A 115,343-nucleotide genomic window follows, 5' to 3' on the forward strand; every position below is an offset into this window, starting at 1 on the left:
CTCAATTAAAGTTCCCTGCATTCTTCAGCTGATGCGCTAATCGGTCTACATCATCAAAATATTTATAGTCAAACAACTCCGACTCGTTAAGCATTTTAATGATCTTTTTGGTGTACGGAACTTCAGCATCGGTGATCAATTCCTGCAAGTGCGATTCAAAGGTGCTGTAGAGCAACTGCAATAAGCGTGTCTTGATCATCGCATCTTTATAATACTGCATAAACTTCTTGCAACAGGATAAAAACAACTGTGGGTGAGAGATCAAACTATCTACAACCGTGTTGAAATAATCGAGTACTTCAGGTCCGTGCATTGCTGCCACAAAATGCCGCTCGGTAACGATATCGTTTGCGGGTTTAAACAACCAAAGGTTGCTCTTTATGAATTCGGTATAATCTTGCGTACTGCTATAGTACACATCCAGTCCCAGACCGGTGCTTATGACAAAAACATCATGTCCGATAGCGTTGATCAAGAAACGGTTGAATTGGCGCTCGGCCTGTGGATACAGTACCGGCTTGCGCTTAAAACCAACGTTTCTAAATCGTACCGAATGTAAGTTCTGTACTACTTTAGGGTGTAGCATGCTTTAGAAGGTTTTCTATTTGATCAAGACCTTGCATACGCGCATGGTCTTCGGCTTTCAGATCTCTTGAATCTCTAAGATCAGGATTGGCACCACGCTCCAGCAACAGCTCTACGAGCTCTTTTTGGTTAAAGGTTGCTGCATAGATCAATGCAGTAGCCCCGTTAAAATTCTGCACATTCACATCGGCGCCCTCATCGATCAACAGCTTGGCTACTTCTACATAACCTTTAAAGCACACGCCCATCAAAGCCGTATTGCCCGAAGCATCTTTTGCATTAAGATCTGCCCCGGCAGCAATGATCTTTTTACTGATTCCCAAATGCCCGTAATAGGTCGCCAGCAATAAAGGCGTAGAACCACGCTGGTCTTTTTCATTAAGCAGTTCGGGGTGCTCTGCCAGTAAACTGGCTACGGTTTGCTCGTCTTCAGAGCGAATGGCATTAAATAGAGATTCTGATTTCATCTAGTTAAAATACTATATTTTTTCAAAAAAAAGCGAGGCAGCCTAAATTTTAATCTGCCTCGCATTATCAATTTTCAATTACTTAAACTTCCTCCGGAAGCACGTTAGAGTTGGGATCAACGCCGGTTTTATTAGCTTCAATAGCATCTTCTACACCTTTTCCATACGCAGGATCTGCCTTGTAAAAATGTGCTAATTGACGCTGTACGATCTCTTCTGAAACACCATCGAGTGCCGTAGCGATCGTTACAAACATACGCTCCTTCTCATCCTGTGGCATCAAACGAAACAGATCTCCCGGTTGCTTATAAATACCATAAGTGTCGTTCTCTTCATAGCGTTTTACGTCACCACTGATGCGCATAGGCGGTTCTTCAACTTCTGGAACTTCAACTGCACCGCCTTTGGAGTTCGGTTCATAATAAGCATCAGGATTACCAAAGTCGTTAGTAAAGAAACGCATCGGCCCGTCCTTGTGATAATGATTCACCATCGCATTTTTAGGCGCATTGGCCGGTAAAGCTTCATAGTGCGTTCCCAAACGATAACGGTGTGCATCGGCATAAGAGAAAATGCGCGCTTGCAATACCTTGTCTGGTGAAAAACCAATTCCCGGCACTACATTAGATGGAGAGTAGGCTGCATTCTCAATATACTGAAAGTAATTCTCCGGATTCTCGTTCAGCTCTAGTTCGCCGACTTCGATCAACGGATAATCATCATGCGACCATACTTTGGTCAGGTCAAACGGATTGAACGGCAGATTTTCTGCTTCGGCCTCCGGCATCACCTGAATTTTCAATGTCCATTTAGGGTAGTTTCCTTCGTCAATGGCTTTATACAGCTCTTCCTGATATTTTTCCCGAGTTTGCCCGATAATGTCCGCAGCTTCGTCGTTAGTATAATTCTTAATTCCTTGTTGGGTTTTGAAGTGAAATTTCACCCAAAAACGTTCTCCGTCCTTATTCCAAAGACTGAAGGTATGCGATCCATAACCATTCATGTGCATTGGCGTCATTGGGATCCCGCGGTCAGACATCAAGATGGTAACCTGATGTAAACTTTCCGGAGAAAGCGACCAGTAGTCCCACATCGCTTCCGGAGAACGCAGGTTGGTTTTAGGATGACGCTTTTGTGTATGTATAAAGTCGGGGAATTTATACCCATCACGAATAAAGAACACCGGGGTATTGTTTCCTACCATATCCCAGTTTCCATCTTCAGTATAAAATTTTAAAGAGAATCCGCGCACGTCACGCTCGGTATCTGCAGCGCCGCGCTCCCCGGCCACGGTAGAAAAACGAGACAACACCGGTGTTTGCTTGCCTACCTCAGAGAACAATTTGGCACAGGTATATTTGGTGATATCATGCGTTACCGTAAACGTACCTTTGGCGCCCCAACCGTTGGCATGCACCGTACGCTCAGGAACGCGCTCGCGATTTTGATGCGCCAATTTTTCAAATAATTTATAGTCCTGCATTACTACAGGTCCGCGCTCACCGGCCGTTTGCGACTTTTGATTGTTTGCAACCGGAGCTCCGGCTGTGGTGGTCATTTTCTTTTTCTCTGCCATGATATCACTATTTTTTTGGTAATTTTCCTCTCAAAGGTATCTAATGAGAATCCTGATTTTGTTAGAAAAGGATTAAAAGATCGCATCAAAGCATTATCAAAAGCTATTTAACTTTTGTTTACCATAATTTTTAACAATAATATTAACAACCTTAATGAAAAAGCACTACCCCTTCGTTCTCTTTGTTTCTTGCTTCCTTATTTTAGTACTGCCTAAGCTCACAGCGCAGGAGGTTTATTTTCCCGAATATCAAGCCGAATGGAAAACCACATCCGAAACTTCCGGGAAGTTCACCAAAGCTTCGCTACAGGCTGCTGTTGATTTTGCACTGGAACATGAATACACCGGCTCTCGTGATCTGCGCCAGGCGATCCTTAAAGGATTTGAGCGCGAACCCTTTCACCACATCGCCGGACCTACCAAAAAACGGGGCGGACCTGCAGGAATGATCTTAAAGAATGGCTATCTCGTGACCAGCTGGGGCGATACGCAACGGGTAGATATGACCTTTAGTGTGACCAAAAGTTTTCTTTCTACCACTGCCGGACTCGCAGTAGACGCCGGGATCATCACCGATGTTAATGACCCTGTTGGAAATTACATTTGGGACGGAACCTTTGACGGTGCACACAACAGCCAGGTGACCTGGAAGCACCTGCTGGAACAAAACTCCGATTGGAGCGGCGAACTCTGGGGCGGAAAGGACTGGGCAGACCGTCCACCTCGTGAGGGCGGACTTGACGACTGGAAAAACCGCGAACTGCGTACCCCAGGAACCTTTTTTGAATACAACGATGTGCGCGTAAATGTATTGGCTTATGCCTTGACGCATACATGGCGTAAACCGCTTCCTCAGGTATTGAAAGAACACATTATGGATCCTATAGGCGCTTCTACCTCGTGGCGCTGGTTTGGTTACGACAATGCGTGGAGCACCATAGACGGACTCCAAATGCAAAGCGTGACCGGCGGCGGACATTCCGGTGGTGGGATGTTCATTAGTGCAGAAGATATGGCGCGTTTTGGTCTTTTATTTCTTAATGATGGTGTTTGGGACGGCAAGCGCCTGCTTTCTGAATCCTGGGTGCAAGCCGTGCAACAACCTTCTACACCTAACCCCAATTATGGCTATATGTGGTGGCTGAATCAACAAGGTGCACGTCATTGGGAAAACCTCCCCGAGCATTTATACTATGCTGCCGGCTTTGGCGGAAACTTTATCGTCATCGACCAAGAGAACGACCTGGTCATCGTACTCCGCTGGCTAGAACCCAGTCAGATCGAAGCCTTTTTAGAGTTGGTTTATGGAGTGGAGTAAGACTTGAGACTTGAGATAAGAGACAAGAGACAAGAGACAAGAGAATAAAGACGAGTTTCAAATACGAAAGTAGAAATACGAAATACGTAGCACACTGTCCTTTCGAGCGCATACTAAAAGTCGGCAGTAGCAGTCTTCAGTTTGTGGTTTGCAGTATTAATTACTCATACCCGAAGGGTTTAGTTCCCTTTTGGTCAGTATAGCAAGCGTATCCCGCTAAAAATTTCAGAAGCCTTGGAAGAAATTTAGGGATGCGCTTGCGGTTTTTGCGATAGCAAAAAACACCTATCCAAAAGGCATCGTTTCTTTTGATTTAATGAATACTTATTCTCTTTTAAAAATCCATCGTGCAGAATCTTTAGTTTTAGGTTCAAAAGAGGTGCAGGTTGCACCCTGACAAAATCCTAAAGTCCATCCCGAAGGCAACGGAATAAAATAGCCAAAACCTGGTTCTTTATACATTAATTCTCTGTAAGAATTCTGAACCATTCCTATTGAATCTCCTATGCTATACCCTTCAGGAGTTTCAAATGCTGAATCCCGCGTACCTCTATAGATCGTATCCCCTTGCTGATCTTGAACTATATTAAAAGTTATACCATTCAAGATTACAGCCGTTGAGGGCTTTAAGGACCCGCTACTCGTCATCACGAAACGTGATGCTTTTGCGCCACTTCTAACAAACTCTGATTCCATCAAAGCATCTTGAGAAACATTATCCTTTGGAGCAGACTCTCGATTACAAGAAGTTAGTATTAGTAAAACCAGAGCTAAGCTAGTGTTTTTCATAAGTACAGATCAATATCGAATGGCACTAAAAAAAGTATCAACTAGTACTTTTTTTGAATCTTGATCACAAATCACAAACACTTCATTAGGCTTCTCTTTATACAGAAACTGTATTGCATAGACCACATCGCCTACAGCCATATTTTTACTAAGGCTCACCTGAGCGGTAAGTCGTTGGTTGCGCAACTGCGCTAAGAGGATGCGTTGTTGCGCTTCAAGAGGTAATTCTTCTAATGCTTTTTTTTCGGTGACAAACACCTGAATATAATCCTCCGACAACGGACCTAAGGCATAGGTCTCAAAATTCTTCTGCGCCCTACCCTTTATGTAGTTAGGTGAACCATCAGACGAATATCCTTTTTGCTCAGTAAACTCTTCTTTTTGCATACTGCTGTGATACGTAAGTTCTAAAGTATCAATATTAAAATCTTGATCTACTAATTTTACAACAGCATCCTTGAAGGCTGGAGTATACCACTCCGGTTTAGGGTCTACATTTAAAATAGGGTCATAGGTATACTCGGGCAAAAGCGTCATACGCACTTTTGCTTTTTCGCCATTTGCAGAAGACCTAGAGGACTTCCTCATATTCATACCTAAGCTTTGATTGCTGGTAAAATAGTTACGGTACCTGTTCAAGGCAGCACGATCTTCAATCACTTCTTTAAAGGAATAGCCTTTCAGTTTAAAGTCAGCGGCATTAACTATTGGTGCTGTGTCCCAGTTCTGAAAGAGATTCTTAAAATTGGTTTCAAAATCACGTATGGAATCCCCTTTTTCATAAATAGTACGTTCGGGTGGTGAAATACGCTCCGGTGTACTGGGAGTTGTTGGATAATATTGAGCCTGATCCTTTCTCGAGTGTTCTTCATGCTTACAAGAAGCACAACACAATACTGCACAAACCAAAAGCACAACTGCGTGTATTATAGGGCGCACCCTAAAAGACCACCAACCAAAATTTGACCGGCAACTCGTTAAACTCCCTGATTTGATTAGGTTTAGCATCTTTACAAACTTAATCAAAAAAGAATGAAGTCGCTTTATTAATCTGATAATCATTTCTTTGGCCTCAGATTCTCGATTCAGAATTGCTGAAGGAAGCTTGTGATTAAGTCGGCAGTAGCAGTTTACAGTGAGCAAAGTTTGTTTTGAGACTTGAGACTTGAGACTTGAGACTTGAGATATAAGAGAATAGACAAAAGATCAGAGAGAAAAGACGAGTTTCAAATACGAAATACCTAGCACCCTGTCACCGTTGCTGCGCTGCCTGTCCCAATATATATAGGAAATTGTACTACCGTTGCCGCGCGATTGTATCGCGTGCTCAAGCATAATTTTAAAATTCCCTTTTGTAACTCAATAGTAACGCCCTTAGAAGGAGGGGTTGCGGATGGATGTTTTCAGAAGAAACCTCAACATCCCTCTAAATCTCCCTTCAAAGGGAGATTTAAGATGATAGACAAGAGAACAATGACAAATTCCCCATACCCGAAGGGTTAAACGAATCTAATATTCCCTCGGTTCAGAATAGCTGTAGGAAGCTTTGGAGTAAGTCGGCAGTAGCAGTTTACAGTATTCAGTTTTCTGTTTGCGGTATTGAATATTCATACCCCAAGGGTTTCCGCTTCTTTTTCTTCAGTATAGCGAGAAGGCTCCGTTAAGAATTTCTGAAGCCTTGGAAGAAATTTAGGAGCCTTCTTGCGGTTTGCCTGATAAGGCAAAATACCTAAGAAAAAGGCTCTTTTCTTTTGTTACTTTTCTTTGGAGAGGCAAAGAAAAGTAAGGAACAAGAATTGAAAAAAATAATCTTCTATTCATCTACTAAAGCTTCTAATTCTGCTAATCTATTTTGCCAGTAGGCCTCATTTTCAGCATCGGTGTTTGCAGCATAGGTTTGTGCTTCAGCCAAGGCTTCCTCTAGTTTCCCTTGCATTTGTAAAGCATAGACTTGCACGGTTTGTAAGGCGAATAAGGTATTGGAATCTGAGGTTTGCGCTTCCATATAATCGGCTACTTGCAGTATTTCGGTGGCTAGAGAATCTTGTACCAGCTCCGTCAGCAGTCCCATATAGATCAGGTCAACATCGGTATGAAAAGAACCCTGCGCTGCCTTATCGCGTTCCTCCTCATAAAAACGCAATGCGTCATCCACCTTTTGGGTCTTTATGATTTGCACCAGCGTATCGGTGATGTCTTCCTTTTTTGGAGTTACTTTCTTCACCACATAAGGATCATACACTAAGGTAGAGCCTCCCGGGAGTCCGTTGTGATCTTCTTTTCCGTAAGCGATAGAATCGGGCAACACGGCCACCACCTCATCGCCTTCAACGAGATAGGAGTTCAATTCGGTAAAGCCTTTGATCATCGTTTCTTTCTCCTGAATGAATTTAAAAACCGAATCATGCATCGTGCTGGTCGTCCATAATAACGAGTCGAGCTCTTTGATGTACAAATCGGTATAACTCACTACCATAGAACCCATTTCTATTTTCTGGCCGTTACCTTTTTTAAGATACAGGTACTTCAACCCGCTGGAAGTGGTAATGGTATCTCCCAGAGCGGTAGCATCGTCTGCTGTAGTTGGTTTTTCTTTACAGGAAGCAAGAAGTATAAAAATACTGAGTAGTGTAAATCGAAGCGTGTATTTCATGGTTGTTGGTTTAGGTGTTCTAAAGATACTTCTTTTCAGGCACCAAAAAAATATAATCAACTGTTTTTCAGTATTTTAATATATAAACTTTATTATACCCATAGCTATAACGATTGATCCTAAAGAACCACCCCTGCCCAGCTACGCGGGCTTTCCCCTCCTTCAAAAGGAGGGGAGCTTTTTCAAAGTCAGCGGTCGCACGCTGCAGTATACGGTTTTTAGCACTTCATATTCATACCCGAAGGGTTTCCGTTTCTTTTTCTTCAGTATAGCGAGAAGGCTTCGTTAAGAATTTCTGAAGCCTTGGAAGAAATTTAGGAGCCTCCTTGCGGTTTGCCTGATAAGGCAAAATACCTAAGAAAAAGGCTCTTTTCTTTTGTTACTTTTCTTTGGAGAGGCAAAGAAAAGTAAGGAACATGAATTGAAAAGACAAACTTCAATTTATACTCCTGTTCTTTTGCCTTGATGCCAAAGAACCAAAAAATCAAGGCTTATTTTTAGATCCTTGAAAACTATGCAAACGCCTTTGCCTGCGGATAGCAAACCGCTGCGCTAAGCTATCCTCCACTGCCCAACGCTGCGGCGCCTGCTTGTTTTACTACAGATCTAAAAAGTAGGCCGGTGCTGACGTCAAAATAGACTTCAGATTTTAGAAGTGAGACAAAGGACAAAGAACAAATTACTCATACCCGAAGGGTTTTCACTTCTTTTTCTTCAGTATAGCGAGAAGGCTCCGTTAAGAATTTCAGAAGCCATAAAAAAGTCGGCAGTAGCAGCTTACAGTAAGCAAGGGTTGTTTTTAGACTGGAGACTTGAGACTTGAGATTTGAGATTTGAGACTTGAGATAAAAGAACAGAGAGAAAAGACGTTGAAATACGAAAGTAGAAATACGAAATACGCAGCACCCTGTCACCGTTGTCGCGCTGCCTGTCCCAATATATATAGGAAATTGTACTACCGTTCTCGCGCGATTGTATCGCGTGTTTAAGCATAATTTAAAAGGTTCCTTTTGTAACTCAATAGTAACACCCTTCCTTAGAAGGAAGGGTTGGGGATGGATGTTTTCAGAAGAAACCTTAACATCCCTCTAAATCTCCCTTCAAAGGGAGACTTAAGATAATAGAACAAAGAAAAATTACCCAAACCCGAAGGGTTACCACTTCTTTTTCTTCAGTATAGCGAGAAGGCTCCGTTAAGAATTTCTGAAGCCTTGGAAGAAATTTAGGAGCCTTCTTGCGGTTTGCCTGATAAGGCAAAATACCTAAGAAAAAGGGTCTTTTCTTTTGTTACTTTTCTTTGGACAAGCAAAGAAAAGTAAGGAACATTGTTAATAAATAAAATTTCTCATTCCAAGTATTCAAAGCCGATAAAAACATTTAAACCAGTCTTACTCCCCAAGGTCAATTAAACTCCACTTACTCCCAACGCCGGCACAATTAGACTTATAAATAAATTCATAATTAGTACATCTTAAATCCTATAGTACTGACTGTTTTATTAAAAAAAATCAAAGACTACTTCCCATTCTATTTAAATATGCTCGTGCATCCCGTAAATTCAGTGCATTATCATCTGCTGCACGACTGCTTCGTGTTCTAGGAAATACCGGTTCATCCAAACGGTCAAGAGCAACTAAGAGCTGAAAAAGTACAGTGTCACAGTTTGCAGCCACTTCGCTACGCAACCAACGCCTAAATACCGGTATAAGCTTCCTGTTGTTGCTTTTTGATAATGCCCAATACACACCAACCCGTTCCTCATCATTTGTATACACGCCAGCATCCACACCCTTGATGAGCAGCTGTTCTAATTTGGCAGGCGGGTAGTCCTTAAATTTGGAGAATGCGATGAGGTCGTTTTCATAATCACCGTGCCTAACACCATTATGGCGTTCAAAGATAAATGCAGCTTCTAAAACTTGATTGTTATTCAAAAACATACCCTTCTTGAGTATTCCTTCCTCTTTTAAGACACACTCAAATTAAGCAAACTCCCCAAAACGATCAAACACAGCATAAGCACATAACTTCTAAGAATGGCTAGTCTTCCGGTTAATACGCGGTAGCCCAAATACGTATTGAGCAAACCGAGGCCTATGTTTAAAAAGAGCACCCAATCGGGATACCTAAAAGCAAAAAGAAGATCGGTATAGTGGTACTGGTAATACAACCAACCCATCCTAAAAACCCAAACCTCCGACAACAGCATTTGAACAAAACATAGGATAAGTTGTACTTTTCTTTGGAGTAGCATGGGTATATTATGAAGTTAAGATCTGTTATTTTAAAAAGCTAGCACCAAATGCTGTGATAAATAAGCTAATAAAACAAGCTCTTGCAATCGCAAAGAGCGGCCTGCCCTATGACCCAAATTATGCAACAAAATTGAACTAAATGCTCTTGGATTTTAACTCAATTCCTCATTGTATGCAGTTATTTTATCCAAATTGATAGGTCTAAAGTCTCTCCAGTTTTTCTTCTAAAATTTGCATGAGCAATTGATATTCCAACTCCACTTAATTCAAATTTTTTCAATGAAGAATTGTTCCATAAATCAAATAAACTTTCCATTTTAGGGTCTATTGAAATGATATATTTTCTTATCTCATTATTATTCATTGTAGTTTTATTAAAGAAGGCCTTTAATTTGTTTTTATCCTGCTGATTAATATTTCTATTTGTCATTTGCTCTTCTAATACTGTATCACTTAAAGTATTCATTTGGAATTTACTTCTGTCATGAAGGCAAGGCATTATAAAAGTCTTTGAATTTTCAAAATCTCCAACTTCATTTTCAAAATCTTCTAAAGAGAATCCTTTTGAAAACATAGCTTTATATTGCCTTTTAAAACTTTCTTCAAGTTGACCATAATCACCAACTCTTATATGACCACAACCTAAATATTCTAAATGATTAAAAGTGGTTCTTTCATTTCTTAAATCATCTGCAAATGGGATAATATGTTTCTTTATGTATATTGTAAATGATTCGAGGTTTCTAATTCGTTGGTTAACTGTTTGAGCAAGTAAAAAATTAAGTGTTAAAAGGTCAAAGTGCTCAACTGTAAGTTTTGGTGCTACCAATAGCGATTCATCGAGAACCAATTGAAGCATATTTCTTTCTTGAGTTTTTGCTCTATCTACCAAAATATCAACAAGTAAATTGCCAAGTTCTTCATCACCACTTTTTGCATATTCTTTTTGGGTTTGAAATAAGGCGTCTTGCATTGCAGGATTTTTGAATTCTTCTAATGATTCTGGGCTTTTTTCGTTCAGTTCTTTTACTATCTTTTCTGTTATTTCTTCCGCTCTTTCTGCTGCAATTTGTGCAGCCTCACTTTTTAGCCTTATAAAATTAGAGTTGAATACATCTAAGGCTATCTCTTTGGCATCTTTGTATGTTATACCGTTGTAAACATTAACGTTTTCTGCTTGAATATTGGATGAGCCGTCTCCTCCTTCTTGTTTTTTATCTTTCATCATAATTGGTAATGTTAATGTCTCCCTTCGATTGATAGTTTTTAGAATTTTTACCTCCTTTTTGAATCATTTTAGTATTCGAAAAAATTGGCGAACCATTTCTTTCAAAAAAGTCTAAAATTAAAAGGACAACACATAGAACAATTAGACTAATATTTAAAATTGACGAAGTTGTACCTATACTCGCTTCAATATCATTAATAGAATTTTCGGTAAAAAAATTTGATACAAATTTCAATGACATTGAATTAAGAGTTATCAAAAGAGAAAACACGGACCAAAAAGCTTTCATGTATCGTCTTATCGGATTTAAACTTAATGTGATTAAACCACTAATAACTGCTACAATTAATGAAACTTTCCAATATCCCAATAATAACCAAGATATTATAAAAGCTATTGTTGCTATTCCTAGAGAAATTAATATCCAACTATTCTTTTTACTCATTTTTTTTTAATTGCATACTACTTATAACATCAACATTAAACGTATTTATATCTTCCAAAAACTCACGGTATATCAACATAATAACAGTTCTGTATAAATCTACCCCAAAATCCCCACACTATTTTACGCAATTCCATAATTATCAATAATCAACCTGCAATTAGGGGGTATTTCCCCTCGGGGATGCTTCGGGCTTTATCCATTGTTTGACCATAGTTTATCCGTTGTTTTACCATTAAACCCCAGTGTTTATGGGCAAACTATGGTTAATTAACGGATAATCTATGCATTATCCCCCTGTCAAACCCGTTTAACGCCCCTGCCACAGGTGTCAAAAAGCTGTTAAACCCAAAGGCCTTTTTTTACATACTTGTTACCTTTAAACCAAACATCCTATTATGAGCAACAGCCTTGAAGCCTGGTTAGAAAAAGACAGCCTCACCTCTAATGTAAGCCGCGGTTTGATCTCCGGTGTCCTGGGCGGTATTGCCGGTACGCTGGTAAAGACCGCGATCGAGAAAGTACTTCCGGTACGCAAGCCCAATACCCGTTCGGCACAAGTGAAGATGATAGACGACCTCTCGATGAAGATCACCGGGGAGCGCATCAGCGAGAGCAACCACGAGCTGGCAGAGCAGTTGGTCAATGTACCTTTTGGCGCCAGTCTGGGAGCAACCTACGGCTATGCCAAACGCGATAAGCTGGATACCAATGTGTTTGAAGGCGCGGCCTATGGTGCGACCACCTGGGTGGGGACGCACGAAACCTCGTTGCCGCTTTTAGGGCTTAAAGACAATCCTACCGAGATCCCTGCAAAAATTCAGATCAACGAACTCCTGGCACACGTGGCTTTTGGGGTTACGACCGAGCTGGTACGTGGCTATGTAGCCAAAAAATTACGCGAATAAGCGCTCCAAGACAACACCCGGCTTCTGTTTGAAGCTCTTTTATACCTTAGGGCGATCTGCAGCGCATGCAAGCTCGATCATCGCGTAACCGCCGCGCTTTGGGTAAAAAGCCGCACCTTTACCGTGCGGGAGACCGGCTTCCCGTACCAAATTGTTTACCGTGAACCTCAGGCAGTACCATACCCAAACGACCCGGTTTTTTAACAGTACCGATTTTGCTAAGGCTGTACTCATCACCTTTGGGGTGGTGACGCCTATGCTTGCGGGGTATCTTCTGGGCGCGCTCAACATCGGGCTGGCACTGGGCACCGGCGTATTGTTCGTTTCGCCCAGTACCGTATCGGGTAGTCTTAAAAACAAACGCATCGGGATCTTGCTTTCGGCAGCTCTGGGCGGGGTCATCAGTCTGCTGGGGGCCTACATTCCAGATACGCTTTGGGTGCAATTGCCCTATCTGGGCATCACTGTATTTTTACTGTCCATGCTTTCGGTCTATGGGTTTCGGGCTTCGCTGATCGGCTTTGCGGGCTTGTTTGCCGTAGTGCTCAGCTTTGCCAATCTTTCGGCATCCGGGCTCTTACCTTACGAACGCAGTGGCCTTATCGTTTTGGGCGGCATCTGGTATTTGCTGCTGACTATGCTCTACGACCTGCTGGCGCCGAAGAAGCAGATCGAAGAACTCTTTGAGACCGCGCTCAACCTGAGTGCCGATTATATCGCCGCCCGCCGCGAATTTCTACAACAAACGACCGACCGGGATACGGGGCTGACAAAGCTGTTCAGTATTCAAAGCGAATTCAACGAGCATCTGGAAAAACTGCGCGAGATCTTGTTGCAGGCGCGTCACGCTTCGGGCACCTCAAGTTATTACCGCAAGCGCTTTCTGGTACTTGCCGAACTGGTAGACCTTTCAGAACTTTCGTTAACGAGCCCCGTACCGCCCGGAACCATGCACGAAGTCTTGCAGCGTTATCCCGAGCAGCTGGAGGCGTTTATTCAGCTGAATATGGCGCAAAGCGAAAGCCTGAAACGCATTGTCACCACCAACCTGCAAAAGCATGACCTCGACCTTAATACGCTCGACCGCCGCTTGCAAAGCGCCAAAAGCAAATTGCAACTGCTGAAGCAGGAAACCAGCCCTTCAGACCGTATGGTGCTGCACAACCTGTATGAACTGCAGGAAAAACAGGCGCAGCGTATTTTGAGTATCGCTGCCCTGCTCGACCGCAAGCAAAGCATCAAAGACACCAATACCGATTCGCCTAAGGAGCTGGAAGGTTTTATCACCAAGCAGGATTACAGCAGCCGGCTCCTGCTGGAGCATCTTAACCCGGATTCACCCATCTTCAGGCACGCGTTGCGCCTTGCCGTGACCGCGGTTGCCGGGATCGCACTTGGCAATCTATTTTCGGTACAAAACCCGTACTGGATCTTGCTCACCATCGTGGTGATTATGCGACCGGGCTACGGCCTTACCAAAGAGCGTTCTAAACAGCGTATTCTGGGGACCTTGATAGGTGCCCTAGTAGCGGGTGGGATCGTATACTTTTTTGAGAATGACAAGATGCTTTTTAGGGTGCTGGCGATTTTCAGTTTTATCGGGGCACAAGCCTCCCTGCAAAAGAACTACCGCACCGGTGCCTTATTCATTACCCTGAGTATCATTTTTGCCTATGCCCTGCTGCGTCCCGATGTGCTGGCGGTGATCCAATTCCGCGTCATCGATACCGCCGTAGGTGCAGCCCTGGCCGCCCTCGCCAATGCGGTGCTCTGGCCTACCCGCGAAGCCAAAACCCTCAAACAGAATTTAGCCGACAGCCTGCGGGCACACCGCAATTACCTCGAGGCGATCGAGCGGCATTATGATACCAAAGAGGAGCTGGCGCTCGCCTATAAGCTGGCGCGAAAGAAAGCCTTTATCGCCACCGCCGGACTCAACAGCGGGGTGCAGCGCTTGTTGCAGGAGCCTAAAGGCAACGACAAGCTTACCGGAAAGCTGTACGAACTCGCCGTACTCAATCACGCGTTTTTAGGAGCGCTGGCCTCTATAGGTGCTTATTTGCGCACGCATAACGTGACCCGCCGTAGCGAAGCCTTTCATCAGGTGACCGCGCCTATTTTTAAGAATATTGACAATGCCTTGTTGTTGCTGGAAGCGCAAACCCCACAAACAGTTTTAGAGGAAAGCGAGATCCTTCCTTTTGAAACCCAAACGGCTGAAGAGCCTGACGAAGCCTTGCTGGAAACCCATATTTTAAGCGAGCAACTCACCTCCCTCAAACGCCTGAGCGAACAATTCAACAAGCAGTTGAAAAGTCTGCATACTTAGCCGAAGAAGGCTTAACTTTAGCTAAAACCCCCGTGTATGTCTGATCTAAAACTGAGTTCGAGTTCGTCTAAAGGCGATTTTAAAGTGCTTGAGGGTACGCGCGTGATCTGCGAGGTGGTGTATAAAAACTGGTTTTCGAGCAAAGCCACCACAAACCTGAATCAGGCGGTGCTTGAGATCCAACCGAAGAACATCTGGACGAGTAAAGTAGACTTGTTTAAAAACGACCGCAATGTGGGCGACATCACCTTCAACCTTAAAGGGCAGATGGTGATCCGTTACATCAACCCCGATCGTACCGAAGTGAATTATATTCTGAAAAATACCTCCGGTCTAAAGCTGAAGTTTGAGGTGTTTAATGCGGAAAAAGCACTGCAGTTTAAACTGGTATGCACCAGCAAATGGCATCAGCTGCGTTACCATTACGACGTGGAGCTTGCAGCATTTGACGGGCAAACCGAGCTGCACGAACTCCTCGTCTATTGCGGGTATGCGGCCAACCTCTACCTTTCGATCATCAGCGCAGCGGCGCTTTAAAGGCTATTGAGAATGGCTGCGGCTTGCAGTAGGGTGTCTTCATTTTTGGCAAAGCAAAAACGCAAGAGTTGGTCATCGCGTTTATCCTTATTGAACACCGATACCGGAATGCTCGCCAGGCCTTTTTCTTGGGTGAGGTATTCGGCAAAGGCAACATCGTTCAGGTCACTGATCGCGCTATAGTCCAGCATTTGAAAATAGGTACCTTCTGAAGGCGTAAATTGAAAGCGCGAATCTTTGATCGCGTTTAAGAACACATCCCGCTTCTGCTGATAAAAACCACCCAGATCTAAATAATGTTTGGGTTCCTTTAAATATTCGGCGAGGGCGACTTGGGTAGGATGATGCACACAAAACACGGTATTTTGATGCACTTTGTTAAACTCCGCCATCAGCGCCTTAGGCGCAAGGCAGTAGCCCATTTTCCATCCGGTGGTGTGAAAGGTTTTTCCAAAAGAAGCCGTCACCAGCGCACGTTCTTTCAATCCGGGATAGGATGCGACGCTGCGGTGTTGCTGCGCATCAAAAATAATATGCTCATACACCTCATCGCTCAGGATCAGGATATCGGTATCCTTTACCAATTCCTCCAGACGTTTAAGATCGGCATCCTTCAGCACCATTCCGCTGGGATTATGCGGGTTGTTGAGAATAAGCATCCTCGTTTTGGGCGTGATCGCTGCGGCTACTGCATCCCAGTCTACTGCGGTATAGGGGGCGTCAAGTTGTACCGGTACGGGAATTCCGCCTTGCAATTCGATCGTAGGCTCATAAGTATCATACGCCGGTTTCAAGACGATGACTTCGTCCTCCCGATGTACAAAAGCCGTAATCGCCACAAATAAAGCTTCCGAAGCGCCTACCGTAACACAGATCTCCTGCTCGGGATCGTAAGTAGCACCGCGCAAGTCCTGTACCAATGCTGCAATGTTTTCGCGTAGCGGAAGATGCCCCGCCAGCGGCGCATATTGATTGGCCCCGTTGTGCATGGCTTGCGTTACCAGATCGATCAGCTTAGGATCGGTATTGAAATCAGGGAAGCCCTGCGATAAGTTGATGGCGTTGTACTGTGCCGCCATTTTGCTCATCACAGCAAAAATAGAGAGTTTGTTTTGAGGCAGTTTACTTCGCATCACCCTTTTTATATAGCTCGGCTACATCTTCCAGTTCCTGATACCACTGCTCCCCGAATTTACGAATGAGCGCATCCTTTGTAAACTTGTACACGGGCACTTGCAGTTCTTTCCCGAGGCTGCAGGCATCATCACAAATAGGCCAGCGCTCGTAGTTTACCGCGGTAAACTTGGAGTACTTCTGCAAGCGCACCGGATATAAGTGACACGAGATGGGTTTTCTAAAAGCTACCTCGCCCGCGTTGTACGCATCCTCGATCCCACAAGAAGCCACCCCGTCTTTAGTAAAGGTCACATACGCACACTCGGCACCATTCACCAAAGGCGTTTCCAGTTGGTCCAGATCGGTTTTAATGTGTGTGCCTTGGGCTTCGATCGCAGCGACACCTTCAGGGCGTAAAAAAGGCTTTACTTTAGGATAAATTTCCTTTAAGATCTCAACTTCCTGAGGTTCTACCGGCGCTCCTGCCTCTCCGGCAATACAACATTCTCCTTTACACGCAGACAAATTACATACAAAATCTTTGTTGATAACGTCTTCTGAAACTATGGTTTGGTCTATTTGAAACATAGCGCAAAGATACATGTTCTGCCGCTGAGCACCGAGTATTTCTGCGTTCATGTTTCTTATGGATTCTTTGTGATTTACAATGTTTATGGCTGTGTTTCGACAGGGTTTTCTGCAGATTATCTAATCGTTAAATTTTGGGGTTTTATTGCTTATAAATCAAAGAAATAGACGTAGTTTTGCGCCCTCTTAAAAAAAAGCATAGTTATGGCATTTGATATTAAGGAAATCGTAACGGCAACGATGATCTTATTTGCGATTATAGACATCATCGGCAACATCCCCATCATCATTGGGCTGCGCGAAAAGGTAGGGCATATTCAAAGTGAAAAAGCCTCGATCGTAGCAGCGCTTTTAATGGTGGTATTTCTCTTTATAGGTAAAGAGATCCTGAACCTCATCGGTATCGACGTCAACTCGTTTGCGGTGGCCGGTTCGTTCATTCTCTTTTTCCTCGCTTTGGAAATGATCCTGGGCATCTCCTTGTACAAAGACGACGCACCTGAGACCGCCAGTGTGGTACCGCTTGCCTTCCCGCTCATCGCAGGAGCAGGGACCATGACCTCGTTGCTGTCGCTACGTGCAGAATATGCTGTGGAGAATATCATCGTGGCGATCTTTATCAATATCGTGATCGTCTATGCGGTATTGAAAGCTTCGGGTAAAATCGGAAAAATCCTAGGAAAACAGGGAATTAACATCATACGCAAAATCTTTGGCGTAATTTTGTTGGCCATGGCAGTAAAGCTGTTTACTACAAATATTCAAGGACTCTTTTAAAACCCACTCATGAAAGTTGCATTGTATATCATACTCGCCCTTGCCGGCGCCCTTTTTATCTTTAACCTCACGCAAGTAGATTATAGTGCACCCTTGACCGGTGACAGTACGGTAGCGGTTATTTCGGTAGTGGCATGTTTGTGTGCGATCCTTTTGGTGCTCATCTTAATGATCTCCAGAAAAATTGCTGAAAAGAGTAAAGGGAAGCAAAAGCAAACCAAGCGCCAGCTTTAAGCAGCTTGGGTCAGGTTCACCTGCTATTAGAGTAATTTGATCAGGCTGGGATTGTAAAACTCATAAACGATCCCGGCAATAAAGGTAAAGATCGCCAGTACCAAAAAGATCTTGTGCAGCTTTTGAAAGATCAGGGTGCGTTTTAGTTTTTTGCGCAGCTGACGGTCTTTGATCTGGTCCATCTGCTCTTTGATCTCAGCATCCTTGAGGTAAAACGGACTTACCGATATCCCATTAGAGATCAACAGCCCGGCAGAATTGTCTAGCAGACGAAATACTGCGGCAATGCAAAAAACAAATATGGAAGCTATTATTACCATAACTATTCTTCTCGGCTCAAGGCTTTAATTTTAATGATGGCGGGGTCTTCTTCGTTGACCAACTTTTCAAAGATGGTATTCCCAAAAAGCTGTTGCGCCATGACGGCCTTAAGATAACGCTTTAAATCGGCTTTATAATCGCGTATTCTAATTTTTAGATTACGTGCATTGAGGTAAGCTACAAAGTCGTTCATCTGTGCATCGCTAATGCTTACCTCTTCCTGAAATTGCTCGTACGACAAGCTGTTGAAATACGGCCTGCGCTGCTCGATGATCTCAAAGATAAACCGGCTCATATAACCTGCACGCAAGGCATAGGTAATGGCTTCTTTCTCATAATTGGTATCCTTAGGGATAAACACATCAGGAATGATCCCACCACCGCCGTAAACTACGTTTCCGCCCGGCGTTACATAACGCAGACTGTCGGCTACCGCGATACTGTCGGCACTTTGCATTTCTCCATTCTTATAGCGTGACAGGTAATCTTCATAATAAGCTTTGTTACCTGCATCATAAGGGCGTTGTATGCTTCTACCCGTAGGCGTATAATAGCGCGCAATGGTCAAGCGCACCGCGCTCCCGTCACCCAGTTGCATCTCCCGTTGAACCAGACCTTTCCCAAACGAACGGCGTCCTACGATGACCCCACGGTCGTTATCCTGAATGGCCCCGGCTACGATCTCACTGGCAGAAGCCGAATTCTCATTGATCAACACATACAGCTTTCCGCTTTCAAAGTTGCCTTCATCGGTAGCATAGGCGTTCTCGATCTTTCCGGTTTTGTTTTTGGTGAAGAGGATGAGTTGGTCTTCTTTCAAAAACTGATCGGCGATCTGCTCTGCCGCCGAAATATAACCGCCGGGATTGCCGCGCAGGTCGAGTACCAACTGACGCGCGCCCTTCCGCTTTAAAGACAATAAAGCCTTTTCAAATTCTTCAGGCGTACTTTCGGCAAAACGGTTGATCTTGATATAGCCCAGCGTATCGGTTGCCATATACGACGCATCTACACTTTTAAGCGGCACCACCGAGCGGGTGACTTTAAAGTCGAGCAAGCCGTCTACCCCGGGACGTTTTACCTTAAGAGCTACTTTGGTATTGATCTGGCCTTTGAGTTGGTTGGTGATCGAGTCGTCAAGCACATCGGCACCGGTAAGCGACTGGTCGTCTGCTGCAACGATGCGATCGCCCCCGCGTATTCCCGCCTTTTCACTTGGTCCGCCGGGAATGGCCTGAATGACGGCAATGGTGTCGTTAAAGTTGTAAAAGCTGATCCCGATACCTACAAAATCACCCTTCATACTCTCACTCACCTCCTGCAATTCACTAGGCGGAATATACACCGAGTGCGGATCGAGATTCTCCAGGATTCCGTTTACGGTCACTTCAACAATACTATCGGTATTGATGGGATCTACATATTCATAATCGATATAATCGATAAGGCGGTTGAGCTTTTCCTTTTTGGCATTGCCTCCCAACAGGTTGGTGGGATTGCTGCTGTAGTTGAGGGTACTCCCAATAAAAATACCCAGGGCTACTGCCACACAGAAAAAGATAGGAAGGTATTTTTTTTGGTAACCGGCCATTTATTCGTCAATAGTTTCTATACAATCTACGCTTACGCCGGCACGACGTAAAAAATCAATTCCGCTAGGGTCTTTATAGGCTTTATTAAAAACCACGCGTTTGATGCCGGCTTGATGTATCAATTTACTGCATTCGGTACACGGAGACAAGGTGATGTATAAAGTAGCACCTACACAGGATTGTGTAGAGGCCGCTACCTTTAAGATCGCGTTAGCCTCTGCGTGAAGCACATACCACTTGGTATAGCCTTCGTCATCTTCACAGATATTTTCAAAACCTGTAGGCGTGCCGTTATAGCCGTCTGAAATGATCATCTTATCCTTAACGATCAAAGCGCCAACTTGTTTTCTTTGACAATACGAAAGTTTTGCCCATTCCCGCGCCATGCGTAAATAAGCGATATCATAAACCCGCTGTTTATCTGATGAGATCTTAGACATACTCTTGAATACTGTAGCTGAGCTACAAGCTGTTAAGTTTGCGAAGATAAAAAACTTGGCTCGCTTCTCATCCTATAAAACGTGCTTTACCACGGATAATTTTCTATAAGCATCGGAATTACCATACCAATAACGACTGCAGATATGAACATCATCCAGTCTCTGCGAGAGAACCTGAAAATGGTTTGGCAAATGAAGCCTATGATCAATACGATAAGCGTGATGATGATCTGCGCTGCTTCAATACCCAAAGCAAATTCGGCCAGCGGCAACAGCTTGTTAGACGTATGCGCGGTCAATTGCTCAAAAAAGCCGGAAAAGCCCAACCCGTGTATGAGTCCGAAGAATAAGGCGGTGATCAACAGTACGCCCAGTTTGTCTTTATTGGCTCCTCTCCCTGCGGTAAACACATTGTACAAAGCGGCGATAAAAATGGTCACCGGTATGAGCCACTCGACCAGTCCCCGGTTGATGCGCACCACCCCATATACCGCAAGCAGCAGCGAGGTCGTGTGTCCCAGGGTAAACAGGGTCACCATCAACAATACCCGGCGCCAATCTTTAAAGACATAAGGAACCGAAAGTACAATGAGAAATAAAACGTGGTCGTAAGCAGTGTAATCTAAAACGTGATCTAAACCAATTTTGAAGTAGAACCAAAAATCTGACATAAGGGGAACTTAGTATTTTCTCAAAACTACAATTATTTCCCAAAGTTGTACTGTTAAACGTTAAACTATGTCTAAACAGAAATCGCAAAAATGCCGGCTTTTGTAATTTAAGCCTTAAAAGAATTGACTATGCCTCGTATCGCCGCTGTTCTTGTTGCTTTTTTAATGCTTAGCCTGAGTGTAGGTTGTAAAACCGTACCCGCGTTGACCACTGCCAAAACTACACTTCCCAACGCCCCGCAGTACACCTATATCGATACCCGTGGCAACACCTATAATTTGAGTACTAAAAAGCTGATCTACGATCCGGTTTCGGCAGATAATACGATTGACGGACTCGACGATGAGGGCCGGCATCTGGAACTGAATATCGAACTCAACGATTATACTAAAATGGCTGCGGAATGCGAGCGTCAATTCAACACCACCCAAAAAGAACTACCGGCCAATTATTCCGGCTACGTGATCCCTACGCTTACCCGCAAAGACAGCATTGAAACCCGCAGTATCGACTTGAGCATAAAAGCGGTAGACGAACTCGACTATGTCATTAGACCCTTTCTAGGCGATGAATAGTCCTAAAAATCCCATACTTAAGCAAGGCTACAGGCTGTTTATCTTTTTGAAAAACACCTACCTCGCCTGGGACCGTAACGATCCCTTTGCCAAGAGCGCCATTATTGCTTATTACACCTTATTCTCACTGCCTTCCCTGCTGATGATCGTCACCAGTATCGCCAGTGCTTTTGTTGGCCCGGAAGCCGTACAGGGACGTATTCATGATGAGATCGCGCGTTTCATCTCGCCCGAAGTAGCCATTGCTATTGAACAAATGATAGGAAAGGTCACGGTAGAGAACGACAACTGGATCACGCTGATCATCAGCATTGCCGCACTGATCTATGGTGCGACAGGGGTTTTCTTTCAGATGAAGAAAACCATGAATACCATCTGGAACGTCACCGAAAAGAAATCAAACTTTAAGCGGATGCTCATCAACCGCGCCATTGCTTTTGGGATGGTGCTCGTGCTGGGCTTTATGCTGCTTGTGGCCTTTGTGATCACCGTACTACTGAATTTACTAACCGATTACCTCTCTCAATTTGCGCCGTCGATCACCGTCGTCTTTGCCGATGCCTTGCGTTTTCTCATCTCGTTTCTCTTTATCGCCTCGCTGTTTGCTGCGATATTTAAAATACTCCCCGATGTCAAAATGGGGTACAAGACCACCGTCTTGGGCGCTAGCATTACCGCGATCCTGTTTCTTATAGGGGAAAGCATTTTGGGCTACTACTTTGCCAGCAGCAATCCCGCCTCAGTATATGGGGGCGCTGCTTCTATCGTATTGATCTTGCTTTGGGTGAATTACACCTGCCTGATCCTGTTCTTTGGTGCTGAGATCACCGTGCAGTATGCGATCGCTAAAAAACATAAGATCGTTCCCAACAGCCACGCCAAGCTTGCCCATACCGAAGAGATGGAAGCCTTACGCAAAAAACAAAAGCAAGTAGAAGCCGATAAAAAAAAAGCGATAAAATTAGCCACCAATCCTGAAGAGTCTAACACCCCTTAATCGGCTTTACGCAGCAAACACACATAGACCGGAAAGTGGTCGCTATAACCGCCGGTATACTTTCCGTTAGCAAAACTTCTAAAGGGATAGCCTTTGTAGGGACCTTCGGGTGTTTGTAAAAAGCGCTTATTAAAGATCCCGGCTTTATAGTATTGAAAGTGTTCATAATCCCGTTGTAACCAAGCTGCAGAAAGCAAGACCTGATCAAAAAGATTCCAGCTGTCGCGATAGGCCAGCGTACCCTGACCGCGTTTGGCCATGCGTTCCATCGGGTTGTAGATCTCTTGAAGCCCTACCTGCTCCGGGCGGGCTTTAGTCTTTAAGATCTTTTTGAGGCTTTTATCTTTAGGGTCGTCATTAAGATCACCCATACTGATGATCTTGGCATACGGCTCTTCACTCAAAATAGAATCGATAATGCGTTTGTTAAGCGCCGCTGCAGCCATACGTCGCGGTCGCGTAAGCGCTTCTCCTCCACTGCGCGACGGCCAGTGATTGACCAGAATATGCATACGCTCTCCCGCAAGATTTCCGCTTACTAAGAGTTGGTCGCGGGTATAGATCCGTCGGTTTTCACGTTCCGGATCGTAAAGTTTGAGTGCGTATACCTTACTGCTCACCACCTGAAAAAGCTTAGGGTCATACAAGAGTCCCACATCGATCCCGCGCCGGTCTGGCGAGTCATAATGCACGATCCCGTAGCGGCTTTGCTTCAGTGGAGTTTGATTGACCAAATCTTCTAAGACCTTTCGGTTTTCGATCTCTGCCACCCCCACAAGGACCGGGGCGGTGGTCGCTTCCGGCGGACCGATTTGCGCGATCACCGAGGCCATTTTCAGCAGCTTATCGGCATAGATCTCCTGCGTCCAATGGTCCTTGCCTTCGGGCGTACGGTCGTCATCAAAGGTGATGGGATCGTTTTCGGTATCAAACAGGTTTTCCAGATTGTAAAAGGCTACCGTAACCAATTGGTATTCTTGCTTTTGCATCGCAAAAACGCACAGCATCGGGTTAACTATGAGCACCCACAATACCTTTAATCGAATATTTTGCATAACACACCTAAAATCAGATCGTTAAGTTACATTAAATTCTAATTTAGAACATCCCTCCCCCGTAAAACTAGTTCTAAACCTGCTGCTATGAAGAAGTTTACGCTCTTTATCTGGATGCTGGGGAGTGCCTCGCACCTGATCGCACAACAGGTGAGCATCCGTGGGACGGTAAAAGATGTGTCTACGGCTGCCCCGCTTCCGCAGGTGGAGGTACGCATCCTCACCACGCCACTGCAAACCACTACCGATGAGACCGGAAGCTTTACCTTATCTCCGGAACTCGCACCGGGCAGCTACCAGCTCGAACTGCGTAAATCGGGTTACCTCGAGCTACACCTTCCCATCACGATCACGCCCAATACACCCATCGTTTTTGATTTTATCCCGATGGAAATCGATCTGGCAGAAGCCAATGAAAACCTAACGCGCATCAGCCTCTCTGATGTACAACTGAACAGCGATGACGCACTACAGGATAATGTGATTTCGGGATTGCTCGGCGCCACCAATGATGTATTTAGCAATGCGGCAGCTTTTGATTTTAGCGCTACCTTTTTTAGACCGCGTGGGCTGGACAGCAAATACAGCCGGGTACTCATCAACGGAATCACCCTCAACAAACTCAACAGCGGGAGACCGCAGTGGAGCAATTGGGGCGGACTCAACGATGCGATGCGGAATCGGGAATTCAGTATGGGGTTTACGCCTTCGGCCTATAGCTTTGGCGCGCCTGCCGGAGCCTTGCATTTTAACATGCGCGCTACCGCCTACAGACCCGGGGGTCGCATTTCGTATGCAACAGCAAACCGCACCTACACCGGCAGGGTGATGGGCAGCTACAACACCGGGATGACCAAATCTAATTGGGCCTTTGCGGTTTTGGCTTCCCGACGTTTTGGGCAGGAAGGCGCTATCGCCGGGACCTTCTATGATGCCAACAGTCTGTTTATCGCTGCTGAAAAACTGCTTTCGGAAACGCACAGCATCAATCTCGCACTGCTTTACACCCCCAACCGCCGCGGAAGAAGTACCGCACTCACCCAGGAAGTGATCGACCTGAAAGGAGCAGACTACAATCCCAACTGGGGCTACCAGAACGACACACCCCGTAACGCCCGCAACCGGGAGATCGAAGAACCCCTGGCAATCGTATCGCACTATTGGAAGTGGAACGACCACAGCAGTCTCAATACCAATCTTGCCTACCAGTGGGGAACTACAAAAAATTCGCGCATCGACTATACCGGCAATACGCTGGTCATCAATCCCAATGGCCAGGAAAGTTTTATAGGCGGCGCCCGCAATCCCGCACCTAACTATTATCAAAAATTACCTAGTTATTTTCTCAGGTTTGAGAATCCCACGGCAGCCCAATACCAGCAAGCCTATCTCGCCGAACAGGCATTCATGGAAGATGGCCAACTCGACTGGCAGGCCCTGTACCGCGCCAATCAAACCGCCACGGCAAGCGGACTCAACAGCATTTATGCCGTGCAGAACGATGTCACTAAAGACCACCTGTTTAAAGCTTCAAGCCTGTTGAAAAGCCGATGGTCTGAAAACTACGATTTTCATGCAGGGGTTAGCTTCACCCACCTCAACAGTGAGAACTACGCAGCATTAGACGATTTATTGGGCGGAACGGCCTGGTTGGATATCGACAGCTTTGCTGAGGATGACAACACCACCGGTGGTGACCTCGCTCAGAGCGACCTTCAACACCGAAATCGCCTCGTGGGTATTGGCGATACCTATAAATACCGCTACAGCATAGTGACCCGGGAAGCTTCTGCCTTTGCACAACTTGAAGCTACCCACAAACATCTGGATTGGTATTTAGGGTTGCAGATACAAAACACAACCCATCGCCGCGAAGGCTATTATGAAAACGGATACTACCCCGGTGACGCTTCTTTGGGACGCAGCGCACCGGTACACTTTACGACCTATGGTGCCAAAGCCGGCCTTACCTACAAGCTCAACAGCAAGCATTTTCTGCAGGTCAATTCGGCAGTGCTTACCCAGCCCTTACCCACACAAACCGTGTTTACCAATGCCCGGCAAAACAACGCAAGCATCGCAAGTCCCGAAGCAGAGCGCATCCTCAATCTGGATGCCAGCTATATCTTTAGAGGTAATGCCTTCAAAGCGCGGCTCACGGGATATTATCTCAACTTCTCCAACGGAAGTGAAGTCTCCTATTTCTATACCCAATCGATGCAAACCTCTTTGATCGATCAAGGCAATGCACTGGTGCAGGAGATCACAACCGGAATCGGCAGACAAAATCTGGGTATTGAATTAGGTGCTTCGTATCAGGTGCATCCTACGCTAACTTTTAAAGCGGCAGCAGCTGTAGGACAGTATCAGTATACCAGCGATCCACAAGTGTATTACACAACCACTTTAGCCCCGGAGCCTATACGCTTTGGGGATGGTGCTGTACAACTCACCAACTACCGGGTTGCGGGAGGTCCCGAGCAAGCCTATCAATTAGGCTTTGATTACAGAGATCCTGATTTCTGGTGGTTGGGCGCAAGCGTGAATCGGTTTTCAAACGCGTATGTAGATGTGAGTTATTTGAGGCGTTCGGGGGCATTTGCAAAAGCCGGAGACGGGCAGCCTTTAACCACCTACAACACCGATACAGCACGTGAGCTGTTACAGCAAGAACAGTTACCGTCCTATTACCTGGTCAATCTGGTAGGCGGTAAATCCTGGCGGGTCAAGCAGTATACCTTTGGATTCTTCGGGCTGATCAACAACGCGCTCAACACCCGCTATAAAACCGGTGGTTTTGAAGATTCCCGTATCGGGGATTATCAAAAACTCACCGAAGAACGCTCCCGGCAAACTCCGCTTTTTGGAAACCGGTATTTTCTGGGATACGGCACCACCTTTTATCTCAATTGCTATGTACGCTTTTAAACCGTTCGCTTTCGCGAAAGCAAAAAAATAAGTCTTATGAATGCAAAACCTATACTTCTCGGTCTTTACGCATGTTGCCTCTGCGGATGTATCACTCAGGAATTTGAAGTTCCAGAAACCGAAGCGACTACCGTAACTCCCACCGGCACCGAAATAGCACTCAACGCCGTACTCAACAGCTTAAGACAAAGCAGCGAACCTGTGGTAAGCTTTGAAGCCACAGACACCTATTTTACCGGTTATGTGATAAGCAGTGATGTGGCCGGTAACTTTTATCACGAACTCCTCTTGCAGGATGCACCAGAAAACCCAAGTAGTGGCATTACGCTGCAACTCAATGAAAATGCCTTGTACACTACCTATGAGCCGGGCAGAAAAGTCTACGTGTATGTAGACGGGCTAGCCATCACTACAGAAAATGGCGTCATGCAACTGGGGATTAGAGATGGCAATGGCATCACCGATATTCCGGGCAGTCTTATCAACAGTCACGTTGTGCGGGACGCTGAAGTAGCCGAACTGGTTCCGTTACCGCTTTCCATTTCGCAGTTTTCTGAAGCTTATGAGAACATATTGATTCAGCTCGATCAGGCGCAGTTTAGTCAAAGCGAGGTTCTGGGTGCCTTTCCCAAAACCTTTGCAGGAGAAGTCACCGATGCGTTTGATGGCATTCGCCTTTTAGAAACCTGCGACCCCCGTGGCAGAACTTTGGTAAGCACCAGCACCTTTGCCAGTTTTAAGTCGGTTGCACTTCCGTCAGGAAAGGGAAGTATTAGCGGTATTCTGAGCAGAGACTTTTATGACGATTTCTACATCCTACGCATCAACACCACTCAGGCGATCGACTTTTCAAGTGACGACCGCTGCGATCCCGAGGTATATGGATGCGGACAAGCAACAACCGAAGGGGAAACACTTCTCTTTACTGAAGATTTCAGTGAACAATCCCGCAACAATCCTATTGAAGGCAACGGCTGGACCAATTATATAGAATATGGGGTACAAGCTTGGGAAGCCTACACCGCCAGCGGCACCAATGCCTCACAGGGCGTTTCTGCGCGTATCGATTCGTACCAGTCGGGAGACGCCTTGAGTGTGTGCTGGTTGATTACTCCGGCTATTGATCTGGCCAACAATACACAGGTGCGACTGCGTTTTGAAACCAGCAGCAGCTTTGCAGATGGCAGTGACCTTGAGGTGCTTTTCAGTACCGATTGGGATGGAGACCCAACGACCGTTACGCAAGCCCGGTGGCAGTTGTTGCGCGACGCCTTTGTGATACGCGATCAGGATTTCTTTGGCGATTGGTACAGCAGCGGAATCGTGAACCTTTCCTGTACTCCAACAGAAACAGGTTATGTTGCCTTCAAATACACCGGCAGTACGCAGGAAGCCTTTGACGGCACTTACCAACTGGACAACATCAGCATTACCGCCGACTAAATAATAAAATGCTATTTTTAGGAAACTAAAATTTACACCTCTTGATCAAAACTACCCTACTCAGTTTGCTATTGATTTGTTTAATCGCCTGTAGCTCTAAAAATGAAAAAGCAACACCTCAAGCGCAATTCACCGATGAGCAAGCCCAGTTGATTATGGCTGCAGATTCTGCCACGCCCATGCGTGTTTTTAAGATCACTAAAGAAAGTGACTCGCTTTTACTGCGCACGCCCAGTGAAGCAGTAACTGTAGATCCTAAAGATACGGTGCTGATGAACCTCATCGACCGCATGTATACCACGGTGCGCGACAGCCTCTCGCTGGGTGCGGGCATTGCCGCTCCTCAGGTAGGTATCTTAAAACGCATTGCTTGGGTACAGCGCTTTGACAAAGAAGGCTTCCCTTTTGAGGTGATCATCAATCCTGTGATCAAGCAATACTCTAAGAAAAAACAAGATTGTCCTGAAGGTTGTTTGTCGATTCCCGGTAGACGCGACACCCTCTCTACACGGGCGTATGCCATTCTTGTGGAATATGATAAACCCGACGCCTCGCACGAGATCGAAATGGTAGAAGACTTTACAGCGGTGGTGTTTCAACATGAGATCGACCATTTAAATGGGATTCTCTATCTCGATCACTTAAAACAAGAGATCAAAGACGCCGAAGGCCTGATGACCTTAGATACGCTTAGCAATTAAAATACCGGGTATTAGGTATTTACAGCAACTCAAATTAATCCTAATATCACCTAAACTAATCAAACTTATAACTTATGGAAACTCAAACACGATTTAGTCCGTTAGAAGCGGCTCCAGGACTAATTTACCTTGGATCTAAAGCTAAAAATTACAGACAGGTTGTTTACGCCTCACAGATCTACGGTAGCTTTTTCTTAGTTAATGGAACCTTCAGTACCGAACCCAGTAGCGAAGAAGGATATCAAACAATAACAACAGTTGAATTTGAACTGGTCAATTACAAAGGGCTTTTCAACATAGGACTTGAAGATGTAAGCTTTGACGAAGCTAAGAATTGCTTTCATTTACATCTTGAAGCCCTTTCAAATGCTACAAAAAAGACCGTAAAAAATATCAAAGTTGATTGTAGCAAAGATTTATACTTTATTCGTGAGTTAGCTGAAATTAAAGATGCACTCAAAAAAGGCGTTCACGACGATGAGTTTTTCTACAGAGATGGTGCGTATACGGCCAGACGCATTCCACATCATACTTTAGAAATGGACCAAGCTGAAGATATCGTTAAATGTATTGAAGGCACTTCTTCTACTACAAGCTCTGAGAAAGCAGGCTTTGCTCCGGGAAAACGCTGTATGATGTCTGAACTGAAAATCTTGATTTAATGCGCATAAGGCTGCCCGGACTTCTGTTGCTCTTTTGGTGTAGCCTGGTGCTTGGGCAGCACACCGATCTTTCAGCGTACGATGCATATTTTCAAGCATTAAAAGCTTTGGAGCATCAAGAAGCGCTGTCGCATTTGGAGCGCATCGACGACCCACAATATACGCAGCCGCTTGAGGTTTTTGCCCAACTCACCTACGAAGGTTTTTTGGGCAATTCTAAACGCTATCAAGCCGATTGTGTCGTGCGCACCAGTGACGATCCCTTTCTAAATGCGGTGTATCAACTGAATACCGGGTATTATAAATTTTACTTTTTACAAGACCGTACGGCAGCCTATCCGCATTTTTATTCAGCACTAGAAAGTGCTAATGAAACAGCGTATGCTCCCTTGCAGCGTCGTGCCCTGCGTGCCATCTTACAGTATTTTCATCATGAGATCGCGCGCAACAACAACAACTATGAGGTGTTTCTGGATCAATACCAGAAGTTGATCGCAGACATTCACGATCAGGTGTATTTTCAGATCTATGAGGTTATTTTCTATTCTTCAGAGATCGACATCAAATCGGTTTATCATACCAAAGCCGCCCTGCTTGAAGGCTTGATCGCCCAGCTGGAGCCCGACTGTAAGCTCCTGCCTAAACTCTATCTGGAAGTAGCCTTGTTTTATGAATTGCGCGAACAGTACGATCAGGCAGCACTGTATTATCAAAAGGTCTTTGACGAAGGAAAAGACCTCCCGTATTACAACGACAACAGGTTTTCTGCCATTACCAAATTGGCTTACATCCAACATCTCAAGGGCAACTCTGAACAAGCGCTTGAAAAACTGAAAGAGATCACCTGCTGTTTCAATCCGCAAGATGCGTTAAAGAACACCTTTTTTGTAGAGTACTATACTTCTATGTTTTATGAAGGTATGGGAGCAGACTCGCTGGCACTGGCGCATTATAAAACCTATGTAGAAGCCGGGCACAATATCAACTTTAGAGACAACTCACTAGAGATCTCCCGACTTCAGGTAGAATTAAAAGCTGAAAAAAATGCTAACGCACTTCTTGAAGAAAGACAAGCTAAAAAACGCTTTCTGTTCATCGCCGGAGGTTTAAGTATCCTCTTGATCATAGCAATTGTAATCGCCTATTTAATACTCAACAACAGTAAAAAAAGACGCAAACTAGCCGAGCAGGAAAGCGAGTTGGAGAAAGAACGCGTAGCCAATCTTTTAAAAGATCAGGAACTCGCCAGTATCGACGCAATGATCGCGGGACAAGAAAAAGAACGTACCCGTATTGCCGGAGAACTCCACGACGATCTTGGCGCTTTGATGACCAATGTGCGTATGCATTTTGAATCTTTAAAAGCCTCTCAGGCACCTGACCTGTTTGATAAAACCGACACCTTGCTGCACGAAGCCTATCAAAAAGTACGCAGTATTGCCCACGCAAAAAACTCCGGAGTGATTGCCAACCAAGGCTTATTGAAAGCGGTTAAAGATCTGGCTCAAAAAGTATCGCAGCTCAACGGGCTCGAAATACAAGTGGTACATCACGGCATGACCAACCGACTTGAAAACAGTCTTGAACTGAGTATTTTCAGGATCATTCAAGAGCTCATTACCAATATTATAAAACACGCACAGGCCAAAACGGCAACCATACACTTGATCAATCACGGAGATTCGCTCAACATCATGGTTGAGGACGATGGTCTAGGATTTAATCCACAACACATAAGTGCGCGTAGCCAGGGAATGGGCATCAGCAGCATAGACAAACGTGTAAATCACCTTGACGGCAGCTTGACTATTGAGTCGGCACCCGGCGAAGGCGCCACCGTCATCATAGACATACCCATATGATACGTATCGCAATAGGAGAAGATCATCAATCCTTAATCGACGGCATTGCGCTTTTGATTCAGGATATAGCACATATTCAACTGGTGTGCAGCGCTACAGACGGTTTAGAACTGGTAGAAGCCGTACGCAAACATCAACCGGATGTGATCATTACAGACATTAGAATGCCCAAGATGGATGGCATTCAGGCTACCGAAATCATTAAGAAAGAGTTCCCTAAGATCGCCGTGATCGCCTTTACTATGTTTGACCAGCAAGATGCAGTACAGCAAATGCTTGATGCCGGAGCTTCGGGATATATTCTAAAAAACTCCAGTTTACAGACCTTAAAAAATGCTATAGAAACTGTAGCTGAAGGCACACCCTTTTTTGATTCTCAAATTGATCTAAGTGCTTTTGAAGAAGATCACAGCGCAACCTCAAAAAGCGGTTTACTTACCAAGCGCCAACTCGAGATCCTACGCCTTATCGCTCAGGGAAAAACCTCTCGTGAGATCGCAGACGAGTTGTTTATCGGGGTGCATACCGTAGACACACACCGTAAAAACATGATGCGCATTCTCGAACTCAAAGGAAAAGGCGAACTGCTTCGGTATGCCTTAGACCGAAAGTATGATTTTTAAAATCCCGGTCAAACGTAGCTGATGCTACTTAAGAATACCCCTTATCCGGTATTTAATTCGGTTTTTCGTTTTACTAGCTTTGAGCCTATTAATCTTAAAACTAGTCCGTTGAAAAACATTACATTTCTTTTTTTAACTGCTTTCAGCAGTCTTTCGCTTACTGCACAAAACTATATTGGGCATCGCATAGACAACTATTCTGGTATACATGGCGTGATGTACAATCCGGCTTCGGTTTTTGACTCAAGGATGCGCGCAGATATCAACCTGATCTCTTTTGGCGTTTCCGCAGGAAACGATTATGCCGGTCTCAATCTAACGGAGTTAGGCTCTGGGGAAGAAGGTTTTGATTTTGAAGAAGAAGTGAATCAAAACCCAACCGATGCCAATAACTTCTATATCAATACTGATGTGATGGGACCTTCATTTATGTTCAATCTTTCTCCTAAAAGCAGCATTGGCCTGATTACCCGTGTGCGTGGAATGTTCAACATCAACAACATTAGCGGGACACTATATGAGAACGTCACCAATGATTTTGACACCGAGCAGGATTTTGATTTTGCTATTGAAAACTTAAGCGGAACCGCTCATATTTTTGCAGAAATAGGAGTCGCCTATGGAAGACAATTACTGAATAAGGAACAACACTTTTTAAAAGGTGGAGTCACCTTGAAATACCTCAACGGCGCCGGCGGACTCTTTATTCATAGTCCTAATTTAAATGGAAGCTATAATGCTGCTCAGGAAACACTCCCTACAACAGGGAGCTTAAACTATGGCACTACTGTAGATTTTGACAACGAAGACATCAGTTTTGAAAGTCTGTCTTCAGGCTTTGGGGCCGATGTAGGTTTCATTTATGAATTCCGTCCTGAAACTCAGGATATGAGTTTGCGCAGTCAAAACAAATACAAACTGAAACTGGGCGTGTCTATTACAGACTTAGGTGCTTTACGTTATGATGAGAGTACCATCAATCACTATGAAGTCACCGGAACGGTAAACACGCAAGAGTTTGAAGACGAAGATGTAGAAACCGTTTTAGATGAAAACTATACAGGCACCGAAACCCTGGAAACGGTTAAACTGAGCCTGCCTACCGCCTTGCACCTGATGGACGATTATCATTTGAAGAATAAATTTTACGTAAACCTACAAACTTCCTTATCGATGATCTCTAACACGCAAGAGCGCGCAAATCGTATTACCAATAGCCTCACGCTTTCTCCAAGAATCGAGACCAAGTGGTTTAGCGCCTATATGCCGCTAAGTATACGTCAATATGCCGGTTTTTCGTGGGGTGTAGGGCTACGTGCCGGTCCTTTTACTCTAGGTTCTGCTTCTGCTTTAAGCAATTTGATGTCAAGCAACTCTAAAGCTGCAGACGTCTATTTAGGTTTAAAAATTCCAATATATCAATAATTAAAATTAAATTCATGAAAACAAGTACTCAAAAACTAGGCGTAATGCTAATGGTATTTGCGTTGATTTACAGCTTACAATCCTGTTCAACATCTGATGACTCCACTGAGGAAGAATCTATAGAAGAAACTCAGGAAGAACAAGCGAGCATACCTCTGGCTGATTTAGAGTCTGGCATCTCTATCCCAGATGCAGCATACATTGCTGGTGCTCCTCCCAGCCCAAACAGCTCTATTCTTTTTAAAATTAATACCGATGGACAATCTGGGTATTTGAATACCGGCTATACAGTTCCTTTTACAGCAAATGATGACATCGCGGGAGCTTACTTAAGAATCCTTGAAAAAGATGGTGAGACTGCAGGTGGTTATTTTGACATACCCGCTTCTTCATTTGAAGAAAAGAGACCCTTAAGAACTAAGAAAGAAAATGAATTTGCTCAGCATAAATTACTTGAAGAGAATGACTATGAGATAAACGTAAAATTTTCAAACACGATTCCCGTAGGTACCTTTTGCTATGAGATTTGTATTTATGATTCTGATAATAATATAAGTCAGCCAAGTACTGTATGCGTAACGGTAGAAGAATGGGGTGGCCCTGAGAGCTTGACTGGAAGTTGGTTGTTTGACCGCTATGATCCTGCAAATCTTGATGAAGACCGTACCACCATCAATTGTAATACCGGAGGCTCTTTTGAAGCCGATTATCAATTAAATGAAAAAGAGGATTGGGTTTTAACTCTTGAGAGTAACGGAAACTACAATGAAGTCTACGATGATGTTTATAGAACGATAGACTACGATGCATCAGCAGCTGACTGTGAAGCAGTATATGGAGATACAGAAAGTTATAAGGAGCAATATTTGGGAAAATGGACCTACAACGCTAGCCAAAAAACCATCAGCATCGTAGACTTTGAGTATAAAAACTTACTGGATTCATCTGAAAACGAGACTTATGAAAACGGGATATTATATGTAGAAAATGCTTTGGTAGAAGTTATCTCTGGAGAACTTGTACTAACGGAAACCTATATAGAAGATGGTAGAGAAGTAACCGTAAAAGGGATTTTTAAAAAGCAATAGAATTTACTTGAATTAGTCATTCTTATAAAAAACGCTTCGGTAGTTCTGAAGCGTTTTTTATTTCTAACTTTACCCCCTAATTTTCTACTATGGCTTTATCTAACAACGACATCTTTAAAAAACTACGTGTAGCGCTTAAATTGCGTGATGACGATATTGTAAAAATATGTGCGCTGGTAGATTTTGCAGTAACCAAGAGTGAATTGGGCGCTATTTTCAGAAATGAAAACCATCCTAAATATGTAGAATGTGGAGATCAATTTCTTCGGAATTTCCTCAACGGACTTGTTATTCATATGCGCGGCCCTATGCCCGAAAAGAAGACCGGTAAACCGGCACTTAAAAAAGACGGGGATAAAAAGAAAAATACGAAGAAGAAGGGTTCTCCAAAAAAACCGGACTAATCTTCCAGTTTAAAAATCGTATATACCGGAAAGTGATCGCTTAAGCCACCCAGATACTTGTCACCGGCATAGGTGCGTAATGGATTGCCGCGGTATTTCCCTTCCTGCTCTTTTAAATACTCTGGATTATAGATCGCAGATTTCTCATACTCTAGCGGATTGTCATAGGCTTTCATCCAGTTGGGCGACAAAATGATCTGGTCAAACAAATACCAGTCGCCACGATGGTTTAAGGAACCGGCATAACGGGTTAGTAAAAAAACCATCGGGTTGTAAAAATCGGTAGACACCAGATGATCACGCACCGCGATACTCTGCGGGTCGTCATTAAAATCTCCCATTATAAGGATTCGAGCTTCGGGATCGCGTGCCTGAATTTCTTGAATGATTTCACGGTTACGCTCTGCCGCAGCAATACGTTTGGGTTCAGAAATTGCCACACCTTCTCCACGTGAGGGCCAGTGATTGACCAAAACAAAAACAGCTACACCGGCGAGTTTTCCTTCTACATAAAGAATATCGCGCGTAAAATCGCGTACCCCTTGAGCCGTTTGAAGATGTAAAGAATAGCTCCTGCTTTCAAGCACTTCAAAGCGGTTTTTATCATATAGCAACGCCGTATCAATACCGCGCTCATCCGGTGAATTGTGATGTACAAAATCATAATTCAATGTATGTAATGCTTCGGTTTGTAGAAGATCGTTGAGCACTTTTTTATTTTCCACTTCGGCCACGCCAATAAGTGCAGGCGCTTGTCCTGTTTCGGCTTTGCCCACTTGAGCAATAGTTTTTGCGAGTCCGTTTAACTTTTGCGTATACCGCTCGTGATTCCATTTGAGATCGCCGTGCGGCGTAAAGTCAGCATCCAGAATATTGGGGTCCTTTAGGGTATCAAAAAGATTTTCAAGATTGTAAAAAGCAAGGGTAAGTTTGGTTGAGGGCATGTTTGTGTTGATAGCGACGCCTGTCTTTTAAAGTTTATAAGTCACTTTAAAAATAAGGGTTCTTGGCTGAATAAAGGTGCGCTGATCTGTAATTAGGAATTGACTAAAAGAATTGCTCGCGCGAAAGCGAATATCGAAGATGTTTTGAGCTTCTAGCTCAAAGCCCCAGGCGCTTCCCTCCTTTTGATAAAACAAACTTGCCCCAGCTTCCTGAAAACGGTTAATCTGGTTTTGGGCTTTGTTTTCATAATACGTAAACTCATAACTGGCTTTTAAAATGAAGTCCTCCAGAAAGTCATAATCGAGATAGGCAAACGGAGTGATGCGTTGAAAAGTACTCTCAAAACTATCTGAACTGAAATCACTAAAACTATGTCTCAGCCCGGTTTCTAAATTTGGCCAAGTATCAAAAGAGGTTTCGGTTTTAAAGTTATAGCCGTAGTTTACCGAATTGTAGGCAAGCGTCGCATTGTTGATGATTCTTGAATAGTCTGAAAGATTCAAATTTCCTCCTAGCGTAAAGCGATAGTCGCTTATTTTTTTAGAAAATGAGGCATTGGCGCCATAACTGTTTTCCGGGAGATCTGTGTAGATCAAGGTGTTGATCTGATCTATTCCTTCAATTTGAGTGGTGTTGCGTATCGCGTTTTCTGTATGCCTATAACTCAATCCAGCATTCATAAAAATTCCGCGGTAGAGACTGAACTTCGAGTAAAACAAGGAAGCACTATGAGACAGCTGATTTTCGAGGTTTTCATTACCACTAAACAAGCCGTTGAAACTGCTCAGACGCAGGCGATTTGCCAATTGCGACGCATTACCAAACTGAGATAGTCTGTTGTACTTCAACCGTAATTTTTCGCCACTGCTCATTTCCCATTCAATCAGCAATTCCGGCAATAAAACAGGTTTTCCTTTGCCTACTTCTCGGATTTCCAATTGGTCTACCGACCACGAATAATAATGATAAAACAAGCCCGGTTTGAAGATAACATCGTCTGCTTTAGCCTTATACTGAAAGCCAAAATAACTATCGCTCAGTTTAAAGAACAAATCATTATTAAAGCCGCTACTTGTAAAATCTACAAAACTACCGTCATTTAATCGTTGGGTGTCTAACGTAGTATAATTTTGATGCGTCACATTGATCCCAACTTCGGGATAAATATGATGAAAGCGGTGCAGAACCCAATAATGCTTAGCATTGATATTAAAATCATAATTTTTGGAACGAGTGGTCTGCACTAAATTAAAGGTGTCATCTTCCCCATTAAAGGGAATGACTCCTGAAAACACAGGGCGGTTAAAAAGCCAATCGCGATCATTATTATTTTGACTGTACTGCACCGCTGCTTCAACCGTACTGGTGTGCTTGTACGAGAATTGGCGATTAAAACTCAACTCGGTTTTAAAGTCTAAAGACTGTGGCTGCGTCTGGGTATCTACAAAAGTATTTTGATCGGGCGTTTGGGACAGCACGCGATTCAGGCCGTCGCCTTTACTTGTTTTCAAGTAGCTTGCTGCATAAAGATCGGTGCCACTGTCTGGAATGTAGCGCAAACGCAGCTTGTTGAGCGTAAACAACAGGTTATTATTGGTTGTAGTGGTTCGGTTTTCTTCTTGCTGCTCGCCTGTTAGGTAGGTGAAATCACTCTCATTACGGGCTTCGAGTTTTCCGTTAGAAACAATAGAATAGGCATCAAAGTTTGTGGATTTGCTCAACTCCTGTGATATACTGAAAGCTCCAAACTCATTTTTATTATAAACAAAATCATCGTTATTTAAAAACTGTGCGAAATCATCATTGCGCAAGTTGAAATAAGCGGAAGGATCTTTACTTAACAAACTAAAACCGCCTTCAAAATTGATGTAATCACTCAAGGTAAATGACTTTTGGCCAATGTTGTTAAAATCACCAATAGCATTTACCGCCGTTTTTGCAGAATAATAAAACAGGTTGGGGTGTATTAAATACCGATCTTCAAGTCCGCCACCAACTTCAATATCTCCAAAGGCAAACTTCTTCTTACCTTCTTTAAGCTTGATGTTGAGCACCATCTTATCGCTATCACTCAAACCCTTTAAAAAGGCAACTTCGTTATAATTATCAATAGCTTCAACTTCATCAACGGCATCTGCAGGGATGTTATTAACGCCCAATTTCTCGTCGCCGGTAAAAAAATCTTTCCCCTCGACCATAAGCTTAGTCACCTCTTTACCATTAACGGTTGCATTACCGTCGCGGTCGATCTCCACCCCGGGCAGCTTTTTAAGAATGTCCCGCAGTTTACGCTCTTCTCCTGTTACAAAATTATCGGTGCGGTAGGTGATGGTATCTTCACGTACTTTTACTGCCAAGCGCTGCTTGATCACTATCTCCCCCAATTGATCGCTTAAGGGTTTCATTTTGAAATCGCGAACTGTGTCCTCACTCAAACTGATAGTGTCTGTGATTTTAGCAAACCCCATATAACTCACTTCTACCCTATAGGACACATTACGTTCTAATTGCAGCCTGTAAAGCCCTTGCGGACTCGAGATCGCAAACCGGGTCTGAAAACCGCTTTCTTGCGGAAATGCTAAAATATTAGCATTGGGCAGCGGCTGATCTAAAGTATCTTTTACACTTCCGGAAAGCTGTGTGTTTTGGGCATAGGAAAAGCTTACTGTAAACAGTAAGCTTAAAAAATAAAAATAAATAAATATTCTATAAATCAATTTCTCAATTCACTCCCAAACTTATTGGGTTTAGATTTAACCAAACTATCATATTCAGTATTGGTAATTATATTAGCAGTATTTAAATCAGGCATTTTGACAAAAAAATTAGTTGAATCTGAAAATTTAATATCAACTAAATTATATTTAAAAAAATCAGCCTCGGTCAATTCTAAAATTAAACCAGGAACACCTGAAAAGCCCTTGGGTCCAATTCCATAAGGTAACTCTGGGCAATACCAAGCATCTATTGGCCAAGAGTTACTATTACCATTTCTATCAATGTATGAATATGTGGTCTTCGCTCTATAACAAAGAAAACCATTAATTAGTTTTGATTGATCAATCAACTGCCAATTGTAAATATTCTTTTTTACAAAATAGTCTTTAGAGTCTAATTCCTTAACCTCATAAACTGAATTATTTCTTAAATCATAATAAATTGCTTTTTTTAGACCTAGTGCAATCTTGACCATCTTATCGACAAACTTTCTTTGATTGTCAACTTCCATAGTCTCGTCCTTATCGTTAAATACAGCATAAACACCACTTTCAATTTTAAGCTCAACAGGGTACTCCTGCATTCTTGCATATATTCTATTTTTCATTTTTTCCTTAAAACTTACAGCAGAGGAAGTATCTTTGGCTTTTAATGCTGTTAATGTATAAGTTACTTTCAGATTTTGATTTTGACTATAACCATAAATAGTAACAAATAAGAATAGTATAAAGGCATTTTTTTTCAAATTACTGCATTCCATCTGTACAAGTATAAAACCTACTCTCACTTGATAAACAGTAACAACTAGCAAACCAAACATTCATTAAATCTGTAGCTTGATCTTGAGGCAACGTAAATCCTAGAGTAGCTTCAGTCTCTTCTAGATATTCAATAGCTTCATCAAAACAATCAGCAGATAAATATTGCTCTTCAATGTCAAGTTTGTCAAAGCTATTGCCGACTACTGCCAACGTAATTAACCCTAATGTGAATAGTACTTTTTTCATAAAATTTAGATTTTAAAATTGTTAAATGAATAATTTGTTTCGAAACATCATAAAACTATTTAATCAACGGCAATAAGATTAATAAAAACCCTTACTTGTATTACGCTAATTGCATTAGTTAATTCTCTAAGTAACCTTTATACTTTGCGTTAGCCTCTTCTCGTGTTATTGTTGTCATAAAACTATTTATCAGAAGGAGCCCCCATTGCCTGTAGCATTTTCCTTGTAGTACTTCCAAGATCTTTCTGTGCAATAGGAATCCCTTTAACTGGTTTTTCTATTATGATATCGTCTTCTGTACTAAGATTTAATTCTGTTGCGGTCCAGCGTATAGGACCAAGATCTACTTGTAATACTAAGCCCGGAAAACCATCAAAATGAATGGGCCCCAATGCAACAGGTATATCAGGTGTAAACCATACAGAATAGGTATAGCGCGTATCTTTTAAGTCTTTATTCGGAGCTTTATTAATACCCGTAACAATAGCTTGTCTACACTCATAATCACCAATTATTTTAGTTTCATTGGTAATAGTAAACGTAGGATGATCCATTTTTACTAAAAACAATTCGCCTAGTAATTCAGCTTGCCGTATGGTGTAATTACAATCTAAAGATGTATAATACGTTCCATTCCCTCCTCCTGAACGAAACACATAGCTATTAAACCTATTGTCATCACGCTCCATATTATCAATCATACTAAAAAGCGCTTCCTTAGTATTAAATTTAAGTTCATACCGTAGTGCATCATAGGCACTTTTTATCGGTTTATTACTTACAAAAACTATTGTTCCAGTATGCTGCTCCCTAGCCACTGGTTCTTTTTTATAGATCACGCTACCTTGAAGAGCTTGAGCAATGCTCAAGAACGGTAGTACAAGTAGCAGGTAAATACAATGCTTATTTTTCATAGGAAACATCTTTTTAAAACTAAACAATTAGTTGAATTTAGTCAAAAGATTAATATAAAGCACGTTATATCCTAATTTTTTATCCTCTTGATTTTATAAGCTTAAACCTATCAATTATAAACTGATCATATTCTTCTTTAGTGAGCGTTTTTCCTTTTTTAGGGACTTCTATTTCTTTACAACGATCATCAAGTTTGAGCGCCGTAGCGCGAAAGGTATAAATCCCATTTTCAGAAGCCTCAAGCACAAGTCCCGGCAGCTCGTCGACTCCCTGAGGTCCGGCGGGAAAATTAAGTTCTGGAGCAAACCAGGCGACTATACGTTGCTGTCTGGTCGTCAAGTCATTATTTATTTCTTCTTTAAAAGCAATGGCTTTAAAACATGTATAGCCTAAAATATCCTTTTGTTCATCGGTAATTTCCCAAGCTCCAAACCGTTCTTTGGTCAAGCTAATATTTAATGGCTCCCCATAAGAATCGGTTTGCCTAAAGTGAAGGGTATCGTTGCGATAATAAATTCCTCTTCCTCCCGTCAAGGAAGCCGCCTTTCTTATGCTTCCATCATCATCAATCCCGGCGGTATATGCGTAATAATAGGTAGTATTACACGCCTTAAGTTCAAAAGCAATATCGCTTAAAACCGCTTCTTGTCCTTGCAAGATATATCGGGTTTGTGCATTTGTGATCTTAGCGTAATCTATTGGCGTAATGCGCTCAGCCTTATAGGTAACCTCTAGATAGGCTTCGGTTTGTGCCCATAATGTACTTGAAAAAAGACTGAAAATTATTAAAAGTGCTTTCATTTAAATACGTATAGATAATAAAACATAAAAATCATTTGATTTTCAGCATCTTGATTAAAGCTACACAAAATAAATTTAGCTTCTAAATCCGTATCTTTGCAGCTTACTTTTATTTATGATTGAAGAGACTAAAATAGAATATGAAAAAACCGTATTGATCGGTTTAATTACACAGTTTCAGGACGAGGATAAAGCGACGGAATATCTTGACGAACTCGAGTTTCTCGCGTACACCGCAGGTGGTGAAGTGCTCAAACGCTTTACCCAAAAGATGGATACGCCCAATCCCAAAACCTTTATTGGTAGCGGGAAGATGGAAGAAGTGCGTGCGTATGTAGACCAGTATGAAATAGGTACTGCCATTTTTGATGATGAATTGAGCCCTGCGCAACAGAAGAATATTGAAAAGATCTTAAAGTGTAAGGTCATTGACCGAACCAACCTGATCCTTGATATTTTTGCACAACGCGCACAAACGAGTTATGCGCGTACTCAAGTAGAGCTGGCGCAATATGAATATTTACTACCACGCCTTGCCGGGATGTGGACGCACCTTGAGCGTCAACGAGGAGGTATCGGGATGCGCGGACCGGGTGAAACCGAAATTGAAACCGACCGTCGTATCGTGCGTGATCGTATTTCGTTGCTCAAAAAGAAACTTGAAAAGATCGACAAGCAACAAGCCATACAGCGAGGAAACCGCGGGGCTTTGGTGCGTGTCGCTTTGGTAGGATACACCAACGTTGGGAAATCTACATTGATGAACACGATAAGCAAAAGTGAAGTTTTCGCAGAAAACAAGCTTTTTGCTACGTTGGATACTACCGTGAGAAAAGTGGTTATTCGCAACCTTCCGTTTTTATTGAGTGATACCGTAGGATTTATTAGAAAACTGCCTACGCAGCTGGTAGAATCGTTTAAAAGTACCTTAGACGAGGTGCGCGAAGCCGATCTATTACTACACGTTGTTGATATCTCGCACCCACAATTTGAAGATCACATCGCTTCGGTGAACCAAATTATGGATGAGATAGGTGGTTCAGACAAGCCGATGTTGATGGTCTTTAATAAAATAGATCAATACACGCATAAAACCATTGATGAAGATGATCTGGTTACCGAACGTACAGAAGAGCATTTTACTTTAGAAGAATGGGAACGTACCTGGATGTCCCGTGTAGACGGTGATGCGATTTTTATTTCGGCATTGAATAAAGATAATATGGAAGCATTCCGCAAGAAGGTTTATGATCGCGTACGTGAAATTCACATTACGCGTTTCCCTTATAACAATTTCTTATATCCTGAGTACGACGCTTACGGCGAAGAAGAATAGCGCACTTTAGATTTTAATAAATTACCTCAAGGCGAACTCGCGAGATATTGGTTGGAAAAGAATTTTCAATTTCGAGAAAAATCTCAGCGTATTAAAGCCTTTGGCGGTGCCAACAAAAAACCCGATGCTTTCTGCATCGGGTTTTTTGTTATTTAAACTTTCGCTTTGCTTAGAAGGTATACGTAAGTCCGGCGCCCAATACTTCCCGTATTTGAAATGCTCCAACGGCATTATCGTCGTAAATGGCTTGAAAAATAAAGTTGGTCGAGATGAAGTCATTCACTTTCATCACCACATTTCCGGTGTAGTCGATATCTACATTCTGCGGATCTTCAAGATAGTTACTGTATAAATTGAGGTTATTGCTCAAGGTCACATTTTCCATCAGGGTGAATTTTGCAAAAGCATTTACAGAAGCCCCCAATTCAAAACGCGAACTTTTACCGGCATCCACACCAAAATACTTTCCGTCAACATAATCGGCACCGCTGGTAAAGCTTGGATCTACAAAGATAAAACGTGCGGTTGCAGGCGCAATGTTTACTTTAAAATTGTCGTTTTTCTTCCACAACATACCCGGACCAAATTGCAAATAGGCCGGCGAGAAAAAATGCGTTCTTTCAGTTCGTGTGGTATTTCCATCGGCATCTTCCCCATAGGTATATCCTTTTGCAAACTGCGTACGCATATTGGTAAAAAAGGAATAATACCAGTTGCTTTCTTCAATTTGCTTCCCTAAGGTAGACGTAAACTCAAGTCGGTCGTTTGTTTTTCTGGTAAACTCCTGGTCTTTTACTTTGGTCAGACCAAAATCTCCAATGATCTTATTATCCCAGGTAAGATCGCCTTTGCGATAGTTAAAATCATAATTAAGACTGATGTTTCCGCCGTAGTTGGAGGTCCCTCCGCCTTGCCATTCTGCGTTAAACGCAGCTTGATTGAATAATAGAGAAACGTTTCCTTCTTTGGTCCAACCCTCTTTAGGTTCGTCTTCCTGAGCCATTACTACGCCAGTGGTAAGTGCCAGCAAGAATAAAAGACTTCTTTTTTTCATTGTTTGGTTTTAAGTGTTGCAGCAAAGATACCGCACTCAAAAAATATAATCAGGATGCCTATTTAATAAATCTGAAAACTCCCTTAATGCTTCTTTTTCTTGAATAAAGGTACAGACGAGCATGCCTCGCCAAACATCAGACTTTTGACTTCCTTTTGCAGTTTTTGCGTAAGTAAAATATACGCGTTTTGAGGCACCGGTTTATCTGAACAGCCTTTTACGATCACAAATTCATCTTTAAATTCTGAAAGATCCAGCTCTTGAATAATTTCAGCATAAAGAATACTTTCAAGATCGGTAAGTGAACCGATTACCACTTTCTTAGCTACAGGCTCCAAATAGGTCGTTACCAACATAAAAGCCCACGCCGGAACGATCGCATCGGTACTGCAATACAGCGCCACATACGCATCTTCATAAGCTTCCCAATCATATGCTTTTAAGCTTGCTCTAAATTCTTTTTCGCGCAGGAGAAAACCTTCTGTTAACCACTGTGCGATATCTATAGTTTCCCGTCTTCCGGCGGGATATAATTTTTCTAGATCAAAGGTCTTAAGCTTGCTGTTGGCTACCCGGTTAACAATCTCTTCCATAGCACTATTTTAGATTAAAGTAATCCCAGCTCCAGTTTTGCTTCTTCACTCATCAGATCCTGGCTCCACGGCGGGTCAAACGTAATTTCAACCTCACAGTCTTTAACCATATCGATGGTTTTTACCTTCTCCTCAACTTCTACCGGAAGCGTTTCTGCAACGGGACAGTTGGGCGTAGTAAGCGTCATTAAGATCTTAGTCTCATAATCTTCGTTTACAAATACGTCATAAATGAGTCCCAGTTCATAAATATCTACCGGGATTTCCGGATCGTAAATCGTCTTAAGTACGCGAACTACTTTTTCGCCTAACTCTTGTGTATCTATCTCTTTTGTATCGCTCATAATATTAATCTTTAAATCGTTTGTCTAGGGCGCTTGGTATGCCTCTATATCAATAGACTACAGATTCCTGCTGTTAGTGTTAAGCCATTTCTCAATTCATCAGGATTCTGCTTTTGCCTGATAGGCCACTGCATATAATTTTATCTGCTTGATCATACTCACCAAACCATTAGCACGGGTTGGCGACAAATGTTCTTTTAAGCCGATTTTATCAATAAAAGAAGTGTCGGCATCCAGAATAGCTTGCGGCGGTTGATTAGAAAAAGAACGAATCAAGATCGCTATGATCCCTTTTGTAATTATCGCATCACTATCTGCAGTGAATTCAATATTCCCTTCATTAAAATCTGCGTGAACCCAAACTTTACTTTGACAGCCTTTGATGATGTATTCGTCGGTTTTATATTTATCGTCAATGAGTGGTAGTGATTTCCCCAACTCGATCATATATTCATAACGCTGCATCCAGTCGTCAAACATCTCAAATTCTTCAATGATCTCTTGTTGTATTTCTTGAATACTACTCATAGTAGTTTGCTTTATTTTGCTGTTAAAATCAATTCTTCGTCCGCGTTGTAAAGTTCTAATACACTCTTATCAAAGCTAAAGTTACTCGCTTTGAGTAAGGCCTGAAAAAAGTTGTATTCTACAGAAGTTCCTTCGGGACACATCATTTTTGTCGCCATAGCCGGTGAAAACTTAATATTATTTTCACTTACCACATAGGTCGCGCTATAGCTGTTGCACACGCCTTTACCGCTAACCTGACCTTTTTCCGGATCAAAGATCAAGGTGATCTTTTTGTCAGAGACCGTATCGCCTTGAATAGCCTGCACAACGTATTCTCCTTTTGGACCGTTAATTTTCTTATCTGCTGACTTACAAGCATTAAAACTCACAAAGGCCAGTAACAATACGATAGCAAATGTTTTCATAGTTCAGTATTTTAATGTGAAAATACTAGGAATCAATAAAATATGCAGCAGCCTAAAGGTTAAAATTAGCCCAACATGCTTGCTGCCTTTTTTACTGCAGCTACAAAGACATCTATTTCTTCTTTGGTATTGTAAAAAGAGAACGAGGCTCTTACCGTTCCCGGAATTTTATAAAAATCCATTATAGGTTGTGCACAATGATGTCCCGTGCGTACCGCAACCCCCAATTTATCTAAAATAGTCCCGATATCATAAGGGTGAATAGATCCCACATTAAACGAGATCACTGCGGTTTTATCTTTTGATTCCCCGTAAATACGTAAATCTTCTATCTCTAGAAGCTGTTGGGTAGCATAGACGAGCAGCTCGTGCTCATACGCAGCAATAGCATCAAAACCAATCGCATTCATATAATCGATGGCAGCACCAAAGGCAATACCCCCACAGATATTTGGAGTTCCTGCTTCAAATTTATGAGGTAATCCCGCATAGGTCGTTTTTTCAAAAGTAACCTGATCGATCATCTCACCACCTCCTTGATACGGAGGCAATTTTTCTAGCCACGCTTCTTTTCCATAAAGCATTCCCACTCCTGTAGGACCACACATCTTGTGTCCTGAAACCACATAAAAATCAACGTCCAAAGCCTGAACATCTGCCTTGATATGCGGTGAAGCTTGTGCCCCATCTACCAAAACAGCGCCTCCGACTTGGTGGGTTTTTGCAATTATTTCTTCAATAGGGTTTACGGTACCGAGTGCATTACTCACGTGGTTCACAAAAACCAGTTTTGTCTGCGCTGAAAGCAACGCGTCAAAGGCATTCATATCTAATTCCCCGCTGTCAGTCATCGGAATGACTTTAAGCACTGCTCCTGTTTTTTCACAAAGCATTTGCCACGGCACAATATTAGAATGATGCTCTAATGCCGAAACAATGATTTCGTCACCTGCCTTTAAAATTTCAGAAAAACCTGAAGCTACAATATTGATCCCGTGTGTGGTTCCTGAGGTAAAAAGCGTTTGATACGCCTGCGGAATATTGAAATGCTTTTGCAGTTTTATTCTCGCTTGCTCGTAAGCATCTGTTGCTTCTTGCGATAACGCGTGTACACCACGGTGAATGTTGGCATTATAATTTGAATAATAATCCACGATCACATCGATCACCTGTTGCGGCGTTTGTGAAGTAGCTGCATTATCAAAATAAACCAAGGGCTGCCCGTTAACCTTGCGGTTTAGAATAGGAAAATCTTCGCGTATTCTTAAGACATCAAAGGTTGATGTGGTACTAGCAGTAGGCATAGGTACAATTTTTGACGATTTAGTCGCAAGACGAATAGGTCTTGCCTAGAGATCAAAACCAATATTAACGCCAAGTTTTTCGGCGATAAGATTGGTGATACGTGCTTTTAACTGTGGTATTTTTACACTTTCTAAAACATTATTCGCAAACGCATACATCAACAAAGCACGACCTTCTTTTTTACCGATTCCGCGGGTACGCATATAGAATAGAGCATCTTCATCAAGCTGCCCAATGGTACACCCATGAGAACATCTCACATCATCTGCAAAAATCTCAAGCTGCGGTTTAGAATTGATCGAAGCTTTATCACTTACCAAAATATTGTTATTAGACTGGTAGGCATTGATTTTCTGAGCGATATCGTCTACAACCACTTTACCATTGAATACTCCGGTAGCTCTGTCGTCAAAAATCCCTTTGTAGTCTTGGTGACTTTCACAATTAGGCTGTCTGTGATGCACAAGGGTATTGTGATCTACGTGCTGTTTATCTTCAATGATGGTAACCCCTTTTAGAATAGAGTTGATGTGTTCACCATTTTGATAATAATTCAGATTATTACGCGTAAGCTTTCCACCGAAAGAAAAGGTATGAACAGACACCTCACTTGACTCCTGCTGATCGATGTGTGTATTATCGATTAGTGAAGCATTCTCTTTATCGTTCTGAATTTTGTAGTAATCTACACGTGCGTGCTTACCGGCATAAATTTCGGTAACCGAATTGGTAAATACTGCATTTGAACTCAAACTCTGGTGACGCTCTATAACCTGAACTTCTGCATTCTCTTCAGCAACAATTAAGTTACGCGGCTGAAGCATTAAATTTGCTTCGCTTCCGGTAGATAAATGCACGATCTGTATAGGCTTGTTTACTGCGCGACTCTTGGGCACATAGATGTAAGCCCCTTCTTTTGCAAAAGCCGTGTTTAATGCTGTAAGGCTTTCTTTCTTTGCAATTTTATTGAAGTATACATCAATGACCTGCTTAAATTTAGGCTTTGTAAGCGCTGAACTCAACAGACAAACATCAACACCATCGTGTGTAGTTTCTGAAAGGTACGAACTGTACACCCCATCGATAAAAACGATCTTAAAGGTGTCTATATCATTTAGAAAGTATTGCTTTACGTCTTTGAACTCAATAGCATCATCAGCGTGCGATACCAAGCTGTAATCAGGTTTGGTAACGCTGTTTAAAGAAGTGTATTTCCAGTTTTCATCTTTCTTACTTGGGAATCCCTCAGTCTCGAAAACTTTTATGGCTTGATCTTTTATATCAAGAATACTGTTGTCAAATGACGTATTCTCTTGAAAGGTCAAGTATGATGATAATAATTTATCTTTTAAACTCATAATTAAATTTAATATTCAAAGTTTTAGAATTCAAGATTTAGCCTGAAACTTACTTCCTTTGAGTTCTGTTTTGTTCAAATAGTTTATAAAACCAGCTATCTGTTTACTTAATTGTTCGCACTTTGATGTTAGCGCTTCCAATTGAGGCTTGTCGATATAATCCCAGTCATAAATTCTATATACTTGAGATCTAACTTCTCCACAAGAGCCTTTTGCAATTGATAAAAATTGCCTGAATTCTAAATTACCATTGCGTTAAAATCCTTCGGCGATATTATCCATTACGCTTCCAGATGAACTAATAATCTGATCCCTTAATTTAAAATTAGTACAGAGCTCTGTACTTTTTATAATTTCAATGATATCCTGCGCCAAAACTCGTGCATCCAGCCAGATCTGCAAATCTTCAAATCGCTTTATAGATGCCATAATTTTGAATTTTGAAGCTTGAATCTTCTAAGCTGTAAGTTCAGCTTTTACCCAATCGTATCCTTTCTCTTCCAGTTCGAGCGCTAACTCTTTACCTCCGGATTTTACGATTTTTCCGTCTACTAAAACGTGTACAAAGTCTGGGACGATGTATTCTAAAAGACGCTGGTAATGCGTGATTACAATAACCGCATTGTCTTTGCTTCGCAATTTGTTCACACCATTAGAAACGATACGCAATGCATCAATATCCAAACCTGAATCAGTCTCATCAAGAATGGCCAATTTTGGCTCTAACATCGCCATTTGGAAGATCTCATTACGCTTTTTCTCACCACCTGAAAATCCTTCATTAAGTGAACGCGACAAGAACTTACGATCGATCTCTAACAACTCAGACTTCTCACGAATCATCTTAAGCATATCACTGGCCGGCATATCTTCAAGACCTTTAGCTTTACGCGTCTCATTGATCGCCGTTTTGATAAAGTTGGTAACAGAAACACCAGGAATTTCAACAGGATACTGAAACGATAAGAACACGCCTTGGTGTGCACGCTCTTCTGCATCTAATTCTAAGATAGACTCGCCTTCAAAAACGATATCACCACCATTCACTTCATACTCTTCCTTCCCGGCAATTACAGAGGACAACGTACTTTTACCAGAACCGTTAGGTCCCATTATGGCGTGTACTTCACCTGCGTTTACCTTAAGGTCAATACCTTTAAGGATGTCTTTATCTTCTATACCTGCATTAAGATTTTTTATCTCTAACATATTCTCTATTCTTTGGGCAAAATGCCTTTTTCTGATGTTCTTTATTTTGTTTTTATCCTACGGAACCTTCTAATGAAATCTCCAATAATTTTTGTGCTTCTACCGCAAACTCCATCGGAAGTTTGTTCAATACTTCTTTACTGAAACCATTTACGATCAATGCAATTGCTTTTTCGGTATCAATCCCGCGCTGGTTGCAGTAGAAGATCTGATCTTCACCAATTTTACTGGTAGTCGCTTCGTGCTCTACTTTAGCAGATTTGTTCTTGGCTTCGATATACGGGAAGGTATGTGCGCCACACTTATTCCCCATCAAAAGTGAATCACATTGCGAGAAGTTACGTGCATTTTCTGCTCTACCATTAATTTGAACTAAACCGCGATAACTATTTTGCGACTGTCCTGCTGAAATACCTTTTGAAATGATCGTACTCTTTGTATTCTTACCTAAGTGAATCATTTTGGTTCCTGTATCTGCCTGCTGAAAGTTATTAGTCACCGCGATCGAGTAAAACTCTCCGATGGAATTATCACCTTTCAATACACAACTTGGATATTTCCAGGTAACGGCACTACCGGTTTCTACTTGTGTCCAGGAAATCTTGGCGTTTTTCTCACAAAGTCCACGCTTGGTCACAAAGTTGTAAACTCCACCTTTTCCTTCGTCATTACCGGGATACCAGTTTTGAACGGTAGAATATTTGATCTCTGCATCATCAAGAGCGATCAACTCTACCACGGCAGCGTGCAACTGATTCTCATCACGCGAAGGTGCAGTACATCCCTCAAGATAACTCACATAACTACCTTCATCTGCCACAACCAGCGTACGCTCAAATTGACCGGTACCTGCTTGATTGATTCTAAAATAGGTTGAAAGTTCCATCGGGCAACGCACGCCTTTTGGAATGTAACAAAACGAACCGTCACTAAACACTGCGCTATTTAAAGCTGCATAAAAATTGTCGGTTTTAGGTACAACAGTACCGATGTATTTCTTCACCAATTCCGGATGCTCTTTAATCGCTTCAGAAATTGAACAGAAGATAATTCCTTTTTCTGCTAAGGTTTTTTTGAATGTTGTAGTTACCGAAACAGAATCCATAACCACATCTACAGCTACTCCCGCAAGTTTCTTTTGCTCATCAAGAGAAATACCAAGACGTTTAAAAGTATCTAGCAATTCTGGATCAACCTCATCAAGACTATCGTATTTCGGCTTTTTTGAAGGTGCCGAGTAGTACGAGATATTCTGAAAATTAGGTTTTTCATAATGCACATTAGCCCATTCTGGCTCTTCAAGTGTTTGCCAGTGTCTAAACGCTTCAATACGCCATTCGGTCATCCACTCCGGCTCTTCTTTTTTCTTAGAGATCGCGCGAACGATATCTTCGTTAAGCCCCACCGGAAAAGTTTCAGATTCTATATCGGTATAAAAGCCGTACTTATATTCTTTGGTAGCTAATTCTTTTTCTAAATCGTCTTCTGTATATGCCATATACTGTTATCTATGCTGTTTTAAAAAAACAGATTTTATCTTATTACAATGAAAAACTCTCTCCACAACCGCAAGTACGTTGTGCATTGGGATTGTTAAAGACAAAGCCTTTACCATTCAATCCACCACTATACTCCAAGGTTGTTCCTATCAAGTAGAGAAAACTGCGCTTATCTACGATCAACTTAATGTTGTTATCTTCAAAGAGTTTATCTTCTTCAGCGATGCTCTTATCAAACTTCAAATCATAGGATAAGCCGCTACACCCGCCACTCTTCACGCCTACCCTAACATAATCTGTATTAGGATCATAACCATCCTCTGTCATAAGGCTGGCTATCTTCTTTTTTGCGTCTTCACTTACTTTAATCATAATTCAAATTAATTAGTGCAAATATACCATTTAAGTAGGGTTTTACCATACATCCTTACATTAAACTATCTTATCCTTCAATAGGAGAAATATATCAATTTTGAAGCTCCTGCTATAGCTCCCACGCTGCTTACATCGACCTGTTTTTAAGTTAAAAGATCTTCTCCTCATTTTAAACCTGCGCTTTCTGCGTGGTTTCAAGTTATTCCCATTAAATTTGCACTTTAAAACAACTTGTTATGTTTGAAAACAAAGATGAATCGCGCACCTCGCTTGGTGAATTGGGCGAATTTGGACTTATAAATCACCTTACACAAACCTTTAAAATCAAACAATCGAGCACCGTTACCGCCATTGGTGATGATGCCGCTGTGATTGATCCTGACGGAAAACAACTTGTAGTAACCACAGATTTACTTGTTGAAGGGGTGCATTTTGATTTAAGCTTTATGCCACTCAAGCATCTTGGCTACAAAGCTGTAATGGTCAATTTATCTGACGTTTATGCTATGAATGCCGAAGCGACCCAGATCACGGTTTCTATCGCTGTTTCAAACCGATTTCCGCTAGAAGCGCTAGAAGAATTATATGCCGGAATCGAACTGGCTTGTTCTATTTACAATGTAGATCTTATTGGTGGCGACACCACATCAAGCACTACCGGACTTCTTATAAGCGTGACTGCTCTGGGGCAAGCTGAACCTGCTACAATCGTAAAACGCGACGGTGCAAAAGACGGCGACCTTCTTGTGGTTTCTGGAGATTTAGGCGCTTCGTATATGGGACTTCAAGTCTTAGAACGTGAGAAACAGGTGTACAAAGTAAATCCTAACGCACAACCCGATCTTGAACCTTATGCCTATCTCGTAGAACGCCAACTTAAACCTGAAGCGCGTAAAGATATTGTTGAGTTACTGAAAAAGATTGAAGTACAACCTACCTCGATGATTGATATTAGTGACGGACTTTCTTCGGAAATTATTCACCTGTGTAAAAGCTCTAAAACCGGAGTACGCCTTTATGAGGAAAAGATCCCATTGGATCCACAGTTAATTCAAGTATGTGAAGAATTTGAATTAGATAGCACTACAGTAGCGCTAAGCGGTGGTGAAGATTATGAATTGCTGTTCACCATTAAGCAAGAGGATTACGAAAAAATCAAGGACAATCCACATTTAACGGTAATAGGCCATATCACTCCAGAAAATGATGGATTAAATTTAATCACACGCGCCAACACCTCTATCCCTATTGTAGCGCGAGGTTGGAATGCGTTAAAAGATGAAGAATAGTTAAGCCGATTGACGTCTGGCCGACTTGAAGATGTAAAACTTTTCCATCACTTCATTGATGCGACGCAGTTTTGGAGTTAATGGCGCAAGTTGACCATATTCATCTTCAGTAAATTGTTTTTTACAATGCGTGCACTCATACTCCTTTTGATTTGTTTGATAATGGCGTAATACGGAGTAGGTGTGTCCAAAAATTTTGCATTGCATTCTTTTAAGTGGATTTTTAGTAGGGTTCTGTAAACTCATTTTAAGGGAATTTTATGAAGTTAGGCTGACGAATTTAACAAAAAAAAACGTTAAAAAGCATTTTTTAGACGCCAAAAAACACTATGACAAAAATCCACTGAAAGAATTATACTATTCTAAATATTTCTATGATTTTTTAAGAAATATTCGATTTTAAGCGTTTTTAAATCAAAACCTTACAATCCTTTATTCTTGGTTTTCACTCGCAAAACACCTGAAGCGAAGACAAAACACCCTCAAAATTTTCAATATGAAGCATATGACCTCCTTTTAAAACTTCAATTTTTATCGATTCTGATTCTAATTCCGCTCTTAAGCCTTGTGCATCGATCAACGTGTCCTGAGCTCCTAAAAGCATCCATTTTTGAAACGACGCTTCCCTCCAAATTGCGGTCGCATCAAAACGCAGCATCATCCCTTTTTGCGCTTCAACATATCCTTCAAGCGGCGTTTTTAAAGCTTCTTGTTTTGTGTGCGCAATAACTTCAGCTAAATCCTTCCGTAATTCTTTTGAAAAAAGATTAGCGACCGACATAGATACCAAAGCTTCATAATTCTTTTCAGCCACTTGAATCCCGTGCTTTCGAAGCGCTACGCGTTCTTGCGTATCCGCTTTGGGTGTAGAATTTAATAAGCAAATTCCGTTGACGTACTGCGTATATAGCTTGGCAAACGCAAGTGCTACATAACCACCCATAGAATGGCCAACTAACGAAACTTCGTTCAAATGATGTTCCTGCACAATCTTAAATACTTGCTGCGCCATCCTATCCATCGTATTACTTCCTTCTAAAACCGGACTTTGACCGTGGCCGGGTAAATCAACGACAAACACGTGATTGCGTGTACTTAAATGCGCAATAAAGGGTTCCCACATGGTTCGGTTTTCCAAAAATCCGTGTAATAAAAACAAAGGTTTCCCTTTGCCAAACTCCTCATAAAATAAGGTTTGTTCTTCTGTAGATGGTCTCATTTTAGCTTAACTTACGGCTCGAAAGTTACAAGGTATATGCGTTTAAACAAAGAGGTTTTAATAACAGGGTTTGCAATTTTTTCACTCTTTTTTGGTGCCGGAAACCTTATTCTCCCGCCTTATTTGGGTTACACCGGTGGCGATGAGTGGTTTCTAATCGCTTTGGGCTTTATCCTTTCGGCAGTAGTGATCCCAATCTTAGGGATTTTTGCTTATGCACGACTACAAGGCACTATGCTGGATTTTGGAACAAAAGTACATCCTGTATTTAGCACCGTGTTTTGTATTCTCGTTTACCTAGTTGCCGTAACCTTGCCGGGGCCTCGCACCGCTTCGGTCACACACGAGATGTCCATCGCACCTTATTTTGATGTGAGTTCGCTCACGACCAGCGCCATCTATTTTGGTCTGATATTAATTTTTGCCTTAAACCGATCTAGGATTCTGGATATCCTTGGCAAATACATCACACCGCTGTTATTGCTGATTCTCATCACGATTATCGCCATAGCCAGCCTTTCTGAACAACCGGAAGCCACACGTTCTTTCATTATAAACCCTATTCGCACCGGCATCCTTGAAGGATACCAAACCTTTGATGCTATTGGCGCTGTGGTCATTGGTGCTGTCGCCATCATTTCGCTCAACTTAAAAACCTACAGCGATGCCAAGCACAAAAAAACGGTATTGGTCTGGGGTGCGATAATCGCCGGGGCTGGCTTATTACTCATTTATACCGGGCTGATCTATATAGGTTCGCTGTACAATAATGGCTTAAGTGATCCTTCGCGCACCGAATTGCTCTCCTTTTTGAGTTATGAAACTCTGGGAAGCACAGGCAACATACTGCTCTCCATTCTAGTCGCATTAGCATGTTTCACCACTGCCACAGGGATCGTTACAGGAACTGCAGATTTTGCTCAAGGCTTGTTGGGAGGCTCTAAGTTAGCATACACTATAACCGTCATCGCCGGCTGTCTTATTGGGGTGATCATTGGCCAAACAGGCGTCGCGTACATCATTCAAATTGCCGTACCTGCATTGAATTTCATTTATCCTATTGTGATCGTCCTGATCCTTCTCAATGCCTTGCCCGAGCAGTATACTTCAAAAAGAATCTTTAGAATTGTAGTGATCACCACACTGCTTTTTAGCATTCCAGACTTTTTAAAGAGCATCAACATCACGAACCTCGAGCCGGCAAAAGCACTCATTCCACTTGCGGAATATGGTATTTCTTGGTTTTTACCTTCAGTAAGTGCTTATGTTATAGCATTACTTATCGAACGCTTCACACAGCAAGCCGAACCCTTACAAACAGAACATTAATGGCAAAGAAAGGAACTCCGAAGAATGGAAAAAACAAGGCGAAACACACCAAACTGCTTAAGCAAAAGAAGGAAAAATTACGCAAGGAAAAAGAAGCTCGCGCTGCAAAACTTAAAGCCATAATCGAAGCTTCAAAAGCAGATCAAGATCAATAACACTCAAAACACACAGTAAACTGCCTCAAGGCAAGCGCATGAGGTAATGGCTGAAAACGAATTTGCTTTTTTGAGGCAAACCTCGAAATATTAAAATCTTTGGCGGTGCCAATAAATTCCATTATCCCTTAAATTTTACACGCTGTAATTGCTGAGAATCGTATTTTTGCAGGGTGAAAAACCTGGTAATCATATTTGCATTTTTAATGGTCTTGCGTCCTGCTTTTCCATTTTTAGAATATGCATTGGATTATGAGTACATCAGTACGGTTCTTTGTGAGAATAAAGACAAGCCAGAACTTAAATGTAACGGTAAATGTTATTTGATGCAAGCACTCGCAGAAGCTTCAGAAAAAGAGTCTACTCAAAAGAAAAAGAGTACTATGTCTTCAATTGAGTTGCTTCCTTTTATTATTGAAGTAAACGAGCTTACAATCCCAATTGTATTTTCTGAAGAAAAACAAGTTACTTTTTCTTTCTATCCTAATCTTTCCGCTAGAGAAACCGCAACCGGTATCTTCCGTCCTCCTATTGTTTAGTTTACATAAATCTATTTTTATTCAAACTAAACTTTTTACAATGTACATTTTTAATAAATGTCGCGTCGTTTTGTTGTGTGTTCTTATGGCAACGAGCTTGGTTTCTTGTGATGAGAATGCTGAACTACGCGACCAATACAATGCTCTTTTTACTGAAGTTATAGACCTTCATGACGAACTCATGCCTAAAATGAGTAACCTTTCTGAATTTCAAGAACAGCTTGAAGCTGAAGATTCGCTCAATCAGGCAGACCAAGTCATCCTTAGCAACCTTAAAGCAGCAGATACGCGCATGATGGACTGGATGCACGATTTTACAGACACGTATGTAAAAGACCGCACTCCTGTAGCCAAAATGACCGCTCAGGAGCTTGAGCAAGCTATTAAAGGATTACAGGTCGAACTTCAAGAAGTTAAAGACTTACGTGACTTTACGCTGAAAAGCCTGGAAAAAGCTGCAACTACGCTTAACTAAAAACAGTTGAAAATATTCTGGTTTCTTATCACTGCATTGTTGGTGTTTCGCCCTGTAGCGCCCGTAATCGACTATATTTTCAATTATGATTATATAGCCGATGAATTGTGCGTTAACCGTGACCGTCCCGAACTTAATTGTAACGGACGCTGCTACCTCATGAACGCCTTTGCCGAAGAAGCCTCAAAGAAAAAAGATGCGCAGCAACGCGAAGGAAAACTTAATCTTCAGCTGAGCATCACCTATTTTGTATCTGAGACCGATTGGAATTTTGGCCTCTCACAAACGGCTGTAAAAACCCAACCTGCAGATCATTATCTCCTCAAAAAGGTTGAAGGTTTCACTTCAGCTTTGCTTAAACCACCCATTTCTTAATTCTTCACCATACCAAACTGCGCATACAATAATCTTTAGCATATCCTAAAGAGCAGTACCGTAGTGCTTTTGTTCAGGCAAACCGCCTGCAATCGCGCTATGCAATAACATTTTACAGAACATAAAAATATTAAGAAATGAAATCTATATTAAAACTTCAATTAGCAATACTAAGTCTAGTTATCACGTTGAGTTCTTGCTCATCAGACGACGACGCAACTCAAGAGTTATCCGGCGAAAACAACCTCACCATCGAGTTTGACAACAGCGTAAATGGCGATGACCTACTCCTGGGTACTTCAACCTATACCAATAGTAATAACGAGACACTTACCATCAATCGCTTCAATTATATCGTGAGCAATTTTGTGCTTATTGATGCTGAAGGAAATGAATATGTCTACCCAAAAGATGACAGCTATTTTGTGGTTTCTGAAGAAGAAGCGATGAACGAAGTGGTTCTTGAAAACATTCCTGCGGGCGATTATGTCGCCATGCGTTTTGGCGTAGGGGTAGATCAGGAAAAATACCTGCAGGGAGCTGCCGGTCAAGGTGACTTTTTACAAATCGCTGAAGAAATCAATATGATGTGGTCTTGGCAAGCCGGATACAAATTCTTGAATTTTGAAGGTACCTTTACCTCAGCTACCGTCACCGAAACTACTAATTTTCAAATTCACATGGGAAGCCACGGTAGCAGCCTTGACAATTATAAAGAAGTAACTGTTGAGCTACCTACAACGGCTTTAGTGAGTGGCTCACTAAGTCCTATCGTGCACTTTGCTGTAGATGCTAACGAAATTCTAGACGGAAATACTAAAATTCTTCTTTCAGAAAAAGCAGTGGTAATGATCGATGAAGTTAAGAGTCCGCAAATTGCGGTGAACGCTACGGGAATGTTTCGTGTAGACCACGTGCATAACGGCGAAAACATCACGCATTAAAGAGTTCAACAAACGCTGTTGCTGTGCAACAGCGTTTAAAATTTCAATTATGAGAACATATTTAATTAAAATGCTAGGACTGCTATGCATTTTGGTTGGCATCTCGTGTACTGCAGATGATGCTGAACCTTATTATGCTTTAGACGAAAATCTAGAAGTTGTAATTCCTGAAAATTTCCCGGCAATCAATTATGACCTCAGTGCAAATCCACCAACGAAGAATGGCGTTGAACTGGGAAAGAAATTGTTCTATGACGGAAATCTTTCGGCTAACGGGTTTATCTCTTGCGGATTTTGTCACGAGCAGCGCTTTGCGTTTACGCATCACGGGCATCAGTTTAGCCACGGCATCGATGACCTTGAGGGCACGCGCAATGCACCAGCAATTCAGAACATGGCTTTTCAAACTGAATTTGCCTGGGATGGTGCGACATCGCATCTCGATCTGTTTCCCATTATTCCTATCACCAACGAAGTAGAAATGGGAGAAACGATGACCAATGTTTTGAGTAAGCTTCAAGCCGACAGCGAGTATCAACGGCTTTTTGCTTCGGCTTTTGAAGATGCTGAAGTTTCTAATGAAAACTTCCTAAAAGCCCTCGCACAATTTATGGTGATGATGATCTCGTCAAATTCCAAGTACGATAAATATGTTCGCAATGAGGAAGGCGGTGACTTTTCAGCAGTAGAAAAAGAAGGCCTTGCCATTTTTGAAGCTAAATGCGCCTCCTGTCATGCAACCGATTTGTTTACTGACAATTCATTTAGAAATAATGGGCTCCCACCCTATGCGGGCATTGATGACGTTGGGCGCGCTGAAGTTAGCGGAAGCTTAGCAGACAATTATAAATTTAAAGTTCCCAGTTTGCGCAATGTGGCAATTACTGCGCCTTATATGCACGATGGCCGCTTTGGAAGTTTACAGTCGGTACTCAATTTTTACACTTCGGGAGTACAGGAATCTGAAACCTTAGATCCTATTTTAAAACAAAATGATCGTTTGGGAATTGTGCTCACCACAGATGAGCAAGAAGCACTGATCGCTTTTCTAAATACCCTTACCGATAATGAGTTTCTGGAAGACGCGCGTTTTGCAGAATATTAAAATCAATAGAAACATGCTAAAATATATAAGTTCTTGTTTTATACTATTGGCAACTTTAATGGTTAATGCAAATACACCCATTGAAGATCCAATACCTTCGGCTGTTAATCCATTCTACAAATATGATTATGAAGAATGTGATTTTTGCGGCTGCGGAAGCACCGGTGGAGGAATGGGCTACGGCACAATCGGAAATGAAAATTTCATTGGTATCCGTTACATCTATCAGCGCTATCAATCTCGCGACGGAATTTTTAATAACTCGCCTTGGGTTGAAGAGAATTTCAATACGCTACAGCTTTGGGGGAAAATTCCCGTGACTGAAAAGCTAAGTGTAACCGCGATTTTACCTTATCATTTTCATAACCGTAATTTTATTGACGGCTCCTCGCAAAGCATCGATGGGATAGGTGATCTTAGTGTTCTTGCTTTCTATTCACTCATCACTCCTAAAGTAGATGGCCTTTATGCCAATCAGCAAACCACCTTTAAACATATGCTTGAGATTGGTGGTGGTGTAAAAATGCCCACCGGCGCTTACGACCGTGCCAATAATGAAGGTAGTGTAAATCCAAGTTTTCAGGTAGGAACAGGTAGCTGGGATTATGTTTTGGCCGCAAATTATTCGGTGGGATATGAGACTTGGGGATTGGGCGTTCTGGCCAATTATACTTTTAAAACCGAAAATAATGCGGATTATCATTTTGGTAATCAATTTACGTATGGTGTTAATGTTTCTAAAGTATATAACACCTTAAGTATTGATAAGATTATTCCTTACGCGGGATTAGCAGGCGAAATTTACGCCGAAAATGAAAGTTACGGTTTGCCTGTGGCTGACACTAAAGGGAATGTTATGTTTGCCCGATTAGGCGCAGAGATCTCATTCGGAAAATTAGGAACCGGAGTGAATGTTATGCTTCCGGTGCATCAAGATCTCAATGCCGGAAACGTTGAAGCCAAATACCGTTTAGGTTTACACCTAAATTACATGCTCTAAGTAAACAAAACTTGCTAGTTTTAGCTCCTTAGCAGCATAAATAAAAACGGGCTACCGCAAGGTAAAGCCCGTTTTTTATTGAAATTCACCACAAAAATCAATTACCTTTTAAGTAGGTACTATCGCTTTTTAAGCGGATAACTTCTATGCTTGGTAAGATTGTTAAATACGAGTGCTGTGAGGTATAAAATGAGAGCACCGGATAGTACTGGTGAAAGCGCGTAATAATAACCCAGTTCTTTTATTTTGGATGTTCCTATAATTGCAATGAGCGCCGTGGCTCCACCGGGAGGATGTAGTGTTTTTGTGAATTGCATCGCTAAAATAGATAACGCAACTGCAAGTGGTGCTTCTATCCAAACAATATCAGGAATCCACTTGGCTACACTCACACCAATAAGTGCTGAAATCAGGTGACCTCCTAAAAGGTTACGCGGCTGTGCCATCGGACTATTTATCGCCCCGTAGACTAGCACACTTGATGCTCCAAATGAGCCTATTAAAAATATGTTTTCAACTTCTAGCAAATAACGCGACTGAATATAGGCAATGATCCCAATCCCCATAAAAGCGCCTAGAAATGACCAGAAATACTCTTTGTAATCCACAAAGGTTTCTCGGTAAATAATATATTTCGAAATTCTAAACGTGCGTTTTACCGTCTTTTTAGGCATTAGTATTCTTTTCTTCTAGTTCAAAAAGAAACCCACTCCCAGACAGGTAATCCCTACAACACGCTGTCAGGAATGGGTGGTTTAATTCAAAACAAAGCTTTAAGCAAAGAGCTCGTAAAAAGTGAGAGAAACGCGCCCGTTATAACAGAAGATTCCAAACTGCCTTAACAAGCGCACACTAACTAACTGACTATATGTTTCTCTCTTTTTCGTTTTAGTTTATGGCTAATTAACTAAACACTACTTCAACCTAAGCTCTCCGGCAGCAAGCGCTTCCTTAAAATCTACACTTACTGTATTTACGGTATTGAAGAATTTTTTTCCGTTTGCGAGCTTTACATCAACTTTTGCGATACAACCATTCTCCATAGTCACATCGGTCACTTCAACTTCTTGATTGATAAGCGCTCGATAATTTGCAATCCCACCGCGTTTGATAATGAAGTTGCTTTTTGGGAAGTTTATGTGATCGTATGAACTGTGTGCCGGTGCGGCGATTTTTAAAACATCTCCTGCTTTTACTTTTGGCGTCTCGCAAGTTTCTTGTGCGTTTGCGGTTACAGTTCCCAGTGCCAATGCGGCTATTAAAAATAAAGTTTTCATAGTACTGATTTTTATAATTATTATGTGTTTGACTTTCTTACCTATATAAAAGCAAGGCATATGCCAACACCATAAAAACTAATCAAAACTATGTTTCAAAATACTGATAAACAGTATTTTAAACTTTGTCAAGCTTGTTAAACTGAAGAATGAATTCGGATATTTTTTACACAAACCGGGTAAAAACGAACCGTTTTTGAGTTAAGATTCATCAAGTTTGTTCCGCAGGGTTTTGCGGGTAATTTGAAGAATTTCGGCAGCTTTGGTTTTATTGTTTCCCGTAGACCGAAGCACTTTCTTAATATATTCCCGTTCCATTTGTGCCAAAGAAACCAATTTATGTTCCGGCATTTCCAGGCTGTACTTTAAATGATCAGGAAGATCTTTTATCGTCACCATTTTATCGCACATAATCACCGCGCGCTGAATCACATTCTCCAATTCGCGTATATTCCCGGGCCACGAGTAGCGCTTTAAAACTTCAAGCGCTTCTGGATCAATCCGTACAAACCGATCTTTGTATTCAACCCCATATTTAAAAAGGAATTTATCTACCAGCAAAGGGATGTCACTCATACGCGCTCTTAAAGCCGGTAAGGGAATTTCAACAACACTCAAACGGTAATACAAATCCTCTCTAAAGGTTTGCTTTTTGATCATTTCCGGCAGGTTATTGTTGGTTGCCGCAATAACTCTTACATCAATCTTTTCAGGCTTTTGAGCCCCAACACGAACGACTTCTTTTTCCTGCAACACTCTAAGCAGTCTTGCTTGAACCGCCAGAGAGGCATTGCCTATTTCGTCTAAAAAGATCGTTCCGCCCTGCGCGGCTTGAAACGCACCTTTACGATCTTTATCTGCACCGGTAAAAGCACCTTTGGTATAGCCAAAAAGTTCGGCTTCAAGAAGGTTTTCGGGTATTCCGCCACAATTCACGGGAATAAAAGGTGCGCTGCTAAACTTGCCTTCATAATGAATCGCACGCGCCACAAGCTCTTTACCTGTACCGCTTTCACCATTGATAAAAATAGTTGCCTTATTGTCTTTTACCCTGTCTATAATTTGAAGTACTTCTTCGATCTTTTCTGAAGCGCCAATGATCTCTCCCTGATGTTTAGATTTGGGAACAGTATTTTTTACCGGCTCTTTAGAAGCTTTAGGCAAAGCTTTAGCTACGGCTGCCTGCAATTCGCCTTTGGTAAAAGGCTTCGTAAGGTATTCTACCACACCAGATTTGATCGCTTTTAAAGAATCTTGTACCGAAGGAAACCCTGTAACCACCAGTTTTGGCAAATCTGGATAATGCTCAGAAACAAATTTAATAAGCTCAAATCCATCAATTTGTGGCATTTTTAAATCGGTGATCAACAGATCTATGTGTGTATCTTTTAAGATCGCCACCGCTTCTTTTACCGAAACCGCTCTGTAGGTATGATAATTCCAGCTGTGCAGATGCCGCTGCAGCAACTCTAAAATGTGCAAATCATCATCTACGATCAATATATTTTCTTTACGTAATCTCATTATTTGGGTAAACTTACTTTAAATACAGCGCCTTTGGTTTCATTATTTTTTGCTGAAATGCTTCCGTTATGGCTGGTGACAATACCGTGTACCACGCTCAATCCCAGTCCGGCTCCAGAACCTGTAGGCTTCGTTGTAAAAAAAGGTTGAAACACTTTTTCAAGCCCTTCTTCTGAAAGTCCCGGTCCTTCATCAAAAATTTCCAAGTAAATATTCTTTGCATCCTGACTCACCCTGATCTGAACCAAACCATCAGGCGGCGAAAAATAGATGGCATTGATCGTTAAATTAAAAAGTATTTGCGTGAGCTGTACCGTATCTACGTGCAGCAACATTTCTTCATCTTCGATGTCTACACTATAGCGCACATTTTCTTTTCTAAACGTGGCATCGAGCAAATTGATCGCTTCTTTAACCTGCGGCACAATGTTAACCAAGGTTTTTTCCTGAGGCATGGCTCTTGAAAAAAACATCAACTTCTTAACCACCTCTCGAGAAAAGATGGCGTTTTTGATGATTTTATCTAAGTCTGCACCGGCAGCGGTATTTTCTTCTAAATCATCTTTGAGCAATTCGGCAAAGCCCAGAATATTGGCCAAGGGCGTGTTGAGTTCGTGTGCGATTCCTGCGGTTAACTCCCCAATGATCGCCAGACGATCGGCGTGCTCCATCTGTTGGCGTAAACGCGCTGCATTTTGTTTACTTGCCACACGATCCAGATAGTCACCAATTTTAATTCCTATATTATCAATAAGCGGCTGTTCTTCGGTTAAAAAATCGAGGGATTCATCATTCAAATACACTTTTATAAAGCCATCAAATTCATCAAAGACTTTAATTTTTGTAGCGAGGTATTTATCGGTTAAAATCGTGCCTGTTGCAACTTTATAATCACCCTGCTTGATGACGACTTCTGTAGCTTCGGGGTATTGAAATCCTATTTTTATACTGTCTGCGATGGCTTGAAACGTTTGCAGATGCTCTTTAGGATCGGCATCAACCAAAATCGAAGAGACTTCATACAAACACGTCAATTCTTTAATACGTTCTTTTAATGCTGCTTCTACTGAATTCATCAAATCAAAAATAGATATCTTACTAAGTTACTCAACCTTTTTACATTATAAGAATCAGCAGGTTGAAAGCCACAAAATTTAAGATGCTTTTGCATTCTTTTTGGTCTTATAAAAAACAAGCACTTGTAGCGCAACACCGATGCAAATGAGGAAGAAAATCTCAAAATTTGCCATAAGTGCACTTACATTGAGTGATTTCTGTGCGCTTTTAGTAAGGTTACGACTTTCGGTGATCTGAATTTCAGACAGTTCTTGCAAATATCCTTTGAGCTGAACGATTTGATCACGATGCATTTTAGGGTTTTGGTGAGCAACTGCTTTAGCTTCCATTTTTTCCAACTCCTTAAATTCTTCCTTAAAGCGCTCTAGTAATTCGGCTTCTGAACGCGTCAACTTTGTCGCTTCAAAGGAGGCGATGTATTCGTTTATTGAAGTATTCCATTTTTGTACAGCGGCATTTTGCTCTTGCAGGTGATTCAATTCTTTTTGATGTAAGGCTTCGGCAATAGAAAAGATATAACCTTGCACCATCACTCGATCTTTATAAACCTCGTTAACCGTTTTTTGTGCAGTTTCAAAATGATGCTGATCGATACGGTTGGTTGCCAAAACCATTAAAAACACCACCGCAAGCGCCATAATTGTATTCAAACGATTTCCCATAACTCTGTTTTTAAGCATTTTATAAAATAAGCGCTATTCATAAATCAAAAAGTTCACCAGAATAAAACCTTTATAAATAGATATCTGATTTACAGCTATTTAAATAAAAAAAGCTGAGAAACACTCTATATGTCATTGAGCAAAAAATACCCGTTTCGGGTAAAAAGTAACCGGTTGTTTACTTTCTTATTTTGAAGTGGTTGACATTGATGACTGTAGTTTTTGCTAAAAAAATACCAGTATTGACTAAGTTATACGCAAAACCTGTTATTTCAACACATTATATTTACGGCATTGCGTCTGAAGCTGTTTACCGCATTGTGGGTTCAAGCGCTTAGGCTATTATTAATTACAACCGGTTTAACAAGATTTGATCTTTATGAAACGCTTACAACTTACCTATCTTTTTTCCTTGCTCTTTTTTGTACTAGGCATCTCAAACAGCACCGCCCAAAGCGGAGATCAAATGCTGGACGGCATCGGAGAAACCGGACTTATCGCACGCTATATATTTGACGAGAATACCAAAGACTGGTCTCGAAATAACCTGCACGCTTCGACCAATGCAGAAGAAGTGAATTTTGTAGTCAACGCACAATTTGAGCAGGCGCTTCAATTGACTGGCGAAACATATTTAAGCCTTCCTCAAACGACACTAAACACTATAGAATCTTTGTCAATATCCGCTTGGGTTCAGTTAAATACTATTAAAAAGGGACAGCAACTGTTTGATTTTAGCAGTTCGTCAAACACCCATTTTTCGGCAGAAACAGCAGTTGATGAAACAGTTAAAATAGGTTTAAAGCAAGGCTCCAAAAGCATTTCGGCGTCTATTCCTGATGTTGTTCCAAACGAATGGCAGCACCTCGTGATCGTCCTTGATTTTACAACACAAAATCTTGAAACCTACCTCAACGGAAGATTGATCGCAAAACAACCTACTGCCACACTCGACCTCAATTCTTTTTTTGATACCGAAAGCAATAAGCTTAGGCTTGGTAAGAACGTAAATGGATTGCTTCATGACTTTAGAATCTATCGTATTCCGCTGCAGCAAAGTCAAGTAAAAAGCATTTACAACAATGCTCTGGGCAAAGAAGAAACGGTAGTAAATGAGCGTCACGAACCCGAAGATAACCTTCAAGTCTTTGATAAAGATGTTCCGCAGTTGTACAACCAGTATCTCTCAGGCGTTGCTGACGTGACGGTAGAAACCGTTGTTGGGCAATTACCGCGTTTACCGCGCTTTGTAGATGCCACCTACAAATTACCGGTGAACACCTCTCAGGTTCGCGTGATCTGGCCGGCACCAAAAGATAACAGCAGCGTACTTCAACCGGGACAGTATGAAATTACAGGAAGCGTTTCTGGCACCAGCTTTAAGCCAAAAGCTACTGTGCTTGTAAAAGCGGCGCAACCAAGCAAAACTCCTATGCGCAAGCTAACTTCTTTTGCATTAGACGAAGTAAATCTTAACAACACCAGCTTGGGCGATCATTCAAAATTTATTGAAAACCGCAATAAGTTTATAGACACCCTTGCGCAAACCAATCCTGACTCTTTTTTGTATATGTTTCGCAATGCTTTTGGTCAGGAGCAACCCGAAGGAGCGACACCACTTGGTGTTTGGGATACACAAGAAACCAAACTACGCGGTCACGCTACGGGGCATTATCTAACCGCTATTGCTCAAGCCTATGCAAGCACAGGCTACGATAAAGCCCTTCAGAAGAATTTTGAAGACAAGATGAATTATATGGTAAATACGCTTTATGATTTATCTGAATTATCCGGAAAACCTAAAACTGAAGGTGGCGCGTATGTTGAAGATCCGTCATCAGTACCTCCTGGTCCCGGAAGTACTGCGTACACTTCAGATTTGAGCGAAGACGGCATTCGCACCGATTACTGGAATTGGGGTAAAGGCTTTATCAGCGCATATCCGCCAGACCAATTTATTATGCTGGAACATGGTGCGAAATACGGAGGACAGGAAACTCAGGTTTGGGCGCCGTATTACACGCTACATAAAATTCTTGCCGGACTCATTGACGTTTATGAAGTAAGCGGAAATCCTAAAGCGCTTCAAGTAGCAGAAGGAATGGCAGCTTGGGTACACACCCGTTTGAGCAAATTACCTACCGATACTTTAATCACAATGTGGAATACCTACATCGCGGGAGAGTTTGGTGGTATCAACGAATCCCTAGCGCACTTGCACCGCATAACCGGTAAGTCTGAATATTTGGAAACCGCCAAACTTTTTGACAACATCAAGGTGTTTTACGGCGATGCCGAACACACCCACGGACTCGCAAAAAATGTTGACACCTATCGTGGATTACACGCCAATCAACACATCCCACAAATCATGGGTGCTCTAGAATTGTATCGCAATTCAAACAGTCCGGAGTATTATCACATCGCAGATAATTTCTGGTATAAGACTAAAAACGATTATATGTACAGCATAGGCGGTGTTGCCGGTGCGCGCAATCCTGCCAATGCAGAATGTTTTGTGGCACAACCTGCAACCTTGTACGAAAACGGACTTTCAGCAGGCGGACAGAACGAGACTTGCGGCACTTACAATATGCTTAAACTTACCCGCGGACTCTTCTTCTACAATCAACAACCCGAGTTGATGGATTATTATGAGCAAGCATTATACAATCAAATTCTTGCTTCGGTGGCAGAAAACAGTCCGGCGAATACCTATCATATTCCTTTGCGTCCGGGCTCTAGAAAGCAATTCAGCAATGCAGATATGAGTGGTTTTACCTGCTGTAACGGTACTGCCATTGAGAGCAGCACCAAGCTTCAGAATTCGATTTATTTTAAAAGCGTAGACAACAAAGCCCTTTATGTAAATCTCTTTGTACCTTCAACCTTAACCTGGAAAGAACAGGATGTTGTGATCACGCAAGAAACTTCATTCCCAAGGGAAGATCACACGAAACTTACCGTAAACGGAAAAGGAAAATTTGAGCTAAATCTTAGAATTCCGGGTTGGGCGACAGCCGGCGTAGCACTTAAAATAAACGGGGAAACTCAACAATTAGCCATTGAAGCAGGAAGCTACTTAAGCCTTGACCGAAAGTGGAAAGATGGAGATACGATCGAATTAAAAATGCCGTTCACCTTTCATCTGGACCCGATTATGGATCAGGAAAATATCGCGAGTCTTTTTTACGGTCCGGTACTTTTAGCTGCACAAGAAGATGCACCAAGAACCGATTTTAGAAAGATTACCCTCAACGCCGAAGATCTTGGCAAAACCATCACCGGTGATCCTAAAGCCTTAGAGTTTACCATCGATGGCACTACATTCAAGCCCTTTTTTGAGACGTATGAGCGTCACTCGGTATATCTTGATGTACGTCTAAAAAATTAAAGACGCATCTAAAAAAAATCAATTCAACTCAAAAAGCTGATTTACTTTTAGTTGAAAAACAACGAGAACGTTATAGCAAGAAGCACAATTTTTTTGTGATTCGCGTAAACAAAAATTAATCGTGTAATGCGGAAGCTCGTATTTAGGGAATTCCTACTTTTACAAACCTATGAAGTACTCTTTTCTCAAAGAGTACTACGTTAAACGCACCATGAACGCACGAATAAAACAGAGTCTTTCGCTTTTATTCCTGGCCTTTTTTCTTACTACAAAAATGGCCGGTCTTCATGTGCTTACCCACGATGATTCAGACCTAAAAGAAGATTGTGCCATTTGCCACGTTTTGGTCACAGATCATCAGACTGCAATAGTTTTACAAGATGCAGAAGAATTTGTTCCTGCAACCTGCTATCCTGTTTTTCAAGAAAAGCAGCACGTAAATCCTACGGTATCGTACAAAGGAAGTTTACACTCCTATCATCTATTCTCCCGGCCTCCCCCGGTAGCTTAAACCCTTGTCGTTTTTATTTTTCTATTGCAACCTTGATACCATAGCTATCGAGGTAACGCATTGTATTGGTTTTAAACCAAGAACACGCATCGTGTCTTTATAAAAGCGACAAGCCTGCATTTTCTTAGCTCCTTGCACTTCAGGGAAGTTTCTAACATCATCACTTTTACACATGTTATTTAGACTGCTGGTACTATGTACAGGCCTAGGGCTTGGCACATACTCCTTTGCACAACAAACCTCAATGATACAAGGTTCTGTTGTAGACTCCATTTCTCTAAAACCACTTTCCGGGGTGACTATTCTGGGAACAGACTCCTATGCTGTCACCAATGCTTTGGGCGAATTTCAACTGAAATCTCCTAAGAATTCTCAGGTTTTTGAAGTTTCGCATTTAGGTTACACTTCCGCGAAATTCATCCTGGACTCCAATCAAAGCGCACCGCTGGTCATCAAGCTAAAACCCAGCAGCACCGCGCTTGACGAAGTTTCGGTACAAGGAAAAACATACAAACGCCTCGAAAAAGAATCGGCTACGGTTTCAGTATCTGTAGATGAAGAATTTCTTCACGCCAATCGCGAAAACAGCCTGATGCAAACCCTGAGAAAAATTCCCGGCGTGAGCACGATGACTATCGGCTCGGGACAATCTAAACCTACAATCCGGGGACTTGGGTTCAATCGGGTTAGCGTAGTGCAAAACGGGATCAAGCACGAGGCCCAACAATGGGGCAGCGATCACGGCCTTGAGATCGACCAATACGACATACAAGACATTCGCATCATTAAAGGACCGGCCTCCTTGATGTACGGTTCTGATGCCATTGCGGGTGTCGTTGACATTCAACCGTCAAAAGCTCCGGCGATGCATTCGTTTGGCGGTGAAGTCAATATTCTGGGCGAAACCAACAACGACCTTCTCGCAGTCTCAGCCGGAGTACAAGGCAGAAAAGAAAAATGGTATTATCGCGCGCGGCTTACCTATCGGGATTATGCCGACTTTAAAGTACCTACTGACCGCATCAATTATGAAAATTATGTCTTTGAGCTGTATGATAACGACTTGAGAAATACCGCCGGTCGTGAAGCTAACGGAAGCTTCAGCTTTGGGTATGTGAGCGACAACTTCAGGTCTGAAACTTTTGTAAGTAACGTCAATGCAAAAAACGGATTCTTCGCCAACGCACACGGACTTGAAGTGCGTACTTCCAGCATTGATTATGACGCGTCCAATCGTGACATCGACCTCCCCTTTCATAAAGTAAATCACTTTAAAGTCACCAATAATACCACGATAAACCTGGAGGAACACACCTTGCATTTTGATCTGGGCTACCAAAACAACCAGCGCGAAGAACATTCTGAACCGGTGCCGCACGGCTATATGCCCAAGCCTCCAAATAGCAGAGAACGGGTGTTTACAAAAAACACCTACTCCCTAAATGCTAAAGATATTTTTCAGCTTGAAAAACACACGCTTTCCGCAGGAATCAATACCGAATTGCAAAACAACAACATTGGCGGCTGGGGATTTTTGATCCCGGCGTATGACCGTTATTCTGCAGGAGCCTATGTATTTGATCATTTTGAACTTACTGAAGATTTGCATGTACAGGGCGGACTGCGTTTTGACGCGGGACGCGTAGCAACCAAATCCCATTATGACTGGTACCGCTCGCCACGCGACAATCCCGATGGATCAACCTCTAACATATACCTACAACACGCCGAAAACAGAACGCTTGATTTTGGGAGTTTTAGCGGTTCGCTGGGCATCAGTTACATTAACGGCAACACCAATTATAAACTGAACGCCGGTAAGAGTTTTAGAATGCCCCTCGCACACGAACTCGCTTCTGACGGAGTGAATTACCATATGTATCGCTACGAACGCGGAAATCTTAATCTCGATCCTGAAGCTTCCTACCAACTAGATGCCGAAGTAACACATACTTCCGGCAGGTTCAATTTTGGGGTAAGTCCGTTTCTCAACTACTTTGAAAATTACATCTATCTCAACCCGACTTCAAATTATTTTGAAACGCTTCAGATCTATGAATACACACAGGCTGAAGTGTTCCGAACCGGTGGTGAACTAACTGCCTGGATGCAGGTTAACCAAGATTTTCGCTTAGACGCTTCCGCAGAATATGTGTACTCCAGACAAACCAGCGGTCCAAAAGAAGGCTTTACGATTCCGTTTTCTCCGCCGTTGATCGGGATGCTTTCAGCAAATTATATTCTGGGCAATTGGAGTCTTTTTAAAGACGTGAATCTTAATGCCGATTTGCGTGTTGCTACAGCACAAACAGACATTGTTCCGCCGGAAGAAATCACAACGGGTTACCAAATGCTCAACCTCGCGGTGATGAGTAAACTCAACCTGTTTAACAGTCAAAAACCTGCTTTACTACGTGTAAAACTCAACAATGTTTTTGATACAGCATATTATGATCACACCAGCTTCTACAGGCTCATCGACGTGCCGGAAGCCGGCCGAAACCTATCGGTTTCACTAACCCTGCCTTTTTAAACACTTTTATTAATCTATAAACACTAAATCTAAATTTTATGAAACTAAACATTAAACACTTAGCACTTTTTGTACTCTCGGGCATCACTTTGAGTTCGTGCAGTGATGACGACAACGAACTAGTCGTAGAAGAAGCTCCTGTGATCTCAAACTTCGAGTTTGGAGAAGGAAGCACACACGGGGATGAGCAGGTGGCTTACAAAGGATCTGACATTCACTTAGAAGCAGAAATTGTTGCTGAAGCGACCGTAAGCAGTATTGCATTAGAAATTCACGCACACGACCTGGAATTAGGTGAAGGTGAAGAAGAATGGGACCTTAACCAAGTGTATACAGATGCTGATTATCTTGTGATCAATCCTACTTTTCACAAGCACGTAGAGGTACCTGCAAATGCACCGGCCGGAGAGTATCATATTTCTTTAACGGTAACCGACGCTAACGGAAACAGTACAGAAGTAGAAGGTCATCTTCACGTAGAAGACCCGATCACAACAAGCGACCTATCTATCGATGAAAGTGTAGCGCGTGGTAATGATTTTCACGCAGAATTTTTGATCGAAGCGGTACACGGGGTACATAACATCACCGTTGACATTCACGCGCACGGCCTGACCGTAGCTGAAGGTGAAGCAGAATGGGATTTTGAGCAAATTTTTGAAGAAGGTTACCACGGGGAAACGTCAGTAGAATTTCACGAGCATATTGATGTTCCTGCTACTGCGCCAGTAGGTGAATACCACATGGTTATCACTATTGAAGATGAAGAGGGTAACATCTCTGAGATTGACACGCATCTTGACGTGACTGCCTAAGCGCTATTAAAAATTAAATGCCTGCATTTTTGCGGGCATTTAGTTTTCATTGGCTTTTTGACACCATTAAGCTGATTTTAAACTCAGCACACCACTCTCGATCATCGAGAAAAAATTGAATTTTATGAGAAGAATAGCTTTTATAACACTCGTGTTCAGTAGTCTTTTTATCGCATCATGTTCGTCAGATAATGATTCGGTTAGAGATGAAGAACGCCCAACGATCACCATAAATTACAACGCCGGTTTTCCGCAAGCTTGTGAAACATTACAACGTGGCGAGACCTATACCTTTACTGCCAGAGTAACAGACAACCAGGCACTAGCCTCTTACAGTCTTGATCTACATCACAACTTTGATCATCATACACACGACGATCAAGGTGCTACTTGCGACCTGGAACCCGTTAAAACTGCGGTAAATCCCTTAATTTATATGGAGAATTTCAGTTTAGCTGACAGACCGACGGAATATGAAATTCAAATTGAAGTGAGCATTCCTGAGGATATTGACACCGGCGATTACCATTGCTCCTATTCGGTAACTGATGAAACCGGTTGGCAAAGCCGAACTTCAGTTGACATCAAAATTGTGGAATAATTGACTAAATAGCATTTGTTTATCATTTCGTTTTTCAATTCAACTACAATACAAACCATCTCAGGATTTTAAACCCTTTGATGGCAGCCATAAAAAAAGCCCGCTCATCGCGGGCTTTTTTACTTGCTTCAATTGGTTAAGCTTCACAGCTTACACACTCTTTTTTCTGCTTAAACTTCTGCGCAGCGTTCATACTGTGCTGATAGTAAAGCGACTTCAAACCTAGTTTCCAGGCGGTGATATGAATTTTATTAATCTCTTTAATCGGCATATCAGGATGCACTAAAAGGTTGATCGATTGTCCTTGATCAATGTGATTTTGTCTGTTTGCAGCTTGATAGATGATCGCCATCTGATCGATCTCTGCATAGGTTTTAAACACATCTTTTTCTTGCTCCGTTAAGAACTCCAGGTGCTGAACGCTACCGTCATTATCACGTACGCTTCTCCACACTTCTGGAGTATTCATTCCTTTTTCTTCAAAAAGCTCTTCAAGGAATGGGTTTTTGATCGTGGTCTTGATCTTAGCGATATCTTTTACATACACATTAGACCAAATCGGCTCAATACCTTGAGAAACCTGTCCTAAAATAAATGCTGAAGAAGTAGTAGGCGCAATAGCATTAAGCGTTGCGTTACGTCTTCCGTAGCCTTTTAAAGTTTCTGGCTCACCAAATTTATCTGCAAGCTCTTCTGAAGCTTTATAAGAACGTTGTTTGATCTCTCTAAAGATCTCACTGTTTAGATCATAAGCTTCTTGGCTGTCAAACGCGTGTCTCTTAGACTGAAGTAAAGAATGCCATCCTAATACTCCAAGACCTAAAGCTCTGTTTGATTTTGCGAAGTTATACGCACGCTCCATGAACATAAAGGTCTGGCGGTGATCGCGATTGTCTGAATCACGATATTCTTCAAGCTTGTCTATAAATTCGGTAAGTACAGCATCAAGGAAGCATACCATAGTCTCTACAGCATCGGTATTCTTCCACTTATCATAATGCAATACGTTTATTGAAGAAAGCACACATACAAAAGACCACTCGTCGCTAGAAGGCAACATAATCTCTGTACACAAGTTACTTGCATAAATGTCGTGCCCTTTGTCTTTATATACATCCGGCTTTCCGTTGTTGGCATTATCGGTATAGAAAATATACGGATATCCCATCTCACCACGGCGCTGTAACACTTTTGCCCAAACTTCACGCTTATCTGTATCTCCATCGATCATCTCCTGCATCCACGTGCTGTCTACAGTAACCCCGTGTGTCAATTGCTGAATCGAGTTCCCTTCGGTACCAATTTCTAAGAATTCTTTAATATCCGGGTGACTGATAGGTAAGTATGGAGAGAAACGCCCGCGACGTACAGAACCTTGACTCACCACGTCAACCATTTTATCAAACAGCTGCATGATGTGTACTGCTCCACTCGCGTAACCGTTGTTCTTCACCGCAGCACCACGGTGACGAATTTTTCCAAAATACCCAGAAGTACCCCCTCCAAGTTTTGACATCATTCCAACCTCAGACTGTGTATACAGAATGTTACCCATATCGTCATCGATATGCGAACCAAAACAGCTGATAGGAAGTCCACGTTTTTTACCAAAGTTTGACCAAACCGGTGACGCCAGCGAAAAATAGCCTTCGCCCATATACTTGTAGAACTTATCTGAAAAGCCCGGCATTCCTAAGATTTCTTCTGCACGGTCTGCGATCTCACGTATGCGCTCTTCAGCAGAAACGCCTTCAGAAAGATAACCTGCAGCTAAAAAGCTACGGCTGTGTTCAGTAAGCCATTTAAATGACTCTTCTTGTTCTTCGATCTTTTCTGTCGCATCGTGTAGGGCATCACGGCGCGCTTTTAAAAGATCATTGTCTTTTGTTTGTTGAACATTAGTCTCGGTGCTGTTTTCTAGTTTGGTAGTGTTTTCTCTCATGGCTTAAAATAAGTCGTCGCTGGTTATACTTTGTGTTCTTTTGCTATAATTAATCGAGCGTTTCACGAAGAAATCGCCGTGTTTGGTTCCTATAATTTCATCATCAAACCATTCGGTTTCCTGAAGTAATGCTTCGTCAATATCAAATAGTTTTTCAAGACCAATGGCTTCAAGCGATTTGTTGAATCTGTTTTTAAGGAACTCATTGATCACTGCTTTTGGCAAGAAGTCTAATTCGCCTTTTTCAAAAATCCAGTCCACCACTTTACTCTCTGCTTCAAACGAGTTCAAGCACATTTCTTTGATCAGGTTGTTGTGCTCCTCATCAAACCACTCCGGATTTTCTTTCTTGATGATGTTGATGATATCAACACCAAAATCTCCGTGAATTTGCTCTTCTTTTGAAGTCGCTTCTACCGCATTTGAAATTCCTTTAAGCATATTTTTATGCTTATTGAACGCCATGATGATCAAGAATTGGGAGAAAAGCGACACGTGCTCGATAAACAAAGCAAAAAGCAAAATAGACTCTGTGTATTCTCTGTCATCGTCACTTTTAGCGTGCTTTAATGAAGTCTCCAGATAATGCACACGCTTCATGATTACCGGCTTTTTCTTAAGCTCCTTAAATTCTTCGTTAAGACCTAAAATCTCAAGAAGGTGTGAATATGCATCGTGGTGTCTTACCTCACTTTCTGCAAAGGTTGCTCCTACAGCAGCGATTTCTGGTTTTGGTAAACGATGGTGCACATCTCCCCAAAAGGTCTTCACTGCAACTTCGATTTGCGAAATAGCAAGCATGGTGTTTTTGATCGCGCTGCGCTCTACTTCGCTAAGACCGGTTTTAAAATCCTGAATATCACTGGTAAAATTAAATTCGGTGTGAATCCAGTACGAGTGTCTAATCGCGGCAACATATTCATTCAACTCCGGATACTCGTAAGGCTTAAGGTTGATGCGCTTTTCAAAAATATTTGTTTTACGCTCCAGTGCACGTTTGTTACGATAGATGATATAGGCTTTTGCCACATCATGAAATTCACTACTCATCAATTTATCTTCAACCATATCTTGCACTTGCTCAACGGTTGGGATATATTCAGACTCCTGCTCTTTATTGTTCAACAAAGATTCATACACCTGCATAGAAATTAACTTTGCATCTTGTTCTGAACCGTGACCTAACGCCGCCATTGCATTTGCAATTGCATTCGTAATTTTCTCCAGCACAAAAGGCGCCGTGCTGTAATCCCTCTTGATAATTTTTTTGATCTCTTGTGAACTCATGATATCTCCTTAAAATGTCTATTGAAATGCGTAATTCTAAAAATTGAAGTCAAAAATCCTCACGCCGGCACCGACTAAACGTCGACACCCGTCTTAAAAACAGGCAACTAAAAAATTGGATGTGTAACTTTTAACTTCATGTAAAGTTTATATTTTGTTGCTTACGATTTGAGGTGTAGCAAAAAAGGTTTTCAACGATTTATCAACGATTCTTTTGAAAACTTTATAATTCACTGAAAAACAGTGTTTTATTTTCTAAAAATGCAAATGTTAAGATTGCATCAAAGTATAATTTGGCAGACGAAAAACCTCTTTATTTCACCCCAATTTCAGTCAGTCAAAAACCGGTTTAGCAAGTGGTTTTTTAGGGGTTAAGACATATTAAGTTCGCTGAAGAAATCTCAGAAATTCAAGGTTTTGTTTTTGAGTGGAAAAACATTTGACCCAACTTAATCAAATCTCTTTTCAACATTAAAATCACCGCATAAAAAAAGCTTCTCTGTATGAGAAGCTTTTTCATTTGGATTTAATTCAAAAACTAATTCAATCGAATCATGTCGCCAGATTGCCATTCAGAATACGTTACAGTACCGTCTTGAACCAAAGCGATTTTATACTTACGATCCATCGTACGAGAACCTTCTGTTTGCTCAATACGAACCTCTACTTTACCATCAACTGCGGTGGCTTCAAAATTCAGCATTGCATAATCACCAGATTGATACCCATAACCTTCTCCCGCATCATCATAAAGACTTCCTGAAGCTTTTCCTTCAGCATCCAGATTTACAAAAAGAGTAAGTTCTGAAGTGCTGTAATCTACCGTACTTTGGATCACATGGCCCACAGGTACGATCGCCCCGTCTCTCAATTTCACACTCGCCTGATATTTATCTGTGTTTTCTTCCAGGCTGATCTCTTGCCAGTCTCCTTGAGGCATTTTTAGATCTTCTGCCCATTGCGGAGTGATCAACAGATCTTCTCCTAAAAGGAAACTCTGCTGCTCTCCTCTCAAAGAAGTGTCTGTAATATCTGCAAAAAATGTAGGACGCATGATAGGCATTCCGGTTTGAGAGGCCTCTTGAAACAAGGTATATAAATACGGCATTAAGCGGTATCTACGATTGATCGCTGTACGTGAAACCTGCTCAATTTCTTCACCAAAAGCCCAAGGCTCCTGTGCTTCAGTTTCATTTGATGTGTGATTTCTACTGAAGGGATAATATGCTCCTAAAGCGATCCAATTGGCAAAGACTTCGGGAGACGGACTCTTAGTAAATCCGCCAATATCGGGACCGTTAAAAGGCTGACCGCTCAAACTTAAATTGATCGACATAGGGATCGACATTTTTAAATTGTCCCAGGTAGCCGAGTTATCACCTGTCCAGGTAGCTGCATAGCGCTGTCCACCTAAAAAGTTTGCTCTTGAAAGTACAAAAGGTCTTTTTTCTGGGTTTACTGCCATAATTCCCTCGCGGCTCGAGCGAACCATCAATAACCCATAGACATTATGATAACGCAAATGTTTATCCATAGGTAAAGCGCCACCACCTCGGTGTAAGTTGCTGTCTGGCATAGAACCACCCGGACCGTCAAAAACCGCCGGCTCGTTCATATCATTCCAAACGCCGTCAATACCCAAATTCATAAAATCGGTATACAAGGATGCCCACCATTTTTGTGTACGAGGCTGGGTATAATCTGGAAAAGCAACCTGACCCGGCCAAACTTCGCCGTTAAATTCTTTTCCACCGGCAGTCTGTACCCAATGATCACCGGCTGTTCCTTGCTGATACACGCTGTACAACGAATCTTGTTTTACACCGGGATCGATCATATAAACCGATTTAAAATCTTTATCGTGCAGGTAGTCGTTCAAACCTTTAGGATCAGGAAATCCTTCGGGATCAAAGGTAAAAACTCTAAAGCCGTCCATATAATCAATATCCATCCAGATCACATCTGCCGGAATTTTACGCGCTCTGAATTCATCTGCCAATTCTTTTACGCTGGTATCAGGATAATAGGAATAACGAGATTGCTGATAGCCCAAAGCCCAAAGTGGCGGCATCGCCATCGTTCCGGTAAGCTCACCTAAAGCTTTCATCACCTCTTGAGGCGAATCTTTCATGATCACCAAAACTCTAAAGCTAGGCCCTTCACTTATAAAGGTCACTTTATCGTCGAGAACGATTTGCTGGCGCCAACTGTGGTCTGCCAAAATACCAAATGAGCTTCCGTCTTTGCGAACGCCCAAAACCCAGGGATGCGCTTGATAGAGTTGCTTTCCTTCAAATTTTCCATATTCATAATTGTCGGTATTCCATAGGGTAACATCGGTTCCGTTACGACGCAGATCACCTAATACTTCTCCGGTTCCGTAAAGATCTACGTGTTCTGGAAACCTAAATTGCACGGCATTTTTACCTTCTATTTGTAAAAACTGCGGCTTCACAGCCCAATTGGCCGGAAGCGGTTTTTCTTGTGATACATCTTGCGTGATCGCCAAAGACGGCAGGGTTTTATAGGCCTTAAAATCTTTTGGATAAAAGATCGCAACATCAGGTTGAACAAGGCTAGAGGTTTGCGCTACTGCAAGCTGAAAACTCACAAAAAGCAACGCAAGAAATAACATGCTGTTTTTTCTCATTGTATATATTAATTTAGTTGAATGATCAAGGGTGTTTTTGCTGAAACTTCGAGCGTTTCTTCCAGTTTGATGCTACGGTCAGAAAGAATCTCGAGTCCGTTACTGGCTTCCGGCAAAACTTCGCGGAAACGTGTTAAGTCTAAAGTTTGATCGGTTGTACTGTTATTGAGCACGACCATAATTTTTTCATCTCCAAGAATCCTGAAATACACATATACATCATTTTCAGGAATGAATTGCGTTAAGGTTCCTTGGTGAACGGCTTTGGCGGTTTTACGCCAATTCATTAGTTTTTTAGTAAAGCTGAAGAAAGCCTCCTGCTGCCGGGTTCTGGAGGCTGCTTTAAAGGCATTCTGCGTATCGCCTTCCCAGCCTCCCGGAAAATCTCTTCGAATGTCCCCATCGCCTTTTCCTTTATCGCCACGCATACCTATTTCAGAACCATAATACAACTGCGGAATGCCGCGCGTGGTTGCGATCAAAGCAAGTCCCAACTTATAATTGTCGAGGTTTTGGTCATAGATCTCATTAAATCTCCCCGTGTCGTGATTCTCTAAAAACACCAAAAGATTGTTGATATCCGGATATAAAAAGTCATTTACAAAGTTGTTATAGGCTTTCATCATCCCGGTATCCCAACCCACACCTTCAGAAAACATTGAGGTGAGGCCGTCGTGCAGCGTGAAATCCATCACCGAGGGTAAGTGGGTATTGTAATTTTGAATAGCACCTATTTTACTATCCTTTTGCCAATAGGCAATTTGTGCCTGATCGTGCAACCAAACTTCCCCAACGATATTGAAATTGGGATATTCTTCCATAATGGCTTTGGTCCATTTTGAAATTCCTTCTTTATCATTATAGCTGTACGTATCTACTCGAAATCCGTCAAGATTGGCAAACTCGATCCACCAGATCGCATTTTGAATCAGATACCGCAACACCAATGGATTTTTCTGATTGAGGTCTGGCATCGTTTTTACAAACCAGCCCTCTACGCAATAATGCTGATCACGCTCGGCTGCGTGCATATCGTATTGGGTTTCCATACGGTAATTTGACTGCGCGTAACCGGGAAACTGATTGATCCAATCATAAGTAGGTAAATCTTTGATCATCCAGTGTTCTGCACCCCAATGATTGGTCACATAATCCATCACCAATTTCATCTCGCGTTTATGGAGTTGGTCTGCTAGATTTCTATAATCTGCATTTGTCCCGTAGCGCGGATCTATTTTATACACATCACTTTGCGCATAGGTATGATACGAATATCCCGGATCGTTATCTTCAAGCAAAGGCGTGCTCCAAAGGGTAGTTACGCCTAAATCTTCCAGATAATCCAAATGTTCAATAATTCCCTGTAGATCGCCGCCGTGTCTACCACCGCTTGCTTCACGATTATAGGTGTCGGTTAATCCTTCAACAGAATCATTGTCCGGATTTCCGTTAGCAAAGCGATCGGGCATTAACAAATACATCGCATCGCTGCTGTCAAAACCTTGACGCTGTGCTGAACCGGCTTCGCGCACTTTCAACTCATAAGGTCGCGTAAACGACTTTTTCCCTTTTTTACTGAAATTAAACTGAAATGTTCCCGCCTCTAGGCCTTCGGTTTCGATGGTAACAAAAAGGTAATTGGGATTTTCGGTTTTTGTGATTCCTGTGATGAGCACCTCAGCTTCGGTTGAAACGTCGTAGGCTGCGATATTCTCTCCGTAAAAAAGAATTTGCACTTCAGAAGTTTCCATATCGGCCCACCAATACGGGGGCTCTACCCGATCTATTTGCGCACACAAAGGAGCACTCAAAAGGAATAAAAAGAGGATTGAATTAAAAAAAGGTTTCATAGGAATTGAATTAAAAAACAGCCGAATATTTTAGGGGATAATATCCGGCTGATAGCTTTCTTCTTATACTCGCATACGCTGTTTTAAAGCGTTTACTCTTCCATCACAGACCAGATCGCATAACCGTTTGCCGGAGCTTCTAGCTGAGCACTTCCATCCTCGGCAGTTGCAGGATAGTAAGTTGAATTTTCTGTGTAATCCATCAATTGACGGCTACTCCATCCTGTATTTATGCTACGGCGCTTGGTGCTTGAATTGGTCGAGATGTAAACAATAAGACCGGGGTTGGCCTCGGTTCCATTTCGCTTTGCGATATATTCATCCTCGTCTGCATAAAGCACTTCTAGGTCTCCAACAGCAAGCGAATTGTGAATGCTTACCAGCTTATCCAGTTGCGCTTTAAAAGCTTCGTTTTGATAATCTGAATAAAACAAGGTAGGATACCCGGGATGCGTCATAATAAATGCATACGCCTTGAGTTTGTTTTCGCGCTCGATGTAGTTATCGATGTTCCCGTCTTTTTCGGTATCGTGATTTGCGGTAAAGGTTACCGCCTTTTCAGGGTGCGTTTGCCAAACCTGATCTCTGGTCAAATAGGTCAAATCGCTATAACGATCAAACGCCTGCTCCATACGGTAGAAGGCTGCAAAGTCAAATGCACCACTTCCTGTAGCTTCAATATGCTCGCGAATAAGATCTGGATCGCCGTCCCATAATTCACTTACAGAAAAACCACCAACTTCTGCCAGAAAATCTTTGATCACAAAAGACTCGAATCCTAACACATAGTCAAATCTCCAGCCATCAAAGCCCATCACGTTCTTGTAATATTTTGCTACAGAATTCTCATCTTTCCACAACCAGTTTTGAACACGTTCTCTGTGATGATCCAGATTGGTCTCTGCATAAAACAAACTCCCCGGATCGTAATTACTCACACTATTAGGATAAAAATCTTCATAGTTTCTATTGAACATTCCTGAAGCATTACCGTGAGTTTCATCAAAAAGACTGTAGGTATCATAACCGCGATACGGGTTGTATTCTAAGCCACCACCCGAGTTGTGATTCAACACAATATCTGCGATCACTTCAATATTGTTATCGTGTGCGGTAGCGATAAGATTCTCCAGGTCAGCACGCGTCCCAAAGCGAGTTGCCACAGTACCGTGCTGCTCATAATCCCCAAAATCAAAATAATCTGACACATCATATCCCATCGAGTACCCACCTGATTGACCTTTGGTCGCCGGCGGTAACCAGATACGATTGACTCCGACTGCACTCCAATCTTCTAATTGCGTAGAAATCGTGTTCCACCATTCAAAACGCGGTTCTACATCCCAGTAAAACGCTTGCATCATCACGCGGCTTCCGTTATCATACTCGGATAAATTAAGCGCCTGATACGCTACCGGATCCGGAGTTTCTTGACCTTCTTCTGCCTCTACCGCTGCATCATCGTCTGATGAACAGCTTATGCTGATGGCAAGTAACAGCAAAAGCAGAAACGGATATTTAAAAAAATACTGTTTCATAGTTATAAGATTTTCAAAACAAGCTGATACCTAAAACGGCATCAGCTCGTATGGGTGATTAATTTTTAGTAATCGAGTACTTGTATTGTCTTGGATTGCTCAAGTCAAGCGTGATGGTATAATTTCCATCTTCTGGAATACCGATGTTCTGACCACCAAACTCCATTGTTCCGTCTGCATCGTTATCACCTATGTTTAAGTCCCAAGCATCATTTGCTCTGAATTTGATACCGTTATCAGGAGCTTCTTGCTCGGTAAGATCTAAGGTAAGTGACCAGATTTTTGTAGCAGGATCGTAAACCATATCGGTATCGCTATCCCATCCTGTTGGCGTTGCGTTACCAATGATTCCCCAGCTGGTTTTAGTCATCGCATAGGTTAATGCTTCGGTATCTACATTGATTAAGTAATAGCCGCCGGTTCCGTCAGGAGTTCCTGCATTAACTTCACCTTCTTGCTCGATGGTTCCAGAAAAGTCACCGTTATTTTCACCGGTATCTCCATAATCCCCGTCAAAACTTTCGTTTGTAGGTAAGAATTTAAGTTCAGGAGTATCTGAGTTTACAAAAACAAAACCTTCATAATCTGTGTTTCCTTCAGCAGAAGCGGCAAGCGGAACTGCATCAGCAGGAGTCCAGTCTGCACCATAACCTCCGGCAGACAAGAAATTACCCACCACAAAGATTTGAGGCAGTTGAATCTCCTCTTCTTCTTCGGCCTCAGGAAGCGTTACTGAAATCGCTAATGCATCAGAAAATTGTTCTACCACATTTCCTGCATCAGCACCTACATAAGCACGCACTCTAAAGTAGATCAACCCGGTGTTAGGTTCAGGAGTAAGCGGATCGTTATCCAAACCGGCTTCACGCGCTAAACTCAACATATTACCTACCGTTACCGGAAGATTGGTTTGTGTTCCCACACCAATAACAGAAAAAGTCTCAAAGCTCTCAGTTGTAGCGCCCTGAATCTCATAATTCACCGGAGTTTGTACACCAAAGTCTACTTCATTCCACACAAAACGTTCTGCTAAATTATCTGAACTAGAAGCCATCAAATTATAAGTCTCTAGTGTTGAGTTTGTAAAAACTACCCCCTCAGGATCTGGCTTTGCAGTAAATGTAAAACCGTCATCATCTGTACAAGCTGTAAAGTTTAAAGCTGCGATAAGCGCAATAAAAACAAGTGTTAAATTTTTCATCGTTTCTTTTATGTATTAGTACCCCGGATTTTGAGTAAGGTTGGTGTTAATCAATATTATATTACTTGGCAACGGAAATAAGTTTCTAAACTCATCTACCGCCGTTCCTGAACGCGAACCGCCTTTAAAAGGCCATAAATAATTGCCTGAAGTATAATCGTTAAAGCGTATGAGATCTGTTCTGCGCTGCCCTTCCCAGTACAGTTCGCGAGCGCGCTCATCAAGAACAAAGTCTAAAGTAAGCTCCGCACTCGTGATGTTACCACTGGCATCACCATAGGCACGTGCTCTCAGCTCATTGATGTATCCTGCAGCGGTATTCACATCACCTCCAGCACCACCTCTAAGTACGGCTTCTGCATAGGTTAGATAGATTTCTGCAACGCGAATGATAGGCAAATCGGTATCTACAAAGTCACCACCGGTATCGCTTCCGGCAGCGCCGTTAGAATCAACGTTTGTAAATTTGGTCACCGCATAACCATCAGTAAAGGTATTTGCGATCGTATTGATCTCAAAACTTTGACCGTCTGTGTAAAACATCGCACGGGTATCTGACCAAGCGATAGGATTTCCTTCATCATCACTATCGGTCACTGAAGCATCAAATTTATTTACCAAAGCTTTGGTCGTACGCAGACCACTCCATCCGCCATTCACACCAAAGTTGAAGGCATCCATAGAGCCACCAATTGCAGCGTGAACTAAAAAAGTGGTTCCACCGTAGGTACGTGAATTGTTTCCGTCAAAATTGAGAGCGAAAATAAATTCGTTTTGTGCTCCGTTTGAATTGTTATCAGCTAAGAAGAGTTCGTCGTAGGCTGAACCATTTCCGTTAGCATCTGTTGTATTGATACTGTAGCTTGAGTTGATCGCCATTTCAGCATACGTGATCGCATCAGTATAACGCTCTGTACCCGTCCAAACTTCAGCATTCAAATACAGCTTAGAAAGCAAGGCCCAGGCTGCAACACGGTCAACACGACCATACTCGTTTGCACCACTTTCTTTTAAGGTATTCTGAATTTCAAGCAATTCACCTTCTACAAAATTGAAGATCTCAGTACGTGTACTTTGCTCCGGTAAATCAGTCGAAACTACCGTTACCAAAGGCACACTACCAAACAGATCCATCAAGTTGAAATACGCAAAAGCTCTTAGAAAACGCGCTTCGGCGATGTATGCTTCAACCTCAGCATTATCGTTTAACAGCTGTGCATTTTCAATAAATGAATTGGTAAACGAAACTTCCTGCGCCAGACGGTAATACATCCCTGTGGTAAAGTCGTTACCGGCACCCCAGTTCATCGCGTGCAAATTGGGCAAACCGGGATCTCCCCAACCTACCACGGCGTTGTCTGTGGTCAATTCATTTAAACTGAATAATAATCTCGAGTATTGTGAAGTACCTTCATCAATACCTGTAATATCGGCTTGTCCTGCAGGCCCTTGCTGACCGGTTAACGCAAGACTGGCATATAGTTTTGCCAAAGCTCCTTTTGCTTCGTCAGCATTTGCAAACACGTTAGTTTCAGTAAAACTATCTGGATCAATGGGTGTCTGATCTAAATCATCATGACACGCAATGAACAAAAGCGTAGGAATAAGAAACGCTATTTTTTTAATGTAATTCATTTTCATAGTTTTTAGAAATTTAGATTTACACCAAATGTGAAAATTCGTGGTCTTGGGTAGAAGTTGTTATCGATACCTCCGCTTATTTCAGGATCTAATCCGTCATATTCGGTAATGATCAACACGTTTTGCGCAGAACCATACAATCGCATTGAAGCATCGTCAAATAACTGCGAAAACGTGTACCCAAGGGTTATGTTATCAAGTTTAAAGAACGAGGCATTTTGCACATAGTAATCACTCTGCAAACTAGACTCTGTTATGGTCTGAAAACCTGTATTGAAATAATCTCTGTGTAAATTGGTAAGAATGCTGTTTTCGGTAGCACGCACCTCATACGATCTGCTCGAAGCCATATTGTTGTACGCATAATTTCCTAAGCTCGCACGCGTTACGATCGCCAAATCCCAGCTCTTGTAGTTAAGATTTGTGTTAAGCCCCATTGTAATATCTGCAAATGGGTCTTTGTACAGATAACGATCTTCATCATTGATCTGGTTATCACCGTTGCGATCTACAAAAGCACCTTCAATAGGACGACCATTATTATCATACACTTGCTTGTACACCCAGTAGCTAAACGGAGTATACCCTTCTTTGTGAAGTTGCACGGTATTACCGGTTCCTCCTGAAATTCCACCTACTTCAACTTGATCAGGAAGGTTGGTGATTTCGTTATCGTTATAAGCAACGTTATATCCTATTCTCCAAGTAAAATCTTCAGTCTGAATTGGAGTTACATTCAATTCAAACTCGATCCCCTTATTCTCCATATCTCCAATATTCTTGTTGATCTTATTAGAGAAATTGGTAAATGGATCTACCGTTACAAAACTGATAAGGTCTTCGGTCTTTTTAAGATACGCGTTTAATGAACCTGTTACGCGATTATTGAATAAAGCATAATCAATACCGGCGTTAAACGTCTTTCCTACTTCCCAACGCAAGTCTTCGTTATACGCATCAGGACGATAGGTTTGATAGTATGTATTTCCAAACTGATAGTTGGCATTAGATCTACTTCCGGTATAATTGGTTAAGAAAAGGTAATCTCCCAGACCGTTTACGTTAGCGATCTCACCATAACCCACGCGTAATTTCAGCTGGTTGATGGTTTCAGAATTGAAGAAATTTTCATTATTGATATTCCAAGCTACTGCAAATGATGGGAAATATCCCCAGCGGTCATCCGGATTCAACTTAGAAGAGGCATCCGCACGCATCGTAGCGGTTAATAAATAGCGGTCGTCATAGTTATAGTTTGCACGACCAAAATAAGAAAGCAAGGTGCTTCTCCATTTATCAATAAATTCGGCATCATTACCTTCTTCTTGTGCTTCGCTATCAAAGCTGTAGTTATCGTACTCAAAACTTTGGTAAGAATACCCGGCAACAGCGTTTAACGAACTCTTCCCAAAATCTTTGTCGTACGTTAAATACGCATCAAAAAGTTGGTTAGTCGCCCTGTTGATGTAATTAGAATAAGATCCATTCCAATCCAATTGCGAAGAAGGCATATTTTCTGAAACAATAGTTCTTCCGTGGCTATTGGTTTTATCTAGACCAATGTTAACCGTAGCGGTGATATCTGAGAAAAAATGAAGTTTATAATCGATCTTAGCATTACCTATAAATCTTCTGATCTCTGCGGAATCATCTTTTTCATTGATCAGTGCGATCGGGTTTGTGGGGGAAAGGCTATTTTGAATCTCTCTATCAACTTCAGCATTATAAACATACCAGCCATTATAATTTAAAAATGGTGAGTCTGCACTGTAAATAGGCTTTGTAGGATCGTAATCTACCGAAGCTCCAATCGCATCACGATTGGCAAATTCGTTTTCAGTGTACATTCCACGCGCATTGATTTCAGCCTTTAAATAACCGTCAAGCACATTAGGTCGTAAACTTACCGAACCAGTAGTTCTGGTAAAGTTATCCCCGCGTAACACACCATCCTGATTGGTGTAACCTACCGAAGCACGCACCGGCATAAAGTTACCTACATTCCCTGTGGTGCTAATGTTGTGCTCTGCACCCATCGCTTGCGAGTAGATCTCTTCTTGCCAGTTGATAGACGCATTACCTAAACGCGCTATGGAAGCTTCATTACCTACAGCATTCACCAGACTTCTAAACTCATCGCCGTTCATCACGTCTACATAGTTTGTAGGTCTGTACACTGTAGTAGCACCGCTATAGTTGAATTTAAATTCGCGGCCTTTTCCTTTTTTGGTCGTGATCAAGATCACCCCGTTTGCAGCTCGCGAACCATAAATCGCGGTAGAAGATGCATCTTTAAGCACCGTCATACTCTCGATATCAGCCGGGTTGATAAAATCTAATGGGTTACGAGAACCACCCACATTGCTGTTGTCTAACGGGATCCCGTCAACTACATACAATGGAGAACTGTTTAAAGAGATCGAACCAATCCCTCGAATGTTGATGTTTTGACCTTCACCAGGCGCTCCACCTCCTGAGGTTACGGTAACCCCGGCGATCTTACCGGTGATCAACTGCCCTGCAGTGTTTACCTGACCTTTGTTAAAATCTTCGGTAGACACTTGATTTACTGCTCCGGTTGCGTCTTTTTTGGTCACGCTACCATAACCAATCACCACGACTTCATCAAGACTGGTTTGGTTTTCTTCCAGGCCTACGTTAATCGTCGCCTGCCCTGTATAGGTGATTTGTTGCTCGGTAAATCCTAAAAATGAAAACAACAACACATCGCCATCGTTAACATTGTTAATCGTATAGTTTCCATCAAAATCTGTTGTAGAACCATTACTGGTTCCTTTGACAATGATATTGGCTCCGGGAATAGGCATTCCTGTAGCTTTCTCTGTTACCACTCCGCTTACTGAATTTTGCGCGAAGAGTGCAACAGGAAACATGAAGAGCAAAAACCTTAAGCTTTTGAAAAGTTCTCTCATAAAAATTACATTCATTAAATAGTTCCTAAATGCTTGTTTTTGTTTAAAACCCATCTCTTGAAAACGTTTGCGTTTTGCACTTTAAACCATTACGAAAACGTATTCTTAAAATGAGTCTAAAAGTTAATTGCGTATCAGATCAGGTAAATAATCCACATACAGAAGCAAATTTGAAGATTTTAGATGCTGGTATTACGTGAAGAAAATTCTATATAGAAAATTTAAAGTCAATTAAAAACATAAACACCTGTTTTTAAGTATTTTAAAAAATAAAATGAATACGTTTTATATAGAAATTATACCGAAAAATGAGGTCAAATTACAGCTTCAGACGGGTTTTCTCGAGCAGCATTTGGTCAAAATCCTTCTTATCTAAAAATGATTTATTCCTAATTTTGGTCTTGTATGCGTATATAGAATTGACCGAATAACCTAAAATCTGGGCAATAATTTCATTATGTTTAATCCCGAGACGAATCAATGCAAAGATGCGAAGCTCTTTATTGAGCAGCTGACCTTTTTTTAATTGAATCTGCTCTTCCGGTTTGAGCAGCGCATTGAATTCTGCAATGAAATTTGGAAAAAGTTTGATAAAAGCTTCATCAAAACTTTCAAGCAATTTTTTCTTCTCTTTTTTCAGATCGTAGACCGTTGTCAGGTACTTGATGCGTTCGAGATTATTGGTCTTTAAATTGCGTTCAATTCCCGTCTTGAATTCTTTGAATTTCTCAAAAATATCGGCATCCTGAGTAAAGAAAAACCCAATGTATTCTTCTTTAATGGTATTGGCCTCCAGCAAAAGATCATTTACCCGATTGAGTTCTTCATTCTGAGAATGTATGGTTTCATTCACTTCAACAATGCGTTCATTTTTAGCCTGAAGGTCTTTGTGCGCCACCAACAGCGCCTTTCTGGCACGCTTAAGTCGGCGGAGTTGCGTGTAGGTGATCACAGCCAACACGAGCAATACCAATAGGAGCACGCTCAACATAATGTTTTGTTTAGATAATCGGGCCCGTTGCGTTTCGACCTGGTTGATGATCTGCTCTTCGATATTAGGCAAAATGGCACCTACGCGTATTTTACGTTGCTGTGCGCCATAAGCTTCAGCATCTGCATTGGCTTTTTTGATAAATACCGAAGCGAGTTTCACATCACCCTTTTGAAATAAAAATTCAGCCAATTGAATCATCGAAAGGTTTTCTTTTGCAGAGGTTTTTATGTCTGCAATAGAGGATTGTGCAAGATGTTTGATCGCTTGCTCTTCATCTCCCATTTGCACATAAATATCGCCTAAAACCGAATTCACGACCGCTTGCGACCGCAAATCCTGACGCATTTCTAGCGAGGGTTTTAAATCTTCAAGCGCCTCTTCAAGGTTTCCATATTTATAATTGAGATAACCGCGTAACATAATATAGTCCCAGGTGCCGGGCTCAGCGAGTTCTAAGGACTTTTGATGGTATTCTCTTGCCTTTTTGCGATATAAATCAGAATAGTAGGAGATCGTGCTATAATCTGCCATGTCGCTATAACAACGGCCTAACAATCCGTACAGTGAAAATCGGATCTCCTCAGGAATACGCTCAAGATCGGCACCATTAAGATATGCCAAAGCTTCACTAAACATTCCTGCAGAAACACAAACATTAGCCAGATCAAGCGTGGTTTCAGCGATCAAACGCGCATCGCCTAATTGCTCGGCAAGTGCCTTAGACGCTAAGGAATATTTAAAAGCGGAATCTTGTTTGAAAATCCGGTATTCAAAAAACAAAGAGCGGTTGAGTTCAAAGCGCCTTTGCAACGAACTATCCCGCTGAAGCGTCAATTCGTTGTACAAAGAATCTATCCTTTCAATTTTAAGGGCGTCATAGGCTGCCGATCTTTCGATGGTCTCGACCAGTTGTGTAAGTTGCTCCGCATGCTGACCATAACCTACTTGAGACGGAATTACCACCCATAAAAATGTGAAAAGAAAAAAGAGTTTGTTGTTCATAAGCTTCATCGCTGCAAAATTCGCACAAATTAATTACAAAGCCGGTTAAAAACTCGGTTACACGCGTAGCGACTTTACTAGCTGCAATCAATGGATTCAGCTACTATGCGTTTAGCTGGTATTGGCTCTTTTCTAAGGCCATAACCAAAGCCTATGTGGGAGCTTCAGTAAATCCCAGGTATATCTTTAAGCTATAAATTTCATTATCAAAAGCTTAGTAATTCTTTTTTTACTCAAATATTAGGTAAGTGCAAGTGGCGTATTGTTTTATTTAATAACCTGCTCACAAAGACTTGTGGGAGCTGGGCGAAATCAATAATTGTTAAGGTAGCTCGTAAATTATTAAGCCGCACCTTAGCTGTAATTAAAACAGGAATTCCCTACGAAATAGGGATTGTAGTATAATAAACCAATAACAAAGCTCAACATTGAAGTAGTAAAATCTGGATCACAAAAAACGTAGGTGATCTCGATAGCTATCGGGAATCACATTGGTTAGCAAGTGACTAGATTTATTATAGCTTATAATCATATCCCGAAGCTGCGGGACTGGTGAACCGCCAAGATGCGCGTATCACATATAGAGCCTGTGCTGAACTTGTTTCAGTAATGCCGAGCGAGCTATATAAGTATTAAGTGATTGACAATCCTATCTATGTTCTTTATTCATAAGTTTTTGAAAAATCTCCTCTACTTTTTCTGTGTTTTCAAAATCTGAATAATTGGATAGTTCACATTTTTTTAAATATTTCAAAATCCCATTTTTGTCGATTTTCCCTTCTGGAACAGGATAGTTAAAATTGTTTTTGTGAAACTGTAATTTAGACAATGTCATTTCTGAATCAATAATGTAAGTCGGGTATGATTCATTAATTTGATTTTCAAATAGAAAATGGTTCCATCTAACTTCTATATCTCCAAATCCTTTATAAACCTCAATTGAGCCTCCGTCATTAAAGTCAATTACTACTATGGGAAATTTAGGGTGATACCCGATACTTTCTAAATTCCAATATTCCTGCTCCAAATATGTTCCTTTTGGGTTATCTGGCCATTTAAATGGTTTTCTCTTAAATAGATTAAACATTTTGTCTTTTTTAATACCCTACAACGGTCTTGGCATGCTTTCATTGCAGAAAACGTCTGCAGTCATTTTTTCCTGTCTAACTTAAAGATAGCAAAGTTGCCAAATAAACTGTGAGGATTACCGCAGCAATGAACTATAGGCGGTATTACCTACTGGCTTTTTTGTCCGTTAAATTTTGTCCACACCACGGGCAGAAATTAATTTCGATTATAGAAGTTCCTCCGTCGTGAATTGGAATCCCGTAAGTTCCATCTGTCCATTTATTAATAACTACATCAACATCTCCATATTTAATATTTCTTTTTTTGTCTAAACTGTCGAATATTTTGTCCGCCATTTGTAGGCAACAAATCGATTCCGTATTGAATTTATTTTTCCGAAATTTTTCTTTTAAAGTCCATTCGTGAAATTCTATATTCTCGTGAATTTCGTCAATATATTTATTGTATTCAGGGTCATTCCATTTCACATTTCCGTTTAAGTCAGAAGTGAATTTTTGGTGTAATATTTTAAATTCTTCGAATGTCATTTTCAGCTTGCAGTTAACTTGTCATATCAACACTAAATATATCTATATCCCCTCAAAATTCACGGGATTTCAACCCTTTTATTCCCTATAAAACGCACTTAGACTAAGCCTAAACGGCTGCCGTTAAACCCATTTGCTTAAGAAGTTGGTGATTTGTTACCGATTTATATATATTTGGTAAAACGTTTTAGTAATTTAAAATCTTTCAATGAAAACAATCACTACCTTATTTATCTTCTGTTTATTCTTAAGCTGCAGCTCAAAAAGCGATGATGGCACCCAAACCGAAAACACTTCTGCACGTTTTGATCTAACTGCGGTTAAAGTCACTAATGCTTCAGGAGATGCACCAGTTAAAGGGGATGAAATTACTATCACGATGACTGTTAAAAATACCGGCTCTTCGTCGGGCACCGTGGCTATCAGTCCCAAATTATCAAGCAGTCGATTTGGCGATTACCATAATGTAGCACTAGACGCTGTTGAAGGGACTTTACAAGCAGGTGAAACCACGCAACTTACGCTCACCGTGGGCCCGTTTTTTAAAGATGCGATCAAAGAAAAGCATTACGCTTTGGGTAGTGGTGAATATTTCTTTGAAGCTTTTGAGCTTAATGGCGCTGATGACAAAGAATTTGAAGGTCGAATTTTTCAGGTAGCAACAAGCAACCGCGTGCTGGTTCCTGTAATTTACGACCCTACGTATTTCTCAAAAGTGAACTACAATGGAAGCATGAAAACTTACTTAGAACAGGCTTTTACGCGAAAAATAGAACTTTATAACGAAGGGAATTACACGGAGTTTGAAGGAGGTTTAGATGAAATGATGGATATCGAACATCTGTTTTACACCATTCCTACCGGAAATGTTTCAGCCTATGACGCTGAAGGTGGCTTGTGTGAAAAAGCTATCGCGCTTGGCGGAGACGCGCTTGGCCTTACTAAAGATTGGGAAGGACCGGTAGGAACACAGGGCAACAATCACGGTTTTGACTATTTAATGGCCATCACACCAGATTCTTTTGGAGGTGTAGCCTGCGGTTGGATCGATGTACAAGTTACCGGAGTTTTTGATTTTGATCTATCGATAGACAGGTCTCAAATTTTAATCATTCATGAAACCAGTCACCTCTTAGGTTCCCCACACTGTGATCAATATGATGTAGAAGGTTATGTGATGTGTGGCGGAGAAAAGCATCGTAAATATATAGACCACGGAATTTTTGTGTATTACCAGCGTTCCCGAGATATGATGAGCAATAAGTTTGATTAGCTTACAGTATACATATGTATTGTGCTCGCTAAAAAAAATCTTTGCCTCTGAATATTTATAATTCAGCAATACGTCATTAAGGAATTGTATACCTTTAAGAAAAAAGAGGTTTTATGAAAAGTTTCTATTTTATTATGTTACTGGCTTTTACGGGTGTTTGTTGTTCTTGTCAAAAAGATGATGATAGCGATCTTCCCCCCATCGAGCAACTTCCTCCCCAGACCACAGTAGGTGCTAACACAGCAGGTTGCTTGGTGAACGGTGAAGTTTTGATACCAAAGGGAAATGCAAATCAGTCCACTTTAAGATGTCAATACGCTAAAAGGGGTGATGAATATACGTTTGTTTTATACATAAATAATAAGGAATCTAATCCTTCACAATCTGTCCGACTTCTTTATAGTCAAGATTACCCTCTGATAGAGAATAAAGCGATTCCATTGACGATCCCAAATGTCAAACAATCGAGTTGGGGAGATTTTTTTATAGCTGCTGGCTTGATAGATACATTTTCTACGAATGAAGAATATAAGGGACAACTGCTAATTCTGGCTTTGGACGAAACGAGACGAATTATCTCCGGCACATTCTCATTTACAGCTATCAATGATCAAGGTGAAACGGTTGAGATAACTGATGGTCGCTTTGATATGCGCTATATTCCGTAATCAACATACCATTTAAGAAACAAAAACTACCTACGCTACTTCTTTTTTAATTTTCGGTTTTAATAAGTATTACAAAGAACCTTAAATATAAATACAGAATTTCAAATTGAACAAACCCATTTGGGTATAAAAAAAGCCTTTAAGCAATGCTTAAAGGCTTTTGTACCCCGGGTGGGAATCGAACCCACACTCCTAAGAACTGGGTTTTGAATCCAAGTTATATATGATCATCGCACATCAATACACATCACATATTATTGATTTATAGCAGTTTAATAAATTTTAATTTTATTAGATATCTTTAAAAAGCAAGATTTGTTGTACCTATGTTGTACCTATTTGTTTTACCTTTATGACAAATCATACAAGAATATGACCTCAAATACCAAAATAGTCCTTCGTAAGAAGCCAAATAAAAAAGGCCTATATCCTATCGCAATTAGAATCACTAAAAACAGAAGATCAACCTATCATTATATTGGTCACTATATTCAATTAAAAGATTGGGACGAGAAGAATCTCAGAGTCAAGAAGTCAAATCCTAACTTTTCACATCTAAACAACCTTATTTATACACGATTACAGGAGGCTAATAAAAATTTGTTGCAGCTCCAGTCTAGTAATTTAGATTTATCTGTAAATCAAATAAAAAAACAAATTTACTCTAATGTAAAGTCAAGAACATTTTATGAACTTGCTCAAGAGTTCTTAAAGGAATTAGAGCTAAATAAAAAAATGGCTCAGCTATCGGCAGATCGGGTAAGGGTGAATCACGTGATAAACTTTCATAAATCTAAGCAGTTAAATTTTGAGGAAATAGATGAACTCTTTTTAAGAAGCTTTAAAGTCTATCTCAAGGATAAAATGGACCTCTCTGAAAGATCCATAGTTAATAATCTAATTGTCATTAGAACAATCTACAACAGAGCAATAAAAATGGGTATTGTAGACCGTAAACTTTACCCATTTGGAGCTGATAAAATCAGAATAAAAATTCCCGAAGCTCAAAAAATTGGTTTAACAATTAATGAAATTAAGGCCTTTGAGGCTGCAAAGAATCTAACAAAAGAGGCAAAACATGCTCAAAATGTTTGGCTTTTTAGCTTCTATTTTGCGGGTATTAGAATTGCAGATTTGTTGAAGATTAGATGGAGTGACATTTTTGATGATAGGCTTCACTATACAATGAATAAAAACTCTAAGGTTTTATCTTTAAAATTGCCCAAAAAAGCAGGTACAATCCTTAAATACTACAAACCATTTCAGAAAGAAATGGACGATTTCATATTCCCAGAATTGAAACTGGCTGATTACAGCAGTGCAAAAGATGTTTATGCTAAAACCAAAACCGCAACTAAGAATATTAATTATCATTTAAAGCAAGTTGCTGAAAAAGCCAAGATTAAAAAGAAAGTGACTATGCATATTGCACGTCATAGCTTTGGGCACATTTCTGAAGACAAAATTCCAATTCAGATGTTACAAAAGTTATATCGTCATTCTTCTTTAACAACTACCATAAATTATCAATCTAATTTTATTCACAAGGATGCAGATGAGGCTCTTGAAAGTGTTGTTGACTTTTAAATAATTTACTTCAAGTTAACAGAGAATAGTGAAATGAAAGATCCTCCCTCGGCGAATAGATTTATTTTACCGTTACTTACTTGAACCTTTTTAATTCTTTTAAAAGAATTATTTTGATCTGTTACATACACATTAAAAGCTGATATGCTTGAAGGAATCCCAGTAACTTCAATTGATCTCTTACCACCTTTATTAACCAGATGTAAGGCATATTGTCCTCGTTCTTTACTTCCCAATGCCGCAGCCGTCACACTTTCTTGATTTGACGTGACTGGTATATTTCTCAAGCCAGACGGTGTTTTGCCTAATTGTTTGAGATTAAAAAAACGTTGGGTTGGCTTAAGTTTATCGTCGTTTCCGTAAATACCTCCTCCGGAAAGCACGGAATAGTCTGAAGTTAATTGCCATTGAAGAATACTTAAAGGCTGGGCAAACTTCAAAATCTTAAGATAAATCCGTATTTCTTCAAGTGCATAGGAGGGCTCTTCGAAGATTTGGGGATATCTCCACGCACCGGCATCGATGCTGCCTTCACCAACAAATAGAGGTTGGCCAACACGATTTGCAATATCATACCATTCTAAAAGGTTTTTTTGAGACCAACCTCGCCATGAATGAAATGATACTCCGCCAATATACGGTACTGATTCTGGGTTTAAAGATGCTGTTGTTGTGAAATCCCAGCCATTTGCATCGGCTGTATCACCAAGTAATAGTTTAGTATTTAACCCGGCGTTTTTAAAGAGACTACCAAGTTCGCGTATCAATTGATCATGTTCTTCTGGGGTTTGCCTTACATCGATTCCCAAGTCAGATTCATTAAATGAAAACAAAAAGGCTTCTACGCCATACTCTTCTTTTAAAAATTCAACGTAGGATGTTATTGATCTATAAATTTCTTCTTTTTTAGATTGATCTAATTGATTGCCGCGGCTACCGTCAAGGTTTACGCCTTCCGCTCTTTCTCCGATAATGGCCCAGTTAGGAGCAAACCATGCTGCTAAGATTACCGGAATACCTCTTTTGTCCAAGCGTCTCGCCATTTCTAATGAGGCCTCAACCTTGGGATGTAAATTTCCATTTTTAGCTTCAAGCTTTGGATTTTTATCAAGATCTGGATGCCATAATTTCCAAGGCAACTCAACTCTGCCCCAGGTGACATTAAGATTATCTAAACTATAGTCTATTACCTGCGGATCGTTTTTTGGGTTTTGTAAACGAAAATTTCCTCCTATACCTTCAAAAAGATTTCCTTCCTGTTCTGGAAACAGCTTTAGGGCTACCGGTGCATTTTCTGGTTCGCCGCTAACTTCAATATCAAAGGTATTTGAATAGGTTTTTCCTTCTGCAAGACTACCCGTAGCGATGGCGAAATTCAATCCAAATTCAGGGTTTATAGAATCTTTTCCCATAGTGATCATTAATTCGGTTTGATCTTTGGCTTTAACATGGATTCCCCGTTTTTTGGTCAGCATACTGACGGCTTGAACCGGCGCTTTATAAGAAGTATTATCAAAATCTGAACTTATGTCAAGAGCGCTTAAAGATTCTGGATTGGTAATTTCAAAACGAGTCTCATTATTAAATTCCTGTGGTAAATTAATTCTAAAATAGGCACCTTGAATTAACGTATCCTTTGGAGAGCTAAAGTCAATTTGAACTCTTACGGAATGCGTAGTTAACGATTTAATAGTTTGAGTCCATCTGATATTCCTCATCTCATAACTGAAAATTTTGGTCTCATCGTCTCTCTTAAAGTCAGTTTTCTGGCCTTCTTTTCGTGTGGGCCATTGGTATTTTTGCTCATTGACCAACAGAAGGCTTGTATTAAAACCGTGCAGACCTTGATCTGTACGAATACCGATAAGGTTGCCCCAGGTTTCAAATTCGGTCTGGGCAGTTATTTTTTGAAAAAAACCTGTAACCACTAAGAGTGTTAGTATTACCTTATTTTTTAATTTCATCTTTTGATAGTGTTTTTGAGTAATTATAGATTTCTTGAACACGATTGACCGTATTTGCAGTCTCAAGCCAATTAGACCACACCATAAACCAAGACCATTTAGGTTGTTTTTGAAGAATATTAGGTTTCGGTAATTCTCCCACTTCCCCAAGCGCTATAGGCTTACCGGCAGCAAGCTTTAAAAGTGCCTCATAATCGTGCTGCTCATAATCATAATGATAAACATCTGTAGCAAGTATATCTACATATTCAGGTCCCGGATAAAAGCCCTCATAAGCATAAGCCTCATCAAAGGGGATATCACGCGGTGCATTTGCATTCCATACCCAAATCAAGTTATTTAATTGATGATACTCTGTTAAGCGGTTGTAGAGCATTTTCCAAAGTTTTTTATAGGCTGCCGGTTTATTTCCCCACCAAAACCAAACCCCATTCATCTCATGATAAGGCCTCCATAAGACCGGTACTCGCGCTTTTTCCAAGTCTTTAAGGTATGAGGCTATATGATCAACTTGCTTTAGCCATTTGGAATGAACATCAGTACCAGGAGAAAGCAATTGTTTCCAGTTTTCATCACTCAGCTTGTTTTGTACGCTTTCGCTCCAATCATAAGGTGGGCTGTCTGTAGGCCTGCCTACGTGCCACATTAAAGTCACCAGTGCGCCTTCCTTAGCTTTTTCAATTGCACTCTTGACAACGCGCTCTCCGGGATCGTTTTGACCGTTCCAATAAAAATCTGTTCCCCAAACCGCAGGATAGTCCCCGGTAATTTTATAAACCGACTCATAAAACTTACCAGGATCTTCATTATAACTGTGTTGACCAGATAAGATTCTATCTCCTAAAGAGGCTATATAAATCAACAGTTGTTTCGCTTCGGGAGTTGCATTCTCATTTACTGGTATTTGGGCATAATTTAAATTAGAGAGCATAACACCCAGCACCAAGGCTATTTTTTTCATGGTAAATCATTTAAAATTTGATCTGCAGCAAGCACCAGAAACATGTAATCTGTGGTTCCACCCCCTAATACGTATTCGGTTTGTTGCCAAAGGAACGGCCACTCCAATAACTCGGGAAAATCCGGTCTTATTAAAGCAGTTCCAGAACCAACACCTCCGGGTATATAAGAAAACTCTCCACGATTCATACCATAGGCTTGAGTTAAAGATCGCACACCCACCCCTGAAGCAAAAGAAGAATTATTTACCCCCGGGTGTACACCTAAAATAAAGTTGAGAGCACTTAGCAAATAGTCTTTAGGAAAAATTTTGGGATAGCTTCTGTGAAAATAATATTGCTTCATTCCAAAGTTTTGAATTCCCCAGCCAGCACCCCAAATATTTGGTTCGTAGGGCAAACCATAAGGTGTTTTTTTTCCTAATTCTACTACTTTCTGAAAATACCCTCTTACTGCGGTATGCAATTGTTCTTTAAACAAAGGCTCGGTAATTAAGGGTAATGCCTGCCCTACAATCCAGCCTGTATTTTCTATATCTGCAAGTATCCCTTCTCTATTTTTAATAAGGTATTTTGCGTATTCTGTGTTCTGAGTGGTCCTTAAAAGTTCTACCGCCAATTCTAATTTAGGGATAAATGCTTCTTGATCATTTGAGGTCCAAATACCTTTTGCAATAGACAGGCACTTAGCAGCAAGATCTGGATTGTAATTTTTTAAAACCCGTGCTGCCGCGGCTAAGGCAGCTGCAGTAGACAGTTCCCGGGCGGGATTTTCTTCTGTAAAAACCCAGCGATCGTCTGGTGCACCGGCTAATCCCACCGGGATATTTTGATCTGCTAGGGAATTAGAAAAAATAGTGTTGTCGCTATGATTTACAGGGTCCCCCAATAAGGTATACTGTCTTTTGGTAGGTACTATTATGCCCCGATAAAAACGCCCCAGAGCACTATACCCACCTATTATAGAAAGGACTCCATGCTCTACTTGCTGTAATACATCTGGTTTACCATCTGGTTTCAGGATTTCAACAATACGCGATTTTTGATCAACACTTGTATTGTCATAGTTTAAGTCAAAAATTTCATAGATATGCGCCAAGCCCTGCACTGTAGAGGCCTGTGACTCAACCCGCAGATCAAAATCCCCAGCATCATGCCAGCCGCCCTGATTTAATTGGGGTACGTGTTCTCCTGGTTTGAATGCTGTTAAGGTTGAAGATCCTTGTAAGTAACCATCAAAATGATTTAAAGCTACGGGAGCCATGCGTGCATCATCTAGATGACAAAGTCCATGCCAGACCTTATAGCGGTCATTTACACGCATATGACACATTTGTACCGGAAGAAAATATTCTAGAGTGGGTTGCCATACACCTCTCTTATATACATTTTTATGTATTTGAAAAGGCTGCGAAAGGCTTTTACCGTATTTCAGTACATATAAACCGGAATCTCTTATTTCACTGAAATCAAATTGAAGATACTTGTATCTTAAAAAATTTCCCCAAACTTTTGGTTCTTTAGTAAGAACTTCTATATGTTCCCCTAAGGGATTGATACGATATAATTTGGCAAATGCCACTTCAATAGCATTGGGGTCAGTTTCAATTATGGCAATTTTATCTTGATTGGGATGATACCCTACCTGAGAATGTTGAATTATGGGATCATAAGTAAAACCATCGAGTACGTTGGGAGTAATTTCCCACTCCACGGCATTTTTAGTTTTCCCAGATGGTACTAAAGATCTCACTATAAACCAGCCATTACTGTGTATAGCCCTTCCGTCCAACAATTCTAATTTTGATTCAGGTACACGATTGTTGATTTCCAGGGTTTGTGCGGGAAAATCTGGTGCAATTACAAGCTTTTGACCCTTTGCTAAAGGTTCTAGCCTGTATTCCCCATCTTTAGTATAATAACCCGGTCCATTTGCCTGACGGCTAAATAGGCCAAAATCTGTATCCATATAATATGTTTTTCCGAATAAAATACCCGGGAAAAGTTCTAGGTTTAACCCTATTTTCCCTTCCCATTCCTTCGGTATCGGTTCCTCAAGGTCAATGCTTAAAATGAAAGATTTACCGTTTGCTTTAACCTTAAGGTCATATGCTAATTGAAGATCTGGATACGCTATAGGGTTAAAACCTTTACCATTTTTTGAAGGATCAGGATAACTCATCCGCACCTGTATTACTTGATTTTTTAGATCTACCTGACGCACTCCAACTTTTGGAACCGGCTGCCATTGGCCTGGTGCCGGTTCAAGTCTTAAGTCTCCATTTGTAGCTATCCGAAAGCCATTTTGAATAATGCCCACGCCACCTTGGTGACTTTCGGGATAAAAGTCGTGGGCAAGCATAACATTGGCACCACGCATTTCTAAATATTCTAAGTCATTGATTTTAAAACCCTTTAAAGAATCAGCAATTTTTTGACTATTTAAGTTTATAGTAGTTAGGAAAAATAGTATGTGATAGTATTTAATTCGAATCATAAATTCTAAAGTTAGTTTGCTCCCCCTTGGCATGCTTAATACTTTTTTGTCTATTCCTCATAGGATATTTTCACAGTTAATGGATGATGCTTTCATTCCAGTATATTTATCCATAAAATTTCTTTCCAATGAAAACCCTAACTCTTTTTTGCCTGGTATTTTTTACCGTTTCAATCAGTTTTTGTCAAAACAGCAATGCGCTCGAGGCTATACGTTCTCAAATGAGAATTGATGCAACAGACAATATGATTGATAAGTGGTACCCCTTAGTTCTTGATTATGAACATGGGGGTTATTTTAGCGAAATCACTTATGACTTTAAACTAGGAGAAATGCATAATAAGATGATTGTCACTCAGGCGCGGCACATTTGGACGTGTTCTTTAACTGCTGAGTTTTTCTCAGATCGAGATGATTATTTAAATTATGCCGCACACGGCTTTAAATTTTTAAAAGAGGTAATGTGGGATCAAAAATTTGGTGGTTTTTACAATCTTGTGTCTAAGGAGGGAAAACCAATTGCCAAAAAAGGAGAAGAAAAAACGGCCTATGGAAACTCCTTTGCACTTTACGGGCTGGCGGCATATTATAGGGTTTCTAAAGATGAGCAGGCCCTCGAACTCGCAAAGAAAACATTTTTGTGGCTTGAAGAACATAGTCACGATCCCATTAATAAAGGATATTACCAATCTTTAAATAGGGACGGCTCTCCCATTCTTAGAGATTCAACATTTGATTCTACGTCAGAAATAGGTTATAAAGATCAAAACAGCTCTATACATTTGCTGGAAGCTTTTACCGAATTGTACAAAGTGTGGCCAGAAAAACTTGTAGCAGAGAGACTTGAAGAACTACTGTTACTCATTAGAAATACTATCGTGAATGATAGAAATTATATGAATCTGTTTTTTGAGCCAGACTGGACCCCAGTAACCTTTAATGAGGAAACAAAAGATATCATAAAAAAACACTATTATCTGGATCATGTTTCGTTTGGTCACGATGTAGAAATCGCATATTTAATGCTGGAAGCTTCTGAAATCCTGAAGCGTAAGGATACTGAAGAAACGTTACTAAAAGGGAAAATGATGGTAGACCATGCTATTGAAAATGGTTGGGACAAAGCATTTGGGGGCTTCTATGACGGCGGATATTATTTCGGTGCAGATCAATCACTCACCATCGTAAATTCAGACAAAAACTGGTGGTCACAAGCTGAAGGTTTAAACACTCTCCTGATCATGCAACACCATTTCCCAAATGACAGCCATAACTACGGCGTTTACTTCATTCATTTATGGGAGTACGTAAACACCTTTTTTATGGATGATCGCTATGGAGGCTGGTATGAATGGGGCCAGGACAGCAAACCGGAAACGAAAAACAATCTTAAAGGTCATGTTTGGAAAGCTAATTACCACAACTTTAGAGCGCTGATTAATTGCTTGAAACTTTTAGAAGAGTAGAATAAAAGTTTATAAGAAGAGGCTGTCTAAAAGTTTTTAAATCTTAAACTGAGATCGAATTGACTCTAGAATTTGCTTTTAAACAGCCGCTTTTTTTAATGAGATATATTTATTTTTTAACTAAGCGAAGCGTAATCACATCGTGTGGTGCAACTCGTGCATTTAAAGCGTGTTTCGTTGTTTTTAAGTCTTTCTGTGCCCAAATATCCCTTACAGAAAATAACGTATTTTTAAAATCAACGCGATATTCAAAATCAGGGTCCTCTATTTGATGATCTTCCCAATTAAAATTTACCTGATGTTCTTGATCTGCCCGGTTTAAAAACGTTACAGCCCAGTCTCCATTTTTGAGAGGCTTGAACCACGTTTCAAGTCCTTCTTTACTACTGTATTTAAAGCATTGAATCCCTAGAGAATCCTGATTGATAGCGATCATATCTTCATTAGTAAGGATAGCTACTGTTTCTGCGCTCATATCTGCTAAATCATTACCCGCTATTAAAGGAGCCGAGAGCATACACCACATAGCAAAATGAGCGCGATCTTCAGCAACAGACATCCCATTTCCCACTTCCATCATATCAGGATCGTTCCAGTGACCGGGACCGGCATATTTTCTAAGGCCATCCTGCATATCTAAAATTTTAAGCACGCCCCAGGATGACCAGTCGCCGTGATCTTCTTCACAATCCCAGCAAGCATAAATATCCCCAGTTGTTCTCCACATATGGCCAATATCCTGAGCCCATTCCCAAGGCTTGTTATCACCCCATTCGCAAATTGCAAACAAAATTGGGCGACCAGCGCTATAAAGAGCATTTCTCATTGTTGTGTAAGAAGCTTCGGCGTTTTGCTTTCCTGTATTACACCAATCGTACTTTAAATAATCGACGCCCCAGGATGCATATTTAATGGCATCTTGATATTCGTGGCCACGGCTTCCAGGCTCACCGCCACAGGTCTCAGTCCCTGCGTCTGAGTATATCCCAAACTTAAGGCCTTTGCTATGAATATAGTCTGCTAGATCTTTCATACCGGAAGGAAATTTTTCCTTATCTGCATGAATAAAACCATCTGAATCCCGCTCACCGTGCCAGCAGTCATCTATTACAATATACTCATAGCCAGCATCTTTCATACCGCTGGAGACCATCGCATCAGCAGCAGCTCTGATAACTTGTTCATTGATATTACAGGCAAATTTATTCCAGCTATTCCAACCCATAGGTGGCGTTTCGGCAATATTATCAAACTTCTGAGCATAGCTTTCAAAATTCAACACTGTGATGAAAAAAATAAAAAAAAGGTTTTTCATAGTATAAAAATTAAAATAATATTCCCTGCTTAAATTGCTTAAACAGGGAATACTTTGAACATAATTAGTGGATAAAAGTCTAAATCAATCCCAGGTCATCTATATAAATTACTGATGGGGCAGCACCACTAAACTCCTGAATAACAATCTCATTAAGGGTAGCCGGAGAGCCCAATTGTGACAATGGTATTGTAAAATCGTTCCATTCTCCCTGATTGATAGTTATTACTGCACCTGCGTCATAATTTCCGTTTAATACGAGTTTTACCATATTAATGGCATTTCCCCCATAAATAGATACTTTAACGGCTTGCTTATCAGCAAGATCAATAATTGCACCGCCATTACCAATTTGAAAACCTGAGTAACCTCCCTCATACGTTCTCTTGATCGAGAAATCACCTCGTTTTACACGCTCAGTACTTTCAAAATCTTCTGAACCAGACCAACCCCCAATCCACCAGCTTTGAGCTAATGCATCGTCATAAACCACAAATTTAAATCCGAAGGATTGCGTACTCTGGGATATGCCCCCTGCTGTTTCTACGAACAAAAAGGCCTGTACGATTCCTTCAGGTACTGCAACCTGTATTTCAGTTGTCGTAGATGAAATTATTTCAGCCTCAACATCTCCAAATCGCACGGATTCAAGACCTTCAAAAATCTCACCTTGAATGGTAACAATATCCCCGGCGCTTGCTGCCAATGGCGCAAATGAAGTAATTCTAGGAGCCGGTTGCTCAATCATAAAGGATGTAGTCGCAACACCTTCTGATGTCACTACCCGCAGTTCATCGCTGGTATCAAAATAGGGTGCATCTTCAGGGATGCTTGTAATAATAACATTATTTGTAACCAAAGTAGGATTGAAGTAAGCTTCCGTATCGTTGAAGTATACTTCCTGGGTAGTTGCCAAATTTTCCCCATAAATAGTATAGGAATTTTGACGAATCCCTACTGTGGTAGTAGAGTCTCTTGCTGTAAGAGATACGCTTGTTATACTTGGTGGGCCAGTTGCTTCTACACCACCGGTATCATCGGGTTGACAAGAGGTTAACCCAATGCTTAACATTAGGGCAAGTAATAGAATACCGCCTCTACTGATTTGCTGTTTAAAAAAATTAATTTTCTTCATCATCACTGTTTTTTTAATTAAACTCATAAGGAACTGGTTCTTCGAGAAGTCTTGGATTTAAAGCCACATCTGTTGCCGGATAGGGCAATAAGAAATCGTCTGCTTCTGGAGTATACATCTCTGTAAATATTTCAGGTGGTTCTTCATTGCTATAGGTTCCCCTTTCTTGATTGCTTATAATACTAATGGCTGTTTGACGGTCAATTCGTCCCAAATCAAACCAATAATCACCTTCAATGGCAAATTCAATTCTACGTTCTTGTAAAATATCATCAAGTGTAATTGAAGGCAGACTACCCAGACCTGCCCGTAAACGCACACTATTAAAAGATTCAAGCGCCTGAGCATCACTTGTTGAAGCTGCACCTGCCAAAATAGCTTCGGCATTAATTAATAATACATCGGCATACCGCATTATATAGGTATTGTTAGATGCAGCCTGAGTTGCAGAATTACCATTATTATCTGCTGGTGTACCAACGACATATTTTTTAATACCTGCTTTTGTGTTCTGAGCATTTATATCATCTGGTACTGTGTAGCCCCCATCAGCTGCCCTGATGTTGGGATAGAAATCTCCGGCAAGCATTATGGTAGCCTTTCTACGTTCATCACCATCTTCATAAGCTTCCTGCAAATCAATTGTTGGCCCTATCACACCATACCCATCACCAGTACCAGTAATGGCGCTGCTTATAGCGAATGAAGCCTGCATTGCATTACCTACACCATAACCCTGGGATGTCCATTGCATTGCTGCAATAGATTCTTCATTATTGTTGAATTCTGTTAAAAAAAGATTATTGTAATCATCAAGTAATTGAAACTCTTCGCTCGCAATCACTTCCTGACTTAGCTGTCGTGCTAGATCGTATTCCTCTTGATAAAGGTGAACTTTTGCCTTTAATGCTTTAGCAGAACCACTTGAGACGTGGGCATTTGCTAAATAATTACCACCGCGCACCTTGGGGTAACAATTATCAATTGCAAACTGAAGATCACGCTCTATAAACTCATAGATATCCTCTATTCTGTTCTTAGGGATTTGAGGATCGTAGACATAATCTAGGTTATTTTCAATTATGGGTACTGATCCCCAAATCCTAACCAGATAAAAATAAGCAACCGCTCTCATAAAATGTGCTTCGCCTATTGTATTGTTTACTGCTTCCTGAGAAACCGATGGGCTTACTCTACTTTCAGTAAAATTTATTATTGCATTTGACTGCGCAATCACCCCCCATAGAGAACCCCAACCATCGGCTAACACAGTGTTATCGCCTGTTATTGAGAAGTTAAAAAAGTTTACTACATCTCCAGAAAAAGTACGAGCATTGCCTCCGCTTAACTCTGTAATTGACCAAAATGCTTTTGTATTAAAATTAAACCATACCGCCCCATAAAGGCTATTTGTATTAGCCACTAATTCTTCTTCACTAGAATAAAAATTGTCTAATGCAATACCGTCTTCTGGTGGTCTTTCTAGGAATTCATCGTCACAAGATACCAGCGAAAAAAAGGCTACAACCAGTAAAAACAGTTTGTTATACTTTATATATTTCATCGTAATTATTTTTTAAAATTCAACATTTAGACCTAAAGTAAATGTTCTGGGTATGGGGTATCTTCCCCGATCAACACCCATTTGAAGTGCATCACCATTAAATGATCCTATCTCAGGGTCATATCCAGAATAATTTGTAAAGGTGTAGAGGTTTTGTATAGTACCATAAACCTTTAGATTTGACAGGTAAAATTTTTGACAAAAAGTTTGAGGGAGATTATAGCCCAGACTAACATTTTGTATTCTCAAGTAAGACCCATCTTCAACATACCGATCTGAAATAAATAAATTTTGATTATCATCTCCCCTTCTTGGTCTGGGGAAAGCAGAATCAATATTATCTGGGGTATAATAATCCTGCGCTATGTTTAATTGATTGGTGTATAATCTAGATAGACCAACCGTTTCCTTTCGTGTCAAATTCAATAGATCATTACCATAAGACCCTTGAAGGAAAATACTAAGGTCAAAATTTTTGTATTTAAAGTTATTGGTGAATCCAAATGTGAAATCTGGGTGAGGGTTACCAATATACGTTCTGTCTTTTTCATCAATAACACCATCCTCATTTACATCAACATATTGAATATCACCGAGGCTGTTATCACCTAGTTCATCAGAAAATGGGATCCCAAATTGAACAGGCGCTCCATCAATATCTTCCTGGGTTCTAAATATTCCGGCAACTTGATAACCCCAATATTTCCCTAAAGGCTCACCTTCAACTGTTCTGGTAATTGGAGAAGATAAAAACCCGGTGGTAACAGAACGTAAAACTTCCAGACTTTCGTTATAGAGTTCCGTTACTTCATTTCTGTAATGAGATATATTGAAATTGGTTGACCATGAGAAATCTTTAGTCTTTAAAGTTGAATAACCCATAGAAACATCAATACCTTTATTATTCATTTCACCCAGATTGACAAATGGAGCAGAAATTCCTCCTAAATAATTATCAGGCCCAGTTAGGAAGACTGGCAAAGGTAACTGGTATAAAAAGTCTTTTGAAATCTTGTTATATACCTCGACTGTAGCATTAAACCGGTTATCAAAAAGCGTGAATTCTAACCCTAAATTGGTTTGCCTGGTCTCTTCCCATTTTAAATCGGGATTAGGTATATTATTGACTAAATACCCCAATCCTATACCGGTAGGAGTATTGTTCAAGCTAGAGCCATAAAGGTAGTTTGCGATCCCTTGATTACCTACAACCCCATACCCTGCTTTCAGCCTAATATTATCAACCGTCTCGTTGAAGCTTTCCATCCAAGGTTCATTTGACACTTTCCAGGATGTCGCAAATGACGGGAAATAACCCCATTGCTTACCTCCCTGAGGATCAAACTTAGAGGAACCATCTGCCCTTAAGGTTGCTGTTAAACTGTATTTATTTTTAAAAGAATAGTTCGCTCTTCCGAAGTATGAATTTAAAGAAGTGCTGCCTTGATAGGCATCATAACTTACTATTGAATTTGCATTATTAAGGGTCTGAATGTCATTATTGACAAAGCCCTGACCTTGAGCCTGAATCCCTTCCCAGAAGGACTCCTGTGCTTCTTGACCCAACAAAAAATTTAGGTTATGGTCTCCAAAGTTTTTTGAATAATTGAAATAATTTTTAATGATCCAAAAATGACTTTTTTCCCTTTTCTCAAATAACGTTGCGTTCTCATTGATAAATCGCCCCCACTCATAAGTTGGAGTGAACTGAGTGTTCGTACCGAAAGTCAAATTCCCTCCTATTTCATTCCTAAATGTTAGGCCTTCCAAAAGCGTAAACTCAGAATAGAAATTACCCAGTACATTATAAGTGAGTAAAGAATTACTTCTTTCAAGTGCTAAAGCTACGGGGTTGATACTGCCTTCAATTGCCCCTGGTTCATCAGGCGGCCCTGCAAAAGAACCGTCTGGATTACGCACCGCCACATCTGGAGCCTGAAGTAACCCCAAACTTACAATACCATTACGGTTACTATTTAAAGTGATATCTTCACTTGTTCTACTTGCAGTAAGGTTAGCACCTACCTTCAGCCAGTCTTTTAAATTGCCATCAATATTCGCCCGGACAGTCAATCTATCAAAGCCAGAGCCTAAGACGGTTCCTTCCTGATCTAAGTAACTACCAGAAATAAGGTAGTTTACTTTCTCATATCCCTGTGAATAAGAAATTTGATGACTCTTTAAAATAGCTTGTTGGAATACCTCATCCTGCCAATCAGTGCCATCTCCCAGATTCTCAATCGTTGTAAATTCAATTCGTGGTTCAGTACCATACTCTACAGCCAATGCATTTTGTAGTCGGGCGTAAGTAGGAAGATCCATTACATCTAGCAATTTTTGGGGTTCTTGAAGGGCATAATAGGTATTGTATTTCAAAGAACCTGCTTTATTTCGACTGCCTGTCTTAGTTTTTATAATTACAACACCATTCGCACCTCGTGAACCGTAAATTGCAGTAGCTGAAGCATCCTTAAGTATATCAACAGACTCAATATCATTAGGGTTTAATCCGGCCAATGGACTTGTACCTGTCTGTCCGTTCCCCCCAAAGTCTGCTGCTGCTGTCCGCCCACTTGTACTGGTATTACGTGAATCACCAGATATAGGCACACCATCAATTACATATAATGGTTCGTTATTCCCAGTAATAGAAGTTATACCTCTTATCCTAACCGAAACCGCGCTTCCAGGTTTTCCTGAGTTTTGACTAATGGTAACCCCAGAGGCTCGGCCTTGCATCAATTGGTCTATACTTACCTGCGGAATATTTTCGATTTCGTCAGATTCAATACTAGATACTGATCCGTTAACATCTTGTCGCTGTTGCGTTCCGTAACCAATTAGGACAACTTCATCCAAACTTTCAGAATCTTCAGACAGCACAACATCAACTCTTTGTCTCTGATCAACAGCAACTTCCTTAGTTTCAAATCCAATGAAACTAAATACAAGAATGCCATCCTGAGGTACATTGAGTTGAAAGTTTCCGTCAAAATCTGTAGCCGTACCGTTACTAGTATTTTTTTGTATAACATTTACACCCAGCAGTGGATTTCCGTTTTGATCTGTTACTGTTCCTTCTACTACATTTTGTTGAGCCAAGCTTAACTGAGTTAATAGACAGAATAGCGCAAAAGTGATCATCTTACTTATGCGTTTCATACCGCCTTGACGTTTGATTATTTTTTTTTGCATTATTGAGAAAATTGTTGAATTGATACTAATATTATGAGTTTGATAAAATACCCGTTTATTTATTAGGGCTTCGACAAATATTTACCCATAATATTTCATTATCAAAATTATGAGGATGGTTAAGCTTTTGTTAATATTATTTTATCATTTAATAATGATATTTTTTCGAATATCTAAAAGGCGTAAGAATAAGTAATCCAGAATATTAAGATAAGGTAGGATATCACTGCATTTTTTGAGAATAGCAGTATTTAAAAATTTGATAAAATAAATTCTAAAACCTTAATGAGTAAGTCTATTATAAATAAAATAACCTGATTCGCTAAAATACCTTGGGTTATTTAAATCACTACTAGCAGATTGGGGTAATAAGGCAGAAGATGCCTCGGCTTTATTAGATATTGACCAATTACACCAGGAAATCTGATTTTTGGTCATAAAATCTAACCAGATGTTTGATTCTTTATAAAATACCTGTCCATCCCCATCAGCGAGTGTAGTACCAAATTCTGTAATAAATATGGGCATCCCAGTTTTTAAAGCTTCACTTACTTGATTTCTAAGCTTTGCACTATGAGTACCGGCATAAAAGTGAAGAGTGTATGCCAAATTAAAACCCTCTAAAGGATTTTTTGAAGCTTCTAAAACACCCTGAGACCAATTAGGAGTTCCACAAATTATAAGATTTTCACTATCATTTTTTCGTATTGTGGTAATTATTTGTTGATGATAAGGCAAGAGTACCTCTGTCCAGGATACATTAAGCGGTTCATTATAAATTTCATAAATTAGATTAGGTACTTGACCATATTTAGCGCTCAATTCCTTAAAGAATTCTTTTGACTGTTGAAGATGATCTTCAGCGTGATGGTCGTGCCAGTCTACAATCACGTAGATACCGTATTTGATCGCTGCTTCAATTACACTAAACACTTTTTTTTTCTCTTCTCTAGGGTTTTCCAGATAACCACCGTGTTCTATACCCATAGCGACACGCACGACATTTACTTTCCAAAAATCCCTTAAGTTTTTTACCGTATCTTCATTATAAAATTGAGGTTGCCACTGACTCCAAAACAACGACATGCCCCTGAGCACGATTATATTATCACGCGCATCCCTGAGACGTCCTTCTTTAAAGCTTAATCTCCCGTATTTTTCAACAGGATTTAGTTCCTGCTGAGCATATAAATTACAAAGGCAACTAAAAAAAAAGATTAAAAAAACCGGTATAAAGAAATATCCAAAACGCATCTTAATAATCATAAAACTCTTTTTATCCCACTAAATTCTTGTCTGAACTGGCTGGGAGTGCAGTTTTTTGTTTTTTTAAAAACCCTATTAAAATTCGCGATATTATTAAAGCCACATTTAAATGCAATCTCAGCTATACTCAACTCCTTTTCAATCAACCATCTTGAAGCATAGCCTATACGTGTGTCATTAACATATTCTATGAATGTTTTACCGGTACGCTTTTTTATAAATCGATTAAACGAAACCGGACTCATATTTACCAAATCCGAAATTTCATTGAGGCTCATTTTATTTTGATAATTGTTTTGAACGTATTCGTAAATTTTTTTGATTTTATCGCTATTCTCAAAATTCTTATTTTCTGATATATATGTTGATAATAGTTGCTGGTTTCTTGAATTTGCTAAATCGTGTAGGATAGATATAAGCTCTAGAAAATAATCAATACTATCAATCTTTGAGAGTTTTAAAATCTTTGGTTTAATCTCTTCAGCTATTTTTTTTGAAAATAAGATACCATGCGCTGAGCGCTCAAACATATCTTTAATCGGTTTCATAATTCTCCTACTAAGAAGTCGGTCGTCAAATAAATCATTGTGAAACTGTATTGTGATTTCGTGAATATTTTGATTCTTACATTTATATATTTCCCAACCATGTTGCAAATTAGGCCCCACCAAAACGAGCTCAATAGTTTCTATTTCACTCAAATGATCACCAATAATACGCCGCACGCCCTCGCCGTTTAAGATAAAATTCAACTCAAATTCTGGGTGAAAATGAATTGGAAAATCAAAATCATCTTTTATTCTATCAAATACTAAAAAACTGTCTTCAGGAGCTAGTGGAGTTATTTCCCTGTGTATGTCTTTTTGCATTAAAAGTCCTTTTAGAAATTATTTTATTATGAAATGACAAAATTCTATTAATCCAATAATTTGATTGACGGTAATTTTGGAAATCATTAACATTTTAAAGAAATATTAACAATAATACAATCTAGGTAATTTTAAAGATAATTTATGGATGACAAAACAAAATCTATATTATTTTATCATTTACATTAAAATTTATTAAAAATAAATGAATATTTTATTCAAATTTATAATATTATTTTGCAGCTTTTTAATACTAACGTCGTGTTCAGGATTAAAAAATGCAAATTTTGATACCATAAAAACAGCAAATCCTAATGCTGATTTAACTTCAAAAATTCTGCTGCAACGCTTAAAAGAGATTCCATACAAAGGCATCGCTTTCGGCCATCAAGATGCAACTATGTACGGAATTAACTGGGATCAGAGCGACACTCCTAATATTTTACAAAGTGACATCGCAATGGTTAGCGGTAAAATGCCAGCGGTACATGGTTATGATTTAGGCCACATTGAACTTGGTCTAGAGTACAATTTAGACACGGTAGCATTTAATGTAATGCGAAAGCATATACAAAAACTACACGACGATGGTGCGATAATTACATTTAGTTGGCATTTAGACAATCCCAAATCATTAGGGAGCTCTTGGGATACCACGGCCACTGTAAAAGAAATTTTAAAAGCTGGGGAATATAGAAAACGTTACGAAGGCTGGGTTACTAACCTCTCAAACTTTTTTAAATCCTTAAAATCTAAAAAAGGCAATTTCATTCCTGTAATTTTTAGACCGTTCCATGAAATGAATGGAAGTTGGTTTTGGTGGGGCAAAGGAAATTGCAGTCCTGAGGATTACAAAAGCTTATGGCAAGAGACCTTTCAACTATTACAAGAAAACGAGGTAAATAATTTGCTCTTTGCCTATGCCCCGAATACATTGAGTTCGCCAGAAGAATTTGACACCTATTATCCGGGCGATCAATATGTAGATATCCTTGGGGTTGATATTTATAATTATGGTGATAAGGATACCTTTATAGCGACTATTCAAAATAACCTTTTGATACTTAAGGAAAAGGCCGCCCGTCAAAATAAACCCTTTGCACTTACTGAAACAGGAAATACGAGGCCTGGAAATGATAAAAACTGGTGGACAAAAACCTTGTATCCAGGTATAAAAAATAGTGGTATTTCTTGGGTCCTGCTTTGGAGAAATGCGCGACTAGATCATTATTTTTCGGTGTACCGAGATGATATTTCAGCGGAAGATTTTAAAGAGTTTGCTGGTTATAAAGAAACGCTATTTCTAAATAAGGTTAAGAATATTAATTCTAAAAAAACATATTAAATGCTACAAGGTTGGGATATAGCTATCATATTACTCTATCTGATCGGAACCATTCTGATAGGTCTGGCTTTAAGAAAAAAAGCTCAGAAAAGCAAAGATGACTATTTAATGGGAGGCAAGTCATTGCCCTGGTATATGTTAGGCCTTTCAAACGCATCTGGCATGTTTGACATATCTGGAACCATGTGGCTCGTGACCTTAACCTTCGTTTACGGTCTCAAAAGTATTTGGATACCCTGGTTATGGCCTGTTTTTAACCAAGTATTTTTAATGGTTTACTTATCCGTCTGGCTTAGAAGATCTAATGTTACTACTGGTGCAGAATGGATTTTATTTAGATTTGACAATGGTAAAGGAGGTAAAAGATCTCATACAATAATTGTCATTTTTGCAATACTCAGTTGTTTGGGTTTTTTGGCTTATGGCTTTATAGGACTGGGTAAATTTGTTGAAATATTTATTCCCTGGGAAATAGTGTCCCAATACATACCCTTCAATATCCCACCTAACTATATTCCTCATTTCTATGGTATTATTTTTACATTATTTGCAGTATTCTACTCTGTTTTAGGAGGGATGTCAGGTATTGTTTGGACAGACGCTTTACAATACACGATAATGACGGTGTCATCAATAGCCATTGCAATTATTGCCTGGCAGGCTATGGGCTCCAATCAGCTCAATGTGCCTAATGGCTGGATGAATCCATTTTTTGACTGGAAATTAAATATGGATTGGACAGGAATTATCGATGAGGTTAATGCCAAAATAAAATCTGACGGATACTCCCTTTTCACCATATTCTTCATGCTGATGCTTTTTAAAGGAATTCTCGCCAGCATCGCAGGGCCTGCTCCAAATTACGACATGCAGAAAATTTTATCTACTAAATCGCCATTCGAGGCTGCAAAAATGAGTGCTTTTTCACTTGCTGCATTAATTCCTACCCGATATCTAATGGTAGGTGGCTTCTCGGTTCTGGCAATTTTATTTTATGATGATTTAGATCTTTATACTGCCGGTATACTTGATTTTGAAAAAATACTGCCTGCGGCAATAGAGCAATTTGTACCTGTTGGTTTATTAGGTTTATTACTTGCCGGCTTACTTGCCGCATTCATGTCAACTTTTGCCGGAACCTTAAATGCAGCTCAGGCATATCTTGTTAACGACATTTATCTAAAGCACTACAATCCTCAAGCTAGCCATTCGAAAATTAAGAAAATGAACTATAGCAGTGGCCTCGCTGTTGTACTTGTAAGTATTATTCTCGGCTTTTTTATACAGGATGTCAATTCAATTTTGCAATGGATAGTTTCGGCACTCTATGGCAGCTACGTGGTGTCTAATGTCTTAAAGTGGCACTGGTGGAGGTTTAATGGTGAAGGCTACTTCTGGGGAATGCTATCAGGAATGATCCCTGCTATGATCTTTCCATTATTTACAGATACTTTAGATCTTTATTACTTCCCAATAATCCTTCTTATTTCGATTGCTGGTAGTATTCTTGGAACTTATTCTGCCCCTCCAACCGATCAAAGGGTACTTATGGATTTTTATAAAAAAACAAGACCCTGGGGATACTGGAAACCTGTGTACGAACAACTAAAAAAAGAAGATCCCGGGTTTTCAAGAAACAAAGGTTTTACAAGAGATATGTTTAATGTAGTGCTGGGCACGGTAGCTCAAACATTACTAGTTGTTATCCCTATCTACCTGATACTTCACGAAAATATGCATTTCCTCATTTCTTGTGCAATACTAGTTGTGTGCATTATAGTATTGAAAAGAACCTGGTGGGACACCATTAAAATTGAAAATAATATAAGTAGTAAATAAGTTATGTCCATTACAGAAAATAAAAATCCAAAAACAAAAAAAATACCAAATTATGATCATTTGGTTAGTGACTTTCAAACCTTCCTGGCACAAAAAAATTACCCGGAAGACCAATCAAATGGTATTTACAAAAGGTACGTAAACCCGGTTCTCACCCATAAACACGCTCCTTTAGAATGGCGCTACGATTTTAACCCCGAGACAAATCCATTTGGGATGGAGCGCATTGGTATAAACGCCACATTTAATCCGGGTGCGATTAAATGGAATGGTCAGTATATTTTAGCTGTTCGTGTTGAAGGGAATGATAGAAAATCCTTTTTTGCGTTAGCAGAAAGCAATAATGGAGTTGACAACTTTAAATTTTGGGACAAGCCCATTGCATTACCGCAAACCAATGAGCCTGACACCAATGTCTATGATATGCGTCTTACCAAACACGAGGATGGTTGGATCTATGGTATTTTTTGTACCGAACGTAAAGACAATTCAAAACCTCTCGACACCACTGCTGCTGTTGCAAATGCAGGAATCGTGCGCACAAAGGATTTAAAAAATTGGGAACGCTTACCTGATCTAATCTCAAATTCCGGACAACAACGCAATGTAGTCATGCATCCAGAATTCATAAACGGTAACTATGCGCTATACACCCGTCCACAAGACGGTTTTATTGAAGTCGGCAAAGGTGGTGGTATTGGTCTAGGGTACATAAAAGACATGAAAAATCCGGTACTTGAGGGTGAGAAAATAATCAATCGCAAAGCCTATCATACAATTTATGAATTAAAAAATGGTCTGGGTCCCGCTCCAATAAAAACAAAAGAAGGCTGGCTCCACCTGGCTCATGGCGTAAGAAATACTGCAGGAGGTCTACGCTATACACTTTATTTATTTATGACAGCATTAGATAGTATTGAACAAGTTATCTATCAACCAGCAGGATATTTTATGGCTCCTGACTATAAAGAAACCGTGGGCGATGTACCAAATGTATTGTTCGGTAATGGTTGGATTCTTGATGATGATGGTAGAATACTCATCTATTATGCCTCATCAGACACACGCTCTCACGTTGCTGTTTCTTCTATAGACAGACTCATTGACTATGTAAAAAACACCCCTCAGGACACCTTTACATCTTCAGGCTCAGTTCAAAATATCCTGGCACAAATTGAACGCAACAAAATCTTTAAGGATGCCGAATGATGCAAATCAAAAATTTAAAAGCGAGCTTGAAAACGAGCTTAGGGAAATTCTAAGGTATTGGAAATCTAATACTTTAGATGAATCAAATGGCGGTTTTTACGGAAGAAGGGATTTTAAAAACAAATTAATACCAAAGGCTGATAAAGGCATTATTTTAAATACGCGTTTGCTTTGGGCATTTTCTGCAGCAGGTAAATTTAATAAAGATGAATCCCTTAAAGTTTATGCGGACAGAGCTTATGAATATTTAAAAGATCATTTTCAGGATCCCAGCCATAATGGCCTCTATTGGGAACTAGATTACACGGGCAAACCTAAAAATACCCGAAAACAAATCTATGCTCAGGCCTTTGGAATATATGCTTTATCTGAATATTACCGATTAAGCGGTACAGAAGAAGCTAAAGATTGGGCACTATCCTTATTTGACCTGGTAGAAACTCGGGCTAGAGATCAAAAAAACAATGGATATCTGGAAGCCTTTCAAAATGATTGGAGCCCAATAACTGATGTGCGGTTGAGCGAAAAAGAGGATAACTCGGCTAAGACCATGAATACCCATTTACACATCCTGGAAGCATATACCACTCTTGCTCAAATATCTAAAAACACCAAAGTACTTGAAGCTTTGGAAAATTTAATAGTGCTTTTTCTAAATCGGTTTTATGACGAAACTAGTCAGCATTTTCACTTATTTTTTGATGAAAATTGGCATCGTACAAAAGCA

Annotated in this window: 102 protein-coding genes and 2 pseudogenes (2 of these 104 running past the window's edge); 42 read left to right on the plus strand and 62 right to left on the minus strand. The window is 41.0% G+C overall.

Annotation, left to right across the window (positions count from 1 at the left end; translation table 11 throughout):
* Positions 1-9, plus strand: the end of a protein-coding gene (locus tag WA338_RS04180) for a 3'-5' exonuclease (RefSeq protein WP_009781697.1). It extends 657 nt beyond the left edge of the window; only the last 9 of its 666 coding nucleotides appear in the window; its start codon lies off the left edge, out of view; its stop codon occupies positions 7-9.
* Here the strand turns inward: WA338_RS04180 and WA338_RS04185 are convergent.
* The 3 genes from WA338_RS04185 to WA338_RS04195 all read right to left on the minus strand — a co-directional run bounded on the left by WA338_RS04185 (position 2) and on the right by WA338_RS04195 (position 2,628).
* The gene (locus WA338_RS04185; RefSeq protein ID WP_009781698.1) at positions 2-586 is read right to left on the minus strand and encodes a hypothetical protein; all 585 of its coding nucleotides are present in this window, start codon (positions 584-586) and stop codon (positions 2-4) included. The two genes, WA338_RS04180 and WA338_RS04185, sit on opposite strands and share 8 nt — an antisense overlap.
* Positions 573-1,052, minus strand: a complete 480-nt coding sequence (locus tag WA338_RS04190; protein ID WP_272987280.1) for an ankyrin repeat domain-containing protein — start codon at positions 1,050-1,052, stop codon at positions 573-575. The genes WA338_RS04185 and WA338_RS04190 overlap by 14 nt, the downstream gene beginning before the upstream one ends.
* 82 nt (positions 1,053-1,134) lie before the next feature.
* Positions 1,135-2,628 carry a catalase gene (locus WA338_RS04195; protein WP_009781700.1) on the minus strand — a complete coding sequence of 498 codons (1,494 nt, stop codon included), beginning with the start codon at positions 2,626-2,628 and terminating at the stop codon, positions 1,135-1,137.
* A gap of 154 nt (positions 2,629-2,782) precedes the next feature.
* On the opposite strand from WA338_RS04195, the gene WA338_RS04200 reads away from it, so the two are divergent.
* On the plus strand, positions 2,783-3,946 hold the full coding sequence (locus WA338_RS04200; RefSeq protein ID WP_273016772.1) for a serine hydrolase domain-containing protein: 1,164 nt from the start codon (positions 2,783-2,785) through the stop codon (positions 3,944-3,946).
* Positions 3,947-4,270: 324 nt separating this feature from the next.
* On the opposite strand, the gene WA338_RS04205 is transcribed toward WA338_RS04200, so the two are convergent.
* The 5 genes from WA338_RS04205 to WA338_RS04225 form a co-directional block, all read right to left on the minus strand.
* Positions 4,271-4,735, minus strand: a complete 465-nt coding sequence (locus tag WA338_RS04205) for a hypothetical protein (protein WP_273016770.1) — start codon at positions 4,733-4,735, stop codon at positions 4,271-4,273.
* Positions 4,736-4,744: 9 nt separating this feature from the next.
* Positions 4,745-5,743: a hypothetical protein gene (locus WA338_RS04210; RefSeq protein WP_273016768.1), complete on the minus strand. Its 999-nt coding sequence runs from the start codon at positions 5,741-5,743 to the stop codon at positions 4,745-4,747.
* An 805-nt stretch (positions 5,744-6,548) separates the two neighbouring features.
* Positions 6,549-7,388: an FKBP-type peptidyl-prolyl cis-trans isomerase gene (locus tag WA338_RS04215; RefSeq protein WP_336092208.1), complete on the minus strand. Its 840-nt coding sequence runs from the start codon at positions 7,386-7,388 to the stop codon at positions 6,549-6,551.
* Between the two features lie 1,508 nt (positions 7,389-8,896).
* Positions 8,897-9,322 carry a hypothetical protein gene (locus tag WA338_RS04220; RefSeq protein WP_273016766.1) on the minus strand — a complete coding sequence of 142 codons (426 nt, stop codon included), beginning with the start codon at positions 9,320-9,322 and terminating at the stop codon, positions 8,897-8,899.
* A gap of 32 nt (positions 9,323-9,354) precedes the next feature.
* On the minus strand, positions 9,355-9,642 hold the full coding sequence (locus tag WA338_RS04225; RefSeq protein ID WP_273016764.1) for a hypothetical protein: 288 nt from the start codon (positions 9,640-9,642) through the stop codon (positions 9,355-9,357).
* Positions 9,643-9,674: 32 nt separating this feature from the next.
* On the opposite strand from WA338_RS04225, the pseudogene WA338_RS04230 reads away from it, so the two are divergent.
* Positions 9,675-9,782, plus strand: a pseudogene (locus tag WA338_RS04230) (IS110 family transposase); the annotation flags it as partial.
* Positions 9,783-9,821: 39 nt separating this feature from the next.
* Here the strand turns inward: WA338_RS04230 and WA338_RS04235 are convergent.
* Both WA338_RS04235 and WA338_RS04240 read right to left on the minus strand, forming a co-directional pair.
* Positions 9,822-10,871 carry an LPO_1073/Vpar_1526 family protein gene (locus WA338_RS04235; protein WP_040533002.1) on the minus strand — a complete coding sequence of 350 codons (1,050 nt, stop codon included), beginning with the start codon at positions 10,869-10,871 and terminating at the stop codon, positions 9,822-9,824.
* Entirely contained in the window at positions 10,858-11,316 is a 459-nt protein-coding gene (locus WA338_RS04240; RefSeq protein ID WP_154648972.1) for a hypothetical protein, read from the minus strand. Before WA338_RS04240 ends, WA338_RS04235 begins: the two co-directional genes overlap by 14 nt.
* A gap of 398 nt (positions 11,317-11,714) precedes the next feature.
* Here WA338_RS04240 and WA338_RS04245 point away from each other — a divergent pair, with 398 nt between their 5' ends.
* The gene (locus WA338_RS04245) at positions 11,715-12,224 is read left to right on the plus strand and encodes a DUF1440 domain-containing protein (RefSeq protein ID WP_009781713.1); all 510 of its coding nucleotides are present in this window, start codon (positions 11,715-11,717) and stop codon (positions 12,222-12,224) included.
* A 39-nt stretch (positions 12,225-12,263) separates the two neighbouring features.
* Here the strand turns inward: WA338_RS04245 and WA338_RS04250 are convergent, their stop codons facing one another.
* On the minus strand, positions 12,264-12,626 hold the full coding sequence (locus WA338_RS04250) for a hypothetical protein (protein ID WP_273016761.1): 363 nt from the start codon (positions 12,624-12,626) through the stop codon (positions 12,264-12,266).
* On the opposite strand from WA338_RS04250, the gene WA338_RS04255 reads away from it, so the two are divergent.
* Positions 12,598-14,553: an FUSC family protein gene (locus WA338_RS04255; protein WP_273016760.1), complete on the plus strand. Its 1,956-nt coding sequence runs from the start codon at positions 12,598-12,600 to the stop codon at positions 14,551-14,553. The genes WA338_RS04250 and WA338_RS04255 overlap by 29 nt on opposite strands.
* A 36-nt stretch (positions 14,554-14,589) precedes the next feature.
* A complete protein-coding gene (locus tag WA338_RS04260; RefSeq protein ID WP_273016758.1) occupies positions 14,590-15,090 on the plus strand; it encodes an aminotransferase in 501 nt (166 codons plus the stop codon).
* Here the strand turns inward: WA338_RS04260 and WA338_RS04265 are convergent.
* Both WA338_RS04265 and WA338_RS04270 read right to left on the minus strand, forming a co-directional pair.
* Entirely contained in the window at positions 15,087-16,223 is a 1,137-nt protein-coding gene (locus WA338_RS04265) for a methionine aminotransferase (RefSeq protein WP_273016756.1), read from the minus strand. The two genes, WA338_RS04260 and WA338_RS04265, sit on opposite strands and share 4 nt — an antisense overlap.
* Positions 16,213-16,794, minus strand: a complete 582-nt coding sequence (locus tag WA338_RS04270; protein ID WP_272986041.1) for a DUF3109 family protein — start codon at positions 16,792-16,794, stop codon at positions 16,213-16,215. Before WA338_RS04270 ends, WA338_RS04265 begins: the two co-directional genes overlap by 11 nt.
* Positions 16,795-16,998: 204 nt before the next feature.
* On the opposite strand from WA338_RS04270, the gene WA338_RS04275 reads away from it, so the two are divergent.
* Positions 16,999-17,571: a MarC family protein gene (locus WA338_RS04275; protein ID WP_009781719.1), complete on the plus strand. Its 573-nt coding sequence runs from the start codon at positions 16,999-17,001 to the stop codon at positions 17,569-17,571.
* Between the two features lie 9 nt (positions 17,572-17,580).
* Complete coding sequence (locus WA338_RS04280; protein ID WP_009781720.1) at positions 17,581-17,805, plus strand: hypothetical protein; 225 nt, start codon at positions 17,581-17,583, stop codon at positions 17,803-17,805.
* A 26-nt stretch (positions 17,806-17,831) separates the two neighbouring features.
* On the opposite strand, the gene WA338_RS04285 is transcribed toward WA338_RS04280, so the two are convergent.
* The 4 genes from WA338_RS04285 to WA338_RS04300 form a co-directional block, all read right to left on the minus strand.
* Positions 17,832-18,125, minus strand: a complete 294-nt coding sequence (locus tag WA338_RS04285) for a hypothetical protein (protein ID WP_273016754.1) — start codon at positions 18,123-18,125, stop codon at positions 17,832-17,834.
* Positions 18,126-18,127: 2 nt separating this feature from the next.
* Entirely contained in the window at positions 18,128-19,717 is a 1,590-nt protein-coding gene (locus WA338_RS04290; protein ID WP_273016753.1) for a S41 family peptidase, read from the minus strand.
* On the minus strand, positions 19,718-20,158 hold the full coding sequence (locus WA338_RS04295) for a deoxycytidylate deaminase (protein ID WP_272986044.1): 441 nt from the start codon (positions 20,156-20,158) through the stop codon (positions 19,718-19,720).
* An 86-nt stretch (positions 20,159-20,244) separates the two neighbouring features.
* Positions 20,245-20,829, minus strand: a complete 585-nt coding sequence (locus tag WA338_RS04300) for a HupE/UreJ family protein (RefSeq protein ID WP_009781724.1) — start codon at positions 20,827-20,829, stop codon at positions 20,245-20,247.
* A 129-nt stretch (positions 20,830-20,958) separates the two neighbouring features.
* Between WA338_RS04300 and WA338_RS04305 the strand changes: the two genes are divergently transcribed.
* The gene (locus tag WA338_RS04305) at positions 20,959-21,405 is read left to right on the plus strand and encodes a hypothetical protein (protein ID WP_009781725.1); all 447 of its coding nucleotides are present in this window, start codon (positions 20,959-20,961) and stop codon (positions 21,403-21,405) included.
* Entirely contained in the window at positions 21,398-22,402 is a 1,005-nt protein-coding gene (locus tag WA338_RS04310; RefSeq protein ID WP_009781726.1) for a YihY/virulence factor BrkB family protein, read from the plus strand. Before WA338_RS04305 ends, WA338_RS04310 begins: the two co-directional genes overlap by 8 nt.
* Here WA338_RS04310 and WA338_RS04315 read toward each other — a convergent pair.
* Positions 22,399-23,457 (minus strand): endonuclease/exonuclease/phosphatase family protein, encoded by a 1,059-nt coding sequence (locus WA338_RS04315; RefSeq protein WP_272986047.1) that lies wholly within the window; start codon positions 23,455-23,457, stop codon positions 22,399-22,401. The two genes, WA338_RS04310 and WA338_RS04315, sit on opposite strands and share 4 nt — an antisense overlap.
* An 87-nt stretch (positions 23,458-23,544) precedes the next feature.
* Here WA338_RS04315 and WA338_RS04320 point away from each other — a divergent pair, with 87 nt between their 5' ends.
* The 9 genes from WA338_RS04320 (at position 23,545) to WA338_RS04360 (ending at position 34,593) form a co-directional block, all read left to right on the plus strand.
* The gene (locus WA338_RS04320) at positions 23,545-26,385 is read left to right on the plus strand and encodes a TonB-dependent receptor (RefSeq protein ID WP_272986048.1); all 2,841 of its coding nucleotides are present in this window, start codon (positions 23,545-23,547) and stop codon (positions 26,383-26,385) included.
* A 36-nt stretch (positions 26,386-26,421) separates the two neighbouring features.
* Complete coding sequence (locus WA338_RS04325; RefSeq protein ID WP_273016747.1) at positions 26,422-27,828, plus strand: DUF5689 domain-containing protein; 1,407 nt, start codon at positions 26,422-26,424, stop codon at positions 27,826-27,828.
* A 41-nt stretch (positions 27,829-27,869) separates the two neighbouring features.
* Positions 27,870-28,529 (plus strand): peptide deformylase, encoded by a 660-nt coding sequence (locus tag WA338_RS04330; RefSeq protein WP_272986050.1) that lies wholly within the window; start codon positions 27,870-27,872, stop codon positions 28,527-28,529.
* Between the two features lie 74 nt (positions 28,530-28,603).
* Positions 28,604-29,191 carry a hypothetical protein gene (locus tag WA338_RS04335; RefSeq protein ID WP_272986051.1) on the plus strand — a complete coding sequence of 196 codons (588 nt, stop codon included), beginning with the start codon at positions 28,604-28,606 and terminating at the stop codon, positions 29,189-29,191.
* Positions 29,191-31,053, plus strand: coding sequence for a sensor histidine kinase (locus tag WA338_RS04340; protein ID WP_272986052.1), 1,863 nt, complete (start codon positions 29,191-29,193; stop codon positions 31,051-31,053). Before WA338_RS04335 ends, WA338_RS04340 begins: the two co-directional genes overlap by 1 nt.
* On the plus strand, positions 31,050-31,676 hold the full coding sequence (locus WA338_RS04345) for a response regulator (protein ID WP_272986053.1): 627 nt from the start codon (positions 31,050-31,052) through the stop codon (positions 31,674-31,676). Before WA338_RS04340 ends, WA338_RS04345 begins: the two co-directional genes overlap by 4 nt.
* Before the next feature lie 108 nt (positions 31,677-31,784).
* Entirely contained in the window at positions 31,785-33,101 is a 1,317-nt protein-coding gene (locus WA338_RS04350) for a DUF5723 family protein (RefSeq protein ID WP_336092232.1), read from the plus strand.
* Between the two features lie 14 nt (positions 33,102-33,115).
* The gene (locus WA338_RS04355; RefSeq protein WP_272986055.1) at positions 33,116-34,189 is read left to right on the plus strand and encodes a hypothetical protein; all 1,074 of its coding nucleotides are present in this window, start codon (positions 33,116-33,118) and stop codon (positions 34,187-34,189) included.
* 89 nt (positions 34,190-34,278) lie between these two features.
* Complete coding sequence (locus WA338_RS04360; protein WP_272986056.1) at positions 34,279-34,593, plus strand: DUF1456 family protein; 315 nt, start codon at positions 34,279-34,281, stop codon at positions 34,591-34,593.
* Here the strand turns inward: WA338_RS04360 and WA338_RS04365 are convergent.
* From WA338_RS04365 to WA338_RS04390, 6 genes are all read right to left on the minus strand, one after another.
* Positions 34,590-35,537 carry an endonuclease/exonuclease/phosphatase family protein gene (locus tag WA338_RS04365; protein WP_272986057.1) on the minus strand — a complete coding sequence of 316 codons (948 nt, stop codon included), beginning with the start codon at positions 35,535-35,537 and terminating at the stop codon, positions 34,590-34,592. The two genes, WA338_RS04360 and WA338_RS04365, sit on opposite strands and share 4 nt — an antisense overlap.
* 27 nt (positions 35,538-35,564) lie before the next feature.
* On the minus strand, positions 35,565-38,255 hold the full coding sequence (locus WA338_RS04370; protein WP_272986058.1) for a TonB-dependent receptor: 2,691 nt from the start codon (positions 38,253-38,255) through the stop codon (positions 35,565-35,567).
* Positions 38,252-39,001: a GLPGLI family protein gene (locus WA338_RS04375; protein WP_273005258.1), complete on the minus strand. Its 750-nt coding sequence runs from the start codon at positions 38,999-39,001 to the stop codon at positions 38,252-38,254. Before WA338_RS04375 ends, WA338_RS04370 begins: the two co-directional genes overlap by 4 nt.
* A gap of 1 nt (position 39,002) precedes the next feature.
* On the minus strand, positions 39,003-39,263 hold the full coding sequence (locus WA338_RS04380; RefSeq protein ID WP_272986060.1) for a hypothetical protein: 261 nt from the start codon (positions 39,261-39,263) through the stop codon (positions 39,003-39,005).
* 182 nt (positions 39,264-39,445) lie between these two features.
* Complete coding sequence (locus WA338_RS04385) at positions 39,446-40,177, minus strand: GLPGLI family protein (protein WP_272986061.1); 732 nt, start codon at positions 40,175-40,177, stop codon at positions 39,446-39,448.
* Positions 40,178-40,256: 79 nt separating this feature from the next.
* A complete protein-coding gene (locus WA338_RS04390; RefSeq protein WP_272986062.1) occupies positions 40,257-40,979 on the minus strand; it encodes a GLPGLI family protein in 723 nt (240 codons plus the stop codon).
* Positions 40,980-41,094: 115 nt separating this feature from the next.
* On the opposite strand from WA338_RS04390, the gene hflX reads away from it, so the two are divergent.
* On the plus strand, positions 41,095-42,315 hold the full coding sequence (gene hflX / locus WA338_RS04395) for a GTPase HflX (RefSeq protein WP_009781738.1): 1,221 nt from the start codon (positions 41,095-41,097) through the stop codon (positions 42,313-42,315).
* A gap of 169 nt (positions 42,316-42,484) precedes the next feature.
* On the opposite strand, the gene WA338_RS04400 is transcribed toward hflX, so the two are convergent.
* From WA338_RS04400 to WA338_RS04450, 11 genes and pseudogenes are all read right to left on the minus strand, one after another.
* Positions 42,485-43,369 carry a DUF3078 domain-containing protein gene (locus tag WA338_RS04400; protein ID WP_272986063.1) on the minus strand — a complete coding sequence of 295 codons (885 nt, stop codon included), beginning with the start codon at positions 43,367-43,369 and terminating at the stop codon, positions 42,485-42,487.
* A gap of 83 nt (positions 43,370-43,452) precedes the next feature.
* Complete coding sequence (locus WA338_RS04405) at positions 43,453-43,962, minus strand: DUF2480 family protein (RefSeq protein ID WP_009781740.1); 510 nt, start codon at positions 43,960-43,962, stop codon at positions 43,453-43,455.
* Positions 43,963-43,976: 14 nt separating this feature from the next.
* Positions 43,977-44,306: a DUF59 domain-containing protein gene (locus tag WA338_RS04410; RefSeq protein ID WP_009781741.1), complete on the minus strand. Its 330-nt coding sequence runs from the start codon at positions 44,304-44,306 to the stop codon at positions 43,977-43,979.
* A gap of 99 nt (positions 44,307-44,405) precedes the next feature.
* The gene (locus WA338_RS04415; RefSeq protein WP_009781742.1) at positions 44,406-44,834 is read right to left on the minus strand and encodes a SufE family protein; all 429 of its coding nucleotides are present in this window, start codon (positions 44,832-44,834) and stop codon (positions 44,406-44,408) included.
* A gap of 11 nt (positions 44,835-44,845) precedes the next feature.
* Positions 44,846-45,241, minus strand: a complete 396-nt coding sequence (locus WA338_RS04420) for an META domain-containing protein (RefSeq protein WP_272986064.1) — start codon at positions 45,239-45,241, stop codon at positions 44,846-44,848.
* Positions 45,242-45,306: 65 nt separating this feature from the next.
* Complete coding sequence (locus WA338_RS04425; RefSeq protein ID WP_272986065.1) at positions 45,307-46,545, minus strand: aminotransferase class V-fold PLP-dependent enzyme; 1,239 nt, start codon at positions 46,543-46,545, stop codon at positions 45,307-45,309.
* A 45-nt stretch (positions 46,546-46,590) separates the two neighbouring features.
* Positions 46,591-47,904 carry a Fe-S cluster assembly protein SufD gene (sufD, locus tag WA338_RS04430; protein WP_009781745.1) on the minus strand — a complete coding sequence of 438 codons (1,314 nt, stop codon included), beginning with the start codon at positions 47,902-47,904 and terminating at the stop codon, positions 46,591-46,593.
* Between the two features lie 30 nt (positions 47,905-47,934).
* A pseudogene (locus tag WA338_RS04435) lies at positions 47,935-48,333 on the minus strand (four helix bundle protein).
* Between the two features lie 27 nt (positions 48,334-48,360).
* Positions 48,361-49,113, minus strand: a complete 753-nt coding sequence (gene sufC / locus WA338_RS04440) for a Fe-S cluster assembly ATPase SufC (protein ID WP_272986067.1) — start codon at positions 49,111-49,113, stop codon at positions 48,361-48,363.
* A gap of 52 nt (positions 49,114-49,165) precedes the next feature.
* Complete coding sequence (gene sufB, locus WA338_RS04445) at positions 49,166-50,611, minus strand: Fe-S cluster assembly protein SufB (protein WP_009781748.1); 1,446 nt, start codon at positions 50,609-50,611, stop codon at positions 49,166-49,168.
* A 43-nt stretch (positions 50,612-50,654) separates the two neighbouring features.
* A complete protein-coding gene (locus tag WA338_RS04450) occupies positions 50,655-50,984 on the minus strand; it encodes a HesB/IscA family protein (RefSeq protein WP_009781749.1) in 330 nt (109 codons plus the stop codon).
* A 239-nt stretch (positions 50,985-51,223) separates the two neighbouring features.
* Here WA338_RS04450 and thiL point away from each other — a divergent pair, with 239 nt between their 5' ends.
* The gene (thiL, locus tag WA338_RS04455; protein WP_272986069.1) at positions 51,224-52,276 is read left to right on the plus strand and encodes a thiamine-phosphate kinase; all 1,053 of its coding nucleotides are present in this window, start codon (positions 51,224-51,226) and stop codon (positions 52,274-52,276) included.
* Here the strand turns inward: thiL and WA338_RS04460 are convergent, their stop codons facing one another.
* Positions 52,277-52,522: a hypothetical protein gene (locus WA338_RS04460; protein WP_272986070.1), complete on the minus strand. Its 246-nt coding sequence runs from the start codon at positions 52,520-52,522 to the stop codon at positions 52,277-52,279.
* Between the two features lie 199 nt (positions 52,523-52,721).
* Positions 52,722-53,495, minus strand: a complete 774-nt coding sequence (locus WA338_RS04465; RefSeq protein ID WP_272986071.1) for an alpha/beta fold hydrolase — start codon at positions 53,493-53,495, stop codon at positions 52,722-52,724.
* A gap of 36 nt (positions 53,496-53,531) precedes the next feature.
* Here WA338_RS04465 and brnQ point away from each other — a divergent pair, with 36 nt between their 5' ends.
* The 8 genes from brnQ (at position 53,532) to WA338_RS04505 (ending at position 59,417) form a co-directional block, all read left to right on the plus strand.
* The gene (gene brnQ / locus WA338_RS04470) at positions 53,532-54,824 is read left to right on the plus strand and encodes a branched-chain amino acid transport system II carrier protein (protein ID WP_272986072.1); all 1,293 of its coding nucleotides are present in this window, start codon (positions 53,532-53,534) and stop codon (positions 54,822-54,824) included.
* On the plus strand, positions 54,824-54,979 hold the full coding sequence (locus WA338_RS04475) for a hypothetical protein (RefSeq protein WP_272986073.1): 156 nt from the start codon (positions 54,824-54,826) through the stop codon (positions 54,977-54,979). The genes brnQ and WA338_RS04475 overlap by 1 nt, the downstream gene beginning before the upstream one ends.
* A 173-nt stretch (positions 54,980-55,152) precedes the next feature.
* Positions 55,153-55,518 (plus strand): hypothetical protein, encoded by a 366-nt coding sequence (locus WA338_RS04480; protein WP_272986074.1) that lies wholly within the window; start codon positions 55,153-55,155, stop codon positions 55,516-55,518.
* A 40-nt stretch (positions 55,519-55,558) separates the two neighbouring features.
* Positions 55,559-55,993 (plus strand): hypothetical protein, encoded by a 435-nt coding sequence (locus tag WA338_RS04485; RefSeq protein WP_272986075.1) that lies wholly within the window; start codon positions 55,559-55,561, stop codon positions 55,991-55,993.
* A gap of 6 nt (positions 55,994-55,999) precedes the next feature.
* Positions 56,000-56,368, plus strand: coding sequence for a hypothetical protein (locus WA338_RS04490; RefSeq protein WP_414671894.1), 369 nt, complete (start codon positions 56,000-56,002; stop codon positions 56,366-56,368).
* Between the two features lie 137 nt (positions 56,369-56,505).
* Positions 56,506-57,312 (plus strand): MbnP family protein, encoded by an 807-nt coding sequence (locus WA338_RS04495; RefSeq protein WP_273016744.1) that lies wholly within the window; start codon positions 56,506-56,508, stop codon positions 57,310-57,312.
* Between the two features lie 49 nt (positions 57,313-57,361).
* Complete coding sequence (locus WA338_RS04500; protein WP_272986077.1) at positions 57,362-58,417, plus strand: cytochrome-c peroxidase; 1,056 nt, start codon at positions 57,362-57,364, stop codon at positions 58,415-58,417.
* Between the two features lie 13 nt (positions 58,418-58,430).
* The gene (locus WA338_RS04505) at positions 58,431-59,417 is read left to right on the plus strand and encodes a transporter (protein WP_272986078.1); all 987 of its coding nucleotides are present in this window, start codon (positions 58,431-58,433) and stop codon (positions 59,415-59,417) included.
* Between the two features lie 119 nt (positions 59,418-59,536).
* On the opposite strand, the gene WA338_RS04510 is transcribed toward WA338_RS04505, so the two are convergent.
* The 5 genes from WA338_RS04510 to WA338_RS04530 all read right to left on the minus strand — a co-directional run bounded on the left by WA338_RS04510 (position 59,537) and on the right by WA338_RS04530 (position 63,957).
* A complete protein-coding gene (locus WA338_RS04510; protein WP_272986079.1) occupies positions 59,537-60,091 on the minus strand; it encodes an HPP family protein in 555 nt (184 codons plus the stop codon).
* A gap of 240 nt (positions 60,092-60,331) precedes the next feature.
* Positions 60,332-60,694, minus strand: a complete 363-nt coding sequence (locus WA338_RS04515; protein WP_272986080.1) for a hypothetical protein — start codon at positions 60,692-60,694, stop codon at positions 60,332-60,334.
* 201 nt (positions 60,695-60,895) lie between these two features.
* Complete coding sequence (locus tag WA338_RS04520) at positions 60,896-62,218, minus strand: sigma-54-dependent transcriptional regulator (RefSeq protein ID WP_009781757.1); 1,323 nt, start codon at positions 62,216-62,218, stop codon at positions 60,896-60,898.
* Complete coding sequence (locus WA338_RS04525; RefSeq protein ID WP_272986081.1) at positions 62,218-63,294, minus strand: sensor histidine kinase; 1,077 nt, start codon at positions 63,292-63,294, stop codon at positions 62,218-62,220. Before WA338_RS04525 ends, WA338_RS04520 begins: the two co-directional genes overlap by 1 nt.
* A gap of 78 nt (positions 63,295-63,372) precedes the next feature.
* On the minus strand, positions 63,373-63,957 hold the full coding sequence (locus WA338_RS04530) for a hypothetical protein (protein WP_272986082.1): 585 nt from the start codon (positions 63,955-63,957) through the stop codon (positions 63,373-63,375).
* 379 nt (positions 63,958-64,336) lie between these two features.
* On the opposite strand from WA338_RS04530, the gene WA338_RS04535 reads away from it, so the two are divergent.
* From WA338_RS04535 to WA338_RS04555, 5 genes are all read left to right on the plus strand, one after another.
* Positions 64,337-67,351: a beta-L-arabinofuranosidase domain-containing protein gene (locus WA338_RS04535; protein WP_336092259.1), complete on the plus strand. Its 3,015-nt coding sequence runs from the start codon at positions 64,337-64,339 to the stop codon at positions 67,349-67,351.
* A 169-nt stretch (positions 67,352-67,520) separates the two neighbouring features.
* A complete protein-coding gene (locus WA338_RS04540; RefSeq protein ID WP_009781761.1) occupies positions 67,521-67,862 on the plus strand; it encodes a hypothetical protein in 342 nt (113 codons plus the stop codon).
* A 244-nt stretch (positions 67,863-68,106) separates the two neighbouring features.
* A complete protein-coding gene (locus WA338_RS04545; RefSeq protein WP_336092262.1) occupies positions 68,107-70,395 on the plus strand; it encodes a TonB-dependent receptor in 2,289 nt (762 codons plus the stop codon).
* A gap of 38 nt (positions 70,396-70,433) precedes the next feature.
* Entirely contained in the window at positions 70,434-71,210 is a 777-nt protein-coding gene (locus WA338_RS04550; RefSeq protein ID WP_009781763.1) for a DUF4625 domain-containing protein, read from the plus strand.
* A gap of 124 nt (positions 71,211-71,334) precedes the next feature.
* Entirely contained in the window at positions 71,335-71,811 is a 477-nt protein-coding gene (locus WA338_RS04555; protein ID WP_272986086.1) for a DUF4625 domain-containing protein, read from the plus strand.
* Between the two features lie 136 nt (positions 71,812-71,947).
* On the opposite strand, the gene WA338_RS04560 is transcribed toward WA338_RS04555, so the two are convergent.
* The 11 genes from WA338_RS04560 to WA338_RS04610 all read right to left on the minus strand — a co-directional run bounded on the left by WA338_RS04560 (position 71,948) and on the right by WA338_RS04610 (position 90,465).
* Positions 71,948-73,753, minus strand: coding sequence for a ribonucleoside-diphosphate reductase subunit alpha (locus WA338_RS04560; protein ID WP_336092266.1), 1,806 nt, complete (start codon positions 73,751-73,753; stop codon positions 71,948-71,950).
* Between the two features lie 3 nt (positions 73,754-73,756).
* A complete protein-coding gene (locus WA338_RS04565) occupies positions 73,757-75,040 on the minus strand; it encodes a ribonucleotide-diphosphate reductase subunit beta (RefSeq protein WP_009781767.1) in 1,284 nt (427 codons plus the stop codon).
* Positions 75,041-75,578: 538 nt separating this feature from the next.
* A complete protein-coding gene (locus tag WA338_RS04570; protein WP_336092269.1) occupies positions 75,579-77,690 on the minus strand; it encodes a TIM-barrel domain-containing protein in 2,112 nt (703 codons plus the stop codon).
* 8 nt (positions 77,691-77,698) lie between these two features.
* Positions 77,699-79,540: a glycoside hydrolase family 13 protein gene (locus tag WA338_RS04575; protein WP_336092272.1), complete on the minus strand. Its 1,842-nt coding sequence runs from the start codon at positions 79,538-79,540 to the stop codon at positions 77,699-77,701.
* A 92-nt stretch (positions 79,541-79,632) separates the two neighbouring features.
* Complete coding sequence (locus WA338_RS04580) at positions 79,633-81,078, minus strand: alpha-amylase (protein WP_272986090.1); 1,446 nt, start codon at positions 81,076-81,078, stop codon at positions 79,633-79,635.
* A 58-nt stretch (positions 81,079-81,136) separates the two neighbouring features.
* Entirely contained in the window at positions 81,137-82,279 is a 1,143-nt protein-coding gene (locus WA338_RS04585; protein ID WP_009781772.1) for a SusE domain-containing protein, read from the minus strand.
* Positions 82,280-82,294: 15 nt separating this feature from the next.
* Positions 82,295-83,920 carry a RagB/SusD family nutrient uptake outer membrane protein gene (locus tag WA338_RS04590; RefSeq protein ID WP_272986091.1) on the minus strand — a complete coding sequence of 542 codons (1,626 nt, stop codon included), beginning with the start codon at positions 83,918-83,920 and terminating at the stop codon, positions 82,295-82,297.
* Between the two features lie 5 nt (positions 83,921-83,925).
* Positions 83,926-86,853 (minus strand): SusC/RagA family TonB-linked outer membrane protein, encoded by a 2,928-nt coding sequence (locus WA338_RS04595; protein WP_272986092.1) that lies wholly within the window; start codon positions 86,851-86,853, stop codon positions 83,926-83,928.
* Positions 86,854-87,172: 319 nt separating this feature from the next.
* Positions 87,173-88,858: a DUF6377 domain-containing protein gene (locus WA338_RS04600; protein ID WP_272986093.1), complete on the minus strand. Its 1,686-nt coding sequence runs from the start codon at positions 88,856-88,858 to the stop codon at positions 87,173-87,175.
* Positions 88,859-89,498: 640 nt separating this feature from the next.
* Positions 89,499-89,936 (minus strand): hypothetical protein, encoded by a 438-nt coding sequence (locus WA338_RS04605; RefSeq protein ID WP_272986094.1) that lies wholly within the window; start codon positions 89,934-89,936, stop codon positions 89,499-89,501.
* A 145-nt stretch (positions 89,937-90,081) separates the two neighbouring features.
* Positions 90,082-90,465: a DUF6980 family protein gene (locus WA338_RS04610; RefSeq protein ID WP_272986095.1), complete on the minus strand. Its 384-nt coding sequence runs from the start codon at positions 90,463-90,465 to the stop codon at positions 90,082-90,084.
* 208 nt (positions 90,466-90,673) lie between these two features.
* Between WA338_RS04610 and WA338_RS04615 the strand changes: the two genes are divergently transcribed.
* The 3 genes from WA338_RS04615 to WA338_RS04625 all read left to right on the plus strand — a co-directional run bounded on the left by WA338_RS04615 (position 90,674) and on the right by WA338_RS04625 (position 93,993).
* Positions 90,674-91,738, plus strand: coding sequence for a hypothetical protein (locus WA338_RS04615; protein ID WP_272986096.1), 1,065 nt, complete (start codon positions 90,674-90,676; stop codon positions 91,736-91,738).
* A 113-nt stretch (positions 91,739-91,851) separates the two neighbouring features.
* The gene (locus WA338_RS04620; protein ID WP_272986097.1) at positions 91,852-92,406 is read left to right on the plus strand and encodes a hypothetical protein; all 555 of its coding nucleotides are present in this window, start codon (positions 91,852-91,854) and stop codon (positions 92,404-92,406) included.
* Between the two features lie 372 nt (positions 92,407-92,778).
* Positions 92,779-93,993, plus strand: coding sequence for a site-specific integrase (locus WA338_RS04625; RefSeq protein ID WP_272986098.1), 1,215 nt, complete (start codon positions 92,779-92,781; stop codon positions 93,991-93,993).
* Between the two features lie 5 nt (positions 93,994-93,998).
* On the opposite strand, the gene WA338_RS04630 is transcribed toward WA338_RS04625, so the two are convergent.
* Genes WA338_RS04630 through WA338_RS04640 form a run of 3 tightly spaced genes read right to left on the minus strand, consistent with a single transcriptional unit; the run spans position 93,999 to position 99,413 of the window.
* Positions 93,999-95,957, minus strand: coding sequence for a hypothetical protein (locus WA338_RS04630; protein ID WP_272986099.1), 1,959 nt, complete (start codon positions 95,955-95,957; stop codon positions 93,999-94,001).
* A complete protein-coding gene (locus tag WA338_RS04635) occupies positions 95,941-96,918 on the minus strand; it encodes a glycosyl hydrolase (RefSeq protein WP_272986100.1) in 978 nt (325 codons plus the stop codon). The genes WA338_RS04630 and WA338_RS04635 overlap by 17 nt, the downstream gene beginning before the upstream one ends.
* A complete protein-coding gene (locus WA338_RS04640) occupies positions 96,915-99,413 on the minus strand; it encodes a glycoside hydrolase family 9 protein (RefSeq protein WP_272986101.1) in 2,499 nt (832 codons plus the stop codon). Before WA338_RS04640 ends, WA338_RS04635 begins: the two co-directional genes overlap by 4 nt.
* A 128-nt stretch (positions 99,414-99,541) precedes the next feature.
* On the opposite strand from WA338_RS04640, the gene WA338_RS04645 reads away from it, so the two are divergent.
* Complete coding sequence (locus tag WA338_RS04645; RefSeq protein ID WP_272986102.1) at positions 99,542-100,879, plus strand: AGE family epimerase/isomerase; 1,338 nt, start codon at positions 99,542-99,544, stop codon at positions 100,877-100,879.
* A 109-nt stretch (positions 100,880-100,988) separates the two neighbouring features.
* Here WA338_RS04645 and WA338_RS04650 read toward each other — a convergent pair whose 3' ends face one another.
* From WA338_RS04650 to WA338_RS04675, 6 genes are all read right to left on the minus strand, one after another.
* The gene (locus WA338_RS04650) at positions 100,989-102,194 is read right to left on the minus strand and encodes a glycoside hydrolase family 27 protein (RefSeq protein WP_272986103.1); all 1,206 of its coding nucleotides are present in this window, start codon (positions 102,192-102,194) and stop codon (positions 100,989-100,991) included.
* 79 nt (positions 102,195-102,273) lie between these two features.
* Positions 102,274-103,332, minus strand: a complete 1,059-nt coding sequence (locus WA338_RS04655; protein ID WP_272986104.1) for an IPT/TIG domain-containing protein — start codon at positions 103,330-103,332, stop codon at positions 102,274-102,276.
* A 10-nt stretch (positions 103,333-103,342) separates the two neighbouring features.
* Positions 103,343-104,893, minus strand: a complete 1,551-nt coding sequence (locus WA338_RS04660) for a RagB/SusD family nutrient uptake outer membrane protein (RefSeq protein ID WP_272986105.1) — start codon at positions 104,891-104,893, stop codon at positions 103,343-103,345.
* A 12-nt stretch (positions 104,894-104,905) separates the two neighbouring features.
* On the minus strand, positions 104,906-108,088 hold the full coding sequence (locus WA338_RS04665; protein WP_272986106.1) for a SusC/RagA family TonB-linked outer membrane protein: 3,183 nt from the start codon (positions 108,086-108,088) through the stop codon (positions 104,906-104,908).
* Positions 108,089-108,370: 282 nt separating this feature from the next.
* Positions 108,371-109,354, minus strand: coding sequence for a glycoside hydrolase family 5 protein (locus WA338_RS04670; protein ID WP_272986107.1), 984 nt, complete (start codon positions 109,352-109,354; stop codon positions 108,371-108,373).
* The gene (locus WA338_RS04675) at positions 109,351-110,223 is read right to left on the minus strand and encodes a helix-turn-helix domain-containing protein (RefSeq protein WP_272986108.1); all 873 of its coding nucleotides are present in this window, start codon (positions 110,221-110,223) and stop codon (positions 109,351-109,353) included. Before WA338_RS04675 ends, WA338_RS04670 begins: the two co-directional genes overlap by 4 nt.
* A gap of 205 nt (positions 110,224-110,428) precedes the next feature.
* Between WA338_RS04675 and WA338_RS04680 the strand changes: the two genes are divergently transcribed.
* The 4 genes in view from WA338_RS04680 to WA338_RS04695 are tightly spaced (at most 3 nt apart) and all read left to right on the plus strand, a layout consistent with a single transcriptional unit that may run on beyond the window.
* Positions 110,429-111,568, plus strand: coding sequence for a glycoside hydrolase family 26 protein (locus WA338_RS04680; RefSeq protein ID WP_272986109.1), 1,140 nt, complete (start codon positions 110,429-110,431; stop codon positions 111,566-111,568).
* Complete coding sequence (locus WA338_RS04685) at positions 111,569-113,407, plus strand: sodium:solute symporter family protein (protein ID WP_272986110.1); 1,839 nt, start codon at positions 111,569-111,571, stop codon at positions 113,405-113,407.
* 3 nt (positions 113,408-113,410) lie between these two features.
* Complete coding sequence (locus WA338_RS04690; protein ID WP_272986111.1) at positions 113,411-114,616, plus strand: glycoside hydrolase family 130 protein; 1,206 nt, start codon at positions 113,411-113,413, stop codon at positions 114,614-114,616.
* On the plus strand, positions 114,582-115,343 hold the 5' portion of the coding sequence (locus tag WA338_RS04695) for an AGE family epimerase/isomerase (RefSeq protein ID WP_273016734.1). Its footprint extends 456 nt past the window's final position; only the first 762 of its 1,218 coding nucleotides appear in the window; its start codon is at positions 114,582-114,584; its stop codon lies beyond the right edge, outside the window. Before WA338_RS04690 ends, WA338_RS04695 begins: the two co-directional genes overlap by 35 nt.

The organism is Leeuwenhoekiella sp. CH_XMU1409-2 (assembly GCF_037029365.1).
Classification (GTDB): domain Bacteria; phylum Bacteroidota; class Bacteroidia; order Flavobacteriales; family Flavobacteriaceae; genus Leeuwenhoekiella; species Leeuwenhoekiella blandensis.

What these genes read in the sequence shown, in the direction of transcription:
- WA338_RS04185 (WP_009781698.1), bottom strand. Translation starts at nt 586, where the DNA reads ATGCTACACCCTAAAGTAGTACAGAACTTACATTCGGTACGATTTAGA.
- WA338_RS04190 (WP_272987280.1), bottom strand. Translation starts at nt 1,052, where the DNA reads ATGAAATCAGAATCTCTATTTAATGCCATTCGCTCTGAAGACGAGCAA.
- WA338_RS04195 (WP_009781700.1), bottom strand. Translation starts at nt 2,628, where the DNA reads ATGGCAGAGAAAAAGAAAATGACCACCACAGCCGGAGCTCCGGTTGCA.
- WA338_RS04200 (WP_273016772.1), top strand. Translation starts at nt 2,783, where the DNA reads ATGAAAAAGCACTACCCCTTCGTTCTCTTTGTTTCTTGCTTCCTTATT.
- WA338_RS04205 (WP_273016770.1), bottom strand. Translation starts at nt 4,735, where the DNA reads ATGAAAAACACTAGCTTAGCTCTGGTTTTACTAATACTAACTTCTTGT.
- WA338_RS04210 (WP_273016768.1), bottom strand. Translation starts at nt 5,743, where the DNA reads ATGCTAAACCTAATCAAATCAGGGAGTTTAACGAGTTGCCGGTCAAAT.
- WA338_RS04215 (WP_336092208.1), bottom strand. Translation starts at nt 7,388, where the DNA reads ATGAAATACACGCTTCGATTTACACTACTCAGTATTTTTATACTTCTT.
- WA338_RS04225 (WP_273016764.1), bottom strand. Translation starts at nt 9,642, where the DNA reads ATGCTACTCCAAAGAAAAGTACAACTTATCCTATGTTTTGTTCAAATG.
- WA338_RS04235 (WP_040533002.1), bottom strand. Translation starts at nt 10,871, where the DNA reads ATGATGAAAGATAAAAAACAAGAAGGAGGAGACGGCTCATCCAATATT.
- WA338_RS04240 (WP_154648972.1), bottom strand. Translation starts at nt 11,316, where the DNA reads ATGAGTAAAAAGAATAGTTGGATATTAATTTCTCTAGGAATAGCAACA.
- WA338_RS04245 (WP_009781713.1), top strand. Translation starts at nt 11,715, where the DNA reads ATGAGCAACAGCCTTGAAGCCTGGTTAGAAAAAGACAGCCTCACCTCT.
- WA338_RS04250 (WP_273016761.1), bottom strand. Translation starts at nt 12,626, where the DNA reads ATGACCCCGCCCAGAGCTGCCGAAAGCAAGATCCCGATGCGTTTGTTT.
- WA338_RS04260 (WP_273016758.1), top strand. Translation starts at nt 14,590, where the DNA reads ATGTCTGATCTAAAACTGAGTTCGAGTTCGTCTAAAGGCGATTTTAAA.
- WA338_RS04265 (WP_273016756.1), bottom strand. Translation starts at nt 16,223, where the DNA reads ATGCGAAGTAAACTGCCTCAAAACAAACTCTCTATTTTTGCTGTGATG.
- WA338_RS04270 (WP_272986041.1), bottom strand. Translation starts at nt 16,794, where the DNA reads ATGTTTCAAATAGACCAAACCATAGTTTCAGAAGACGTTATCAACAAA.
- WA338_RS04275 (WP_009781719.1), top strand. Translation starts at nt 16,999, where the DNA reads ATGGCATTTGATATTAAGGAAATCGTAACGGCAACGATGATCTTATTT.
- WA338_RS04280 (WP_009781720.1), top strand. Translation starts at nt 17,581, where the DNA reads ATGAAAGTTGCATTGTATATCATACTCGCCCTTGCCGGCGCCCTTTTT.
- WA338_RS04285 (WP_273016754.1), bottom strand. Translation starts at nt 18,125, where the DNA reads ATGGTAATAATAGCTTCCATATTTGTTTTTTGCATTGCCGCAGTATTT.
- WA338_RS04290 (WP_273016753.1), bottom strand. Translation starts at nt 19,717, where the DNA reads ATGGCCGGTTACCAAAAAAAATACCTTCCTATCTTTTTCTGTGTGGCA.
- WA338_RS04295 (WP_272986044.1), bottom strand. Translation starts at nt 20,158, where the DNA reads ATGTCTAAGATCTCATCAGATAAACAGCGGGTTTATGATATCGCTTAT.
- WA338_RS04300 (WP_009781724.1), bottom strand. Translation starts at nt 20,829, where the DNA reads ATGTCAGATTTTTGGTTCTACTTCAAAATTGGTTTAGATCACGTTTTA.
- WA338_RS04305 (WP_009781725.1), top strand. Translation starts at nt 20,959, where the DNA reads ATGCCTCGTATCGCCGCTGTTCTTGTTGCTTTTTTAATGCTTAGCCTG.
- WA338_RS04310 (WP_009781726.1), top strand. Translation starts at nt 21,398, where the DNA reads ATGAATAGTCCTAAAAATCCCATACTTAAGCAAGGCTACAGGCTGTTT.
- WA338_RS04315 (WP_272986047.1), bottom strand. Translation starts at nt 23,457, where the DNA reads ATGCAAAATATTCGATTAAAGGTATTGTGGGTGCTCATAGTTAACCCG.
- WA338_RS04320 (WP_272986048.1), top strand. Translation starts at nt 23,545, where the DNA reads ATGAAGAAGTTTACGCTCTTTATCTGGATGCTGGGGAGTGCCTCGCAC.
- WA338_RS04325 (WP_273016747.1), top strand. Translation starts at nt 26,422, where the DNA reads ATGAATGCAAAACCTATACTTCTCGGTCTTTACGCATGTTGCCTCTGC.
- WA338_RS04335 (WP_272986051.1), top strand. Translation starts at nt 28,604, where the DNA reads ATGGAAACTCAAACACGATTTAGTCCGTTAGAAGCGGCTCCAGGACTA.
- WA338_RS04340 (WP_272986052.1), top strand. Translation starts at nt 29,191, where the DNA reads ATGCGCATAAGGCTGCCCGGACTTCTGTTGCTCTTTTGGTGTAGCCTG.
- WA338_RS04345 (WP_272986053.1), top strand. Translation starts at nt 31,050, where the DNA reads ATGATACGTATCGCAATAGGAGAAGATCATCAATCCTTAATCGACGGC.
- WA338_RS04355 (WP_272986055.1), top strand. Translation starts at nt 33,116, where the DNA reads ATGAAAACAAGTACTCAAAAACTAGGCGTAATGCTAATGGTATTTGCG.
- WA338_RS04360 (WP_272986056.1), top strand. Translation starts at nt 34,279, where the DNA reads ATGGCTTTATCTAACAACGACATCTTTAAAAAACTACGTGTAGCGCTT.
- WA338_RS04365 (WP_272986057.1), bottom strand. Translation starts at nt 35,537, where the DNA reads ATGCCCTCAACCAAACTTACCCTTGCTTTTTACAATCTTGAAAATCTT.
- WA338_RS04380 (WP_272986060.1), bottom strand. Translation starts at nt 39,263, where the DNA reads ATGAAAAAAGTACTATTCACATTAGGGTTAATTACGTTGGCAGTAGTC.
- WA338_RS04385 (WP_272986061.1), bottom strand. Translation starts at nt 40,177, where the DNA reads ATGAAAAATAAGCATTGTATTTACCTGCTACTTGTACTACCGTTCTTG.
- WA338_RS04390 (WP_272986062.1), bottom strand. Translation starts at nt 40,979, where the DNA reads ATGAAAGCACTTTTAATAATTTTCAGTCTTTTTTCAAGTACATTATGG.
- hflX (WP_009781738.1), top strand. Translation starts at nt 41,095, where the DNA reads ATGATTGAAGAGACTAAAATAGAATATGAAAAAACCGTATTGATCGGT.
- WA338_RS04400 (WP_272986063.1), bottom strand. Translation starts at nt 43,369, where the DNA reads ATGAAAAAAAGAAGTCTTTTATTCTTGCTGGCACTTACCACTGGCGTA.
- WA338_RS04405 (WP_009781740.1), bottom strand. Translation starts at nt 43,962, where the DNA reads ATGGAAGAGATTGTTAACCGGGTAGCCAACAGCAAGCTTAAGACCTTT.
- WA338_RS04410 (WP_009781741.1), bottom strand. Translation starts at nt 44,306, where the DNA reads ATGAGCGATACAAAAGAGATAGATACACAAGAGTTAGGCGAAAAAGTA.
- WA338_RS04415 (WP_009781742.1), bottom strand. Translation starts at nt 44,834, where the DNA reads ATGAGTAGTATTCAAGAAATACAACAAGAGATCATTGAAGAATTTGAG.
- WA338_RS04420 (WP_272986064.1), bottom strand. Translation starts at nt 45,241, where the DNA reads ATGAAAACATTTGCTATCGTATTGTTACTGGCCTTTGTGAGTTTTAAT.
- WA338_RS04425 (WP_272986065.1), bottom strand. Translation starts at nt 46,545, where the DNA reads ATGCCTACTGCTAGTACCACATCAACCTTTGATGTCTTAAGAATACGC.
- sufD (WP_009781745.1), bottom strand. Translation starts at nt 47,904, where the DNA reads ATGAGTTTAAAAGATAAATTATTATCATCATACTTGACCTTTCAAGAG.
- sufC (WP_272986067.1), bottom strand. Translation starts at nt 49,113, where the DNA reads ATGTTAGAGATAAAAAATCTTAATGCAGGTATAGAAGATAAAGACATC.
- sufB (WP_009781748.1), bottom strand. Translation starts at nt 50,611, where the DNA reads ATGGCATATACAGAAGACGATTTAGAAAAAGAATTAGCTACCAAAGAA.
- WA338_RS04450 (WP_009781749.1), bottom strand. Translation starts at nt 50,984, where the DNA reads ATGATTAAAGTAAGTGAAGACGCAAAAAAGAAGATAGCCAGCCTTATG.
- thiL (WP_272986069.1), top strand. Translation starts at nt 51,224, where the DNA reads ATGTTTGAAAACAAAGATGAATCGCGCACCTCGCTTGGTGAATTGGGC.
- WA338_RS04460 (WP_272986070.1), bottom strand. Translation starts at nt 52,522, where the DNA reads ATGAGTTTACAGAACCCTACTAAAAATCCACTTAAAAGAATGCAATGC.
- WA338_RS04465 (WP_272986071.1), bottom strand. Translation starts at nt 53,495, where the DNA reads ATGAGACCATCTACAGAAGAACAAACCTTATTTTATGAGGAGTTTGGC.
- brnQ (WP_272986072.1), top strand. Translation starts at nt 53,532, where the DNA reads ATGCGTTTAAACAAAGAGGTTTTAATAACAGGGTTTGCAATTTTTTCA.
- WA338_RS04475 (WP_272986073.1), top strand. Translation starts at nt 54,824, where the DNA reads ATGGCAAAGAAAGGAACTCCGAAGAATGGAAAAAACAAGGCGAAACAC.
- WA338_RS04485 (WP_272986075.1), top strand. Translation starts at nt 55,559, where the DNA reads ATGTACATTTTTAATAAATGTCGCGTCGTTTTGTTGTGTGTTCTTATG.
- WA338_RS04495 (WP_273016744.1), top strand. Translation starts at nt 56,506, where the DNA reads ATGAAATCTATATTAAAACTTCAATTAGCAATACTAAGTCTAGTTATC.
- WA338_RS04500 (WP_272986077.1), top strand. Translation starts at nt 57,362, where the DNA reads ATGAGAACATATTTAATTAAAATGCTAGGACTGCTATGCATTTTGGTT.
- WA338_RS04505 (WP_272986078.1), top strand. Translation starts at nt 58,431, where the DNA reads ATGCTAAAATATATAAGTTCTTGTTTTATACTATTGGCAACTTTAATG.
- WA338_RS04510 (WP_272986079.1), bottom strand. Translation starts at nt 60,091, where the DNA reads ATGCCTAAAAAGACGGTAAAACGCACGTTTAGAATTTCGAAATATATT.
- WA338_RS04515 (WP_272986080.1), bottom strand. Translation starts at nt 60,694, where the DNA reads ATGAAAACTTTATTTTTAATAGCCGCATTGGCACTGGGAACTGTAACC.
- WA338_RS04520 (WP_009781757.1), bottom strand. Translation starts at nt 62,218, where the DNA reads ATGAGATTACGTAAAGAAAATATATTGATCGTAGATGATGATTTGCAC.
- WA338_RS04525 (WP_272986081.1), bottom strand. Translation starts at nt 63,294, where the DNA reads ATGAATTCAGTAGAAGCAGCATTAAAAGAACGTATTAAAGAATTGACG.
- WA338_RS04530 (WP_272986082.1), bottom strand. Translation starts at nt 63,957, where the DNA reads ATGGGAAATCGTTTGAATACAATTATGGCGCTTGCGGTGGTGTTTTTA.
- WA338_RS04535 (WP_336092259.1), top strand. Translation starts at nt 64,337, where the DNA reads ATGAAACGCTTACAACTTACCTATCTTTTTTCCTTGCTCTTTTTTGTA.
- WA338_RS04540 (WP_009781761.1), top strand. Translation starts at nt 67,521, where the DNA reads ATGAAGTACTCTTTTCTCAAAGAGTACTACGTTAAACGCACCATGAAC.
- WA338_RS04545 (WP_336092262.1), top strand. Translation starts at nt 68,107, where the DNA reads ATGATACAAGGTTCTGTTGTAGACTCCATTTCTCTAAAACCACTTTCC.
- WA338_RS04550 (WP_009781763.1), top strand. Translation starts at nt 70,434, where the DNA reads ATGAAACTAAACATTAAACACTTAGCACTTTTTGTACTCTCGGGCATC.
- WA338_RS04555 (WP_272986086.1), top strand. Translation starts at nt 71,335, where the DNA reads ATGAGAAGAATAGCTTTTATAACACTCGTGTTCAGTAGTCTTTTTATC.
- WA338_RS04560 (WP_336092266.1), bottom strand. Translation starts at nt 73,753, where the DNA reads ATGAGAGAAAACACTACCAAACTAGAAAACAGCACCGAGACTAATGTT.
- WA338_RS04565 (WP_009781767.1), bottom strand. Translation starts at nt 75,040, where the DNA reads ATGAGTTCACAAGAGATCAAAAAAATTATCAAGAGGGATTACAGCACG.
- WA338_RS04570 (WP_336092269.1), bottom strand. Translation starts at nt 77,690, where the DNA reads ATGAGAAAAAACAGCATGTTATTTCTTGCGTTGCTTTTTGTGAGTTTT.
- WA338_RS04575 (WP_336092272.1), bottom strand. Translation starts at nt 79,540, where the DNA reads ATGAAACCTTTTTTTAATTCAATCCTCTTTTTATTCCTTTTGAGTGCT.
- WA338_RS04580 (WP_272986090.1), bottom strand. Translation starts at nt 81,078, where the DNA reads ATGAAACAGTATTTTTTTAAATATCCGTTTCTGCTTTTGCTGTTACTT.
- WA338_RS04585 (WP_009781772.1), bottom strand. Translation starts at nt 82,279, where the DNA reads ATGAAAAATTTAACACTTGTTTTTATTGCGCTTATCGCAGCTTTAAAC.
- WA338_RS04590 (WP_272986091.1), bottom strand. Translation starts at nt 83,920, where the DNA reads ATGAAAATGAATTACATTAAAAAAATAGCGTTTCTTATTCCTACGCTT.
- WA338_RS04595 (WP_272986092.1), bottom strand. Translation starts at nt 86,853, where the DNA reads ATGAGAGAACTTTTCAAAAGCTTAAGGTTTTTGCTCTTCATGTTTCCT.
- WA338_RS04600 (WP_272986093.1), bottom strand. Translation starts at nt 88,858, where the DNA reads ATGAAGCTTATGAACAACAAACTCTTTTTTCTTTTCACATTTTTATGG.
- WA338_RS04605 (WP_272986094.1), bottom strand. Translation starts at nt 89,936, where the DNA reads ATGTTTAATCTATTTAAGAGAAAACCATTTAAATGGCCAGATAACCCA.
- WA338_RS04610 (WP_272986095.1), bottom strand. Translation starts at nt 90,465, where the DNA reads ATGACATTCGAAGAATTTAAAATATTACACCAAAAATTCACTTCTGAC.
- WA338_RS04615 (WP_272986096.1), top strand. Translation starts at nt 90,674, where the DNA reads ATGAAAACAATCACTACCTTATTTATCTTCTGTTTATTCTTAAGCTGC.
- WA338_RS04620 (WP_272986097.1), top strand. Translation starts at nt 91,852, where the DNA reads ATGAAAAGTTTCTATTTTATTATGTTACTGGCTTTTACGGGTGTTTGT.
- WA338_RS04625 (WP_272986098.1), top strand. Translation starts at nt 92,779, where the DNA reads ATGACCTCAAATACCAAAATAGTCCTTCGTAAGAAGCCAAATAAAAAA.
- WA338_RS04630 (WP_272986099.1), bottom strand. Translation starts at nt 95,957, where the DNA reads ATGAAATTAAAAAATAAGGTAATACTAACACTCTTAGTGGTTACAGGT.
- WA338_RS04635 (WP_272986100.1), bottom strand. Translation starts at nt 96,918, where the DNA reads ATGAAAAAAATAGCCTTGGTGCTGGGTGTTATGCTCTCTAATTTAAAT.
- WA338_RS04640 (WP_272986101.1), bottom strand. Translation starts at nt 99,413, where the DNA reads ATGATTCGAATTAAATACTATCACATACTATTTTTCCTAACTACTATA.
- WA338_RS04645 (WP_272986102.1), top strand. Translation starts at nt 99,542, where the DNA reads ATGAAAACCCTAACTCTTTTTTGCCTGGTATTTTTTACCGTTTCAATC.
- WA338_RS04650 (WP_272986103.1), bottom strand. Translation starts at nt 102,194, where the DNA reads ATGAAAAACCTTTTTTTTATTTTTTTCATCACAGTGTTGAATTTTGAA.
- WA338_RS04655 (WP_272986104.1), bottom strand. Translation starts at nt 103,332, where the DNA reads ATGATGAAGAAAATTAATTTTTTTAAACAGCAAATCAGTAGAGGCGGT.
- WA338_RS04660 (WP_272986105.1), bottom strand. Translation starts at nt 104,893, where the DNA reads ATGAAATATATAAAGTATAACAAACTGTTTTTACTGGTTGTAGCCTTT.
- WA338_RS04665 (WP_272986106.1), bottom strand. Translation starts at nt 108,088, where the DNA reads ATGCAAAAAAAAATAATCAAACGTCAAGGCGGTATGAAACGCATAAGT.
- WA338_RS04670 (WP_272986107.1), bottom strand. Translation starts at nt 109,354, where the DNA reads ATGATTATTAAGATGCGTTTTGGATATTTCTTTATACCGGTTTTTTTA.
- WA338_RS04675 (WP_272986108.1), bottom strand. Translation starts at nt 110,223, where the DNA reads ATGCAAAAAGACATACACAGGGAAATAACTCCACTAGCTCCTGAAGAC.
- WA338_RS04680 (WP_272986109.1), top strand. Translation starts at nt 110,429, where the DNA reads ATGAATATTTTATTCAAATTTATAATATTATTTTGCAGCTTTTTAATA.
- WA338_RS04685 (WP_272986110.1), top strand. Translation starts at nt 111,569, where the DNA reads ATGCTACAAGGTTGGGATATAGCTATCATATTACTCTATCTGATCGGA.
- WA338_RS04690 (WP_272986111.1), top strand. Translation starts at nt 113,411, where the DNA reads ATGTCCATTACAGAAAATAAAAATCCAAAAACAAAAAAAATACCAAAT.